We start from the raw sequence: 111,986 nt of genomic DNA on the forward strand, positions 1-111,986 counted from the left end.
TGCAGGGTGCCGAACCGCTGTTCTTCCTCGACTACTACGCCACCGGCCATCTCAACGTGCCGCGCGCGGCCGAGGTGGTCGCAGGCATCGCCGATGGCTGCACTCAGGCCGGCTGTGCCCTGATCGGCGGCGAAACCGCCGAAATGCCCGGCATGTACCAAGGCGAGGATTACGACCTGGCCGGTTTCGCCGTCGGTATCGTCGAGCGCGCTCGGATGCTCGACGGCAGCCGCGTGACGCCCGGCGACGCGATCATAGGCCTAGCCTCTTCCGGCCCGCATTCCAACGGCTATTCGCTGATCCGGCGCATCGTCGACGCGAGCGGCGCCGATCTGAGCGCACCGCTTGGCCGGCGCAGCCTGGGTGAACACCTGCTCGAACCGACGCAAATCTACGTCAAGCCGCTGCTGGCGCTGATCGAGGCGCTGCCCGTGCACGCCCTCGCCCATATCACCGGCGGCGGGCTGACCGAAAACGTCCCGCGCGTTCTGCCTGCCGGCACCGAGGCGCACATCGATCCCGACGCCTGGACGCGCCCCGAAATATTCGGCTGGCTGCAGGCCGAGGGGCGTGTCGAAGAGACGGAGATGCTACGCACCTTCAACTGCGGTGTCGGCATGATCGTGATCGTGGCCGAGGCCGACGCTGGCGCGGCGCTCGCGCATTGCGCGCAGCACGGCCTCGAAGCCACGGTGATCGGCCAGATCGCGGCCACGGATGCGGACGAGCCGCGGACCGTCTACACGCGCCGATGAGCGAAGCGCCACTGCCGCGTATCGTCGTATTGGCATCCGGCGAAGGCAGCAATTTCGAAGCCATCGTCGAGGCCGTCGAACGCGGCGCGATTGCCGCCCGCGTCGTCGCCCTGATCAGCAACCGCCCCCGGGCGGGCGCGCTGGCCCGCGCCGCGCACCATGGCATCCCCACCCGGATCGTCGACCACACCGGCTATGACGGGCGCGAAGCCTTCGATGCGGCGCTGGCGGCCGCCATCGACGCCCAGCGCCCCGATCTCGTCGTGCTGGCGGGCTTCATGCGCATTCTCACACCCGAGTTCGTCGACCGTTACCTGGGGCGGATGCTCAACATCCACCCCTCGCTGCTGCCGCGCTACCCTGGTCTCGACACCCATGCGCGCGCGCTCGCCGATGGCGCAGCCGAACACGGCGCCAGCATCCATTTCGTCACCCGCGAACTGGACGGCGGCCCCGTGGTGCTACAGGGGCGCATCGCCGTACTTGCGGACGACACCCCCGCACGGCTGGCGGCAAGGGTGCAGGCCGTCGAACACCGCCTGTATCCCGAAGCGATCGCCTGGTTCGTCAGCGGCCGCTTGCGACTCGACGGCGATCGCGCGACCCTAGACGGCAACCCTCTATACACGCCGCGGCAGCTTGAGCCCGGCGAGGAGTCCTCCTCATCGTGAAACGGCTTGCCGCCCTGCCGCTCGCCCTCCTGCTTTTACTCGGCAGCGCCGCCGCGACCACCGATGCCGCGACCGGCGCCAGGGACGGCGCCTATGGCATCCCCTTCTTCACCGCTCACTACGTGCTCAAGAAGCTCGGCATGACCGTCGCGCGGGTGACGGTCGCCTTTGGGCGTGAAAATGGGCAGCTGGTCTACCGCCAGGTGACCCTGCCCGCCGGCGTGATCGCCTGGTTCCGCCACGACCGCATCACCGAAGAAAGCCTGCTCGCGCCCGGCCCGTCGCCGTTGCCGTTCGAATACCGCTTCGAACATAGCGGCGACGGCGCGCCGAAAACGGCCGTGATCCGCTTCGACCGCAAGGCCGGCATGGCTAGCGGGCACATGCAGAACGGTGACGCGGTCAGGGTTGCGATCGAACCCGGCACGCTCGATCGCCTGTCGCTGCAACTGGCGCTGATGCAGGCCGTCGCCCAGGACCGCAAGCCGCTGCGTTTCACGACCGTGGAGACCAAGGACAAGCTCAGTCATTACGTCTTCGAGGATCTCGGCAGCGCCAGCGTGGTCACGCCGATGGGGCGGCTCGAAACCCGGCATCTGCAGCGACTGTGGCACGCCAAGCGCATCCGGTTCGATTTCTGGCTGGCGCCCTCGCTGCACGAACTGCCGGTCAAGCTGACCCAGACCGAGGAAGGGGACGACACCAGTCTCGCCCTGTATCTGCAGTCGGTGGACTGGCACTGATCGGTTCGCCCACAGGAGTCCTTTCATGAGTGAAGAAACCTACGACATCGCCATCATCGGTTCCGGCCCGGGCGGCTACCGGGCCGCCATCCTCGCTGCCCTCAAGGGGCGGCGCGTGGCCATCGTCGAAAAGGCCGACTGGGGCGGCTGCTGTCTCAACCGCGGCTGCGTGCCGAAGAAGGACTGGCACCACACCGCCCAGCTGATCGCCGCCAGCCGCAACTTCGCGAAGCGCGGCATCGCCGGCACGCTCAGCGCCGGCATGGACGCGGCCTGGGAGCATCAGGAAGGTGTGGTCGCCAGTGTGCAGGAGAGCTACGTCGACTACATGAAGCGGCTCAAGATCGCCACCTTCGAGGGCACAGGCCGCTTCGTCGATACGCACACGCTCGGCATCGTCGGCCGCGACGGAGATCGCACACTCAAGGCCGAGGCGTTCGTCATCGCCACCGGCGGCCGCGCTCACGTCCCCGAGCCCTTCGTCGCCGAGGCCGGCAAGGTACTCACCAGCGACATGCTGTTCGATAGTCGGCCACCGGCGGGCAAACGCGTGGCCATCGTCGGCAGCGGGGTGGTCGCCACCGAATTCGCCTTCATCTTCGCCATGCTGGGCAAGGAGGTCGTCTGGCTGGCACGCTCCGAACCGCTGCGCAAGATTCCGTTCAGCCCGCAGGCGCGCGGCGTGCTGCGCGACGCCCTCGCCCGCCACGACGTCGCCCTGCGCAAGGTGTCCGGCTTCGCCGCCGTGGATACCAGCGGCGACGGTGTGCGCATCAAACTCACGGACGGCGACAAGGTGGAGGTCGACTGGGTGTGCCTCGGCACCGGCCGCGTGCCCTACACCGAGGGGCTCGATCTGGACAAGGTCGGCATCGAATGCGATGAGCACGGTTTCGTCCGGCGCAACCCGCAGCTGCAGACCTCACAGCCGCACATTTACGCCATCGGCGACGTCGCCAGCCCTGAGATGACCGCCAATCACGCCCTGTCCGACGCCACGGTGGCCGTCAACAACATCGTCGACGGCCGCGGCCAGGCACAGGACAGCGCCTGGGTGCCGCTCGCCGTGTACAGCGCGGTCGAGCTCGCACGTCTCGGCATGGACGAGGACGCCGCCGAGGACGAGGGCCTGGAACCCGCCGTCGGTTTCGCCGCCTTCGAAACCTCGCCGCGAGCCCTCGGCCAGGACGACACCGACGGCTTCGTGCGTCTCATCGGCGACATGGACAGCGGCGCCCTGCTCGGTGGGGAGATCGTCGGCAGCGAGGCCGGCGAGCTGATCCACCTGCTGTCGCTCGCGCCCGACCGCGACACCGCGCTGCGCTGGCTCGCCTCGGGCCGCTACAACCACCCGGCGCGCGCCGAGGAACTGGCCAACGCCACCGAGACCCTGGCCAGCAAATGGGGACTCGCGGATGCCATCCTGCGCTGATCCGCAAGCGCACGCGTTTGCCGAGCGCGTGCGCGCCGCCTGCCTGCAGGCGGCGCTCGACGCCTACGAGGAGGCTGCGCTGCGCGGCCTGTGCGCCGAGGGCGCGCTGGAATATGCCCTCGACGCCCTCCGCCGTCTCGACCTGACACCACTGTGCCCGGGCAACCCACACCCCGGGAGCGCGGGTTGCGAGCCCCCAGACGATCCCGTAGGGTAAATAAGGAACCCACACCCACACGGAATGATGACCTCCTACAAAAAACGCATCGCCAGCTTACTCACCCTCCTCTCCTTCTCCCTCATCGCTCTGCCCGGCGCCCATGCCGGGGGCCTCCTCGAAAAAGTCGAAAAAACCGGCACCATCAAGGTCGGTATCGCCAACGAAATCCCCTATGGCTACAAAGGCGCGGACGGCAAGGTTCAGGGCATCGCACCCAACGCCGCCAAGCACGTGCTGCATGAGATGGGCGTCAAACGCATCGAATGGGTGATCCTGCCCTTCGGCGCCCTGATCCCGGCGGTCAAGGCCGGACGCATCGACATGGCTTCCGCCAGCCAGAACGTGCTCCCCGAACGCTGCAAGCAGGTCACCTTCTCCAAGGTCAATTCCAGCTACGGCGAAGGTCTGCTGGTGGCCAAGGGCAACCCGCACAACATCCATAGCTACGAGGCGTTCAAGGACAATCCCAAGCTCAAGCTGGGCATCGTGACCGGCGCCGACGAGCTCAATTTCGCCCAGTCCATGGGTATTCCGCAGAGCCAGATCGTGATGATCAACGCCAACTCCGACGCGATCCCCGCGCTGCAGGCCGGACGCATCGATGCCTACGCGGCCACTGGTCTGACGGTGCACAATCTGGCCAAACGCAGCCCGACCGTGGTCGGGGCCGAACCCTTCACGCAGCCGATCTACCACGGCAAGCCCACGCGCAGCTACGGCGCTTTCTCGTTCCGCAAGTCGGACACGGCCTTCATCAAGCGTTTCGACGAGAAGCTGGCCGCCTACCAGAAGACCGAAGCCTGGGCCAGGGACGAGATGCACTACGGCCTCTCGCACGAGGACGTGGAAGCGGCCCGCAAGGCCTCTACGGCCATGCTCTGCGCGGGTCACTAAGCCCACCGGGCGAGGCGCGATGATCAAGGAACGATCATGACCTTTACGCAAATCGCCCTGAACGTCGCTCAGGGCCTCCAGATGACCGTGGAGCTGACGCTGCTCTCCTCGGTGCTGGGGGTCCTGATCGCCTTCGTCTTCGGCACGCTCAAGACCGTGCAGTGGCGGCCGGTGCGCTATTTCGCCACGGCCTACGTCGAGATATTTCGCGGCACCTCGCTGATCGTGCAGCTGTTCTGGCTGTACTACGCTCTGCCGCTGCTCGGGCTGTCGCTCTCGCCCTTCGTCGCCGGCATCGCGGCGCTATCGCTTAACATCGGCGCCTATGGGGCCGAGGTCGTGCGCGGCGCGCTCCAGGCCGTGCCCCGCGGACAACGCGAGGCGGCCATCGCCCTGGGTTTCACCCCGGCGCAACGCATCTACCGCATCTTCTACCCGCAGGCGCTGCCCGAGATGATGCCGACCTTCGGCAACCTCGCGGTACAGAACCTCAAGGACTCCTCGGTGGTGTCGCTGATCAGCCTCGCCGACCTCACCTACTACGCCAACAACCTGCAGAACCTGACCTTCGAGACCACGCGCATCTACACCGTGACCCTGTTCGCTTACTTCGGCCTCGCGCTGTTGCTGAGCTGGGCGATCCGCGGGCTCGAAAACCGCCTGCGCCGCTGGAAGACGAGGAAGTAAACGATGCTCTTCGGCCTGCACTGGGATACCAGCGGCGATATGCTGACCTTCGCCTGGTCCATCCTGCCGATCCTGCTGATCGGTCTCAAGGTTACCCTGGAAGCCACGGCGCTGGGTTTTCTGCTCGCCCTCGTGCTCGGCCTCGTGTTCGCCCTGCTGCAGGGCATCCGCCTGCGCCTGATTTCCTGGCCGGTGCGCTTCGTGGTCGAATTCCTGCGCGACACCCCACTGCTGGTGCAGCTCTTCTTCCTGTTCTACGTGCTGCCCGGCTTCGGGCTCTCATTGCCCGCCTTCGCCATCGGCACCATCGCGCTGGGCGCGCAGTACAGCGCCTATTGCGCCGAGATCTACCGCGCCGGCATCGAGGCGGTCGGGCGCGGCCAGTGGGAGGCCGCACGCGCGCTCGACCTCGACCGCTGGACCACCTATAAGGACATCGTGCTGCCGCAGGCGGTCCCGCGCATCATCCCGGCGCTCGGCACCTATCTCGTGTCCATGATCAAGGACGCGCCGCTGCTCTCGGCCATCACCGTGCTCGACATGCTGGCCGCGGCCAACATCATCGGCGGCCAGACCTACAACTACCTGATCCCCCTGACGATGGTGGGCGCACTGTTCCTGCTCACCACCCTGGTCGTCTCCTACCTCGTGCACCGGCTCGACCGCTGGCTGCCCAAGAGCGGAATCCCCCTGAAATGACCCAGCCCATCGTACAGTTCCAGTCCGTAGACAAGCGCTTCGGCGACTTCGAGATCCTCAAGGGATTCGACTTCAACATCCAGCGCGGGGAAAAGGTCGTGATCATCGGCGCCTCCGGCTCCGGCAAGTCGACCGTGCTGCGCATCCTGATGACCCTGGAGCGCATCCAGGGCGGCGAGGTCTATATCGACGGCACCCCGCTCTGGCACGAACCGCTGCCCGGCGGCGGCTCGAAGCCGGCCGGCGAACGCTATCTGCATCGCATGCGCACCCAGGTGGGCATGGTGTTCCAGCACTTCAACCTGTTCCCGCACATGACCGCGCTGCGCAACGTGATCGAGGCGCCGCTGCGGGTGCTGAAGCTGCCCCGCGCCGAGGCCGAGGCGCGCGGCCGCGCGTTGCTCGAACGCGTCGGCCTGGGCGACAAGCTGACCGCCTTCCCCGCGCAGCTTTCCGGCGGTCAGCAGCAGCGCGTGGCCATCGCCCGCGCGCTGGCCATGCAGCCCAAGGTGATGCTGTTCGACGAACCCACCTCCGCGCTCGATCCGGAGATGATCGGCGAGGTGCTCGGCGTGATCCGCGAGCTGGCGGAGGAAAGCGACCTGACCATGCTCATCGCCACCCACGAGATGCGCTTCGCGCGCGAGGCGGCCGACCGCGTCTGCTTCTTCGATCAGGGAAGGATTCTGGAGGACGGGCCGCCGTCGCAGATCTTCGGCGAGCCCCGCGAGGCGCGTACCCGCGAATTCCTCGCCCGCGTCGACGCCTGAAACGCGTTCGACTCGCTCAGCCGGCGGCCACCGCGCGGTCCAGACGCGCCACGCATGCGGCCCACTCGGCGCTGCGGTTGGCGCCCTGCGCATGCAGCTCCATGAGCGCGTACGCCAGGCGGCGCTGCTCGGCATCGAGCATGCGCAGACGGCTCAGGGCGACCGGGTTGCCACGCATTTCCAGTTCCGGCGCCATGCCCTTGATGAGACCGTAGAACACCAGCGACCCGGCCGAACCGGGCGCCGATTCGATCAGCGCGCACACCGCCTCCAATGGCGCGAGGTCCAGCGGCATATCGGCGGCATGCGTCATGTCGCGCGCCTCCGACGGCATCAGGCTTCGCCGGCAACCGTGACGCGGTCGATCAGGATCGAGCCAGTCCGGATGTTGCCGCGCGCATCCAGATCGCTGCCGACGGCGACCACGCCCTTGAACATGTCCTTGAGGTTCCCGGCGATGGTGATTTCCTCCACCGGGTAGCACAGCTCGCCGTTTTCGACCCAGAAGCCGGCGGCGCCGCGCGAGTAGTCGCCCGTCACCATGTTGATGCCGTGTCCGATCAGTTCGGTAACCAGCAGACCCGTACCCATTTCGCGCAGCAATCCTTCAAGATCGCGCTCGCCGGGCTTGACGGTCAGATTGTGCACGCCACCGGCGTTACCCGTCGTTTCCATGCCAAGCCTGCGGGCCGAATAGCTGTCGAGCACGTAACCCTGCAGCACGCCGTCGCGCACCAGTTCGCGGCGAGTCGTGGCCACGCCCTCGCCGTCGAACGGCGCGCTGCCCAGAGCGCCCGGCAGATGCGGCTGCTCCTCGATCTGCATGAATGACGGGAACACCGGCTCACCGAGCTGATCCAACAGGAAGCTGGCCTTGCGGTACAGCGCGCCGCCGCGGATGGCGCCCACAAAATGGCCGATGAAGCCGCGTGCGAGATCGGCCTCGAAGATCACCGGCACCTGGCGCGTGCCCAGCTTGCGCGCGGCGAGGCGACGCAGGGTGCGGCGCGCGGCCTCACGGCCCACCTGTTCGGCGCTGTCGAGCTGCGCGGCGCGGCGCGAAGCCGAGTACCAGTAGTCCCGCTGCATCGCGCCATCCTGCTCGGCGACCACGGAACAGCTCAGGCTGTGACGGGTGCCGGTATAGCCACCCGTAAAGCCATGCGTGTTGCCGTAGACCACCGTGCCGCGATAGGTGTTGACGCTGGCGCCCTCGGAATTCTTGATGCGCGCGTCCACGCCGCGGGCCGTGGCCTCGCAGCTGCGCGCCAGCTCGATCGCATCTCCGGGCTCCAGCGCCCAGGGGTGGTCGAGATCCAGATCGGGGTAATGGCCCGCCATCCGCCCGGCCTCGGCAAGCCCGGCATAGGGATCCTCTGCGGTATGCCGGGCAATGGCGGCAGCCGCCGCAACCGCCTCCCGGATCGCCTCGGGACGAAAATCGGCGGTGCTCGCATTGCCCTTGCGCTGACCGAAATAGAGCGTCAGCCCCAGACCCTTGTCGCGATGGTATTCCAAGGTCTCGACCTCGCCCAGACGCACGCTGACGCCGAGGCCGTTGTCGATGCTGACCACGGCCTCGGCTGCGGTCGCGCCGGCGCGACCGGCTTCCTCCAGCGCCTGTGCAACCACCGCCTCAAGCTGTGTCTCGTCCATCGCCAGGGGGCGGATCGCGTTCATGGATACTCCTTGTCGATTCTGTTCGGTAAGGAGGGCGAGTGCATCAGGCACTCGCCCCGTGCTTGTTCACGGCCTGCAGATTACCCCAGCGCCCCAGGTTGTCGACGCGCACCCCGACCCACCACAAGGGGCCAAGGCTGTCCTCGGTGCGACCGCCGACGAGCTGTTGCGCGCCGAGCAGACGTATCGACGGCACAAAACCGGCGGCATCCTCGCGGTGGCGGAAACAATGCCACTGGACGATCCCGTCGATACCGTGGCCCTGAGGCAGGGGGCGCGTCACGTCCAGCAGTTCGGCAAAGGTGGGCTTCATGGCGTATTCCTCCGGGAGATTGGCCTACCCCGGGTTATAGCACCGATGCGCCACGGCTCAGGCCTGCGTGCCGCCCACGGTGAGGCCATCGACCCGCAGGGTCGGCTGGCCGACGCCTACCGGCACACTCTGTCCGTCCTTGCCGCAGGTGCCGACGCCGTCGTCGAGCTTGAGGTCGTTGCCGATGCGCGTCACCCGGGTGAGCACGTCCGGACCGTTGCCGATCAGGGTCGCGCCCTTGACCGGGCGCGTCACCTTGCCGTTCTCGATGAGGTAGGCCTCCGAGGCGGAAAACACGAATTTGCCGGAGGTGATGTCCACCTGGCCGCCACCGAAATTGACCGCATACAAGCCTTTTTCGACCGACGCGATGATCTCCTGCGGATCGTCGTTGCCCGCGCGCATGTAGGTGTTGGTCATGCGCGGCATCGGCAAGTGGGCATAGGACTCGCGCCGGCCGTTGCCGGTCGGTGCCATGCCCATCAGACCGGCATTGAGCCGGTCCTGCATGTAACCGACCAACACCCCGTCGTCGATCAGTGTGGTGCAGGACGTGGGGATGCCCTCGTCGTCCACGTTGAGCGAACCGCGTCGCTCGGGCAGCGTGCCGTCGTCGACCACGGTCACGCCCTTGGCGGCCACGCGCTGACCGAGCCGACCACTGAAGGCCGAGGTTTGCTTGCGGTTGAAATCGCCTTCCAGGCCATGGCCGATGGCCTCGTGCAGCAATACGCCGGGCCAGCCGGGACCGAGCACCACCGTCATGTTGCCGGCCGGTGCCGCGACCGCATCGAGATTCACCAGCGCCTGACGCACCGCCTCGCGGGCGTAACCCAGCGCACGGTCCTCCTCCAGAAAATATCGGTAATCGACACGCCCGCCGCCACCGGCGTGACCCTGCTCCCGACGGCCGTCGGATTCGACGATCACGGTCACGTTGAGCCGCACCAGCGGCCGCGCGTCCGCCGCCAGGGTGCCGTCGCTTGCCGCCACCAGGATGAGGTCGTGCTCGCCGGCCATGCTGACCATCACCTGGGTCACACGCGGATCCTGGCGGCGCGCCTCGGCGTCGACGCGCTGCAACAATGCGATCTTGTCCTCAGGCGTGAGCTCTCGCGTCGGGTCCTGCGGCATGTACAAGGCGTGCCCTGCCTTCGCCTGCCAGGCCTGCATGCGCCCGGACTGCCCGCCGTGGGCGATGGCGCGCGCGGCCTGAGCGGCATCCAGCAGTGCGGGCAGTACGATTTCGTCGCTATAGGCGAAACCGGTCTTGTCGCCGCTGATCGCGCGCACGCCCACACCCTGATCGATCCCCCAGGAACCCTCGCGGACGATGCCGTCTTCGAGCCCCCAGGACTCGTGGCGGCTGAGCTGGAAATACAGGTCGCCGCTGTCGATTTGTCCGCCCAGCAGGCTGGAAAGGGCTCGGCTGAGATCCTGCTCGCCGAGTCCCGAGGGCGCGAGAATATGCGCCTGGGCGAGATCGAGTGCGTTGTCCGTCATAAGGTCTCCGTCGCGGCCGGAAGCTCCAGCCGGTGATGTTCGAGAGTGGGGAATTGTCCGCGGATACGCCGTTGCTGCGCCAGATCCACATCGGCGACCACCACGCCGGCGCCGCTTCCGCGACCGGCCAGCACCAGCCCCCAAGGATCGACCACCTGGCTGTGGCCATAGGTTTCGCGACCGCTCACATGAAAACCACCCTGCGCGGCGGCCACGAGGTAACTCAGGTTTTCGATCGCCCGCGCCCGCAGCAGCACGTCCCAGTGCGCCTGCCCGGTCAACGCGGTAAATGCCGACGGCAGCACGAACAGCTCGGCGCCGCGGCGCTGCAGCGTGCGGAAAAGCTCGGGGAAGCGCAGATCGTAGCAGACCGCCAAGCCCACACAGCCGATATCGGTCTGAACCACGACCGGCTCGCGGCCGGGCATGGTGGTGGCGGATTCATGATATTGCTCGCCGCTGGCGCTCAGGGAAACGTCGAATAGATGGATCTTGTCGTAACGCGCGACCCTGCGGCCATCCGGGCCGTATACAAGACAACTGGCATAGGCGCGCGCGGGGTCGTCCGAACGCAGCGGGATGGTGCCGCCCACCAGCCAGAGCTGGTGGCGCTGCGCCTGTGCGGCAAGGAAGTCTTGCACGCGGCCCTGGCCGTCGGTCTCGGCGGCCGCCGCGCGTTCAGCGTCGCTGCGCGGCATCAGATCGAAGCATTCCGGCAACACGGCCAGCCTGGCGCCGGCGTCAGCCGCCTCTTCGAGCAGTCGCGCCGCCTCGAGCAGATTGGCTTCGCGGTTCGGCCCGGAAGCCATCTGGATGGCCGCCACGCGACTCATGCGCCGCTTCCGTCCGATTGCAGGCTGAGCGACAGTGTGTTCATGTCGCTGCCACCGGGGAACAGACTGATTTCGTGCCGGGAAACGCCGAAGGCCACCAACCAGGCGACCAGACGGTGCGCCCAGATGTCGCCTTGTTCTCCACCCGGGTACTCGATGCTCAGGCGGTTGGACGGGTGCGACGCCCAAGCTTGCAACAGACGCCGCAACGCCGGATCGGCGAGCAACGTGCGGCTGCGGTCGGGGCTTTCCCATTGCGACTGGGAAATATTGCAGGTCGGCATGGCCGTCGGTCCTGCATCGGCCTGCGCTCGAAAGGTCATCATGGCCGTCAGCAGACCGGCCGTCAGCATCAATCGGATCATGGTTGACAACATGGGGTCATGGTAGCGCACTTTCAAAGCCCCGTATCGCCGCATCGCGCGAGATGCGGGATCATCAGAAAGGGTTCCCGCGAGGCGCGTCACCCCCCCGCGAGGGGTGGTCTCTTGCCGCGACATCTTCGGCCACGATCTTCGGCGCATCCCAGGGACCGGTCACCCGGTAGCGGAATTCGGCCGCCTTGTTGATCTGCTTTCCGAGCCCCAGCAGGCGGTCTAGCAGGAACAGGGCAGCGCCCGTGACCGGTCCGCCGAGCACGGCGCCGGCGATGGCGACCGTGGACTGCACCTGGGGCACGATGGTGACCTGCGCATCGTAGTCGCGCGCCACCATGCCCACCCGCCCAGTGATCGACATGTTCGCCGAGGATCCGCTGATGTGCGTGTCCTGGGTGTAGATGTTGCCGTCACGCAGCTGGAAGCGGCTCTTCATGTCGTTGAAGGCAAACCCCTTGTCGAAGACATCGCCGAAATTGAGGCTCAGACGCTGCGGCAGTGCGGCAAGGTTGAGCAGGCCGAGCAGGCGACCGGTCTGTCCCGGATTAACCTCCATCAGACGCCCGTTCTTGAGATCGAGCCGCGCCTGGCCTTCGAGCACGCCCCAGCCGAGCTGACCGGGCCCCCCTGGCCAGCTCAGGGTGGCGGACAGATGGCCCTTGCCGCCGGCCAGACCCGCCTGCACATTGAGTCCGTCCAGGGCCTTGCCGGCGTCGTCGCTATCCACCTCGAGCTGTACCTGCATCGTGGTGCGGCCACCGGGTTCGCGCAACCAGCTGCCGCTGGCGCGCGCCCGCAGATGCGGTTCGTCGACCTCGGCAAGATGAATCTGCATGCCCTCGCGCGTCGGCGTGGTGGTGAGCTGCACGTTGCGCAACCGGCGGTCGGCCACGGTCAACTCGCCGATACGCCCTGACAGCGCCGGCAGGCTGGCAGGGTCGACTGCGCCATCCCCCGCGGACGCGGGCAGGGTGCCGCCGTCGAGATCGAGCCGTGACAGATCGAAGCGTACTGGCGTGCCGCCGTGCAGCGCGGCAGGCACCTGCAGCTTGCCGCTGATCACGTCGGAGTCGATGGTCGCCCGCCACACGCCCCCCTGACGGGTCGCGTCCAGCGAGACCTTGCTCAGACGGCGGCCTAAGACGTCCAGTTCGCCGAAATTCATGCGCAGACGACGCACGGCATCGGCCGACGCACCGCCGCCCGGACACTCGGCCGTCGAGGTCGTGGATGGCAGCCTGTCGAGCACCCGGCGCCAGGCGTCGACGTTGAAATAGGCCAGTCGCCCCTGTACCGATACGCCCTTGGCCGGCAGTACCGGCGCGCCGGCATCCAGTCGCAGATCGCCGCGCACCACGTGCCGGCAACCCGTCTTGCCCGCCAGCTGGAACAGCCCCTGCAGATCCGCGCCGTAACGCAGCGACACCGGCGCATCGTCGTGCGTCAGCGAAAGTTGCGCCACCAGCCCGCGCGCGCTGGCAGCGGATTTGCCCAGCGGCGCCGGCAACTTCACGGACACGCCCTGCAGGCCGGAAACCAGGGTTAGGCCCATGCCGTAACGGCGGTAACCCTGCGTGGTCATCGGCAGCGTGAAGGCGATACGCCAGTCGGTGTCGCCCTGAGCGTAACGCGCGATCGGCGAATCCTTGCCAAACAGCCGCGCCACCGACAGATGACCGTCCAGCGTCAGGGTGGCCAGCCCGTCGCTGCGCGTGCTCGCGCCCAGCGTCACCGGCACGCCCTTGAATACGGCCTGCATGGCCTTCGCGCTCAAGCTGCGCTGAGTGAAGGCCAGTTTGCCGCGCATCCGACTGAGCGCGAAGTCCTGTTCCGGCAGGGCGAAACTGCCGTCGTCGATGCTCGCGCTGCCCCGCAATGACCAGTGCGGCAGTTCAGCCGCGCGCAGGGGCAGGCTCAAGCTGAGATCGAATTGCGTCTGGCCGCCGGCGCGCATCTCGTCGAATAGCGCCTTGCGCCCATCCCCAAGCGGCGTGTGCGAGAGATAGGTGACAACATCGCCCAGCGGCCCACTGCCCGAACCCTGGATGCCCAGCACGGCATGATCGAGATCCGGAATATCCAACGTCACGTCGCGCAGCGACGAAGACAGCATCTGCGCCTGAGACACCTGCGCATGCAGGCTGAAGTCGTGCAGGTCGAGCGTGCCATTCATCGCCTGCAGGCGGGGCCAGTCGCGGAAGTAGTCCAACGTGCCGTCGCGAACGGTCAGCTCGGCGTCGAAAACGCCGCGATGGTGCCTGAACGGGAAATCGCCCGGGTCGCCGCGCAGCACGATACTGCCACCCGTGACCTCGCCGCCCTGCAAAGCCTTGTTGAGCCAACGGACCAGATCCGGGTGCAGCCGTTTGACCGGCAGATAGCGCGGTGCAGCGGCAACCTTGGCCCGCTCCACACCGAGCATCAGGTTCAGATCCGGTCGCCCACCGTTCGGCAGCCACAGGCCGAGTTGGCCGCGTACAGCCAGGTCCTGGTTGCTCAATGCGAACCGGGGAGCAACGACTTCGGTGCCGTCCTCACCCCGTCGCCAGCGCAACACGCCCGAGGTCTTGAGTGCCGGCAACGGCTCGCCGAAGACCGTAGGTACAGTCACGCCCAGCTTCGCGCTGTCGATATCGAAGGAGCCTGCCACCGGGTTCATCGCCAGGTGGCCGCTCAGTCCGTCGACACCGGGCAGATGTCCGTCCGGGCGCAGCGAAACGTCTTGCAGATCGGCGCTCACCGCCAGCTGCGGCGGCCGCCCGTCGCCTTCGTGCAGCGCAAAACGCAGATCACGGAGATCGCCGCCAGGCGCCAGCGCGGTCAACCGGTCCGACCAGTCGTCCGGCAGCCAGGGCAGTCGCGCAAGCAGAGGCGCGACATCCTGCAAGCGCAGAAAACCCGCCCAGCCGCTCACCGTCCGATCGCTGCCGTCGTGCTGCGCGAAGCTAACGTCGAAGCCGTCGACCGGCCACGCGGACTGCTCCGTGGAAACCCGCAGCTGCGCCCCCTGCAGACGCCACCCCTGCGGCATCGCCTGCCAGCGCAGATCGCCGCTGAACGCTGTCAGAGCGGGAGGTACGGCGTTGGCGCTCACGGTCGGTCCCGGCAACGCCAGATTCTGCACGCTCAGATGGCCGCTGACGCGTGCGAGCCGCCCCTTCGTCCAGACCGACCACACGCGCGCATCGACCTGGCCGCGCAGCGGCGGCAATTCCGGCAACAGCGTCTTCAGCGGCAAGCCTTGCAGGCGGATACCCTGCAGATCGAGATAAACGCTGCCGCCCCAGACCGCGGCATCGCCGGCGCCGCGACGGCGCAGATCGGCGGCGAAACCCACTTCGCTGCCGAGTCTGGCCGGCAGCGCGAATCGCCCCGCGAGGTCGATACCATCGTCGGTCGGTCTTGCGACCAGCGTCACCCGGGTGAAGCGATAGCGGCGCCCACCCGCGACATCGTCGATCACCACCCGGGCATCGCCGAGCCGGTAGTCGATGCGCGACACCCAGGCCGGCAGGCGCGCGCCGCTCGCCGTCGGCTCGGCACCGCCATCGCCCGGCAACGGCAGGGCGAGGCCGCTGATGCTCAGACGCCCGTCGGCGGCGCGGGTGATCACCACTCGGGCACCCTGCAGATCGATCTCGCCGGGCACCGGACGCCCCGCCAGCAGCGAATTCCAGACGCCCAGACGCAAACCCACGCGCGACAGCTGGAGAGCGGTCTTGCCAGCGTCGTCGAGCACGCGGACGTGTTCGAGCGTCACCGTCGGCGTGATCCAGTGCCAGCCGACCTGAATGCCGCCGATGCGCACCGGATGGTGCAGCCAGTCGCTGGCGACGGCTTCGATCTGGGCACGGTAATGCGGCACCATGGGCAGTAACTGGCGCGCGACCACGGTCAGCACCGCGGCGAGAATGACGGCCACCGCCGCGCTCAGCCAGAGCGCGCCTACCAGATGCTTCAGCCAACGCGGCATACGCCCTCGCTCGCCGTCGCCCGCAGGGTATTGCTAGAGCGGCACCACATCGAACTGTTCCTGCGTATAGAGCTGTTCGACCTGCAGGCGGATCGGCACGCCGATGAACTCCTGCAACTCGGCTAGGCTCGACGACTCCTCGTCGAGCAGCATGTCGATCACCTCCTGCGCCGCCAGCACGAGCAGCTCGCGGGCATCGAACTGGCGCGCCTCGCGCAGTATCTCGCGAAACATTTCGTAGCACACGGTCTCGGCGCTCTTGAGCTGTCCGCGCCCGCCGCAGGCCGTGCACGGCTCGCACAGCACATGCTCCAGGCTTTCACGGGTGCGCTTGCGCGTCATTTCCACCAGCCCGAGGCTGGAAACCTCGCACACCTGGCTGCGCGTATGGTCGCGTTCGAGCGCCTTTTCCAGCGCCCGCAGCACCTGGCCGCGATGCGCCTCCTCCTTCATGTCGATGAAATCGATGATGATGATACCGCCGAGGTTGCGCAAACGAAGCTGGCGCGCGATCGCCTGGGCGGCCTCCAGATTGGTCTTGAGGATGGTTTCCTCAAGGTTGCGATGGCCGACGAAGGCCCCCGTGTTGACGTCGACGGTGGTCATCGATTCGGTCTGGTCGATGACCAGATGCCCGCCCGACTTGAGCTGCACCTTGCGATCCAGGGCCTTCTGGATCTCGTCCTCCACGCCGTGCAGATCGAAGATCGGCCGCTCGCCGGCGTAATGCTCGATGCGATCGACCATCTCGGGCACGTAGCGCGCGGCGAATTCCTCGACCAGCTGCAGGGTCTCGCGCGAGTCCACCCGGATCAGCGCGATTTCCTCGTTGGCGAGATCGCGCAGCACGCGCAGCGTCAGCGGCAGGTCGGAATAGACCAGCGAACCGGCCGACGCGCTGCCCGCGCGCTCGCGGATGGTCTTCCACAGGCGCTGCAGGTAATGGATGTCGCGACGCAGATCCTCCTCGCCGACATCCTCCGCGGCGGTGCGCACGATGAAACCGTGCGCCTCCTCGCACACACTGCTCAACGACTGCACCAGGTCGCGCAGGCGCTGGCGCTCGGCATCGGCCTCGATCCGCGTGGAAATGCCGATACTGCCGTTGCCCCCCGGCACCAGCACGAGGTATCGGGACGGCACGCTCAGGTGGGTGGTCAAGCGCGCACCCTTGGAGCCCAGCGGATCCTTGGTGACCTGCACCAACAGGTGCTGACCCTCCTGCAGCACCGAACCGATGGCCGGCGGTTGCAGGGTTTCGCTGCTCGGCGGCAGATCGTCCTGATGAATATCGCGCAGATCCGAGGCGTGCAAGAAGGCCGCACGGTCCAGCCCGATGTCGACGAACGCGGCCTCCATGCCGGGCAGGACGCGGCTGACACGCCCCTGGTAGATATTGCCCACCAGCCCGCGTCGCCGGCTGCGCTCGATATAGACTTCCTGCAACACGCCGTTTTCCACCAGCGCGACCCGCGTCTCCTGCGGGGTCACATTCATCAGCAATTCCGAACTCATGCGGCGCCATCCCTCGCGTGACCGCCCCCCGGGGGCGTTCCGGTATCCCATAATTCCAGCAAGGCTGCCGTCTCGTACAGCGGCAACCCCATCACCCCGGAATAACTGCCCGACAGGTGTTCGATGAAGATCGCGGCCCATCCCTGGATGGCGTAGGCGCCCGCCTTGTCCAGAGGCTCGCCGGTAGCGACATAACGGGCGCGTTCGGCCGGCGCGATCGCGCGGAACCACACCTCACTCTCGGACAGGCGCACCTCCTCCCGCGTTCCGTCCGTCAGCGCCACCGCGGAACAAACCCGGTGGGCGCGGCCGGACAAACGCGCCAGCATCGCTTCGGCTTCCTCCGCGTCCGCCGGCTTGCCGAGGATGTCGCCGTCCAGCACCACCGCCGTATCGGCGCCCAGCGCCGCCCGCTCGTCCTGCCGCTGCCGCCAGCCGGCCCGTGCCTTGTCGAGGGCCAGCCGGCACACGTAGTCCGCCGCCGCTTCGCCCATGCGATGGGTCTCGTCGACATGGGCAGGCACGACCCGGTGCGTCACCCCGATCTGATCGAGCAGCGCGCTACGGCGGGGCGAGGCCGACGCGAGCAGCAGGCGCGCCGGGCTCATGCCTTGACCTCGCGGCCGGCGGACGGCCGCGAACCGAGGCGCGCGACGGCGATACGCGCGGTCTTCAGCCCCGGCGACCGATGCCGGGCATCGTCGCATATGACCAAACCACCCTCCTTGCATTCTGATTGGCGGACCGTGCCGCGTATTCGCGGCCTGGCTGTGGGCAGCCCTAGTCCCGATGATACGGGTGGTGGTTGATGATACTCGACGCGCGGTAGAGCTGCTCGGCCACAAGCACGCGCACCAGCGGATGCGGGAAGGTCAGCGGCGACAGCGACCACAGCCATTCCGCCGCCGCGCGCGCGCCGTCCGTCAGCCCCTCCGGGCCACCGACCCACAAGGCGACGTCGCGACCGTCCTGCAACCAGCCCGACAGGCACGTGGCAAGACCCGGCGTATCCAGCGCGCGACCGCGCGCGTCGAGCGCGGCGATGCGGGCGCCGCGCGGCGTCGCCGCGCGCAGGCGTTCGGCCTCGCGCTCGGCTATCCGCGCGAGATCGGCCTTGCGGCCGCGCTTCTCCGGCGGCACCTCGATCAGATGCAGGGAGGACTCTGGCGGCATACGCCCGGCATACTCGCGATAACCGGCCTCGACCCAGGCCGGCATGCGCTGGCCGACGGCGATCAGGTGGATGCGCACCGGATACCGCCTCGCGGCTCAGCCTTGCCCGTGGCTCGGTTCCGCTTCCGGCTCGGCCTCGGCAGTCCACAGTTTTTCGAGATTGTAGAAATCGCGCACCCGCGGCAGCATCACATGCACCACGATGTCGTCGAGGTCGACCAGCACCCATTCGCCTTCGCGCTCGCCCTCGCTGCCGCGCACATCGAATCCCGCCTGCTTGGCGCAGCGCGCCACATTGCCGGCCAGCGACTTCACGTGTCGATCAGAGGTGCCGGTAGCGATGATCATCAGATCCATCAGCGGCGATTTGCCGCGCAGGTCGACGATACGGATATCCTGTGCCTTGAGGTCTTCGAGTGCGGTCACGGCGATCTTGCGCAGCCGTTCGATGTCGTCTTGAAGTATCGGTTTCATGTCACTCCCCGGTCGGTGGGCGGCATTGCCGACGTCCGACCGTATAAGCCCTGTGTTCGGATCGCCTCGAGAACGGCGTCCGGAATGAGAAAGCGCGGGTCGCGACCGCGCCGCAGTTGCTCGCGTACCGCCGTGGCGGAGATGTCGAGTTGGGTCACGTCGACCCACATCACGCAACCGCCGGGTGCCGCGCGCAGATCGCCCGCCCGGGCGGTCACGCGCCCGCCCACCAACGCCGCCAGCGGCGGCGCCATCTCGGTCGACTCGCCGGGACGGTGGGCAACGACGATATGGGTCAGACCCAGCAGATCGGCCGCATGATGCCAGGCCGGCAGTCCCGCAAAGGCATCCGCGCCCAGAATCAGGCAAAACGGCAGCTCCGGGCCGAAATCCCGGCGCAGCGACCGCAGCGTGTCGTAGGTGTAGGAAGGTCCGCTGCGTGTCAGCTCGCGCCGGTCGAGCACGAAACCGGGCACGCCCGCCGTCGCCCGTTCGACCAGCCCGGCCCGCGCCTCGGCATCGGCGCCTGGCACGCTTCGATGCGGCGGGATGCCGCAGGGCAGGAAACGCACTTCATCCAGATCGAGCGCCTCGCGGATTTCGAGCGCGATGCGCAGGTGGCCGTAGTGGATCGGGTCGAAGGTGCCGCCCAGCAGCCCGATCACGCGCGCGCCTCCATTCGCACTATTGGCGCACCTGTCCGTCACCCAGCACAACGTATTTCTGGCTGGTCAGACCCTCGAGGCCGACCGGACCGCGCGCGTGCAGCTTGTCGGTGGAAATGCCGATCTCGGCACCCAGGCCGTACTCGAAGCCGTCCGCCAGGCGAGTCGAGGCGTTCACCATCACCGAGCTCGAATCGACCTCGCGCAAAAAACGCCGCGCGCGGGAATAGTCCTCGGTCAGTATGCTGTCGGTATGGTGCGAACCATGAACATTGATGTGTTCGATCGCCTCGTCGAGACCGTCGACCACCTTGATCGACAGGATCGGCGCCAGGTATTCGATATCCCAGTCCGCCTCCGTGGCCGGCTCGATGTCCGGCAGCACCGCGCGCGTGCGCTCGCAGCCCTTGAGCCGCACGCCCTCGTCCGTGTAGCGCGCGGCCAGCGGCGGCAGGATGTCCACTGCGCGCGCGGCGGACACCAGCAGGGTTTCCATGGTGTTGCAGGTGCCGTAACGCTGACATTTGGCGTTGAAGGCCACGTTGAGCGTCTTTTCCGTATCCGCGCTGTCGTCGATATAGACGTGACACACGCCGTCCAGATGCTTGATCACCGGAATCAGGGATTCGCGGCTGACACGCTCGATCAGCCCCTTGCCGCCACGCGGCACGATCACGTCGACGTAATCCTTCATGCGCAGCAGTTCGCCGACCGCGGCGCGATCGGGTGTCTCGATGACCTGTACCGCGGCCTCGGGCAAGCCCGCTGCGACCAAGCCCTCGCGAATGCAGGCGGCGATCGCCTGATTGGAGAACAATGCCTCGGAACCGCCACGCAGAATGGCCGCGTTGCCGGACTTGAGGCACAGCGCGGCGGCATCCACCGTCACGTTGGGGCGCGACTCGTAGATGATGCCGATCACGCCCAGCGGCACGCGCATGCGTCCGACCTGGATGCCGCTTGGCAGATACTTGAGATCCTCGATCGCGCCCACCGGATCCGGCAGCTTGGCGATCTGGCGCAGCCCTTCGGCCATGGTCGCGATGCGCGCGTCGATCAGCCCCAGCCGGTCCAGCAGCGCGGCGTCGAGACCGCGGGCACAGCCCGCCTCGAGGTCGCGGGCGTTCTCCGCCTTGAGTCGCGGCGCGGCGGCCTCGATCGCATCCGCGATGGCGGCCAGGGCGCGATTCTTGATGCCGGTCTCGGCACGCGCCAGATCGCGCGAAACGGCGCGCGCGCGGCGGCCGATGGCGTCCATATAGGCGGGCACGGAAGATACCGATGCGGATGTATTTGCATTCATCTGGATCACCTCAAGCGGCTAGGCCAGCACGCGGCCGGTCTCCGCCGCCAGAACCCAGGCGGGGGGAAACAGGGCACGGCCACCCAGTACGAGTGATAATTGTAACAATTCATCCCAAGGATCGCCCGCTGCCTGTCCCTTGACCACCCGATCGGCGCGCGCGGCCAGCAGTACGAGCAGTCGCGCACGCGGTCCCTGCCAGCGGCGCGCGGCCTGTTCCACCGGCCGCCGCCGCTGCGGCGGGATGCCGCGCCACAACGCATCCGCCTTGCCGCCCGTCGCCAACCGCGCCAGCAACCGCGCCTCCCGCACCAGCGCCCAAGCCACCAGCGTAGGCTCGACACCTTCGCCACGCAGGCCGTCGAGAACCCTGCCCACGCGCCCGGTATCGCCGGCGCGCACCGCGTCGGCAAGATCATTGACGTCATAACGCGCGCTGCCGGTGACCGCCGCGAGCACCTCGGCGACGCCCAGGGGACCGGGCGGATGCAGCAGCGCCAACTTGGCGATCTCCTGGTCGGCCGCCAGCAGATTGCCCTCGACCCGCTCCAACAGCAGCGCCACGGCGGCTTCGTCCGCCACCAGCCCGCGCACCTTGAGCCGCTGCACCAGCCAGCCGCGCATCTCGGACGGCGCCAACGGCCAGATCGCCACCCAGACGCCGATGCGCTCGACCGCTTTGACCCAGGCCGCCGAACCGGCGGCACGATCCATGCGCGCGGACTGGATCAGCAACACCGTATCCGGCGGCGGATTCTTGAGATAGTCGGCCAGCACCGCGCCGCCGGCCTTGCCCGGCTTGGCAGTGCCCAGCCTCAGATCGAGCAGGCGCCGCTCGGCGAACAGCGAGGTCGCCGCCGCCTCGGCGGCCAGCGCAGACCAGTCGAAACCCGGTTCGACGGTCATCACGACACGCTCGCCAAAGCCCTGCTCGCGTGCGGCGGCGCGGACACGATCGGCCGACTCCATCGCCTGCAGCGGTTCGTCGCCGCTGATCAAATAGACCGGCTTGAGCGGCGCGCCGAGCGCCGTCGACAGCTGCGAAGGCTTGAGCGGCACGCTCAGGATGCCCCGGCATGCGCCTGCAGGCGCAGCAGGGCCAGATTGGCCAGTTCGCGAGTCATGCTCTGCTGCAATAGGCGTTCCTCCGGTCCCTGGCTCTGCAGTTGCGCGGTACTGAGGCTGTATTGCCGCTGCACGCTGATCGACTGATCGGGCAGCTTCCATCTGCCCTGGGTGGCGTGCGCTCGGAACACCAGCGTCGTCTCCAGCGCATAGCTGGTGGCCTGATTCAAGGCGCTCACCGTCAACGCCCGCTGCGTGGTGTTGATCGACACGATGGTGAGCACGGCGCCGGCCTGTTGCGGATCGCTCACCAGGGTCACGCCGTTGGCGCGCAGCGCCTGCGCCAGCGAGCGCACCACCGGATTCTGCATCGAGGCGCCAGCAAGATAGGTGCGCGACATGGCGGCGGGCAGTTGCGCGACGCCGCGCAGGTGGAATCCGCAACCGCCGAGCAACAGACCCAGGGCGGCGAGCGCCAGCAGGCGCAGGGCAAGTCGCGGCGCGCGCGTCATCCCACGACCACGTTCACCAGCCGGCCGGGCACGACAATAATCTTGCGCACCGTCATGCCATCGATGAAGCGCACGGCGTTCGGTTCGGCCAGCGCGGCCGCTTCGATCGCCGCCTTGTCGGCGTCGGCGGGCACCGCGATCTGGCCGCGTAGCTTGCCGTTGACCTGCACCGCCAGCTCGATGGTGTCGCGTGCGAGCGCCGCCTCGTCCACCACGGGCCAGGGCGCGTCGACGATATCCTCGCCGTAGCCGAGTTCGCGCCACAGGTGGTGGGCGATGTGCGGCGCCACCGGCGACAGCAGCCGCAGCAGGATCGAAAGCCCCTCGTGGCGCAGCGCGGCGGCGCCGGCGGCATCCTCGAGCCGGCCCAGCGTGTTGAGGATCTTCATGCAGGCCGAGATCACCGTGTTGAACTGGTACTTGCCGAAGTCGACCAGCGCCTGGTGCAGGGTCTCGTGAATCTCACGGCGCGCCGCCTGAACCGCCGGTGCCTGTTCGGTCGCCGGCGCGACATCGCCCGCCCCGCCCTGCTCGGCGGCGTAGGCCCACAGGCGCTTGAGGAAGCGGTGAGCGCCCTCGACGCCGGCGTCGTTCCACTCCAGCGACTGCTCCGGCGGCGCCGCGAACATCATGAACACGCGCGCGGTGTCGGCGCCGTAGCGGTCGATCAGCGCCTGCGGATCGACGCCGTTGTTCTTGGACTTCGACATCTTCTCGATGCCGCCCATCGTGACCGGCTGGCCGTCCGCCTTGAGCGTGGCCGCGACCGGCCGACCCTTTTCATCGGTGGCCACCTGCACGTCGGCGGGGTTGATCCACTGCTTGCGCCCGTCCGCACCCTCGCGCAGGAAGGTGGGCGCGACCACCATGCCCTGGGTCAGCAGGTTGTGGAACGGCTCGTCCGCTTGGGTCAGACCGAGGTCGCGCATCACCTTGGTCCAGAAGCGCGAATAGAGCAGATGCAGGATGGCGTGCTCGATGCCGCCGACGTACTGGTCCACCGGCATCCAGTAATCGGCGCGGCCGTCGACCATCGTCGCGGCGTCCGGGCAGGTGTAGCGGAAGAAGTACCAGGACGAGTCGACGAAGGTGTCCATGGTGTCGGTCTCGCGCCGCGCCGCGCCGCCGCAACGGGGGCAGGTGCAGGCGAGAAAGGCCTCGTTCCGGTTGAGCGGGTTGCCCGAACCGTCCGGCACGCAGTCCTCCGGCAGCACCACCGGCAGCTGCTCCTCGGGCACCGGCACGTCGCCGCAGGCCGCACAATGAATTATCGGGATCGGCGTGCCCCAATAGCGCTGGCGCGAGATGCCCCAGTCGCGCAGGCGCCAGGTGACCTTCTTCTCGCCCAAGTCCTTGGCGGCGAGATCGGCGGCGACGGCATCCACCGCCGCCTCGAATTCGAGCCCGTCGTACTGGCCGGAATTGATGCAGACGCCATGTTCGGCGTAGGCCGCCTGCCACGGGGCCGGGGTTTCATTACCGGCCGAGGTCAGCACGACCGGCTTGATCGGCAGACCGTATTGGTGGGCGAACTCGAAGTCGCGCTCGTCGTGCGCCGGCACGGCCATCACCGCGCCCTCGCCGTAACCCATCAGCACGTAGTTGGCGACCCACAGCGGCAGCGGCTCGCCGGTGAGCGGATGCTCGACGGTGAAGCCGGTCGCCATGCCCTTCTTCTCCTGGGTGGCGATCTCGGCCTCGGAGGTGCCGCCGTGGCGGCACTCGTCGATGAAGGCGGCCAGCTCGGGATTGCCCTTGGCGGCGTGCAGCGCCAGCGGATGCTCGGCGGCCACCGCCACGTAGGTCGCGCCCATCAGGGTGTCGGCGCGGGTGGTGAACACCCACAGCACGCCGCCGCCGTCGATGGCGTGCGGAAAGCCGACGCGCACGCCGTGGCTCTTGCCGATCCAGTTCTTCTGCATGGTGCGGACCTGCTCCGGCCAGCCGGGCAGGTCGTCGAGGTCGGCCAGCAGCTCCTCGGCGTACTGCGTGATCGCCATGTAGTACATGGGGATCTCGCGCTTTTCCACCACCGCGCCGGTGCGCCAGCCGCGCCCGTCGATCACCTGCTCGTTGGCCAGCACGGTCTGGTCCACCGGGTCCCAGTTCACCGTGCCGGTCTTCTGGTAGACGATGCCCTTCTCCAGCAGGCGCAGGAACAGCCACTGGTTCCAGCGGTAGTAGTCCGGCTTGCAGGTGGCGAGCTCGCGCGACCAGTCGATGGCAAAACCCAGCGACTTGAGCTGGCCGCGCATGTAGTCGATGTTGTCGTAGGTCCAGCGCGCGGGCGGCACGCCGTTGTTCATCGCCGCGTTTTCCGCCGGCAGGCCGAAGGCGTCCCAGCCCATCGGCTGCAACACGTTCTTGCCGGTCATACGCTGATAGCGCACGATCACGTCGCTGATCGTGTAATTGCGCACGTGCCCCATGTGCAGGCGCCCGGACGGATAGGGGAACATGGACAGGCAGTAGAATTTCTCCCGCGCCGCGTCCTCGCGCGCCTTGAAGGTCTCGTGCTCGACCCAATAGGCCTGCGCGGCCTGCTCCACCCCGGCGGCGTCGTACTGCTCCTGCATAGCCTTGTCCATGTCCCTGTCAACAAGCGGGGAAGCTTACCAGCGGCGAGCGCGGCGCGGCAATCGACACCCGTCACCGCCCGGCCGCATGCGTTAGAATCCAGTCATCATCGATCCGCGCCGGAGAGCCGCATGAGCCAAGAAGACCCCAAACCGCACCTGAGCGAAGCCTACGCCCGCATGATCGAGCGCGCGCGCAGCACCGTGGAAAGCGCCGGCAAGCGGCTCGAACAGGCCGTGGACGAAGCCCGCGACATGGCGCACGAACTGGGAGAATTGACCCGCGACGAGGCCGACCTGCTGTCCGAGTACGTCAAGCGCGACCTGCGCGACCTCGGCGCCTATCTGGACCTTTCCGGCAGCGACCTGCGCGGCTGGTTCGTCATCGACAAGACCTTGATCGAGGCGCGCCTGTTCGAACTCATGGCCTCGGTCGCCGACAAGACCAGCCTCGCCCTGGCCGAATTCGCGCGCAACGTGCGCCAGCCCACGGTCTGGCGCACCGGCGAAATCACCGGCCCAGGCGTGCTCGCCTGCCTCGAATGCGGCAAGACCCTGCAGCTGGGCAAGGCCGGGCGGATTCCGCCCTGCCCGCACTGCCACGCCACCCGTTTCCGCCGCCAGCACGAATCGCCGGAAGCTTGAACCGATACACGCCGCCCGCGTGACCGCATCGTCATGCGGGCGGCGCCGCCCTCATCCTCGCCCGTAGCTGTCCTCGAAACGCACGATGTCGTCCTCGCCGAGATAGCTGCCCGACTGTACCTCGATCATTTCGAGTTCGATGCGCCCCGGATTTTCCAGCCGATGGGTCACGCCCAGCGGGATGAACGTCGACTCGTTCTCGGCCAGCGTGAACACTTCGTCGCCGCGGGTCACGCGCGCGGTGCCGCGCACCACGATCCAATGCTCGGCGCGGTGGTGATGCATCTGCAGCGACAGCCGCTCGCCGGGCTTGACGGTGATGCGCTTGACCTGGAAGCGCTCGCCCAGACTGATACCTTCGTAGGCGCCCCATGGGCGCAGCACGCGGCGGTGGTTCACGCTTTCCTCGCGGCCGGCACCCTTGAGGCGGCCGACCACCGACTTGACCTCCTGCACGCGGTCGCGGGCGGACACCAGCACGGCATCGGCGGTCTCTGCCACCACCACATCGGAGAGGCCGAGTACCGCCACCAGCCGATGTTCGGCATGCACGTAGCTGTCGCGACAGTCCAACGCGATCACATCGCCTTCCAGGCGGTTGCCGGTTTCGTCCTTGGCACCCACCTCCCACAAGGCCTGCCAGGAACCGACGTCGCTCCAGCCTGCATCGAGCGGCACCACCACGGCGTCATCGGTGGGCTCCATCACCGCGTAATCGATCGAATCGCTGGGGCTGGCGGCAAAGGCTTCCGCATCCAGGCGCAGGAAGTCGAGGTCCTCGCGCGCCAGCGCATGTGCGCGGCGCGCCGCTTCCAGAATCGCCGGCGCATGGGTCTCCAGCACCTGCAGATAGCGCTCGGCGGTGAACAGGAACATGCCGCTGTTCCACCAGTGGCGGCCGCCGGCGACATAGGCCTCGGCCACGTCCAGCGCCGGTTTCTCGACGAACCGCGCGACGCGGCGCGCCGGTCCCTCGCCGAGGACATCGCCCGCCTCGATGTAGCCATAGCCGGTTTCGGCGCGCGTGGGTACCACGCCGAAGGTCACCAGCGCGCCGTCGCGGGCGGCGGCGGTCGCCGCCGCCACCGCCGCGTGGAAGGCCTGGACGTCATTGATCAGGTGATCGGCCGGCAGCACCAGCATCAGGGCCTGCGGATCGGCGACAGCGATGTCGAGCGCCGCCGCGGCGATCGCGGGCGCCGTATTGCGCCCGATCGGCTCCAGCAGGATGCGGCCATCGACGCCCAGCGCGCGCAGCTGCTCGGCCACCATGAAACGCTGTTCGTCGTTGCCGACCACGCAAGGCGCCGCCACACCCGGCAGGCCCGCCAGGCGACGCAAGGTGGTCTGGAACAGGCTCAGCTCGCCGACCAGCGGAATGAACTGCTTGGGATAGGCATGCCTGGACAGCGGCCACAGGCGGGTACCGGAGCCGCCCGACAGTATCACGGGTACAATCTGGGTCATTTCGATTCCATCTTCCGCTGTTGATTTCGAGTCATGGCCAGGCCAAAGACCCAGCCGAAAAACAGTATCGCGAACACCGCGCCGACCACGGGGCCGTTGCCGATCCTTACATAAGGCGTGGCACCGCCCATCGGCCGGACCTCGGCGCTGATCACCTCGGTGCGTCCCATATCCGCCAGCGCGATCACCTCGCCCTTGGGGCCGACGATGCCGGAAATGCCGGTATTCGCGGCACGCAGCAGATAACGCCCGGTCTCCAGCGCGCGCATGCGCGCGATCTGCATGTGCTGGGCAGGCTCCAGCGAGCCGTCGAACCAGGCATCGTCGCTGACGTTCACCAAAAGGCTCGCCTGCGGCAATCCGCGGATCACGAGATCCCCGTAGGCATCCTCGTAACAGATCGACACGTCCACCGTCTGGCCTGCGGCCTGCACCGTATAACCGCCCCGTCCTGCGCTCAATCCGGACATCGGCACGTTCATATCCCGGTATAGCCAGCCCAGCAGCCCCTTGAAGGGCATGTATTCGCCGAACGGCACCAGATGATGCTTGAAATAGAAGCCGGGCGCGCCGTCACCGACGCTCGCCACCGCATTGTAGATTTTCTGCCCTCGCCGCACGAACAACCCCACCATCAGCGTCGAGCCGTGGCTGGCGGCCTCGGCCGCCAACGGGTCGAGATAGCGGGCGGCCACCTCGCGGTACAACGCCGGTATCGCGCTCTCCGGCCAGACGATCAGGCGGCTGTCCCAGTGCGCGCGGGTCAGGTCGCGATAGCGCGCCAGCGTGCGCTCGAATTCGCTCGGCACCCACTTGACCTGCTGCGGCACGTTGCCCTGCACCACGCTCACCCGCATCGGCGCGCCGGTCGGATGCGTCCAGTCGACCTGTCTGAGTGCGCCGGCACCGAACCAGAGCACACCGGCCGCCAGCAGCGCGGCAACACGCGGCGGCACGCGGCGGCCGGTCGCCGCCAGGGCCAGCAGGCCGGCGAGGAGCGCCACCAGCCAGCTGACGCCGTAATCGCCGAGCACGGGCGCCAGCCCGCCCGGCCCGCTCGCCACCTGGCTGTCGCCGAGCAGCAGCCACGGAAAGCCCGTGAACAAGGTACCGCGCAGCCATTCGAACGCGGTCCAAAGCGCCGGCCAGATCACGATCAGGCGCGCCGCGGCCGGCACGCAGCCGAAGCGCGAGGCCACCCAGCCCATCAGCCCCGGATAGAGCGCCAGGACCAGCACGAACACGCCGGCCAGCGGCAGGGCCAGCGCCTGCATGTGCGCCCCGAACAGGGACAGGCCCGAGGTGATCCAGGAAACACCGAAACCGAAAAATCCGAGTCCGTACAGATACCCCCGCCAGGCCATGCGGCGAGGCGTGGCATGATGCCAGCTCACAAACAGCATGGCCGGGCCGATCACAGCCAACGGCGCCACCGAGTAAGGCGCAAAGGCCACCACGGTCAACAGCCCGGCCAGCAGGGCGAGCAGATCGGCGAGCCGGGAACGCCCGCTCAGGTCGCTGAGTTTCATGCGCCGCTAGAATGCATCGCCGGATGCCGGCAGCGGCTGCACGCGCAGCTCCAGCAGGTACACCCGGCGATTGTCCGCACGCAGCACGCGGAAACGGAAACGGTCGAGATCGATCACCTCGCCGCGCTTGGGCACGCGCCCGACCCGGTTGATGATCAATCCGCCGATGGTGTCGAACTCCTCGTCACTGTAGGCCGTACCGAAATGCTCATTGAAATCCTCGATCGTGGTCAGCGCCTTGACGGTGTAGTGTCCGTCGTCGTGGAGCAGAATCAGCCCCTCGCCCTCGACCTCGTCATGCTCGTCGCCAATGTCGCCGACGATCTGTTCGAGCACATCCTCGATGGTCACCAGGCCGGCAACGCCACCATATTCGTTGACCACGATGGCCATATGATTACGCGTGTTGCGAAAATCCTTGAGCAACACGTTGAGGCGCTTGCTCTCCGGCACGAACACCGGCGAACGCAGCAGATCCTGGAGGTCGAATCGTTCATCCTCGCGACGGCAATGGCGCAGCAGGTCCTTGGCCAGAAGGATGCCGATCACCTCGTCGCGGCTGTCGCCGATCACCGGATAGCGCGAGTGTCCGGAATCGAGCACGCTGGCGAGAATGCTTTCCAGGCCGTCGCCACGGCCGACCACCTCCATCTGCGCGCGCGGCACCATGATATCGCGCGCCTGCATGTCGGCCACCTCGAACACGCCCTCGATCATGGCCAGGGCATCGACATCCAGCAATTCCCGGTCGTGCGCGTCGCGCAACAGTTCGACCAGTTGTTCACGGTCCTGCGGTTCGCCCAACAGGGCGCGGCTCATGCGCTCCAGCCAGCCAGGCTGGCCGGAGCGCCTACTGGGTCGGTCTTCCATTAATACATGCGTCTCGCGTGAGATGCGGCAGCCGCCGCGATGCCGGGGTGCGGTCCGATGGGGATGTCGCCCCGCCCGCCCGCTTATTCGTATGGATTGTCATAGCCTAACCGTCGCAGAATTTCGATTTCAAGCGCCTCCATGCGCGCAGCATCCGCATCCGTCTCGTGATCGTATCCCTGCAGATGCAGCAGGCCGTGCACCACCATATGCGCATGGTGCGCGTCAAGCGGCTTGCCCTGCTCCCGCGCTTCGGCCTCGATCACCGGCACGCAGATCACCAGATCCCCGAGATGCGGGTCGTCCACGCCGGGCGGCAGCTCGAAGGGGAACGACAGCACGTTGGTCGGCTTGTCGCGTCCGCGGTACTCGCTGTTGAGCGCGCGCGACTCGTCGGCATCGACATACCGCAGCAGCAGCGCCCGTCCCGGCGTCCGCATCGCCGCCTCGACCCAGACGCGCAGTTGCTCGTCCGGCGGACTCGGCAACGTGCTGGCGCGCTGCACCTCGATCTCGACCGCCGGCGTCGCCTCAGCCCTGTTCGAATCCGGCATAGGCCCGTACGATGCGCTGTACCAGCGGATGGCGCACCACATCGCTGGCATTGAAAAAAGTGAAGCTCACGCCCTCGACCGCCTTGAGCACCTCGATCGCCTGGCGCAGGCCCGATGGCGTGTTGCGCGGCAGGTCGACCTGGGTCACGTCGCCGGTCACCACCGCGGTGGTGCCGAAGCCGATGCGAGTGAGGAACATCTTCATTTGTTCGATGGTGGTGTTCTGCGCCTCGTCGAGAATCACGAAGGCGTCGTTGAGCGTACGCCCGCGCATGAACGCGAGCGGCGCGATTTCGATCACGTTGCGCTCGAGCAGCTTGACCACCCGATCCGGCCCCAGCATTTCGTACAGGGCGTCGTAGATCGGCCGCAGATAGGGGTCGACCTTCTGACTCAGATCGCCGGGCAGGAAACCCAGCCGCTCGCCGGCTTCCACCGCCGGACGCACCAGCACCAGCCGGCGCACGGCATCGCGTTCGAGGGCGTCCACCGCACTGGCCACGGCGAGATAGGTCTTGCCGGTGCCGGCCGGGCCGATGCCGAAGGTCAGGTCATTGGTCTGGATCTGGTGCAGATAGCGCGCCTGGCGCGGACCGCGCGCGCGGATCATGCCCCGCCGCGTACGCAGCTCGACGGGCTGGATATCCGTCGTCTCCTCGGGCGGCAAGGCCTCCGCACCGCATTCCTGCAGGCTCAGATGCACCATCGCGGGGCTGATTTCCTCGTCGCCGGCACTCTCGTAAAGCCCCTGCAACACGCGTGCCGCAACCTCCAGCGCCGCACGCTCCTGGCCGATCAGCGAGAAATGGCCGCCGCGGTTGTTGATCTCGATCCCGAGCCGGCGCTCGATCAGGCGCAGGTGCTCGTCGAACTGCCCGCACAGATTGGCCAGCCGGGAGGTGCTGGCGGGTTCGAGCGTCAGATTGAGAGTGGAAGGATGGGCGACCGCCGTCATCGCGGCCGTTCCGGCCGGTGACGTGCGCGCGGCGCGCTCATGCGCCGACCGCCTGCGCGGACGGCGCATGAGCCGCCAGCTCGCCGCGCAGCGAATTGCTCAGCGCCTCGGTCACGCGCACCTCGACGAAGTCGCCGATCAGGGCCACGTCGCCCCGGAAGTTGATCACCCGGTTGTTTTCGGTGCGCGCGGCCAGCCAGCGCGGATCCTTCCGCGACGGCCCGGTCACCAGCGCCTTCTGGGTCGTGCCCACCATGGCCTCGCTGATCGCCGCCGCCATTTCGTTGATGCGCGCCTGCAGCCGCGCCAGCCGGGCCTTCTTCACCGCCAGCGGCACGTCGTCGGGATAGGCCGCGGCCGGCGTGCCGGGGCGTGCACTGTAGATGAAGCTGAAGGATTGGTCGAAGCCGACATCCTCGATCAGCTGCATCATCGCCTCGAAATCCGCCTCCGTTTCGCCGGGAAAGCCGACGATGAAATCCGAGGACAGGCACAGATCCGGGCGGATGGCACGCAACCGACGGATCTTGGCTTTGTATTCGAGGGCGGTATGGCCGCGCTTCATGGCGGCCAGGATGCGATCGGAACCGTGCTGCACCGGCAAATGCAGGTGGCTGACCAGCTGCGGCACGTCGGCGTAGACCTGGATCAGCGAGTCGCTGAATTCGACCGGGTGCGAAGTGGTGTAGCGGATACGGTCGATGCCCTCGATGGCGGCGACATAGCGGATCAGCAGCGCCAGATCGGCGATCTCGCCATCCACCATCGGGCCGCGGTAGGCGTTCACGTTCTGCCCCAAAAGGTTGACCTCGCGCACGCCCTGCGCGGCCAGCATCGCGACCTCGGCGATCACGTCGTCGAAGGGACGGCTCACCTCCTCGCCGCGCGTATAGGGGACCACGCAGTAGGTGCAGTACTTGCTGCAGCCCTCCATGATCGAAACGAAGGCGGTCGGCCCCTCTGCGCGCGGTTCCGGCAGGTGATCGAACTTCTCGATCTCGGGAAAGGAAATATCCACCACCGGCGCGCGCGCGCGGCGCACCTCGGCCACCATCTCGGGCAGGCGATGCAGGGTTTGCGGACCGAACACGATGTCCACGAACGGCGCGCGCTGGCGCAGCGCCTCGCCTTCCTGGGAAGCGACGCAGCCGCCGACGCCAATGATCAGGTCGGGCCGCTGCTGCTTGAGCTCTCGCCACCGCCCAAGCAGGGAAAAGACCTTTTCCTGCGCCTTTTCGCGAATCGAGCAGGTATTCATCAGCAGGATGTCGGCCTCATCGGGCGTGGCGGCCAACTGCGCGCCCCGGGCCTCGCGCAGCACGTCCAGCATCTTGCCGGAATCGTACTCGTTCATCTGACAGCCCTGAGTCTGGACGTAAACCTTTTCGTGCATGGGGCGACAACCGCTGGATCAATCGATCAAAGCCGCATTCTACCAGAACTTGACGCCACATCGCGCTTGCCACGACGCTGTCGCGGCACTAGATTGCCCACAGGCACACCAAGGAAATTGTCACGCCATGACGGCCCCCGACAAACCCGCGCACGCCGACGGCGGCACCCACGTGCCCTCGCCCGCCGATCCGCTGCACCGGCACGAACCCCTGCCCTGGCATCATCCCAAACCTCCCGAAGAGGACCCGGACGCGCCTGAGCGCATCCGCCGCATCCTGGCCAGCCCCAGCTACCGCGAGGCCATCGAGGATGGCGATTTCCTGCGCGCCGACCACACCCGCGGCGCACGCCTGCAGCTCGATTACCTCAAGCCGGAGCTGGCGCTGCGCGAGCACGGCATCGAACACACCGTCGTCGCCTTCGGCAGCACCCGCTTGGTCGAACCCTCCGCCGCGCAGGCGCATGTCGACGCGTTGCGCGCGCAAACGGCGGCGCAGCCGGACAACGACGGCCTGCGACGCCAGCTGGCCACAGCCAAACGCATCCTGCAAAAAAGCGCCTATTACGACGTCGCCCGCGAGTTCGGCGCCATCGCCAGCCGAGCTGGCCGCCATGCCCGCGGTGGGCAGCTGGTGGTAATGACCGGCGGCGGCCCCGGCATCATGGAAGCGGCCAATCGCGGCGCCCACGACACCGGCACCGAATCCGTGGGCCTGAACATCCGCCTGCCCCACGAGCAGTATCCCAACCCCTACATCACGCCCGAACTGTGCTTCCGCTTCCACTATTTCGCGATGCGCAAGCTGCACTTCCTGCTGCGTGCCCGTGCGCTGGTCGCGTTTCCCGGCGGCTATGGCACGCTCGACGAGCTGTTCGGCACCCTGACCCTGGTGCAGACGCGCAGCATCGCGCCGGTGCCGGTGGTACTGGTCGGCGAGGCCTACTGGCGGCGGGCAGTGGACTTCGCCTATCTCGCCGACGAAGGGGTGATCGATCACGAGGACCTGTCGCTGTTCTGGTATGCGGAGACCGCACAGGACATCTGGGACGGCATCCTGGCCTGGTACGAAGCGGCCGGCAAACCGCTGCTCGAGCCGGACGGCACCGACGACTGACCCCAACTGCGGAGACCCGCCCATGCAGATCACCTTTCACGGCGCCGCACAGGGCGTGACCGGCTCCTGCCACCTGGTCGAATGCAACGACAAGCGGATATTGATCGACTGCGGTCTTTACCAGGGCAATCGCGAACTGGAGGAGGAAAACGCCGGCGATTTCAGCTTCGATCCCGCCGCGATCGACTACCTGCTGCTGACCCACGCCCATCTCGATCACTGCGGACGGATTCCGCTACTGACCCGGCGCGGTTTCCGCGGCGAGATCATCGCCACGGGCGCCACCCGGGAACTGGCGCGGCTGGTCATGCTCGATGCCGCCCACCTGAACGAGGAAGACGCCGAACGGCGTTCGCGGCGCGCGGCGCGGCACGGGCACGGCCATGCCCAGGGCGATGCCCATCCGCTTTACACCGAGCTGGACGCCCTCGCTGCCATCGACAATTTCGGACGCACGGCCGCCTACGCACAGCCTTTGGATCTGGCCGAGGGCATTCGCGTCTCCTTCCACGATGCGGGGCACATCCTCGGTTCGGCCAGCGTGCTGCTGGAAATCACCGAAAACGGGCACGGCCGGCGCGTGCTGTTTTCAGGCGACCTCGGTAACAGCGGCCGCCCCATCCTGCGCGACCCGCAGCCGCCGGGCGATTGCGACGTGGTCGTCATGGAAACCACCTACGGCGACCGACTGCACAAGGCGCTGCAACCTTCGGTGGAAGAACTCTACACGGCGATCGACGACACCTTCCGACGCGGCGGCAATGTCATCATTCCCACTTTCGCCCTGGAACGTGCGCAGGAGATCCTGTACTACCTGCGCGAGGGCGTCGAATCCGGCCGCCTGCCCGCCTCGCTGCCGATTTTTCTGGACTCGCCGATGGCGATCTCCGCCACCGAGATCTTCCGGCGCCACCCCGAGTGTTACGACGAGGACGCGCTCGCACTGCTCGCCGACGGCAAGGATCCGTTCGCAGTACCCAATCTGCGCTTCACGCGAGAAGCCGCGCAATCGATGGCGCTGAACCAAATCCATGGCGGCGCCGTGATCATGGCCGGGTCCGGCATGTGCACCGGCGGACGCGTGCGCCACCACCTGCGCCATCATCTCTGGCGCACCGACAGCAGCGTGGTTTTCGTGGGCTACGCCGCGCACGGCACCCCGGCGCGACGCATCATCGACGGTGCGGACAGTCTGCGGCTGTTCGGCGAGGACATTCCGATCCGGGCCCGCATCCACACCATCGGCGGCTTCTCGGCGCACGCGGACCAGGCCGAACTGCTGGCCTGGCATGCCCGCACCGGCTCGCCCGAACGGACCTTCCTGGTCCATGGCGAACCCGAAGCGATGGCCACCTTCGCCGACAAGCTGCCGCCCTCGACCCGCGTGCAGCAACCCCGGCTGCACGCGGGTTTCGAGCTGTGAAGGATTTCGGCGCAGACACGGCATCAGACCGCCATCAGTCGCGGTAGCGATCGCCCGGACGACCGTAGCCGTAGCCGTAGCCGTAATCCCGGTGATCGTCGTCGCCACGCCATATACGGCGATGATGCTCGCGCCATTCGTGACGCCGCCAGGCTCGACGCGCCTCGCGCCGATCCTCTCGACGGTCATGATAGCGATAGGGGTAATCGTAGACCCTGACCGGCGGGCGCACGACGACCACCGGCGGCGGCGCCACCCAGGCATGGACCGGGCCCATGTGCACGCCGAACCACACACCGCCATCGTCATCCGCACGGGCCGCCAGGCTGCTGCCCATCAGCAGGGCGCCGACGCCCGCCGCCAAAATGATCCGTTGCATCTTATTCGGCATTTCGAATTCCTCCCAAGCCTTGCAGCGCGACCTGCGCCGAAACGTGGCGCTGGTTTCGCCACCGTCGGAGCCAGTCTGCGCAAATGCGCATGAACAGCGGCTGAATCGATCATCTTCCGCGGGACGACCGTAGCGCGCGCATCGGCACGCCCGCCACTGTCGGCAACTGGCGACACTGTCCATATGCCCGGAACTTCCTGCAGAATACCCGCTCTAAATGCCCGGTCCGTCTGGTTGGACGCCAGACAGGCGAGACAGGGGGAAATCGATGAGGGAAGACGCCAAACGGTGCTCCCGGGTGGCCAGGCGTGTGTGCGCCCATGCCGAAGAACCTATCGCGACCCTTCTGAATCGCACCCGGCATCACCACCGGCATTCATCACACCTCAAGGAGAAGAAAGGATGAAAGTCAATGCCATACGCGGTTCAGCGGCGACCGTAGCACTCGTTTCCCTAGCCCTGCTGGGAGGTTGTGCCACGACCGCGAAAACCACCCCCGCACCCGAGCCCGCCGCGCCGCCCGCACCGGCCCCGACCGCCCAGCCGGCACCGCCGCCTCCGCCCGCGCCGACCATGCCCAGCAAGAAGACGGCCTATACCGTCATGAAGGGCGACAATCTCTGGAACATCGCGGGGATGCAGGACATCTACGGCAACCCCTACGAGTGGCCGCTGATCTACAAGGCGAACTCGGGCAAGATTCACGACCCCGACCTGATCTTCCCCGGCGAATCGCTGAAGATCAATCAGGGTGCGAGCACGATGCAGATCGACGCGGCGATCTATCACGCCAAGCATCGCGGCGCCTGGAAACTCGGCCAGCCGACTTCCAGCGACCTGAAATTCCTCAAGGAAAGCGCGGCCGAGTTCCTCAAGGCCAAATAAGCGCACCGTTCGCGCCGCCGGCCCGACAAGGGCTGGCGGCCGGACACCCGCCCCAGTCAAACTTCGTCAAACTTTTCATCTGCTTAGCCTTCTTGTCCGATGCTACAATCGGCCACGGGCCATGGCGCGGACGAATGCGTCCGTGGACGGCCATTGCAACCTCACGGTGGTACGAGCGATGAACAGACCCTTCATGGCACGCGCACTGCTGACCGCCGCCCTGCTTGCGGGCGGACTGGTTCCCGCGGCACACGCCGACCGCTGGGACTGGCACGGCCCCTACCGGCATTTCGATCACGACGGCCGTTGGTATCACGGCGACCATGACGGTCGTTTCGGCTGGTGGTGGATAGCCGGCCCCGGCGTCTGGTACTTCTACTCGCGCCCCGTCTGGCCCTACCCCCGCTACTACTACGAATACCCGTACGAGTACCCCAACCCGCCGGTTGTCGTGGTGCCGCCGTCCCAGCCCCAGGCAGCACCGCCACCGCCACAGCAATACTGGTACTACTGCGCGGGCGCCAAGGCTTACTATCCTTACGTCCGCAGCTGCCCGGGCGGCTGGCGCAAGGTGCCGGTCACGCCTCCCGCCGAGCACTAGAGGAATCCGCAGGCATGAAACGCATCACGATTTCGCTGTTGCCGCTGGTCGCCGCCGGACTGCTCGCGGGTTGCGCCACGGTACCCCAGGCGCCCACGGTCGCGGTCATGCCCGGCCCCGGCAAGCCGCTCGACGAATTCCAGCGCGACGACTACTTCTGCCGGCAGTACGCACGCCAACAGGTGGGCGTGGACCCCAACGCGGTCGCCCAGCAGCAGGTACTGAGCGGAGCCGCGGTCGGCGGCGCCCTCGGCGCCCTCGGCGGACTGATCATGGGCGGTGGCGACGACCCCGGGTTGACCCGCTCCATGGCGGGTGCCGGGCTGCTGATGGGATCGGCGATGGGGGCCGGTGCCGCCCAGCAAAGCCAGTTCAGCCTGCAACGACGCTACAACATCGCCTACATGCAGTGCATGTACGCCAGAGGCAATGCCGTGCCGGGTTACCCGCGGCCGCGCTATGTACCGCCGCCACCACCGGGCTCCCCGCCGCCGCCGCCCCCACCTGGCGGCAGGTAACGGGCGGCCCGGCCACGACCTGACCTCAGGCCCCGGGCTTGCGGGTGAACACCTCGTTCATCCCGCTGCCGGCCAGCTCGTGGGAAATCGACTGGCCATCGTCGCTGACGACGTAGGTCTCGGCACGGATCACCGACGGCGTGCTCTTGAGCCACACCGTCACCCGATTGCCCTTGATGTCGTAATGATCCACCGCGATGCGGCTCTTCTGGTCGCCCTGACTCACGATCATCGTCGACGAGGTGAACTCGACCGTCGTGCCCTTGCTGAACGGCGCAGCAAGGCCGCCGAGCACCGAACCCAGATCGCCCCCGCCCGAGTAGCGCTCGAACGTCCACTGCCCCAACAGCGGGTTATGTGCGGCGCAGCCGCCCAGCAGCAACGCGCCCAGCAAGCCCAACAGTCCAAAACCGCGATACCAAGCCCGCATCGGATTCTCCATTCAAGTCGCGACCAAACTCCTGGCCACGTGGATTCTACATGCGCCGCAGACATCCGGCAGCAGACCGGCATCAGCGCGCGCGCATCCCCCACAGCCCCAGCAGCGGCCCCGGCGCCAGCAGCCAGATCGCGGCCGTGCCCAGCATCGACCACGACAGCGTCGTCAGCTCGATGGCCAGCACCGTCAGCAGGAAACCGACCCCGTTCATGACCGCCAGCGCACTGCCCATGGTCTCGCCCGGCACGGCCGCGGCCGCCAGCGCGGAAAACTGCGGCGAATCGGCCGCCACCGTTACGCCCCAGACGGCCAGCAACAACCAGACCAACCATGACGGCGCACCGCCGAGCGCCGGGTAGAGCAGACAAACCGCACCCGACAACCCGAGCGCGCCGGCGGCCACCCGCGCACTCCCCGTCCGCCGGCTGAGATAGCCGCCGACCACGCAGCCCACGCCGCCCAGGGCGATGAACGCGAACGACAGCAGGGCCGTCGTCTGCGGCGCCCACTGCGCCTTCGCCACCAACGGTGCGATCAGCAGCGGCGCCAAGGTCCAGACGGCATACAGCTCCCACATATGACCGAAATAGCCCAGCGCGGCGCTGCGAAACCCCGCATTCGAGAAGGCGCCGAACACCCCGCCCCAATGCATGCGCGCGGCCGCCGGGTGATGCGGGCCGTCACCGAGCCAGAAGATCGCCAGCCCCCCCGCCGCCGCGAGCAGCGACGACACGCCGACGACCGCATGCCACTCCAGCTGCGCGCCCAGCGCATGCACCAGATGCGGAAACCCCGTACCCAGCGCCAGCATGCCCACAAGCCAGCCCAGCACCATGCCCTTCTTTTCCGGCGCCCAGCTCACCACCAGCTTCATACCCAGCGGGTAAATGCCGGCCAGCGCCAGCCCGGTGACGAACCGGAAGGGCAGCCCGGCCCACAGCGTATGCGCCCAGAGGGCGAATCCCGCATTGGCGGCCGCCCCGACCAGCGCCGACACGAAAAAAATGCGGCTCGCGCGATAGCGGTCCGCAAGCCCGGAGAACGCGAACAGCAGCGTGCCGACGATAAACCCCAGCTGCACCGCACTGGTCAGATACCCCAGCCCCTCGGCACCGATCCCCCAGGCTCGCTCCAGCTGATCGGCTACGCCATTGGCGGAAAACCACAGCGAAGTCCCGCAAAACTGCGCGAGCACGATGAGCCATACCGGAAAGCGCTTCATGCGTGGCTATTGGCCGCCATTCAGCGGCCTGCCGGAAGCGCCGTGCGCCCGGCGCCGGCTCTCGCTCGATGGACTTCGGCGGGCAGGCCGACCGGCCCAGGCATCGGCGACGACAACACGCTCATGCCGTGTCCGAGAGCGATCGGCGTTGATCCAGCATCGCCCAGCTCAGCAGGAAGCCGGACATGAACATGAACATCTCCCACATGTGGTCGCGCATGATGCTGTCGACCAGACTGCGCGTGAAATAATCGAACACGACCATGCCCAGTGCGGCTGCCGCCGCCACGCGATGCGTGGCAAGCCCACGCCAGGCGCTGCGAAACAGCGTGGTGATGAATATCAGCCACAACGCCAAGCCGGGCAACCCGACGCCATCGGTGAAGTCGATGATGCCGCTGTGGCTGTGATTCCCTCGCGCCAGGTCGGTGTGATAGATCGCATCCACGCCATAGCCGAAAGCCTGCCCCTGGAACCCTACTCCCAGGGGATAGCGCCAGATGACATGCAACCCCTCCTTGGCCCAGGCAATACGCTGGTAATTGGAAACGTTGACGACCTGCCCGTCCGGAAACTTCGGCAGACCGCCGGTCAGCCACTCGCGGTTGTGCGTGGTATCCAGTGCGATGGGAACGGTAGCCAACAGGGTCTTCCAGCGTTGCTGATGGCTGAGCGTATAGCCGACAAAACCGATCCCCACCACGCCGACCAGCAGCGCCACGGCAATCTCGCGGCGGCGGCGGGCCGGCGGCGACTGGCTGATCAGGACGCCGATACTCAGCACCGTCATCAAGCCGAGCAGCACCGTGCCGTTGCGCATGTCTTCGATGTAGGACGAGAACAGGCCGCCCGCGAACAGCAGGCCGATCGCGGGATAACCCAACCCCAGTGCGCCCTCGCGGCCCAGGCGCTTCATGATGACCTCGGCGAACAACAGGGCGAGATACATGTTCGTGAGATAGTTCGCCTTGTCGGGCGATCCCGTCACTTCCAGGAAATTCGTGCCCTCGAGCCCGCCGAAGCGCCGCATCAGCGTGCCATGCTGCATCCAATGCACCAGATCGACAGCCACAATGAACCAGACGTTGACCGCCAGGACCGCGAACAACAGGCGCAGCAGCGTCTGGCGGTGATCCGGCAGCAGGCGCGCGGCGGACACGCCGATGAAGAACACGATGACATTCAAAAGCCAGCGGCCACGTATTTCGTTCAGCACCTTTTCCGGCGCCAGCGCCCAACCCATCACCTGGATCAGCATCCAGGCCGTCAGCAGCCCGAATATCCACCACACCACGCGCGGCACTCCGATGGACCAACGCACATCGCTCGGCAGCCGCCGCATGCCGACGACAACCCAGATCAGGGCGAAAAACAACAACGCGTTGCGCAGCGCGATCGTGCCCTGAATCGGCCAGATGAACATCACAGCGGTCAGCACGGCGAGGCCGGTCAAGACATAGGGCCGGCTCGACAGCCGCTCATCGTGCAGGGTAGTCGTTGTCATGCAAGTCTCTTGAAAGGTGTATGGAAATGGTTCGGACATGCGCGGCGGCGCGGCCGGGCAGGAGGCTCAGGGGTATGACCTTGATTGCAAGCGATCATTTCATTGCGCCGGCGAATTTCTTTCCCAGCGCAGCGCGTCGGCCACGATCCGGTCCAGATCGTCGTAGGCCGGCGTCCAGCCCAGCACCTCGCGAATACGCGTGTTGTCGGCAACCATGACCGGCAAGTCGCCCGGCCGACGCGGGACCTCATCGACACGGTAATCGATCCCGCCAACACGCCTGACCGAATCGGCCACCTCGCGGACGCTGTAGCCGCGCCCGTAACCGCAGTTCAGCACCTCGGACGAGCCACCTGCGGCTAGATGCGCCAGGGCGTCCAGGTGTGCGCGTGCCAGATCCTCGACATGGATGAAGTCCCGGATACAGGTGCCGTCGGGCGTCGGGTAATCCGTACCAAATATGGGCAGGCACTCGCGGCGCCCCAACGCGGCCTCGCAGGCCACCTTGATCAGACTCGTGGCCTCCGGGGTGGATTGGCCGATGCGCGCCTCGGAATCCGCGCCTGCCACATTGAAATAGCGCAACACCACATAGCTCGGGCCATCCGCGAGGCCGAGATCCATGAGCATGCGTTCGCTCATCATTTTCGAAGCCCCATAGGGATTCGCGGGCGCCAGGGGCACGGTTTCGTCGACCAACGGCAGATCGGTCATGCCGTAGACCGCCGCCGTGGAGGAAAACACGAAATGAGGCACCCCAAAGCGCCGTACCCGCTCCAGCAGCGTCAAGGTATTGCGCGTATTGTTGCCGTAATACTTGAGCGGCTCCGCCAGCGACTCGGAAACCACGATGGAGGCGGCGAAATGCAGGACCGCATCGAATCGGTGCGTCTCGAAGAGCGCATCCAGCCGCGCACCGTCCGCCAGATCGCCCTCGACCAACGTGCCGCTCAAGACCGCCCAGCGATACCCGGTGGAAAGATTGTCGTAAACCACCACCTCATGCCCGGCTTCGCCGAGCTGACGCACGACATGAGAGCCGATATACCCGGCACCGCCGGTCACCAATAACTTCATGCGCCCCCCGAATGGTCGCCGATGGGAAGCCGGTCCACCCCGCGCCCCTGAGCCGGGACACACACACCGCGCGGTGCCGGCCTATTCATGAATCTAGTAGGCGTTTCGATGGACAAACCCCCGAAACAGCGTCAACAGAATGATCTTGAGGTCGAAGCCGATCGACCAATGCTCAATATAATAGAGATCGTGCTCGATCCGTCGCTGCATTTTCTCCACGGTATCGGTCTCTCCACGCCAACCGTTGACCTGTGCCCAGCCGGTGATGCCCGGCTTGACCTTGTGCCTGAGCATGAAGCGATCGATCGTGTCGCGGTACTGCGCATTGTGCTCGACCGCATGCGGGCGAGGGCCGACGATCGACATCCGCCCCTGCAAAACATTGATGAACTGAGGCAGCTCGTCGAGGCTGGCACGTCTCAACCATGCACCCATCGGGGTGACGCGCGGATCATCTCGGGTCGCCTGTGTCACCCGGCCCTCCTCGGCATGCACGCGCATGGTCCTGAATTTGTAGATGACGATCTCTTGCCCGTCCCAGCCGTGGCGACGCTGACGAAAAAAAACCGGGCCCGGCGAGCTGAACTTGACGGCCACGGCGATCGCCAGCATCAATGGACTCACGATCGCCAGGATCAAAGCCGCCAGCAGACGGTCCTCCAATGCCTTGAGCAGGCGGTTCGTACCTTGCATCGGCGTCGCCGACAAATCGATCATCGGCACGCCGACGACCTCGGTCACGCCGTTGTTGAGCAACGAAAGCCCGAACAGATCAGGGGCATAGCGGATATTCACCGGCGAATTCCTCAGCATTTCGACCACCCGCCGCAACTCGCCCCCCCGTTCCAGCGGCATGGCCACCCAGACCTCGCTGACCGCGTGCGCGGACACGAAAGCCGCCAAACCGTCCAAGCGGTAAATGGGAATTTCGCTCACTGCATCGCGTGGCGATGTCGATGCATCGAAAAGCCCCAACACCTCCAGGCCGGACCAGTCGGCGGCCCGGACACGGGCCGCCAGATCGCGTCCCTGTTGGTCGGCACCGACAATGACGACTGGGCGATGGTTGTACCCTCGGCGGCGCAAACCGCGCAGAATCCAGTAGATCCCGATGCGCAGCCCCACCAGGAACAGGGCGGCCAAGCCCCCCCAATAGGCCAGCCAAAGCCTGGAAAAGGCGTCTGCCTCGTGACCCAGCACCAGCAGCACCATGCCGGCAAGATAAACCACGCACCAGCTCAGCAGGACACGGCCGGCGGGCGCGAATACCCCTCTGGCACGCCAGGAGTCGTATACCGACAACAGCGGGAAGACGATCAATGTCATCAGCGCCCCGATCAGGACCAGCGCACCGTAGGCCCCGGGCAGAGTGGGCGTAGCCGCATCCCAGAAACGGAAAAGATAGGCCAGCCAGCCGGCCAGCAGGATCAACAGGATATCCAGCGTGCGTGTCAGCAGCGAGATAGACGAGGCGTAATCCCTGAGCAAACCGCGTCTCAACATATCGACATGACGATCACTGATAGGTAGCCGAGTATTCTAGCAAGCGGGGTTGCCGTACGGCGCAGCCCCATTCAGGCATCGTGCGCAGCCATGGCCTGCTCGACCACGGCCGCAAACCGTGCGCGGAAGGCACCGACTGAAAATTGTTCCGCATGGGTGCGGCACGCCTGTTCCGAGAAAGACACGCCCGCCAGCTCAAAACGTTCCACAGCGGCGATCAGCGATTCCGGCGTCTGCGCCTCGAAAAACAGTCCCGTACGACCCTCGACCACCGTCTCGCGAGCCCCACCCCGACCATAGGCGATCACGGGTGCGCCCGCGGCCTGGGCCTCGACAGGGGCGATGCCGAAATCCTCCTCGGCGGCAAAAACGAACGCCTTTGCCTCTCCCATCAACGCGGCGAGTTCGTCTGCGCCCTGGTAGCCCAGCATCTCGATATGGTCATGCCCGGCGGCCAATGCCGCGATCCGTTCGTATTCCGGGCCTGCGCCCACAACCTTGAGCGAACGTCCCGGCATGCGAGCGAAAGCCGACACGATCAGATCCACTCGCTTATAGGGCACGAGGCGCGAAGCCGTGAGGTAATACGTCTGCCGGGTCGGGCCTGGGGCGAATCCATCAATATCCACAGGTGGCGGGACGACTATGGCATCTCGCCTATACGCCTTACGGATACGACGCGCGATATATGACGAACTTGTCACAAAAACATCTACACCGTTAGCAGTCCGCACATCCCACTGACGGATGCGGTGCAGCAGGTAGCGCGCAAGCCAGCTCTTGAGGCCGCGGGTCATGCCCGATTCGCGCAGATATTGGTGCTGCAGATCCCAAGCGTAACGCAGCGGTGTATAGACATAGCTGACATGCACCTGATCAGGCCCTGTCAACACGCCTTTGGCCACCGCATGCGAACTTGAAATCACCAGATCGTAACTCGAAAGGTCTAGCTGCTCGATCGCCAACGGCATCAAAGACAGGTAGCTTCGATACCGCCTGCGGGCGCCCGGAAGCTTCTGGATGAAGGTGGTCTTGGGCTGCCGGCCACCCAGAAAGGCGCGTTCTGCCTCCGGCAGAAAATCGCACACGGAAAACAGATCGGCCTGCGGATACAGCTGCAGTATCTGCTCCAGTACGCGCTCGGCACCGGCATAGGTGGTGAGCCAGTCGTGGACGACGGCTATACGCGTCATCGTAACCTCGTGTATTCCGCCCGCATGTACCTCGGAGCAGATCGAATGATGAACATGCCCGCGTCAAGCCGTTTTGTCATACCGACATAGGACTCAGCTCACGATAAACGCCCAGCGTCTCCTCGACGGTCTTGTCCCAGCTCATGAGGCGTACGCGTTCCCTGCCCGCGGCGATACGCGTCTGCCGCTCGTCTTCGTCCACCAGCGACTTCAGCATGGCCTCCGCAATGTCCGTGGCCGAAGTCGGATCGACCTCCCAGGCGATGCCCGCGGAAACCTCCGGCAACGAGGTCGTATTAGACGTCACCACTGGGATACCGCTGGCAAAGGCCTCCAACACCGGCAATCCGAAACCCTCGTACAGAGACGGAAACACAAAGGTCGATGCCCCATAATACAAGGCCCGCAGTTCAGCCCTCTCTCCGACATCGGACAACCAGCGCACTTCGCCTTGCGCTTCCTTATGCTTGAGGGTTTCGATCAGATTCTCACAGCGCCAGCCCGGTTTACCCACAACGACCAAGGGATGCTCACGACGCACCTCCTGAGGCAGCAATGCATGGGCTTCAATCACGCGGGTGAAATTCTTGCGGGGCTGGAGTGTTCCCACAGCCAGGAAATACCCGGGCGTCAGCCCGTAACGCGGCAAGATCTGACCGACAAATGCAGGATCTGGATCTGTCAGCCAGACTTTGTCCACACCACAGTGAATCACCCGAATACGCGACTCATCGACCCGATAATGCTCCACCAGTTCGGCGACCGAATATGAAGAAATGGCGATCACCGCATCGGCATAACTCGCCAACTTTCGCATCAAGGCATTTTTCAGCTGCCTGAACCGTGGATTGGCCATCGACGGGTCCACCATCGGGATGGCATCGTACAACGTCGCCACCACAGGGCAGCGCATAGGCAAAACCCGATAATCGGTCGCATGGTATACATCGACCTTTGGATTCTGCCGCCAAAAGCCGCCACTAAACACACCACCCAGCGCCGCCACAGGAAATGGCACGCCAAAAGACTGCCCGACCGACAACCGCCCCCCATCTCCACGCTTAGGGAAAGACAAGGGCACTACCTGCTGTTGACGCTCCTTCAATCCGTTCAACAAGTGCTGTGTGTAAACTCCCATGCCGTCAAGCCGGCCAGCGGTACGCGCGGGTTCCAGTACAGAAGTGGACAGACCAATCCTCATTCTTGGTACATCCAGGCCAACGTATCGGATAACGGGCGCGGAATTGCGCAGTCAACGAGAGACACCAGCTTGTCACGACTGCCGCGCAGGACGGGTATCTCGTTGGCCCGCACGAAGGCCGGGTTGACCCTGACCTTGATCTCGTAGCCGGCCAACCTGCCCACCTCGGCCAGCACCGCACGCAGGGCGACGGCGCGGCCGCTGCACACGTTCACCACCTGCGAACGGACATCGGATTCGAGCAACGCCACATAGGCATCGACGGTGTCGCGCACATCGGAGAAATCCCGGCTCACGTCCAGGTTCCCCAGCTCGATCGTCTCGGCCCCGCGCTTGAAGTGGGACACGATCTTGGGGATCAGGAAGTCCTCGGACTGCCCGATCCCGGTGTAGTTGAAGGGGCGCGCGATCACGATGGGCATGCGCTCGAAACGGGTACGCACCATGTGCTCCATCGCCAGCTTGCTCGTCGCATAGTGATTGACCGGCGCGGGGCAGATCGACTCGTCGAGCACCTCGACATCCGGCGTGCCGTACACGTTGGCGGAGCCGGCGATCAGCACGCGCGGCGGCTGCGCCAGGGTCTCCAGGGCGGACAGGAGGTTGAGCGTACCGAACACATGCACGCGGTAGAAATCCTCCGCGCTGCCATGCCCGACAAATGCGATGCCAGCCAGGTGCACCACATGGGTAGGCTGCGCCTCCGCGATCGCCCGCCTGACGGCCTCGGCGTCGGTCAGATCGCACGAAAGGCTAACGTCCGCACCGCAGTCGTCCTGGCCCAGGCCGACCACGCGGTATCCTCTGTCCTTAAGTGCGGCAACCATATACTTTCCGGTAAATCCGGAAGCTCCGGTAACCAGGGCTATCTTCATCTGCAACCTCTGCTCGCATCGGGATTGCGGCGGCACAGCCTACTCGCATCCGGCTTCAAGCGAATGCCGGCCCCTCAGAACGAAAAACCGGACTCATTCCGGCGCAGGTCCGCCTCGACCATCATCTGGCACAGCTCCTCCAGGCTGGTCTTGGGCTCCCAACCCAGTTCGCGCCGCGCCTTTTCGGCATCGCCGATCAACAGATCGACCTCGGCCGGCCGATAGAATTTCGGGTTGACGCGCACGATCGTCTTGCCCGTGGCGGCATCGACCCCGTATTCATCCTCGCCCTCGCCCTGCCATTGAATCTCGATGTCCACCGCCTTGCAGGCCATGGTCACGAAATCGCGCACCGATTCGGTACGGCCGGTCGCCAGCACATAGGTGCCGGGTTTGTCTGCCTGCAGCATGCGCCACATGCCTTCGACATACTCCTTGGCGTAGCCCCAGTCGCGCTTCGCGTCGAGGTTGCCGAGCTCCAGCACGTCCAGCTTGCCCAGCTTGATCTTGGCGATACTGTCTGTGATCTTGCGGGTCACGAACTCCAGGCCCCGCAGCGGCGACTCGTGGTTGAACAGGATGCCGCTGCAGCCGAAGATGTCGTAGCTCTCGCGGTAGTTCACCGTGATCCAGTGTGCGTACAGTTTGGCCACGCCATAGGGGCTGCGGGGGTGGAACGGCGTCTCCTCCGTCTGCGGGATCGCCTGTACCATGCCGAACATCTCGGAAGTCGACGCCTGGTAGAAGCGGATCTTCGGGTTCACGATCCGGATCGCCTCCAGCAAGTTCAGCGCCCCCACGCCGGTAATCTCCGCGGTGGTGACCGGCTGGTCGAAGGACACGCCCACGAAACTCTGCGCGGCGAGATTATAGATCTCCGTCGCGCCACTGTTCTGCAGTAGGCGGATGGCCGAACTCATGTCGGTGAGGTCGAATTCGACCAGGTGGAGGTTCGGATGCCCCGCCACGCCGAGTTCCTCCATACGCCAGAAATTAACGGAGCTCGTGCGACGGTAGGTCGCGTAGACGACGTAGCCCTTCTGCAGCAGCAACTCCGCCAGATAGGCGCCGTCCTGGCCGGTGATGCCGGTGATGATGGCTGTTTTCGACATGGTTCACTCTCTAGTATCGGTGTGTTGTGTCACGAACGGGCGAATAGCACCTTTCACGCGGGAGCCCTCGCTCGCCATGCTGAGCATGGGAATGTCTCCCGAGCTGTCGCCTTAGGCATAGGTCCTCCTCGGGGAGCCAACGCTCTCCAGGAGGGCCCGGATGCGCCGAACCTTTTCGTGGCCGTAGAGTCGGCACCCTCAAACTTCCCCGTCAGCACGCCCTCGGCGTCGGCCTCGAGCGAGGAGGCCAGGCAGGCATCGATGCCGACGCGCTCCGCCCACGGCTCCAGATAAACGTCCAGCGAGGCGCTGACCAGCACGCATCGGTGCCCCTGCGACTGGTGCCAGCGCAGCCGCGCGAAGGTGTCCGAGCGGAGCATCCCGTTGATGTGTGTTTCCGCGAAGTCGCGCCCTAGGGAACGCAAGTCTTCCAGCGATGTCCCGGCGAGCGCCTGGCCAAAAAGCGCCTCCTTGGCGCGATCGTTTCGCGTGATGCGCAAAGCATACCCCAACAGCCAGGGCGATACCGACAGCAAATCCAAAGCCAGCGGCGCGCTTCCTCTCACCATCCTGAGAAACGGGATCAGGCTGTCCCGATACGTCAGCGTGCCGTCGAAATCGAAGAAGGCGACCGGCCGGGGGCTCATAACTCGAGCCGCTTGAAAACGGCTTCGGGAATATGCCGGATGATCAACATGATCCACCGCCACACTCCCGGCAGGTAGACAACATCCCGCCGCTTGGCGATCGCGCGCAGTATACCCTGGGCCACGGCTTCTGGCGGCGCCCACAGCAGGCCCTTTTTCTCGATATGCGCCGTCATGGGCGTATCCACGAAGCCGGGCTTGATGGTGACCACCGAGACGCCCGCACGCACCAAACGATTGCGTAACCCCTGGAGGAACAGGGTCAGCATCCCCTTGGCCGCACCGTAAACGTAGTTGCTCTGCCGCCCCCGGTCGCCGGCGACGGAGCTGATCGCGGCGACCACGCCGCCCCCCCTGCACCTCCAGCCTGTTCGCCGACAGGGTCAGCAGCGAGATCGCGCTCAGGGCGTTGGTCGTCACCTCCGCGAGCGTCAGTTCGACCGATCGCTCGCAGGCCTTCTGATCCGGCAGCGAGCCATGCGAGACCAGAACGACGTCCATGCCGCTCAGGGCTTCCTCGGCTTGGGACAGCAGGGCCTCATGCCGTGCGTGCTCGTTCAGATCCGCGGCGATGGCAGAGGTGGCCCCAAAAATCACGATACGTTGCATAGTCACTCCATGCCCCCCCGCCAGAAACTCGACGAGAACTTCGGATCGACGAAGGCGCTGAACTCCGACCAGGCGGGATAGGCAGCACGGAACAGGTCGCCCGGCATGCGCGCACGACCGCATCGAGTTCGTCCAGAAGCCTTAGGGTACTCCGACCCTGGTTCGGGAAATCCAGGGCCAGGGTTGCCCCCGGCCGCGGGAAGGAAAGCATTCCCGGCGCAGGACTGTGCCCGAAGGTCTTGAGCACCGCCAGGAACGAGCCCGTCTTGTGCCGGGCGATGATCTCGAGCAGATCCTGCACGCCCTCCGCGCTGGCTGCGGGCGGCAGGACGCACTGGTACTGAAAGAACCCCTTGCGCCCGTACATCCGGTTCCATTCCAGGATGCCGTCCAGGGGGTAGAAATAGGGCACGTAATGCGCCAGCTCGGCCGTTTTTCGCAGGCGGCGGTGGTAATACAGCGATTCGTAGTCATGACACTCATTTCATTGCCACCGTCTGATTCACGGGCAATATGATGGACAGAAGCTGCTCCACACTCTGGCTCCATGTCATCCATGGAATATCGGAGGATTGAGGATAGGTATTCGAGTCGTAAAGCCCTAACCATTGATTGACACTTTTCGCCAATGCCTCCGGCTCGCGGCCTTCGAAATAATATGCATGCTTGCCGGCAACCTCACGAAATACCGGGATGTCACGCGCAATAATGGGCAGGTGCCGCTGAGCGGCCTCGATCAGAGGAAGACCGAAGCCCTCGCCCTCGGATGCAGCGATCAGACAAGTGCTTGCCGCATAGATCCGCTCCAGGTACTCGTCGCTGATTCCTTCGAGCCAAAACAGACGCTTATTCATCTCCGGATGACTGCGCAGCCGCTCCGCCAGCTCTCCGGTCTTCCAGCCTTCCTTGCCGACTATGATCAGATTGGCGGTGCTGCCCTCTTCCCAGAGCACCTCGAATGCGGCAAGCGCCTGGGCATGCCCCTTCCGGGGTTCCAAGGTACCCACCATAAGAAAATTGACTCGCCCCGTTGCCGTCCGAAGTACTTCCTCCGCATCAGGCGGAAGACCACGCGATGGAGACGAATTCTCTATGTCGGCCCCCAGGTGAAACCAGGAGATACGAAGCGGCCGACTTCTCTTCGGATCATTCCTGTCGACCCAGTCGGTGAGCTCATCGGCAACCGCCTTGGAGATACACACAGCCTCATCGCTCGCGGCCACCACTTCCAGCCACTGCCGAAAGGCGGTCACCAAAGCATCGTCGAAGAAGTGCGGCATCAGCACACAAAGCAGGTCATACACTACAAACTTGATCAGAACTCCATGGCGCCGCATCTGCTCAAGGGTTTCCCTCTGGGCGGAGACGACATGCGGATGCAAATCCAAGCCCAAAAAGACATCTCCGGGATAGAACGATATGGCGTCATCTCTTAAGCCACCGACAGCAGGCTCACCTAAAAATGAACTGGAAAACGCATTCGCCCGGAAGTATCCCAATCTATCCGCATTTGCATAAACGGGAATCACGTCATAACCAGATGGCTCATTGTTCAGCAAATAGCCGAGAACACTTCGTACGACACGTTGAATTCCGCTCTTTGCATCAACATGAACCAGTGCCGACACATCCACAAACAGTTGCCTGTTCTGCCCGACCGGAACGATATTGGAGGCAACGCACCGTGCGATCCTCCCCTTGTCGGCATCAGTGAAATCGCCCCCCCCACAATCAGCGAGCGAATTCAGTAGTTCTGTAACTATCTCATCCGGGCTCTTGGCCGAAGAAACACTAGTCTGTATGGCTCCGCTCCCCGAAGCATCGCGATCATCCCTTAAAGACGAAACCGCCTCCATCACCTTGTTGTAAACAAACTCGACGGAAATGTTTGCCAGACAACGCATTTCGTGCTGGCAGTCGGAACGGGACGCAATATGGCAAGGTGAACAGGAAACACTTTCGTGGACAACATAGCTGTCGCCAAATACGGGCGCCCATTCTGCAACCGTCTCATGTCCCGCATAAACACCGAGAACAATGAGATCGAGATAGCCGGCCAAATGTACGCCAAGCGAGTTATTGGCTACGCAGATGGCATTCCTCGCAAGAGACTGCACAAGATCAGAGAACTCAAGCCCTGCATGAATCGTAATTTTCCCGTCGGACCCGAGGCCGAATCGACGTGCTTCATCATCACTGGCGAAATAAACATTGATGGCTTCGATGCGTGCATCCTGATCCAGCAACTCGATGAGCCCACGATAATTTTCGCGCCCCCACTCCTTAACGTCGTTCCCGGCATGGGGAAAGATTGCCACCGCGCTCGAATCGTCTTTCCGCCGCTCAGCCAGCGCGGGGAGCGACACGTAATCATTGATGTCCTCAGGCAAGGCATCGATTATGCGCAGCATTTGGACGGTGATTGACGTCCTGTTGAGCGGTGTCGTCTCGAATGGGATATCGGGGTAGGAGGGAAGCACCACATCAAGCTTGTCGTCAATATCCGGGTCGAAGGTCTGGTAGCCTGCTTTGTGTTTGGCCTTCACCTTCGCGAGCAGAAATCGCGTGTCTCTTTGTCTTCGCAAATCTATCGCAATATCGTACTCACCAAGCCGATCGAGAAATTCACCGATCTCGCTGTCTTTAGCGGATGGTGATTCGGCCGATTTCTTCTTGAAAAAGTCCAAAAAAAACAGATTGTCAAAAACCTTGATCTGCTCGGCGATCGAAGCGTTCCAGCTTCCGACCACTGCATCTATGGTTGCATAGGGATATCTGGCTCGCAATTTCGTAATGGCAGGAACCGCGAGAAGCAAATCCCCCATATGATCCAGCTTGATTACAAGTATTTTTTTGTTGTTTTGAAGAAATTTCGATGTTTTCTGTACATTGACAGGCGCAAGACCCTTCACCGAAGAGCCGCGATCGAAGACCCGAACCGCCCGCAGCGCGCGCTTGGCGCTTTCATCCCAAGAGAACTTACCGATCTGCGATTTTGCGTGGGCGGCAAGAGAAGCGCGAAAATCCTCATCTACGAGCCCCTGCTCCATTTTCCTGCTTATCGATGAAACCGAACAAGGATCGAACAACGCATCCTCATAACCCACCACCTCAGGGAGGCTTGTTGCATTGGAGGCTATGACAGGCGCCCCACAGGCCATGGCCTCCAGCGGAGGAAGACCGAATCCTTCATGCAGCGATGGAAAAACGAATAATGCACAACTGTTGTACAACTTGAGCAAGTCGTCGTCTTCGACATAGCCGGTCAGAACGACTTCTTCGTCCGTCAAGCCGCAGCTCTTGGCAGTTTTCAGAAGATCCTTCGCGTGACCTTCCGGCATTTTCCCGGCAAGCACAAGCTGGTGTATATCTCTTAAACCATCAGGAAGCTCCGCATAGGCTTGAATCAAACGGCGCAAGTTCTTTCTGTCATCCGCGCCGCCCGTATACATGACGAACTCACGTGTGATTCCGACCCTACGACAAACCTCGCCCTTCTCTTGCTCCGACAAATTCAACCTATGAAACGATGGGTCAAATGCCCCCGATACATTGACAACCCGATGCTCATCGAAGCCAACGGCATCGATGGCTTCCTGCCGAGCGCTTTCGGAAATGGCTAGCAGTTGTTGGCTTCGTTTTAGAGACTGGATCTTGCGAGAATAGTGCTCCCGGAGAATATCATTCGACTTGTAATTCTCATCTGGATTTATGAGCGGAATCAAATCATATAGGACAACAGCGACGGGAGTATTCCCATCCAATTCTCCAACGCTGGTGACCGCATCATCCCCATATCCCTCGAATAGACTGGTGATCAACACCACGTCGGGATCTAGGCTAGCAAAAAAAGCTTCCCTAATTCGTTCAGCCACTTGGCGTCGTTGCCGGTTATTTGGGTTTGTGGCCCTAGTGGGTCCCGGCACCTCCCATACCCGCACGTTTTCTTGTGGAAGAATGCCCTCGAAGGCCGCGCGAACGGGCTCTATGGTTTCATGAAACAAGCCATTCAAGGCCACGATGACCTCATGCTCACCACGATTGCGTGCAATCGCTTTCGCCAGAGACAGCGAATATCGCCCGATACCGCGAAACCGGCTTTCGGTTTGCGCGCCCTGCAAGTCCAGGACGATACGCATCAATGCCGCTCCTTTCTGGAATTAATAGCTCGATCGAGCTCTTCGTAAACACTGCGCGCACGCGGAGGGAGGTCATTCAAATCGCATTGATTTATTTCGTTGTTCTGTTGAACGCGTTCTTTCATTCTTCCATATAGTTTCTTGAGCGGCGCATACAAGCCAATCTTCTTCACAACACGCACGCCAAAATGCCTGAGACGCGAATGGGATTGCAGAAGAACAACACCACGCCGCGCCACGGGATAGGCCATTTTTTTAACAAACTTCTTTGCCCTTACGGTCGCGCCTTCCTGGCGCACCATCCTAAGCTGATGCGCCATCCATCTCAGGGGGGCTGTCATCCTCCAGGATCGACTGCCACAAATCCCATGCAACTCACTTAGCGCCTGCAAGGCCGTTGCTTCCGCCTTTTGCGCATGCGCGACAGCTTCATCTATTCGCTGCAGGTGTCCCGCTTCATAGCGCATCGCCAGATCTTCAAGGGTCAAACCGTATCGTTGTTCGTAAGCCGCATCAAAACCCTTCAGTATTTCTTCCTGCGCCGCCTTTTGGGCAACTATTGCGTAGTCCGGACTCACGCCGTTGAGCACCTGCAGCAAGCTGATGTTCTTCGCGGTTCGCAGTTCCTCAGGCTCCTGAAGCCCCAGGGTCTTGGTGCGCAGGAATCCTGTGTAGTCCGGCAAAAACGACAACAGCCTAGGCGGCAACGGCTGCAGATGCGTGGGGTCTGAATAGAAACTGGATGAGCCGACGACGATGTTTTCCGGATTTGGCGTCTCCAAAATAAGTAGACCGGCGGGCTTTAACACCCGCAACGCCTCTTCCACCAACTTTTGCAATGCGCCAAATGGGATATGCTCTGCCATATGGAAGCCCGAAACGATCGTCTGGCTTTCGTCAGGAAGTTGCTCGAGAGCCTCTATGGCGTCTTTTTTGTCGACGGAAAATCCTCGTTCTCGGCAGGCCGCCAGCATCCCTTCATCCAGGTCGACGCCTTGGCAGGAAAAACCGGATTCACCCAGGAGTTCCAGCCATTCGCCCCGGCCACACCCCAAATCGATTACGGCACAATGGTCATATATGCTCTTTAGCGGCAGAACGAACGGGAGATAGACCCGCAATCTCCCCTTGATTAACTCCCGAGAACCACGATAGCGATCTTCGAATGCCCGATAAAAATTTACGCCATGCATAAGTACAATTCCGTTGCGAACTCAACCGGATCCAGCGATGGACGGCACATCACGCCCCCTGAATCACGGCTTCGATTTCATCCACCAGATGAGGGACGGGAAAGGCATTGTTTCTGACTTCGACATTCAGCCTGAGCAATGGCTCTGTATTGGACCCACGCAGATTGAAACGCCAGTCCGGGAACTCCACGCTGACACCATCCGTCCGGTCTACGGTTGGATTCTGAGGCAAGAAGCGGGCCAGCACCCGCTCGATCGTGCCCGGCACGTCCTCGACCCGACAGTTGATCTCGCCGCTGCATGGATAGGCAGCCATGCGCTCGTCGACCAGATCCGCCAAGGTCTTGCCGCTCGCGCTCATCAACTCGCCGATCAGCAGCCAAGGGATCATGCCAGAATCGCAGTAGGCGAATTCCCGGAAATAGTGGTGTGCGCTCATCTCGCCGCCGTAGACGGCGTCTTCCTCGCGCATGCGCTGTTTGATGAAGGCATGGCCGGTCTTGGACTGGACCGGGATACCACCCGCCTCCCGCACCTGTTCGATGGTGTTCCAGGTCAGACGGGGGTCATGGATGATCTTCGCCCCCGGATGCTTGGCCAGCAGCGTCTCGGCCAGCAGTCCCACCAGGTAGTAGCCTTCTATGAAACGGCCCTTGGCGTCGAACAGGAAGCAGCGGTCGAAGTCGCCGTCCCAGGCAATGCCCAGATCGGCGCCATGCTCAGCCACAGCCTTTGATGTGGCCGAACGCATTTCCGGCAATAACGGATTCGGCACACCATTGGGGAAATTGCCATCCGGCTGTTCATGGACGTAATGCACCTTGAAGGGCAAGTACTTTTCCAAGCGTCGCATGACCGGACCGGCACCGCCGTTGCCGGGGTCGGCCACGATGGTCAACGGTTTGAGGCGGGAGACATCAACGTAACCCAGCAGGTGTTCGATATAAGCGGTCTTGTCGTGATCCTCGATCACATTGCCCCGGCGATCCGCCGGCTGATACTCGCCGGAGATCACGCGATCGCGAACGGCAAAAAGACCGGTATCGCCGCTGACGGGCCGTGCGCCCTCGCGCACGAGCTTCATGCCGTTGTAGCCCTTGGGGTTGTGGCTCGCGGTGATCATGATGCCGCCACCCACGCCATCTGTCTCACGGTGGAACGTCTGGAAATAGACTTCTTCCGTGCCGCACAAGCCAATGTCAATCACGTCCGCGCCGGCATCGCACAGCCCACGAATCAGGGCTTCAGAAAGCATGGGGCTTTCCAGGCGCACGTCATGGCCAACCACGACTTTCGCAGCGCCGATTTCATCGACAAAGGCGCGGCCAATCGCATAAGTCACATCGGCATCCAACATTTCCGGGACTTGGCCACGGATGTCATAGGCCTTGAAGCAGGCCCTGACCTTCGCGGTAATTGCCGACTGGCTCATGATTCTTTCCCCGCATCGCCACTTTGCCTATCGAGCATCACCGGGTGGATGACCGCCAAGGTAGCTGAACCATGCATCTCCCGAGCACACCGAAAAGCCTTGCTGACCGGCACCACCTCGTCGGGAACGAAATGAATAGGCTTAAGTATCCCTTGCGTAAAACTGGGTGGAGATGCGCTCCTGCTCCTCCGCTCATAATGACGAAATGTGATATCGGTCACCACCGACCCCGTGAATTCGCTACCCAGAGCGCGTCTCATGCCCTTACTGCGGCCCCCACGGAGGGTTGCTCCAGCTCGGCTGTACTACCCTGTCTCACGATGCGTCCGTGCTCCAGCCGAACGTAGCGGTCGCAGAATTGCGCGACCTGGCTCTCCGCATGTGATACGAACAACAATGTCATCCCATTCTTGCGCATGGTCTCGATGCGATCGAGACACTTGAGCTGAAAGTCTGCGTCGCCCACAGACAAAATCTCGTCAGCCAACAAGATTTCGGGGTCCAGATGCACCGCGACGGAAAACCCAAGCCGCGCATACATACCGGAGGAATAGTTCTTCACAGGCTCGTAGATAAACTCTCCGAGCTCTGAGAAGTCCAGAATCGAGCTAAACAACGCCCGAGTCTCCCGGTTTTTCAGGCCGAACAGGCTGGCGTTCAGATAGATATTCTCTTCCCCCGTCAGCTCGGGGTTGAAACCCACGCCCAAGGCAATCATCGGCACGAGGCGGCCGCGGGTCACGACGCGACCAGTGGTCGGAGGCACAATACCGGCAATCAAGGTCAGCAGGGTGCTCTTGCCGGAACCGTTGTGCCCCATGAGACCCAGCGCCTCGCCGCGTTCTACGCTGAAAGAAACATTATCCAAAGCACGGAAACGATGAGGTTGCGGCCGCCAGCGTTTGTCGAACAGACCGACGACCCGCTTCTTGAGAGAGTCCTGTGCATTATGATGGAGCACGAAGTCCTTCGTGACCTGCTCGACGATGATGACGGGCTCGCTCATAGGCGTTCGATCAATTTTGCACCGCGACGATAGAAGAGCCAGAGGCCCACGCCCAAAGAAAGGGCCGCCCAGGCTGAAAAAGCGGCACTGATCTGCCATGATGGCAGCTGCCCTGCCCAAAAAATATCCTGAAAGATATGTGTGAACTCCGTTAGCGGATTCACCAGAAAGAGATCGCGGATGCGGGCTGGCACCATGCTCAGCGGATAGATGATGGGGGTCGTCCAGAAAAACAGCTGCACAAAGACTTCGACCAGATGCTTGAGATCCCGAAAATCCACATAGAGCACGCATAGGATCAACATGAGACCGAATGCGAATCCCAGGAACAGCAACAGATAGAACGGATAGACCAGAAGCGCCCAGTGCAGCTTACCGCCTAATGGCCCGTAAAGCATCAGGAACACCACCAGCGCCATGAACCAGAGCACGGAATTGACCAACAGGTTCGAAAGCGGCACCAGCAAACGCGGGAAGTAGATCTTCTTGAGCAGATCGGCATTGCCCACCAGTTGTTCCGGCGCCTGGGTGACCAAGGTCGAAAACAACGTCCAATGCACGATGCCTGTCACCATATAAAGCGCATGGTTCGGCTGCGAAGAGCGAAACACATAGGTGAAGACGAAGAGGTACATCAAGGTAATCATCAGCGGATTCATGAGCGACCAGGCAAAGCCCAGCACGGCCCCTTGGTAACGCACCTTGATCTCCTTTGAGACCAAATTGCGCACCAAATCGCGATAAGACCACCAGCGCCAGAAAGGCCCGAGGAGGGTCCGCGCACGTATGTTCACAACATCAGTCATACTGGCATGCTTTATCGAGAGGCCTAGAAGTAGTACGCCCGTAACCGCACCCCGCGGGGCAGAGGAGCAAGGATCCCCCCACAGGAAACAAGCGTGAATGCTACCGGATCAAGCCCATCTCAGCCAGCCTAACACGCGGCGAGATGCGGATATCGGTCTAGGGCCTGCTCACACCATGCGCTGGGGCGCTGTTGTGACTGAGCGCAAGGAGCGCAGTTTGGTGAACTCGAATCGGTCACGAGCAACGCCGAGCAGGTTTTTTCAGCCGCAACCCGCAGGGCCCCGCCGCCTTCCACATCTCGCGGTGTTGCGGCAGCTCATGTGGCAGGCCACTCCGCGCCCGCGGCGCCTGGCGAGCCACGCAAAGTGGCTCCGGCTGCGCCTCACCGCATAGTGCGAACAAGCCCTAGTAGCGCCAGCGGCACCGAATCATCGTCACGATCCATTCACACGGTTTGACAATGCCATCGGGTGGCGGATGTAGCCCAACGCCATGGCGCTCATGCGCCTCTCCCAGCGCACGGTGATCTGTCAACGCTCTTTATCGTCCGCGCCATCTCGCGGCGAGCCGGCGGGCTCACCATTTTTTCTCAGCACAGCCTTGGCGACTTCGCTCTCCAGCAGCCCCTCCGCCAGCAGATTTGTCAGCCCGTTCTCAGCACACCGGGCCTTGGGGCGCGTGCATCAGCGGTTTCCATGCCGCAAACCCGGCGCCAGAGTAAGATGATTGCCTCATAGAAGCCGGGCCGGCAGTTTAGCTCCTTGATTGACGCCTCCTCACGCCTGTCTTCAAAAACATCAATAATCCGATCTTCGCAGCAAAGACACTCGCACCCAATCTCCGCACCATTTTTGGATTGACCATCAAATTATCGCGCCAACCAATCTCGGGAAGTAATGACGACAACACTCGAACATCAACCACCCAAAACATCATATCGATTTATGATTCGATATCAAATCATTTAATTGTATTAATGATTTTCTCCAGCTGAACTCGCGGATACACTCCACACCGGCCTGAGAAATTTTAAATCTACGCTGAGCATCTCTTAGCAGATCGACTACATTAGACGCCAACGCATCAATATCAGCCGGCGGACTCAGCAGTGCATTCACATTATCTTTGGCATAGGCTCTAACACCAACATTATCAGTAGATACCAACGCTGCCCCGCACGACATAGCTTCGGCACCTGGCAAGCCCCAGCCCTCGTAATGCGATGGCATTAGAAAAATCATGCTGGCGTTATAGAGATCACAAAGCTCGCTATCGCGTGGGCGCTCATGGTATTCAACCCAATCAGGCATGAAGTTCGGTTTTTTAGGGCCAAAAGACCAAATATCAAGATCATGACCGCAAACTTCCCGCACCCTCGACAACGCCTTTATGGCGTCAGCCGTACCCTTAAATGTCTCACGCCGGGTTGGAAACCCTATTTTTCGCCTTCCAATAGAATCAACGGATTGCTTTATATTATAAATATTGAAATCGATCCCATTTGGTATATAGGCATCGTAATCGGCACCGCACTGCCTCAATAATGCAGCACCCGCAGGCGAAGTGATTATATTAACGAATCCAGCACGATACGTGTCGCACATGCGTTTTTTTACTTCGCTGCGAGCAACCATGTAATGCTCATAGTCATGTATCAGATAGTATTTCTTGCCCGGGAGGCTGCCGTACGTTGCGATCCATTCTGCGGTCTGCCATGCCGTCGCCACGATCACATCCGACGGCGGAATCCGCTTTTCCTCCAATGAGAAAACCCACGAACACCTCACTCTATTGTCTAGAGCAAACCACCCGACTGGACAGTAACTTTTATCAAAGAACCTCTGCAAAAATCTAACAATCTTGATTGATAGAAAAAAAATATTATTTTTCTTATACAAGACAGCCGGGTGAATAATCGTTACTTCATGACCACATGAAACCAAGCCATTCGCATACTCATACACCACCTTAAACCCACCAACAGGGTTATTTCCAGAACCCGGCAGAACAAACGTTATCTTCACCTCAACCCTCGCCTTTTGGCTCGAACAACAAATTCAAGTATGGATAAAAATACTGCTTTTTCACACCTTTATTGATCAGCCAATCGCGAGGTATTGGGACACCAACACGGATTGATTTACCCCTCACATGAAAATTCTTAAAGACGCCATTTATAGGCGGCACGAGCGACAAAGACGGAAAAACATTTTCATCTGATATAAAACTTATTTCAAAACCACCAGCATCAAAATGTCTTTCTATGTTTGACAATGACCTATAGTAAACATCCCATGAGCCATTATCTGATATGAGGTACTGGTGCCGCTTGCCACGCAACTTCAAATAACCCAACGCCAACCATCTTGGCATCCACGGCAAGAACGCCAAACCAGTATGGTCGTCTCTTAGTTGAATTTTATTAGGAACAAGCACAAATAACACATGCCTGCACACCCTTTTAAGTTCGGGCATCAGCACACCAAGAACCCGATCACTCAAATGCTCAAGAACCACAAACATTGTCACAACATCGAAACTTTTATCTTCAAATGGCAGGCCATCACCATCGCCTTCAATAAATTTTATTTCATCGACATTATTCTCACGAGCCAAAATCCTGGCGAACCCAAGGTGCTCGCGATGAAGATCAACACCATATGCATCATACCCAAGCAAGTTCAGAATAACGGTCAATTCCCCCGTCCCACAGCCAAAATCCAGTATTTTAAGGTCCTTACCTAGAGCATATTTGCATCTAATTTCGGTCATCAGTGATTCAAGCCAGGACGCATAGCCCGATCCAACCGGATTTGTTTTCTCGCTATAGTCCTTCATTTTTGCTTCATAGATATGAGTACCTAAAAACGGCCTCATATACCGAGAGATGGCAGACATGAATTCGTCTGCCTTAATATCAGCATCTCTCAAGTCCACGTTACTCACCTTCACTTCCCCGAAAAGACAACCCGCACGGAATAACCATGGATCGACTTCAATAAATCACCACAAGTCGACCGGGACTGCTCCACCGAAAACTCATGCATTAATAATGCATGGCTAGCCACCAACCCCCCTCTTGATTTTGGCAACACGTCCAACGATTCCCAGCTTCATTTCATCCGTCAGGCAAAGCCATGCGGTAACGCATGACAAAACAACACATATAATGCTCCATAGCATCCGTTCCATGAACGGCAACGACAATCCGCCCACCCAGACAGCCAGCGCTACAGCCACCATATTCCATCGACTAGCTCGCCAATACACCCCGTGCGTGCCTGTCATTAAAAAACAGAATAACGCATCCGCGGCACTTCGCATTATCCATGCGACAGCCGCGCCAATCACCCCCCACAGCCCCACCATTACCCACAAAACCACCAGAAAAGGCAGAAGCTCCACGAGGTAAAATTTAGACATCAAATCAGGTCTATTCTTGGCGGGCATGTATATGTTCGGCACATAGGCAGGACCATTAAGCCACACACTAAGCAATATGATAATTGCCACAGGCACAGTTTTTATGGCCATATCTGCCCCTAGCCAAAAATCAAAAAATGGCCGCATACCCAATAGTCCGAGCACAACCAATGGCGTTAATAGCGCCGTTAGGCCGATAACTCCCTGATGCAGCAGTTTCCTGCTTTCTTCATCATCAAGTTGTGAAAATCGCGGGAATAACGTCGTAGCCAAGCTAAGTGGTAGATATGCAACTCGTTGCGTTAATGAGAAAGGAATTGTATAGACCGTGACTGCACCAGCCCCAATACGTGCACCAATAACCATGCGATCGACAATTGTTAGCAGCGGTATCAAGACACTTGAAAGACTTATCCAGCTCCCAAAGCGCAATAACGGCCCCACCTCGCGGCGATCGATTCTTGGCAATCCCACGAATGGTAGTTCACGACTGACTGACCAATATAAATACGCCACACCAACCAAACGACCAAGCAGTGCCGATGCCACTAAGGCTGGGATGGTGGCATATCCCATAGCAACACCAATCAACGGAAATACCTGCAAGGCAACCATCCCCATGGATTGCCCAATATTAAGCGAAATAAATGCATGTTTAGCCTGAAGCGCGCCACCCAAGATCGATAATGCCGAGACCAATGGCACACTCGCTGCCAACCAAGGGATGGCCGCAACCGCCTGTTCTTGATACTGAGCTGGAATACGAAACAGCCCGGAGAAGAAAAGATGCCCCAACACCAACAGGATAAAGCCACCTAAAACACCGATCACCAATCCAAAAACCGCAGCTGTCCAAAATGTGCGGTTGTTGGCCGCATCATCCTCCTGTCCTGCCACGCGTTGAGCAACGGCACGACCCAAACCGAAATCGAACGCGCCAAAATACCCCAGTATTGTAAAGGCCAACAACAGAATACCGTACTTCACTTCACCAACCCAGTGCAGATAAAGCGGAACTGTTGCCAAGGAAACGACTGTGGGGACGAGCTGTCCGATCAAATTGATGGTGGTAGAGCGTAAAACACTAGGAGTATTCATATCGGAGGAAAAGATGCTTGATATAGGAAGCGCCATTCATTGGACTATTCTCGCAGTGCCGTGATCTCAACCAATGGGATGCCAAGCAGGCTGAATATCGACTCAAATGGCTCAGTCGCAGTGACAATCAAGATATCTAGGCGTTAATTCGCGTACTTAAATACCAGCCTCGCAAATATCTCACTCTGCTACCAGCGGGTTCCATGCGTACTGCCGCCCCACCCATTCGCGATACTCGCCGCTGAGGATGGGTTTCCACCAGTCTTGCCGTGCGAGGTACCACGTCACCGTGTCCCGCAGCCCGTCCTCGAAGCTGCGCGCCGGCGCGTAGCCCAGCGCTGCGCGCAGCTTGCGCTCGTCGATGGCATAGCGCCGGTCATGACCGGGGCGGTCCTTGACGAAGGTGATGGCGCGGGCGTGCGGCGCGCCGGCCGGGCGCAGCGCGTCCATGATCGCGCAGAGACTTTCCACCACCTGTAGATTGGCGCGCTCGGCGCCTCCGCCGATATTGTAGGTCTCGCCCGGCTGTCCACCCTGCAGGATCAGCTCGATCCCGCGGCAGTGGTCCTCCACGTGCAGCCAGTCGCGTACGTTGCTGCCGTCGCCGTAGATGGGCAGCGGCTTGCCGTCGAGCAGGTTGAGGATGCACAGCGGGATGAGCTTTTCCGGGAACTGGTACGGGCCGTAGTTGTTGGAGCAGTTGCTGATCGTGGTCTCGAGGCCGTAGGTGTGGTGGTAGGCGCGCACGAGGTGATCGGAAGCCGCCTTGCTGGCCGAGTACGGCGAGTTCGGCGCATAGGGCGTGGTCTCGGTGAAGGCGGGATCGTCCGCGTCGAGCGAACCGTAGACTTCGTCGGTGGAGACATGATGAAAGCGGTGCCGCGCGGGCGCAGCGCCGGCCAGCCACACGGCGCGCGCGGCCTTGAGCAGGCTGTGGGTACCGACGACATTGGTATTCACGAAGGCGTCGGGGCCTTCGATGGAGCGATCGACATGGCTCTCGGCGGCAAAATGCACCAGGGTGTCGATCGTCTCCTCGCGTAGCAGCGTTTCCACCAAGGCCTGATCGCGGATGTCGCCATGCACGAAACGGAACTCGGGACGCCCCTCGGCCGCGGCAAGGCTGGCGCGATTGCCCGCATAGGTCAGCGCATCGAGCACGACCACGCGCCCGCCGGGATGGCGCGACAGCCAATAATGGACGAAATTGGCGCCGATGAAGCCGGCGCCGCCGGTCACCAGCAGTCGTTCGGGCGTTGCGGTGCTCATGGCGCGAGCACCCGCGTCTCGGCTTCCATCCGCGCGAGGCATCGCAGCTCCGCCCCCAGCGCCTCGCGCCAGTGCGGCGCGGACTTGCCGAGCGCCGCCCAGGTGGTGCGTTTGTCGAGCACGCTGTATGCCGGGCGCCGCGCCGGGGTCGGATAGTCGGCGGTGGCGATGGGATCGACCTCGACGGCGCGCGCCAGCAGTCCCAGGGCCAGGCCTTCGTCGCGAATCGCCACCGCGAAGTCGTACCATGACGCCACGCCGGCATCGGTCCAGTGGTAGGTGCCGCCGAGCCCGGCGCCGATCATGGCCCAGATCGCGCCGGCCAGCCCCGGTGCTCGGGTCGGCGTGCCCACCTGATCGTCCACCACGCCGAGTCGCTCGCGTTCGCGCATCAGGCGCAGCATGGTGAGCATGAAATTGCTGCCCTGCGCCGCGTACACCCAGGCGGTGCGCACGACCAGCGCCTGCATCCCCAGACGTTCGCGCACGGCGTCCTCGCCCGCCAGCTTGCTCGCGCCGTAAATCCCGAGCGGAGCGGTCATGTCCTCCGGGCGGTACGGCCGGCTTCGCTGCCCATCGAATACGAAATCGGTCGACACCTGCACCAGACGCGCACCGCGATGACGGGCCGCATCGGCAAGCAGTCGCGGGCCCGCGGCATTTACCGCAAAGGCCTGCTCAGAGGCCTCCTCGGCGCGATCGACGGCGGTATAGGCCGCCGCGTTGACGATCCAGTCGGGCGCCAGCTCGCGCACCGCGCCGCGCACGGCCGCGGCATCGGTGATGTCCAGATCGGCGCGCGTCAGCGCGCTTGCGGTCACGCCTGTCGGCACGCTGGCGCGCAGCGCGCTGCCGAGCTGGCCGTCGGCGCCGGTGATCAACACCCTCACGGATACACCTCCGCCTCGCCCAGCCACGCACCTTCCGCATCCTTGGCGGACACCAGCGGCGCGGCATGCGTGGGTATCGGCCAGTCGATGGCCAGGGTCGGATCGTCCCAGCGGATGCAGCGCTCGTGTTCCGGGGCGTAGAAATCGGTGCATTTGTAGACGAAATCGGCCATTTCGCTGAGCACGTAAAAGCCATGGCCGAAACCGGGCGGCACCCACAGCATGCGCTGGTTTTCCTCGCTCAGCTCGACGCCGACCCATCGCCCGAAGCGCGGCGAGGCGCGGCGCAGGTCGACGGTCACGTCGAATACCCGGCCGGTCACCACCCGCACCAGCTTGCCCTGCGGGCGCGCCAGCTGGTAGTGCAGTCCGCGCAGGATACCCTGGCGCGAACGGCTGTGATTGTCCTGCACGAAGGCGGCGTCGATCCCGCCTTCGCGGAATTTGGCCGCGTGCCAGGTTTCGAGGAAGAAACCGCGCGCGTCGCCGAACACGTCCGGCTCGACTACCACCACCTCGGGCAGCACGGTGGGCACGAAACGCATCAGGCCGTCTCCACCAAACGCTGCAGATACGCGCCATAACCGTTCTTGCGCAAGGGCGCCGCCAGCCGCGCGAGCCGCTCCGTGTCGATGTAACCCAGGCGCCAGGCGATCTCCTCCGGGCAGGCGATCTTCAGCCCCTGGCGTTTTTCCACCACCTCGATGAAATTGGCCGCCTCCAGCAACGATTCGTGCGTCCCCGTGTCGAGCCACGCGGTGCCGCGGCCGAGCGGCGTCACGGTCAGCCGGTCGCGCGCAAGATAGGCGCGATTGACGTCGGTGATCTCCAGCTCGCCGCGCGCCGACGGGCGGATGGTCTTGGCGATCCCCACCACTTCCGCGTCGTAGAAATAAAGCCCGGTGACGGCATAGCGGGAACGCGGCTTCGCCGGCTTCTCCTCGATATCCAGCACACGCCCCTCGGCATCGAAGCTGACCACGCCATAGCGCTCGGGATCGTGCACGTGATAGGCGAACACATGCCCGCCCTGCTCCAGGCGCGCGGCATGCTGTAGCTGGCGGCCGAGACCGGGGCCGAAGAACAGGTTGTCGCCGAGCACCAGCGCCACCGGCGCCCCGGCGATGAAGGACTCGCCAATGAGGAAGGCCTGCGCAAGCCCGTCCGGAGAGGGCTGCTCGGCATAGCTCAGCGACAGCCCCCATTGCGCGCCGTCGCCGAGCAGCGCCTCGAAGCGCGGCAGGTCGGCAGGCGTGGAAATGATCAGGATCTCGCGAATCCCCGCCAGCATCAGCGTGGACAGGGGATAGTAGATCATCGGCTTGTCGTAGACCGGCAGCAGCTGCTTGCACACCGCGTGGGTCAGCGGGTAGAGCCGGGTACCGGAGCCGCCGGCCAGGATGATGCCTTTCATCGAATGACGTCCGTTGTCATCGTCTCAAGCACGGTTTTCCGATCGAATACGGCGTCACGTTCGTTTGGCGGACGCTAGAACGGGATGTCGTCGTCGAAATCGATCGGGGCTTCCTGGTGCGCGGGCGGTTGCTGCTGGGCGGGGGGGCGGGCGCCGCCGCTGCCCTGGCCGGCGGACGGGCGCGCCTGCTGGGCCGGAGCGTCGAAGCCGGCGCTGCCGCCGGTACGGCCGCCAAGCATCTGCATTTCGGAGGCGACGATTTCGGTGGTGTAGCGGTCCTGGCCGTCCTGACCCTGCCACTTGCGCGTGCGCAGGCTGCCTTCGACGTACACCTGAGAACCCTTGCGCAGGTATTCGCCGGCGATCTCGGCCAGCTTGTTGAAGAACACGACGCGGTGCCACTCGGTGCGTTCCTGGCGGTCGCCGCTGTTTTTGTCCTTCCAGCTCTCGCTGGTCGCGAGGGTGACGTTGGTCACCGCGCCGCCGCTGGGCATGTAGCGCACCTCGGGATCGCCCCCGAGGTTGCCGATCAAGATGACTTTGTTGACGCCTCTGGCCATGAGTCCCTGTCTCCCTGGTGCTCGCCCCCGACGGCCTGCCGGCGCGAGGGTCTCAAAGCCGGCATTCTACGTGCTTGCCGGTGAAAACTCACGCAGGCGGGACTCGTCCAGCGCGTTGCGGTCGACCTTGAGATAGGCCACGCCCTCCTCGGCCACGACCATGACCTCGGCCACGCCGGGCACGCGCGCCAGCGCTGCGGTGGTGCTGGCCTCCTCGCGCACGGCGGCATCCTCGAGCTGCAGCACGTAGCTGGACAGGTAGCGCGGGCTTTTCATGCTGCTGGCGAGCAGCAGCCAGACGCCGACGCCGAACGCACCGAGCAGGAACACGCCGTCGAAACCCCAGCGCCCGTAGACCGCGCCGCCGATGGCGCCGCCAGCGAAGATGCCAAGGAACTGCGAGGTCGAATAGACGCCCATGGCGGTGCCCTTGCGCGTCGAGGGCGCCATCTTGGCTACCAGCGAAGGCAGACTCGCCTCCAGCAGGTTGAAGGCGGTGAAGAAGATCAGCAGGGTGGCGATCATCTCGGCCAGCGAGCGATCGCTGAACAGATACAGGATCTCGGACAGGCCGAGCACGGCGATGGCGCCGAGGAACATGGATTTCATCTTGCGGCGTTTCTCCGCAATGATGATCAGCGGCACCATGAGCACGAAGGCGATCAGCATCACCGGCAGATACAGCTCCCAGCTGTCGCCGCGCGCGATGCCGGTGAGGCGGGTCAACACCAGCGGCAGGACCACGAAGTTGGCGGTCAGCACGAACTGCATCATGAAAATGCCGAGATCCAGCCGCAGCAGCTGGCCGTCGCGCAGCACCGCGCCGAAGGCGTCGGCGACGACTTCGGTGTCGCGGTGGAACTTGTGCGCGCGCGGCGTGGGCACGACCCACAGGGCGATCGCGATGGCGACCAGGCCAAGCGCGGCGGTGACCCAGAAGATGCCGTCGACGCCGATCCAGCGGTTGAGGATGGGGCCGGCCACCAGGGCGACACTGAAGGCGATGCCGATGCTCAAACCGATGGAGCCCATGATCTTGGTGCGGTGTTCGTCTCGGGTCAGATCGGCGGCCAGCGCCATGACCGTGGACGAGATCGCCCCCGCTCCCTGTAGCGCGCGGCCGAAGATCACGCCGTAGATCGTATGCGACATCGCGGCGATGACGCTGCCGATGATGAAAATGACCAGGCCGGCCAGAATTACCGGTTTGCGTCCGATGCGGTCGGACAGCATGCCGAAGGGGATCTGCAGGATGGCCTGGGTCAGGCCGTAGATGCCGATCGCGAGTCCGATCAGGAAGTCGGTATGGCCCTTGAGTTCGGCGCCGTAAAGGGTGAATACCGGCAGCACCATGAACAGCCCGAGCATACGGACGGAATAGATGCCGGCCAGCGACATGGCCGTGCGTTTTTCCTGGGGCGACATGTCTTCGTCGAATCCGGATGCCTTGCGCTGTCGCATCAATACGCTCCTGAGTTACGTCTAGTGTAGGTATGGGTTTGGCATGGCCCCTTCGGGTCCGGGGTTTTCGACCACGATATGCGGAAAAATATCCCCCGGACTGGCAGCCCTGGTGATCGGGGCTTAAGATAACCGGCTGAATCGCGCCTTGGTAGACTCATGGACCTGATCCGCATCCGCGGTGCCCGCACCCACAATCTCAAGAACATCGATCTTGACCTGCCGCGCGAGCGACTGGTGGTGATCACCGGGCTTTCGGGTTCCGGCAAGTCTTCGCTCGCCTTCGACACGCTGTTCGCGGAAGGGCAGCGGCGCTATGTGGAGTCCCTGTCGGCCTATGCGCGCCAGTTCCTGTCGGTGATGGAAAAGCCCGACGTGGACTATATCGAAGGACTGTCGCCGGCCATTTCCATCGAGCAGAAGACCACCTCTCACAATCCGCGCTCGACGGTCGGCACCATCACCGAGATCTACGACTACCTGCGCCTGCTGTATGCGCGCGCCGGCACGCCGTACTGCCCGGACCACGCATTGCCGCTGGAAGCGCAGACCGTGAGCCAGATGGTCGATCAGGTGCTTGCCCTGCCGGAAGGCACTCGCATCATGCTGTTGGCGCCGCTGGTATCCGGACGCAAGGGCGAACACGCGCAAGTGATCGACGGGCTGCGCGGCCAGGGTTTCATCCGCGCCCGCATCGACGGCGAGGTCTACGAGGTCGACAGCGCCCCGACGCTGGACCCCAAGCGCAAGCACAGCATCGAGGCGGTGATCGACCGCCTGCGGGTACGTCCGGACATCGCCCTACGCCTGGCGGAATCCTTCGAGACCGCACTGCGCCTGGGCGAAGGCATCGCGCGCATCGCCTTCATGGACGACGCCAAGGCGGAGGAACCGGTCTTTTCCTCGCGCTATGCCTGCCCGCAATGCGGCTATTCGCTCGCCGAACTGGAACCCCGCCTGTTCTCGTTCAACAACCCCTTCGGCGCCTGCACCACCTGCGACGGCCTGGGCGTGCAAACCTTCTTCGACCCCGAGCGCGTGATCATCGATCCCGAGCTGAGCCTCGCCGGCGGCGCGATCCGCGGCTGGGACCGGCGCAACGAACATTACTATCGGCTGATCGGCGCACTCGCGGCGCATTACGACTTCGATCCCGAAATGCCCTGGAACGAACTCCCCGCCAAGGTGAGGCGGGTCGTGCTCGAGGGCAGCGGTCGCGAGTCGATCACGATCACCGAGCGCGATGCGCGCGGCAAGGCGGTCACGCGCAGTCATCCGTTCGAGGGCATTCTGCCGAACATGGCCCGACGCTATCGCGAAACCGAATCGAGCGCGGTGCGCGAGGAACTCGGACGCTACCTTTCGGCCCGCCAGTGCGCCGACTGCGGCGGCAGCCGGCTGAACCGCGCGGCGCGACACGTGTTCGTGGGCGAGCGCACGCTGCCGGAGCTGACCCAGGTCCCCATCGAGCAGGCCCTGGCCTTTTTCTCGCAGCTCGACCTGCCCGGCCGCCGCGGCCAGATCGCCGGCAAGATCGTCAAGGAAATCGTGGCGCGCCTGAGTTTCCTGGTGAACGTCGGCCTGGACTACCTCACCCTTGAGCGCAGCGCGGACACCCTGTCCGGTGGCGAGGCGCAGCGCATCCGCCTTGCCAGCCAGATCGGCGCCGGCCTGGTCGGGGTGATGTACGTCCTCGACGAACCCTCCATCGGACTGCACCAGCGCGACAACCAGCGCCTACTGGACACCCTGGCGCGACTGCGCGATCTCGGCAACAGCGTGATCGTGGTCGAGCACGACGAGGATGCGATCCGCGCGGCCGATCACGTGGTCGATATCGGTCCGGGCGCCGGCCTGCACGGCGGACGCGTCATCGCCGAGGGCACACCGGAGGCCGTGGCCGCCAATCCGGCCTCGCTCACCGGCCAGTATCTTTCGGGTCAGCGCAGCGTGGCGGTGCCGACGCAGAGGCACGTGCCGTCCGATGACGCCTGGCTGACGCTGCGCGGCGCCAGCGGCAACAACCTCAAGGGCGTCGACATGGCCCTGCCACTGGGACTGCTGACCTGCGTGACCGGCGTGTCCGGCTCCGGCAAGTCGACACTTGTCAACGACACCCTATACCGCCTGCTGGCGAAGCATTTTTACGGCGCCAGTGACGAGCCGGCCGCGTTCGAGGACGTCGAGGGGCTGGAACACCTGGACAAGGTCGTCGCCATCGACCAGAGCCCCATAGGCCGCACGCCGCGCTCGAACCCCGCCACCTACACCGGCCTGTTCACGCCGATACGGGAACTGTTTGCCGGCACGCCCGAGGCACGGTCGCGCGGCTATACGCCGGGGCGTTTCAGCTTCAACGTGCGCGGCGGGCGCTGCGAAGCGTGTCAGGGCGAGGGCTTCACCAAGGTCGAAATGGTGTTCCTTGCGGACATCTACGTACCCTGCGACGTGTGCAAGGGGCAGCGCTACAACCGCGAAACCCTCGGCGTGCCCTACAAGGGCAAGAACATCCATGAAGTGCTGGAAATGACGGTGGAGGACGCGCTTGCGTTCTTCGCGCCGGTACCGGCCATCCACCGCAAGCTGCAGACGCTGATGGACGTCGGCCTCTCGTACATCACGCTGGGACAGAGCGCGACCACGCTCTCCGGCGGCGAGGCGCAGCGCGTCAAGCTGGCCAAGGAGCTGTCCAAGCGCGCCACCGGGCGCACCCTCTACATTCTGGACGAGCCGACCACGGGACTGCATTTCCACGATGTCGATCAGTTGCTGGGCGTGCTTCATCAGCTCCGCGACCAGGGCAACACCGTGGTCGTGATCGAGCACAATCTCGATGTCATCAAAACGGCCGACTGGGTGATCGATCTAGGCCCGGAAGGTGGCGAGGGCGGAGGGCAGATCATTGCCGCCGGCACGCCGGAAGCCATCGCGGCGACACCCGGCTCCTATACCGGGCACTTTCTCAAACCGCTACTGGCGCGGGCGGGACGCAAGCTGCGCAAGCGCGCCTGACCCGCGCCCCTAACGCGCGCATGGCCCCCGGCGTTCAGACGGAAACCGCCACCACCGTGCCAATCTGCAGACCGAGCACGTCGGCGGCGCGCGCGCGGTTGGCGGCCACTTCGGCCAAGCCGTTGGCATTGACGTACCAGAAGGGCTCGCCCTCGGCGACCGCTGAGAAGGTGTTCGCCCAGCGCAGGCACCGGCCATTAACCGACAGCACGCTACCGGGGCTCAGTGTGTGGCCCGGCAATCCGGTCACACCATTGCCGTAGCGATCGATATAGACAAACTCGGGGCACGTATCCGGCAGACCATGGCCGCCGGAGGGCGGCAGGCGGCGCCCGGGAGGCGACGGACGCCACTGCCCCGCCGCCAGCCGTGCAGCGCATGGGGCGAACCAGTCGCGCCCGTGAAAGCTGGCAGCAATGGGCGACTCTGGCGGCGGCAGGCTCCACCAGTCGCAAGCATGCGCGCGCATCGCCACGATCTCGAACAACCCATTATCCGGACCGACGTACCACACGCCGTCGGCAAGCAGCGCAACGCCGGCGCGCTCGCTGCCCACGCCCGGATCAATCACGCCCAGGACGATATCGCCGGACGGCAGCCCGTGTGCATAGGCGTGCAGCAGGTAAGCCGAATGGAACGGGTCGAAGGCCGGCGCATCCGCCATGAGGTTGACCACGGGTATCTGTGGCGCCGAGCGCAGCAATACCGCCTGCATCTGACCCAGATAGGGACCCGCCACACCAAAGTCGGTGAACAGATGGATCACATGCATCGCTCTCATGACGCGCGAAGGCCGGGACAAGCCCGGCCTTCGCTCATTTCAGACGGTTAGCTGCCAACGCAGCATCCGGCTACTCCTCGGGCCGGTCGACCAGTTCGACCAGCGCCATCGGCGCATTGTCACCCGCGCGGTAGCCGCACTTGAGAATGCGCAGATAGCCGCCGGGACGGGTTTTGTAACGCGGACCCAGCTCCGAAAACAATTTGCCGACGATTTCCTTGTCGCGCAGGCGGCTGAAGGCCAGGCGGCGGCGATGCACGCTGTCTTCCTTCGCAAGCGTGATCAGGGGCTCGGCCGTCCGGCGCAATTCCTTTGCCTTGGGCAGGGTCGTCTTGATCACTTCATGACGCATCAGGGATACCGCAAGGCTCTGCAGCGTAGCCTTGCGATGTGACGAGTTGCGGCTCAGTTGTCTGCCAATATTGCGATGACGCATGACTCAATTCCTACGCTTAGGCCGAGGCCTTCTGATCTTTGAGACCGGCCGGCGGCCAGTTATCCAGTTTCATACCGAGCGAAAGCCCGTGCTGCGCCAGAACGTCCTTGATTTCGGTCAGGGATTTCTTGCCCAGGTTCGGGGTCTTGAGCAGTTCAACCTCGGTCTTCTGGATCAGGTCACCGATGAAGAAAATATTTTCCGCCTTCAGGCAGTTCGCCGAACGAACGGTCAGCTCCAGCTCGTCCACCGAACGGCGCAGGATCGGATCGATCTCGGCCTTGGCGGCGGGCGCCTCGCTCTGCTCTTCGCCCTGCATGTCGACGAAGACCTCCAGCTGGCTGCGCAGGATCCCCGCAGCATGACGGATCACCTCTTCGGCATCCACGGTGCCATTGGTTTCGAGTTCGATCACCAGACGGTCAAGGTCGGTGCGCTGTTCGACGCGCGCACGCTCGACCGAGTAGGCCACGCGGCGGATCGGACTGAAACTGGCATCCAGCAGCAGACGGCCGATCGCATGATCTTCCGCGTCGCTGTTGCGGCGCGTTGCGGCAGGCTGATAACCGCGACCGCGGGCGACCTTCAAGGTCATGTTGACTTCGCCTTCCTTGGTCAGGTGGGCGATGACATGGTCGGGGTTGAGTATCTCGACATCGTGACCCAGCGCGATATCGGCGGCGGTGATCACGCCCGGCCCCTTCTTGCGCAGGGTCAGGACGGCCTCGTCCTGAGCATGCATGCGCACGGCGAGCCCCTTGAGATTGAGCAGGATCTCAACAACGTCTTCCTGCACGCCTTCAATCGCGGTGTACTCGTGGAGCACGCCGTCGATTTCAGCCTCGATAACGGCGCAACCGGGAATCGAGGACAGCAGGATGCGTCGCAGCGCGTTCCCGAGCGTGTGACCGAAACCGCGCTCGAGCGGCTCGAGGGCCACCTTTGCGTGATTCGGTGAAAATGCCTGTACGTCGATATGACGCGGCTTGAGCAATTCGGTTGCCTGCATCTGTAAACCTCTTTCGATCGACGGGCTGAAACGCGGCGATTACTTGGAGTAAAGCTCGACGACGAGCGACTCGTTGATGTCCGCGGGCAGATCACTGCGCTCCGGGGCGCTCTTGAAGACGCCTTCCATTTTTTTCGCGTCGACTTCCATCCATTCCGGTATGCCGAACTGTTCGGCGAGGGTCAGCGCATCCTGGATACGCGACTGCTTGCGCGCACGCTCGCGAATCGCAACGACGTCGTTGCTCGACACCTGGAAAGAGGGAATATTGACGACCTCGCCATTGACCGTGATCGCGCGGTGGCTGACGAGCTGACGCGCCTCTGCTCGCGTCACCGCGAAGCCCATCCGGTACACGACGTTATCAAGACGCGACTCAAGCATCTTGAGCAGATTTTCGCCGGTCGAGCCCTTCTGGTTGGCCGCCTTCTTGAAATAGTTGCGGAACTGGCGCTCGAGGACGCCATAGATACGGCGCAACTTCTGCTTTTCGCGCAACTGGGTGCCGTAATCGGATACGCGGGTACGGCGATCGCCGTGCTGCCCCGGAATCTTTTCCAGCTTGCACTTGGACTCGAGACCACGCGCCCGGCTCTTCAGGAAGAGATCGGTGCCCTCGCGGCGGCTGAGCTTGCACTTCGGACCTATATAACGTGCCATCGATGACTACCCCAAACTTAAACGCGACGGCGCTTCGGCGGCCGGCAACCATTGTGCGGAATCGGCGTCACATCACTGATGCTGGTGATCTTGAAGCCGGCGTTGTTGAGCGCGCGGACGGCCGATTCACGGCCAGGCCCAGGCCCTTTCACGCGCACTTCAAGATTCTTCATGCCGTATTCGAGCGCCACGTTACCGGCACGTTCAGCTGCCACCTGGGCCGCAAACGGCGTGCTCTTGCGCGAACCACGGAAACCGGAGCCGCCCGAAGTGGCCCAGCACAGAGCGTTGCCCTGGCGGTCGGTGATGGTCACGATGGTGTTGTTGAAAGAAGCGTTGATATGCGCCACACCATCCGTGACAACACGCTTCGTTTTTTTGCGCGTACGCGCGACCGTAGGCTTAGCCATATGACTTACTAACGTCCGTTCTGTCGTTTACTTGCGAATTGCCTTGCGGGGGCCCTTGCGCGTGCGCGCATTCGTGCGCGTGCGCTGACCGCGCACGGGCAAGCCGCGACGGTGACGCAGGCCACGGTAGGAACCCATGTCCATCAGGCGCTTGATCTGCATACTGACTTCACGACGGAGGTCACCCTCGACGACGTACTGACCGACCGCCTGACGAATGGACTCCAGCTCGGCCTCGGTCAGATCCTTGATCTTCGTCTCCGGGCGGATGCCGGTCGCCTCACAAATCGCCTGGGCGCGATGACGTCCGACGCCGTAGATTGCCGTCAAGGCGATCACCGCGTGCTTCTGATCAGGTATGTTGACACCTGCTACACGTGCCATTCAGAAACTCTCCCTAACCCTGGCGGAAAAGCCGAGCATCATACCCGCTATCCCAACCAGATACAATGTTTGTCAGCCCTGGCGCTGCTTATGCCGGGGTTCGGTGCAGATCACGCGGACCACGCCATTGCGACGGATAATCTTGCAATGACGGCATATCTTCTTAACCGATGCTCGAACCTTCATCTCACTTTCCTCACCAGAGGGATCAGCGGCCGCTGCCGCTTCGCCCGTAAGCTTTCATATTCGCTTTTTTCATCAGGCCATCGTACTGATGCGACATCATGTGTGCCTGGACCTGGGCCATGAAGTCCATGATCACCACTACGATGATCAGCAACGACGTGCCGCCAAAATAAAACGGCACATTCCAGTACAGAATCAGAAACTCGGGCAGCAGACACACGAGCGTGATATAGATCGCGCCGACGCCGGTCAGGCGTGTCATCACGCCGTCGATATATCGTGCGGTCTGATCGCCCGGCCGGATCCCAGGAACAAGAGCGCCGGCCTTCTTCAGGTTGTCCGCGGTCTCGCGCGAGTTGAAAACCAGCGCGGTGTAAAAGAACGCGAAAAAGATGATTGCAGCCGCGTACAAAAGCACGTACAGGGGCTGCCCGGGCGATAGCGCCGTCGAAAGACCCTGTAGCCACTGCATCCCGTCCGTACGCCCAAACCACTGTCCCAACGTCGCCGGAAACAGGATGATGCTCGAGGCGAAGATCGGCGGTATCACACCGGCCATGTTCAACTTGAGCGGCAGGTGACTCGACTGCGCCGCATAGATTTTGCGGCCGACTTGCCGCTTGGCGTAGTTGACCGTGATTCTGCGCTGTCCGCGCTCGACAAAAACCACGAAGGCCGTCACCACGATCGCCAGTGCGCCGAGCATGATGATCGTCGCCGAGGACAGTTCACCCGTGCTCGCGAGTTCAAGCGTGCCGCCAACGGCTTGCGGCAGTCCAGCCACGATGCCCGCGAATATGATCATCGAGATCCCGTTGCCGAGGCCGCGCTCGGTAATCTGCTCGCCCAGCCACATCAAGAACATCGTGCCGGTCACCAGCGTCACGGTAGCGGTGAGAATGAAGCCGACGCCGGGGTGGATCGCGACCGACATGCCGTTGACCTGCTGGCCCTCCAGCGCCACCGAAACGCCGACCGCCTGGAACGTGGCCAGGGCGACGGTGGCATAACGCGTGTACTGGGTAATCTTGCGCTGGCCCGCCTGCCCTTCCTTCTTCAGCTGCTCGAGACTCGGGATAACCGAAGTCAGCAGCTGGATGATGATCGAGGCCGAAATATACGGCATGACTCCGAGCGCGAGCACGCTCAACCGTTGCAGCGCGCCACCCGAGAACATGTTGAACATGCCCAGGATCGACCCGCTGTGTTCGGTGAAGAACCTCGCCATCGCGACCGGGTTGATACCAGGCACCGGAATGAAGGTGCCGATGCGGTAAACCACCAGCGCAAGAACCAGGAAAATGAGGCGCTTGCGCAGCTCGGCAAATCGCCCGAGCCCTGCCAAACCACCTGCAGTGCCAGTGCTCGGGAGCGCCATCAGTCTTCGACCTTTCCGCCTGCCTGTTCGATCGCCGCGCGCGCGCCGGCGGTCACCGCCAGGCCACGAACGGTTACGGCCTTGTCGATTTTGCCGGAAGCGATCACTTTGGCCTTGAGCGTGCGCGGCGAAACGAGATCCGCAGCGATCAGAGCCGCCAGATCGATCACCTCGGCATTGACCTTGGCGAGTTCATGCAGCCGGATCTCGTCGACCCGAGCGGACTTGCGCGAGTTGAAGCCGATCTTGGGCAGGCGGCGCTGCAGCGGCATCTGGCCGCCTTCGAAACCGACCTTGCGATAGCCGCCAGAGCGGGAGTGCTGACCCTTGTGGCCTCGACCGGCCGTCTTGCCGAGTCCCGAACCGATACCACGGCCGACACGAACGCGCGACGGGCGGCTGCCTGCTGCGGGCTTGAGCGAATTAAGCTTCATTTCAGGCCTCCTCTACCCGTAACAGGTAGTGAATCTTGTTGACCATGCCGCGGTTTTCAGGCGTATCGATGACTTCCACGGTATGGTGCATACGGCGCAGGCCGAGACCGCGCGCACAGGCCTGGTGAGCCTTGATGCGCCCGCTGAGGCTGCGAACCAGCGTTACCTTGATGCGTTTGGTGTCGGCAGTCATGTCGTTCAACCCTTGATCTCTTCGATGCTTTTGCCACGCTTGGCCGCAATTTCTTCAGGCGAATTCATGTTCAGCAGACCGTTAAGCGTCGCACGGACCACATTCACCGGATTACGCGTGCCGATGCACTTGGCAAGGATGTTGCGCACCCCGGCCACTTCGAAAACTGCGCGCATGGCACCGCCTGCGATCACGCCGGTACCATCGGAAGCCGGCTGCATGAACACCTGCGCCGCACCGTGGCGACCGGTGGAGGCGTAGTGCAGGGTGCCCTCGCTGAGAGGCACGCGGACCATGTTCTTGCGCGCCTTTTCAAGCGATTTCTGGATCGCGGCCGGCACCTCACGTGCCTTGCCATAGCCCATGCCTACACGGCCATTGCCGTCACCCACCACCGTCAGCGCGGTAAAGCCGAACTGCCGGCCACCCTTGACGACTTTCGCCACACGATTGACCGTGACCAGCTTTTCCTGCAGGCCGTCGCTGTTCGTCGAGCTCTCAATATTCGTTGCCATTAGCCGCCTTCCTAGAAGTCAAGTCCATTCTCACGGGCCGCTTCCGCAAGCGCCTTGACGCGCCCGTGATAACGGAATCCGGAGCGGTCGAAGGCTACCGTCTTGATGCCTTTTTCGGCCGCGCGCTCGGCGACAAGTCGGCCCACTGTTTTGGCGGCCTCGATGTTGCCGGTGTATTTCTCGCTGCCCTTGACAGCCGTCTCGACGGTCGAGGCGGTCGCGATGACCTCCGAGCCGTTCGGGGCGATGATCTGGGCATAGATGTGGCGCGGCGTGCGATGAATGCACAGCCGGGTCACACCGAGTTCCTTGATTTTCGAGCGGGCGCGCTTGGCGCGACGCAGACGAGACTCTTTCTTTTGCATGGTATCGACCTACTTCTTCTTGGCTTCCTTGCGGATAATCTGCTCGTCCGAATATTTCACGCCCTTACCCTTGTAGGGCTCGGGCGGACGGTACGCGCGGATCTCCGCAGCCACTTGACCGACCTTTTGACGGTCGGCACCCTTGACCACGATCTCGGTCTGACTCGGTGTTTCGATCGTTATCCCATCCGGTATCGGATACTCCACCGGATGTGAAAAACCCAGCGTCAGGTTCAGGGACTTGCCCTGCGCCTGGGCGCGATAACCCACGCCGACCAGTTCGAGTTTTTTCTCGTAACCCTGGCTGACGCCGGTAATCAGGTTCTGCGTGAGCGCACGCATGGTTCCGACCATCGCGAGCTCGTCAGTGGTGCCGTCGGCACGCGCCAGATGCAGTGCACCAGCCTCTTCACGCGCGACGACGTCCACGTGCAGATTATGCACACCCTCACCCTTCGGGCCCTTGGCCTTGATGGTTCGGCCGTCGATGTTCACCTGGACGCCACCAGGGATCACGACCGGCTTGTTCGCAACTCTCGACATGGTTCGGTCCCGTTATGCCACTACACAAATCACTTCGCCGCCACATCCAGCCTGTCGTGCGGCGCGGTCGCTCATCACCCCCTTGGAGGTGGAAACGATCGCAACACCCAGACCATTGAGCACGCGGGGAAGCTCGTCTTTTTCACGGTAGATGCGCAGACCGGGGCGGCTCACGCGATCAATACGCTCGATCACGCCCTTGCCCTGGTAGTAACGCAACGTCACGACCAGCTGCGGCTTGCTCGTATCGGCGGCCGTCACCTCGAAGCCGTCGATGTAACCTTCGTCCTTGAGCACCTGGGCAATGGCCAGCTTGGTCTTGGACGAAGGCATCGCCACCTGCTGCTTGCGTGCCTGCTGGCCGTTGCGGATACGCGTAAACATGTCCGCGATTGGATCGGTCATACTCATTCTTGGGATCCTCGTTTACCAGCTCGACATCTTGAGACCAGGCACATCACCACGCATCGCGGCTTCGCGAAGCTTGTTGCGCCCGAGACCGAATTTGCGATACACGCCGTGGGGACGTCCCGTTACGCGGCAGCGGCTCTGCTGACGCACAGCACTGGAATCACGGGGCAGCTTTTGCAGCGATACCACAGCGGCACGCTTTTCCTCATGACTGGCTTCGGGATTCGCTATCACCGCCTTGAGGGCTTCGCGCTTCTTCGCATAGCGCTTGGCCAGGGCTTCGCGCTTGCGTTCGCGTTCGATCATCGATGTCTTTGCCATAACGTTTTCTGCCTCAGGTCCTGAACGGAAAGTTGAAGGCTTCCAGCAAGGCGCGAGCCTCATCATCCGTCTTCGCGCTGGTGGTGATTACGATGTCCATGCCACGCAGTGCATCAATTTTGTCGTAATCGATTTCCGGAAAAATAATCTGTTCCTTGATACCCATGCTGTAATTGCCGCGGCCATCAAAAGAGCGCGGATTGACGCCACGGAAATCTCGAACGCGCGGCAGCGCGATCGTGATCAGGCGATCAAGGAATTCGTACATACGTTCCCGACGCAGGGTCAGCTTGGCACCGATCGGCCAGCCGTCGCGAATCTTGAAGCCTGCGACCGACTTGCGCGCCAACGTCTGCACGCCTTTCTGACCAGCGATCAGGGCCAGATCGCCCAGCGCGTGATCGACAATCTTCTTGTCGGACACGGCCTCACCCAGACCCATGTTCAGGGTGATTTTTTCGATCCGCGGCACCTGCATCACGCTCTTGTAGTTAAAGCGCTCCATCAAGGCCGGGACGACCTTTTCCTGATAATGATCTTTCAACCTGGGCATTGCCATATACCTACGCGTCGACAACTTCATTGTTCGACTTGAAGAAACGGACCTTGCGGCCGTCATCAAGCGTCCTGTAACCGATCCGGTCGCCCTTGCCCGTCGCCGGGTTGAAGAGCATCACGTTGGAAGCATCGATCGCCGCTTCACGCTCGATGATGCCGCCCTGAGCACCGGTCTGCGGGTTTCCGCGCTGATGCTTCTTGATCATGTTCACGTTCTGCACGAGCAGCTTGCCGTTCGGCAGGACGTGCATGACCGTACCGCGCCGACCCTTGTCCTTACCCGTGACGACCATCACGTCGTCACCTTTGCGAATTCTTTGCATGTCACCGACCTCGGATCAGAGCACTTCAGGTGCGAGTGAAATGATCTTCATAAAACGCTCCGAACGGAGCTCGCGCGTGACCGGCCCGAAGATACGGGTGCCGATCGGCTGGTGCTGGTTATTGAGCAGCACCGCCGCATTCTTGTCGAAACGGATCTTCGATCCGTCTGGACGGCGGACGCCATGCGCGGTGCGAACGACAACGGCGTTGTATACGTCGCCCTTCTTCACCTTGCCGCGCGGAATCGCATCCTTGACGCTGACCTTGATCACGTCGCCAATACCCGCGTAGCGCCGATGGGAACCGCCGAGCACCTTGATGCACTGCACCTTGCGTGCGCCGCTGTTGTCTGCGACTTCCAAAACTGTTTGCATCTGAATCATGAGCTAAATTCCCAGTCCGTAGCCTTATTCGGGCGAACGCTCCACGATCTCGACCAGCATCCAGCTCTTGGTCCGCGAGATCGGACGGCATTCCTGAATCCGAACCGTGTCACCGGTGCGGCCGCTGTTCTGCTCGTCATGCACGTGCAGCTTCGTGGAACGACGGATGTACTTGCCGTACACCGGGTGCTTGACCATGCGCTCGATCTGCACGGTCAGGGTCTTATCCATCTTGTCGCTCAGAACGCGACCGACCACCGCACGCTTAACCTTCGCTGCTTCGTTCATGCCGTCTTACCCGCTTTGTCCATTTCGTTCAGCACAGTCTTGACCCGTGCGATGTCCTTGCGCACCTGATCGAACTGATGTGGCTTGGCCAGCTGGCCAGTTCCACGCTGCATGCGCAGATTGAACTGTGCGCGACGCAGCTCGGTCAGTTCGGCATTCAGCTCGTCGACGCTCTTTTCACGCAATTCGGTTGCCTTCATCACATCACCGTCCTGGTCACGACCGTGGTCTTGATCGGCAGCTTCGCAGCGGCAAGACGGAAAGCCTCGCGCGCCACTTCTTCGGAAACGCCTTCCATCTCGTAAAGCACTCGGCCGGGCAAAATCTTCGCCACCCAGTACTCGACATTGCCCTTACCGCTGCCCATACGCACTTCAAGCGGCTTCTTGGTGACCGGCACATCCGGGAACACACGAATCCATATCTTGCCGCCGCGCTTGATATGCCGGGTCATGGCACGACGCGCCGCCTCAATCTGGCGTGCGGTAATGCGGCCGCGATCCAAGGCTTTCAGGCCGTATTCACCAAAGCTGACCTTGTCGCCGACGGTGGCCAGTCCGCTGTTGCGGCCCTTGAATTGCTTACGAAACTTGGTTCTTTTAGGCTGCAGCATGCCCTACTCCTCAACTCGCCGCCTGACGCGATTCGGTGCGCTCGACGCCAGGACCGAAAACGTCACCCTTGTACACCCACACCTTGATGCCGATCACACCATAGGTCGTATGCGCTTCGGCGAAGCCGTAGTCTATGTCGGCGCGCAGCGTATGCAGCGGCACGCGGCCTTCGCGATACATTTCCGAGCGCGCGATCTCGGCGCCATTCAGACGTCCGCCGACATTGACCTTGACGCCCATCGCACCCAGGCGCATGGCATTACTGACCGCACGGCGCATGGCGCGGCGGAACATGATTCGCCGTTCCAGCTGCTGGGCGATACCTTCCGCCACCAGCTGCGCATCGATTTCCGGCTTGCGCACTTCCTCGATATTGATCTTGACGCTGTTGACCTCAAGGCCCATCTTGCCGGCCACTTCGCGGCGCAGGCCTTCGATGTCTTCGCCCTTCTTGCCGATCACGATGCCGGGCCGCGCGGTATGGATGGTCACAACGGCGGCGCGCGCGGGACGCTCGATCTGGATACGGCTGACCGAAGCATGCGCCAGCTTCTTTTTGATGAAGTTGCGCACGTCGAGATCGTTGTTCAGGAGGTCCGCATAATGACGCCCCTGCGCATACCACTTCGAGGTCCAGTCGCTGGAGATGCCCAGGCGGAAGCCTACCGGATGTACTTTCTGACCCATTAGTTGTTCCTCGCGCGGTCGCCGACCATCACTGTGATGTGGCTGGTGCGTTTGAGAATACGATTACCGCGACCCTTGGCACGCGCATGCATGCGCTTGAGCGTCGGACCCTCGTCGATGAAAACGCGGCTGACCTTGAGTTCGTCAACGTCCGCACCCTCATTATGCTCGGCGTTGGCAATAGCCGACTCGAGCACTTTGCGAATCATCGCGGAAGCCTTTTTCTGGCTGAAGGTCAGTAGCTGCAGGGCCTTCTCGACCGGCATGCCACGAACCTGATCGGCAACCAGGCGGGCCTTCTGGGGCGAAATCCGAGCAAACTTCAATTTAGCTGCGACTTCCATCTGAAACCTCTTTACTTGGCCTTTTTATTGGCCACGTGTCCCTTGAAGGTGCGCGTAGCGGCAAACTCGCCCAGCTTGTGGCCCACCATGTTTTCGCTGACGAGCACCGGCACGTGCTGACGGCCGTTATGCACCGCGATCGTCAGGCCGACCATCTGGGGCAGAATCATCGACCGACGCGACCAAGTCTTGATAGGGCGACGCGAGTTCGCCGCAACCGCCTCATCCACCTTCTTGATCAGGTGGTGATCCACAAAGGGACCCTTTTTGATTGAACGTGGCACTGGCTACCCCTTACTTCCGATTCCGACGACGAACGATGAGCTTATCCGTACGCTTGTTGTTACGCGTCTTGTAACCCTTGGTGGGAACGCCCCACGGGGTAACCGGATGCTTACCGAAATTGCGACCCTCGCCACCACCGTGCGGATGGTCGACCGGGTTCATGGCCGTGCCGCGAACAGTGGGGCGCACGCCGATCCAACGCTTGGCGCCGGCCTTGCCGAACTTGCGCAGGTTGTGTTCTGCGTTACCGACCTCGCCAACCGTGGCACGGCACTCGATCTGCACCTTGCGCATCTCACCCGAGCGGAGGCGAAGCGAGGCATAGGCGCCTTCCCGCGCCACGATCTGCGCACCGGCACCTGCGGAACGGGCCATCTGAGCACCTTTGCCAGGACGCATCTCGATGCAGTGGACGGTCGTACCCACCGGGATCGAACGAAGCTCCAACGTATTGCCGGGCTTGATCGGCGCACCGGCACCGGACATGATTTCGTCGCCGGCCTTCAAACCCTTGGGCGCGATGATGTACCGACGCTCGCCGTCGCGGTACAGCACCAGCGCGATATTGGCGCTGCGGTTCGGGTCGTACTCCAGCCGCTCGACGCGGGCTGGTATACCGTCCTTCTGGCGGCGAAAATCGATCAGGCGATAATGCTGCTTGTGACCGCCACCGATGTGACGCTGGGTGATGCGCCCTTGGTTGTTGCGACCACCGCTCTTCGACTTGCTTTCCACCAGGCCGGCATACGGCGCACCCTTGTGCAGGGTTTCACGCGTGACCCGCACCTGGAAGCGGCGGCCGGCGGAAGTCGGCTTGGACTTGACGATTGCCATGATACTTCCCCTTACTCGGCGCCGTTGAATTCGATGTCGCTGCCTTCACGCAGCGTCACATAGGCCTTGCGCACATCATTGCGCTTTCCGGGGCGGCGCCCGAACATCTTGCGCTTGCCCTTGATGTTGACCACGCGGACCTCGGCAACCTGCACGCTGAAAAGCGACTCAACGGCCTTGCGGATTTCCAGCTTGGTGGCATCCGGCAGAACCTTGAACACATGCTGGCGCGAACCTTCCGCCAACAGCGTGGCCTTTTCGGAAACATGGGGCGCCACGAGCACTTGAAGCATACGATCCTGGTTCATGCCAGCCACTCCTCAATCTGTTTGAGCGCGGCCATGTCCACGACGACCTGCTCGTGGCCGACCAGGCGCACCGGGTCGAGACCCGCCACATCGGTCACGTCCACATGCGGCACATTTCGCGCGGACAACCAGAGCGCTTCGCTGGGCTCAGCCGCCACGATCAACGCGTTGCGCGAGGCCACACCCTCAAGCGCAGCCAGAAAGGCCTTTGTCTTGGGCTCGGAGACGACAAATTCCTCGACGAGCACCAGACGCCCTTGCCGCAGCAGCTCGGAGAAGATCGAGCGCATCGCGGCACGGTACATTTTCTTGTTCAGCTTCTGGGCGTAACTGCGCGGCTTGGCCGCAAACGCACGCGCACCACCACGCCAGATGGGGCTGCGGATACTGCCGGCGCGCGCACGACCACTGCCCTTCTGCCGCCATGGCTTGATGCCGCCCCCTCGCACCTCGGAACGCGATTTCTGCGCCTTGGTACCGGCGCGCCCGCCGGCCATGTAGGCAACGACGGCCTGGTGCACAAGCGACTCGTTGAAGTCGCGAGCAAAGAGCGCGTCGGAAACCGCAACGCTCGACCCGTTTCCTTGAATCTGCAACTCCATGTCCTTAACCCTTCTGCTTGACCGCCGGCTTGACGATGACATCGCCGCCGACCGCGCCCGGGACAGCGCCCCTGACCAGTATCAGGTTACGCTCGACATCGACGCGCACAACCTGAAGATTTTGCGTGGTCACGCGGACATTTCCGAGGTGACCCGACATTTTCTTGCCCTTGAACACGCGACCCGGCGTCTGGTTCTGGCCGATGGAACCCGGCGCGCGGTGCGACAGCGAGTTGCCATGGGTGCGATCCTGGCCGCGAAAGTGATGACGCTTGATGACGCCCGCGTAACCCTTGCCCTTGCTCACGCCGACGACGTCGACGATCTGCCCCTCGGCAAAGCGCTCCACGGTAATCTCGCCACCCGCCTCGATACCTTCCAGCTCGGCCGCCGTTGCCCGCGACTCCCAGAGTCCGCGACCGGCCGTCACATTGGCCTTGGCGAAGTGACCCGCCATCGGCTTGGTCACACGCGAGGCCTTGCGCTCACCGGCGGTCACCTGAACCGCCTCGTAACCGTCCACGTCGGCGGTCCTGACCTGCGTCACCCGATTAGGCTCAGCCTCGATCACGGTAACCGGCACGGACTCGCCCGCTTCGGTAAACACGCGGGTCATGCCCAATTTGCGCCCAACCAATCCGATAGACATCACTACACCTCTGTACCTAACTGCCCACCGCGTTACGGCTCACGGCGCATCCGCCTGACAACGCGGCCCGACACTCATCAAATGTCGGGCCGCGGAAAGCCGTGCATTATGACAGAAAAATGTTTTTTAGTTAAGCCTGATTTGCACATCCACGCCGGCTGCGAGATCCAGCTTCATCAGCGCGTCGACCGTCTTGTCGGTCGGGTCCAGGATGTCCATCAGTCGCTTGTGCGTGCGGATCTCATACTGATCGCGCGCATCCTTGTTGACGTGTGGCGACACCAGGATCGTGAAGCTCTCCTTGCGTGTCGGCAGGGGAATCGGGCCCTTGACCCGCGCACCGGTCCGCTTGGCGGTTTCGACGATCTCGCTGGCCGAACGGTCGATCAGACGATGATCGAACGCCTTGAGGCGAATCCGGATTCTCTGACTCGTAGCCATTTTCCACTTACTCCATGGCGGCGCGGGCGTGTTGCGCCCGCGCCAGTTTCAATATGCGCGTGACAGTGACCGGAGGCCGCCTTACTCGATGACCTTGGAGACGACGCCGGCGCCGACGGTGCGACCACCTTCGCGAATCGCAAAGCGCAGGCCTTCTTCCATCGCGATCGGCGCAATCAACGACACCTTGATCGACACGTTGTCGCCAGGCATCACCATCTCCGTGCCTTCCGGCAGGTCCACCGAACCCGTCACGTCCGTCGTGCGGAAGTAAAACTGCGGACGGTAGCCGTTGAAGAACGGGGTGTGACGACCGCCCTCTTCCTTCGACAGCACGTAAACCTCGGCCTCGAACTTGGTGTGCGGCTTGATCGAACCCGGCTTGCACAGCACCTGGCCGCGCTCCACTTCCTCGCGCTTGGTGCCGCGCAGCAGCACGCCAACATTGTCGCCTGCCTGACCCTGGTCCAGCAGCTTGCGGAACATCTCGACGCCCGTCACCGTGGTCTTCGTGGTGTCGTGCAATCCCACGATCTCCACTTCGTCGCCCACCTTGACGATCCCGCGCTCAATACGACCGGTCACCACGGTGCCGCGACCCGAAATCGAGAACACGTCCTCGATCGGCATCAGGAACGCACCGTCAACCGCACGCTCGGGCTCCGGAATGTACGCGTCCATCTCCGCCACCAGCTTCTCGATCGCCGGCACCCCAATCTCGCTCGTGTCGCCTTCCAGCGCCTTGAGCGCGGAACCCGTCACGATCGGGGTGTCGTCGCCGGGGAAGTCGTAGCTCGACAGCAGGTCGCGCACTTCCATCTCCACCAGCTCCAGCAGCTCCGGATCGTCGACCATGTCGGCCTTGTTCAGGAACACCACGATGTACGGCACGCCCACCTGACGCGCCAGCAGAATGTGCTCGCGCGTCTGCGGCATCGGACCGTCCGCCGCCGAACACACCAGGATCGCGCCGTCCATCTGCGCCGCACCCGTGATCATGTTCTTGACGTAGTCGGCATGCCCGGGGCAGTCCACGTGCGCGTAGTGACGCGCGTCCGACTCGTATTCCACGTGCGCCGTCGCAATCGTGATGCCGCGCGCGCGCTCTTCCGGCGCCTTGTCGATCTGGTCGTACGCACTGAACGCGCCGCCATGCTTCTCCGCCATCACCTTCGTCAACGCCGCCGTCAGCGTCGTCTTGCCATGATCCACATGCCCGATCGTTCCCACGTTTACATGCGGCTTCTTGCGTTCAAACTTTTCCTTGGCCATCAAAGCACCCCAGTTTCCACGACTGACATCGATTCAAGACACACGCAGCGGCGTTACACGACTGCACTATCAATATGGAGCCCATAACCGGATTTGAACCGGTGACCTCTTCCTTACCAAGGAAGTGCTCTACCGACTGAGCTATATGGGCGCTCTTCAAATCTACACCTGACCCAGCCAGCCCAGACCTAATGGAGCGGGTGATGGGAATCGAACCCACGTCATCAGCTTGGAAGGCTGAGGTTCTACCATTGAACTACACCCGCCTGCAGAATCGTCTCGCGACCATTCGCGGCCAAGCAGAACTGTGTGGTGGAGGGGGGAGGATTCGAACCTCCGAAGGCTGAGCCAGCAGATTTACAGTCTGCCCCCTTTGGCCGCTCGGGAACCCCTCCAAAACAAAGGCGGAAATTCTCGTCAATTGGCGGGCGCTTGTCAACCGCCTGGACGCAGGCTTCGTCATTTTTGAAATCTGATACCATGCGCCCGTCTGGCGACCTGGGGTCGCCCGGATCATCGACTGGGCGGAGACTATACACGCACCATGAAGATCACGATATACGGATCGGGTTACGTAGGGCTGGTGACGGGTGCGTGTCTGGCGCAGGTGGGCAATCACGTGCTGTGCGTCGACGTCGATCCCGACAAGATCCACCGCCTCGAACAGGGCGACATCCCCATCTACGAGCCCGGTCTCGACAAGCTCGTGCGCGACAACGCCGCCGCCGGCCGCCTGCGCTTCACCCTCGACGCCGCCGAGGGCGTCAGGCACGGCCTGTTCCAGTTCATCGCCGTCGGCACCCCGCCCGACGAGGACGGCTCGGCCGATCTGCGCCATGTCCTCGAGGTCGCCCGCAGCGTCGGCCAACACATGGACGACTACCGCATCGTGGTCAACAAGTCGACCGTGCCCGTGGGCACCGCCGACCGCGTCCGCGAGGCCCTCGCCGAGGCCCTCGCCGCGCGCGGGGTGGCGGCGGAGTTCGATGTGGTCTCGAATCCGGAGTTCCTCAAGGAGGGCGCGGCCATCGAGGACTTCATGAAGCCCGACCGCATCGTGGTCGGCACGGACAACCCGCGCACCGGCGAGCTGATGCGGGCGCTGTATGCGCCCTTCAACCGCAGCCGCGAGCGCGTGGTGCTGATGGACGTGCGTTCGGCCGAGCTGACCAAGTACGCGGCCAATGCGATGCTGGCCACCAAGATCAGCTTCATGAACGAGCTGGCCAATCTGGCCGAACGCCTGGGCGCGGACATCGAGGCGGTACGCGTGGGCATCGGCTCGGACCCGCGCATCGGCTATCACTTCATCTATCCGGGCTGCGGCTACGGCGGCTCGTGCTTCCCCAAGGACGTGAAGGCCCTCGAGCGCACCGCGCGCGGCAGCGGCTATCAGGCCGAGCTGCTGGCCGCAGTGGAGTCGGTCAACGAGCGCCAGAAGCAGCGCCTGTTCGAGAAGCTGCACGCGCACTTCGCCGGCGATCTCAGGGGCCGCAGCTTCGCCCTCTGGGGCCTGGCCTTCAAGCCCAACACCGACGACATGCGCGAGGCCCCCAGCCGCGCCCTGATGGAGGCGCTGTGGGAGGCCGGTGCCCGCGTGCAGGCCTACGACCCGGTCGCCATGCACGAGTGCCGCCGGATCTACGGCGAACGGTCCGATCTTGCCCTGTGCGACAGCCCAGAGGAGACCCTGGAGGGCGCCGACGCCCTGCTCATCGTCACCGAGTGGGCCCACTTCCGCAGCCCCGACTTCGACCTCATCAAACAAAAACTCTCGCAGCCCCTCATCCTCGACGGCCGCAACCTCTACGACCCCAAAATCATGCATCAGCTCGGCTTCCAGTACCTCGCCATCGGGCGGCCGCTCAAAGGCAGCGCCTGAAACGGCGCCTAGCGTGCGGGCGACCGGAGAAAACTGAACATTTTCGCCATCCGCCGGTCCAAGCCGGCTGAACCCGGGCCGCCCGCAGGCGACCTCTCAGCAGCGAACGGAATCAGTGAAGCGACGGGACCCACTCGCAGACCCGGCAACCCAGAAGCGGCTATTCAACTACCGCACACTCGTCACGGCATTCGCGGTCATACTGCTGTTCGTGGCGGCCATCACCCGCCTGGTGCAGCTCCAGATATTCGATCATCAGGGCTATGCGCAAGCCGCGCGCCAGAATCGCGTCCGCGTGCAGCCGATTCCACCACCTCGCGGCCTGATCTATAGCCGCAGCGGGCAGCTGCTGGCCGAGAACGTGCCCAGCTACACCCTGGCCGTGATCCCAGACGAGGTGCGCCATCTCGCCGCGACCCTCAAGGCGCTGGGCAAAATTGTCAGGCTTACGCCCGAGGACCTGCGCAGTTTCAAGGCCTTGCGTACCGTCACCCCGGGCTATCGCGCGATCCCGCTGGCCACCCACCTCGACCAAAAGGACTTGGCACGCTTCGCGGTCGATCGCTACCGTTTCCCCGGGGTGGAAATCGAGTCGCGGCTACGCCGCTACTACCCCTATGCCAACCTGACCGCCGATACCGTGGGCTATGTCGGCCGCATCAGCGAATCGGATCTCAAGCACGTCGATGCCAGTGCCTACGCGGGTACCGTGTATTTCGGCAAGAGCGGCCTTGAATTGGCCGATCAGGCGCGGCTTCACGGCCAACCGGGCTACAAGGTCATGGAGGTCGACGCCAATGGCCAGCCGGTGGGCACCCTCAAACGTGAACGCCCCCATCCTGGCGACGATCTCATCCTGACCCTGGACATGGGCCTGCAACAGGTCGCGCAGCAGGCGATGAAGGGCAAGCGCGGTGCCGTGGTGGTCATGGATCCGCGCACCGGCGCCATCCTCGCCGCGGTCTCCAATCCGGCCTACGATCCGAACTGGTTCGTCGACGGCATTTCCAGCCGGCGCTATCGCACCCTGGTCGGCGACCCCGGCAACCCACTGTGGAATCGCGCCTTCGCGGCCAGCTACGCCCCGGGTTCGACGATCAAGCCGTTCATCGCCCTGGCCGGCCTGAACGATCGGGTCATCCAACCCCAGACGAGAGTCTTCTCCGGCCCCTACTACATCATCCCCGGGGACAAGACGCAGCATCGGTTCTGGGACTGGACGCCCTACGGGCATGGCTGGACCGACCTGACCAAGGCCATCGCGCAATCGGTCGACACCTATTTCTATCCGCTAGCCTATCAGCTGGGCATCCATCGCATCGACGACATGCTGGGACGCTTCGGCTTCGGCAAGCCGCCACCGTTGCACCTGCCCGGCGTAGCCGCCGGCGTGCTGCCGTCGCCGGCGTGGAAACAACGCACCCAAGGCCACCCCTGGTACCCCGGCGATACCGTGCTGATGGGCATTGGCCAGGGTTATCTGCAGGTCACGCCGCTGCAGCTGGCAAGCGCGGTATCGGAGATCGCCATGCGCGGGCATGCCGACCGACCGCACCTGCTGCGCGCGATCCGCAATCCCGTCGACGGCAGGACCGAGGCCGTCAAGCCACAGCCCCTGCCGGCAATCACGCTCAAGCGTCCCGCCTACTGGCAAAATGTGATCGCGGGCATGCAGGCGGTCATCGACTCGCCGGCGGGCACCGCATATCGCGAATTCCACAGCTTTCCCTTGCCGGTCGCCGGCAAGACCGGCACCGCACAGGTGTTCGCCAACCCCAAGAACCCCTTCCAGCAAAAACGGCGGCATATTCCCTACCGACTGCGCGACAATGCCTTGTTCGAGGCCTTCACGCCGGTCGACCACCCCGAACTTGCGGTGGTGGTGATCGTGGAACATGCCGGCGACCGGCTCGGCCCAGCCTCCACCGTCACGCGCAAGATCATGGACTATTGGCTGGCGCATCGCCGGGCCATCGAACACCCAGGTACGCCGGTCACCCTCGAACCGGACACACGCGCCGCGACACAGTGAACTTGTCCCGGGACGCCCGGTCAAGATGATGTCCCCGAAACGGCAGGAACGACCCGCCATGCGAAGTCTCCGCCTCCTACTCGCCACGCTGGCCGGCCTGACCGCGCTGGCCGGCAACGCCCGGGCCGATATCCCGGCAAACGGGCCGACGCCCTTGATTCCGCCAGCGCCGCACCTGCATACGGGCGGTTACGCGCTCCTCGATGCGGGCAATGGGCAACTGCTGGCCGCACAGGATGCGCGGCATGCGCTCGGCCCATCGGCCAGCACCAAGCTCATGCTCGCCTATGTCACCTTCGAGGAGATGACGGCACACCGGATCAAACCCGCGACGCGTCTGCCGGTCAGCGTCGCGGCCTGGCGCACGCCCGGCTCGTCGATGTTCCTCAAGCCGGACACCCGCATCAGCGTGTCGCAACTGCTCGACGGCCTGATCACAGACGGCGGCAACGATGCCGCCGTCTGTCTGGCCCAGGGCATCGCCGGCACCCGCCAGGCGGCGTTGAGCCTGATGAACCAGACGGCGGCGGCGCTCGGTCTGACGCACACGCACTACACCTCGGTCGACGGTCTGAACGACCGCCATGCCCGCACCACCGCCCTCGACGCCGCCCGCCTCGGTGCTGCGGTGGTCGACCGTTTCCCGCAGTATCTGCCCTATTTCCGCCACCGCGCGATGCGCTTTGACGGCATCGAGCAGTACAGCTTCGACCGCCTGCTGATACGCGACCCGTCGGCGCTGGGTCTGACGGTCGGCGACGGCACGCACGGCTACGGCATCGTCGCCGCTGCACGCCAGGACGGCACCACCCTGGTCGCCAGCGTGCTCGGCACCCCCGGCGGCCACCGCAGCACCGAACGCGCATTCGCGCACGTGGCCGGGCAAGCCTACGCCCTGCTCTCATGGGCGTTCGACAATTTCGACCGTCACGTCCTCTATCGCCCCGGCCACGCGATCCGTCGGGTGCGTGTCCGCGACGCCGCGCATGCGATACCTCTGGGCGTGAGGCGACCGCTCGTCGTACTGGTGCCGCGCGGCCAGTACCGGGCGCTACGCATCCGCCTGCGCCTCGACCGGCACCTGCGCGCGCCGGTCGCACGCGGCCAGGACATCGGCACGCTGCAGGTAACGCTCGACGGCCGCTCCCTGGCGCAGACACCCGCAGTCGCGCTGCGCGCCGGCGCGCAGGAAAACCTGCTGCAACGCATGACTTCACGCATTTCACACTGGCTCTAGGGGACGCAACCGGGCGATGGAAACGCTTTATTACCAAGGGGCGCGCAGCCAGCTGCTACGCGCCCGCGGACTCGCGATACTCTCGCGGCTGCGGCTGGACTGGCCGCTGGTCACCGGCATCCTCGCCATCTTCAGCGTCGGCGAACTCGTGCTGTATAGCGCTTCCGGCCAGGATATCGCGACGGTCTGGCATCAGGGCGGCAAATTCGCGGTGGCGTTCGTCATCATGATCGGTATCGCCCAGGTGTCGCCGCAGCAATGGCGACGTCTGAGCCCCTATGCCTACCTGTTCGCCGTGCTCATGCTGATAGCGGTACTCGGGCTCGGCGAAACCGCGCTGGGCGCGCGCCGCTGGCTGGATCTCGGGCCGGTGCGGCTGCAACCTTCTGAATTCATGAAACTGGCGCTGCCGCTGGCGTTGGCCTATCTGTTCAGTCGGCGGCCGTTGCCGCTCAATCTGCCGCATCTGCTGGGCGCGCTGCTGCTGATCGCGATTCCCGTCGCGCTGATCGCCAAGGAACCCGATCTGGGCACGGCAATGCTCATCGTCATCACCGGCCTGGTGGTGATCTTTCTGGCCGGCGTGCCCTACCGCTATCTGCTGGTCGGCGCACTCGTGGTTGCCGCCCTCGTCCCGGTCATCTGGCATTTCATGCATGCCTACCAGAAGGCACGCATCCTCACCTTCCTGGACCCCGAGCGCGCGCCGCTGGGCGCCGGCTATCACATCATCCAGTCCACCATCGCGATCGGTTCCAGCGGACTCTATGGCCTCGGCTGGCTGCACGCGCCGCAGGCCCAGCTCGGCTTCCTGCCCGAAAGCCGCACAGACTTCATTTTCGCGGTGTTCGGCGAGGAATTCGGGCTCGCCGGCAGCGTCGCGCTGCTCACGGCCTATGCCTTCATCATCCTGCGCGGACTCTACATCGCCTGGCGCGCCAGCGACAATTTCTCGCGCCTGCTCGCGGGCACGCTGTCGCTGACCTTCGCGATGTACGTATTCATCAACGTGGGCATGACCATGGGCCTGCTGCCCGTGGTCGGCGTACCGCTGCCGTTCATGAGCTACGGCGGCACCTCGCTCGTCACCATGGCGGCAGCGATGGGGCTGCTGCAAAGCATCGCGCGACACCGGCCGCTGATACGCTAGTGCGGCGGCTAGATCGCCCTCGAATAGGCTGCGCGCGCCGCCGTCAGATAGGCATCGAAGACCATGCAGATGTTGCGGATCAGCAGCCGCCCCGCCGACGTGACCTCGATCCCCACCGCAGTCAAGTCCAGCAGGCCATCCTCGCGCATGCCCGCCAGCACCGCCAACTCGGCAGCGAAATAATCGCGGAACACGATGCCGTATTCGGCTTCGACGGTAGCGAAATCGAGCCGGAAGCGGCAGATCAGCGCCGAGATCACCGCGCGCCGCAGACGGTCGTCCTCGCTCAGGACGACCCCGCGAAAGACCGCCAGCCGATCATCGTCCAAACGCGCGAAATACTCCGCCTCGGTGCGCACGTTCTGCGCATAGACATCACCCAGCGAGCCGATGGCGGTCACGCCCATGGCCACCAGATCGCACTCGGCGTGCGTGGAATAGCCCTGGAAGTTGCGATACAGCGTGCCCGCGCGCTGGGCCACCGCGAGTTCGTCGTCCGGCCGCGCGAAGTGATCCATGCCGATGTAGACGTAGCCGGCCGCGGTCAGCCGGCCGATGGTGTCCTCGAGAATGGCCAGCTTCTCCGCCGGGCTGGGCAGATCCTCGGCGGCGATCCGCCGCTGCGGCTTGAAGCGCTCGGGCAGGTGCGCGTAGTTGAACACCGAAACGCGATCCGGCCCGGCCGCGACGATGCGATCGACCGTGGCGGCGAAATTCGCCACGCTCTGGAACGGCAGGCCGTAGATGAGATCGACGCTCACCGAGCGGAAACCGGAGGCACGCGCCCGCTCGATTACGCCGAGCGTCTCCGCCTCGCCCTGGATGCGGTTGACCGCCCGCTGCACGCGTTCGTCGAAGTCCTGCACGCCCAGACTCAGACGGTTGAAGCCGAGTTCGCCCAGCAGCTCGATGGTGCCCGGGCCCGCCTCGCGCGGATCGACCTCGATGGAATACTCGCCATCCTCCGCCAGCGCGAAATGCTCGCGCGTCGCCGTCATCAGCGCGGCCATCTCGGCATGCGAGAGGAAGGTCGGGGTGCCGCCGCCCCAATGCAGCTGCTCCACCTGCCTGCCGGCGTCGAACAGCCTAGCCTGCAGGGCGATCTCGCGATGCAGCCGCGCCAGATAGGGTGCGGCGCGCGAACGATCCTTGGTCACGATCTTGTTGCAGGCGCAGTAGTAGCAGACCGTGTTGCAGAACGGCAGATGGAAATACAGCGACAGTGCCCGCCCCTGCGTGTTGCTGCGCGCGGCGGCCGCGCGATACTCGACCTCCCCGAAGCCCTCGTGGAACTGCACCGCGGTCGGGTAGGAGGTATAGCGCGGGCCGGCGCGGTCGTAGCGGCGGATCAGCTCGGCATCGAAACGGACGGTCGGGGATTCGGGTATCAACGCGCGGTCTCCGGTATGCATGCGGGCAACTTCATGCTGTCACTGTACGAAAAACGTCGCTCCGCGCCTTGGCCTCGATCAATAACACGGCGGAATCCGCGGATTCAGACCCACTTCATTCGTCGGCATGCGGGAAAACAAAGTGACCGCGCAGAAACCGGTCCATGCCGGTCTCCGCCCAGGCAGCCGCCTGCGTGCCTGGCACCCCCAAAGTCCGTGCATAGTAGTCGGCCAGCGCGCGCTCTGCCGGCGCGTAGGCCTTTAGGACGGCATCGCGCAACCGCGTGCGGCCCGGGTCATGCCGTGCCCAGGCCGCGAGTCCCGCATCGACCTGCGCGCGAGTGTTGTAGGCCGGCGTCGCCGCCATGGCCCAGGGCCGTAGCGCCAGATTGCCAAGCGCCCGCCTGACGTTGAGGCGCAATCGTGCGGTCGACTGCAACGTGCCCTCATCTTCGCCGGAACCGAGCGTCGCCTCGAGGAGCCGCGAAAAACGGCTCACCGGCGCGGGCAGCAGGCTCGCCGCCGTCTGCCCCCGCGGCACGAATGCCAGCGAACAGACCCTCGCGACGCCGGACGCCCTCAGTGCATACACCTGCCAGTTCCCGAGCACGCCATAGGGTTCGCCGACCGTGACGATCCAGATCCGGTTCGCGTGCCGCGCCGCGAAGACCAGCGGCGGACGCCACACGGCATCGACGAGCGCGGATTTGCGCATAGGCTGCCGAGCATCCTGCAACGCCGTCACGAAATCCGTGCGCGGCATCCGCGCATCGATCGCCCATAACGAATATGTGTCGCCCTGCCACCCGGCGGGGCGTGCAATCTCGACCACGCGCCGACCGGAAATCGTCCGCCCCCAGTACAGCGTCCCGCGGTAGATCGATCCCTTGAGGGGGAACGACTCGAAGAACGCCGGGTCGGACACGAGCGCATGCCCGCCCGAAATGTCGACCTTGCGGGTTCCCAGGATCAAAATGCTGCGAAAACCAGGGGGCAGGCTCAGCGGTGCCACCAGACGGAACGTCGGCGCGGCGTACATATGCCGAGCGAGCGCGGCGGCATCCACGCAGGCCGGCGCTTCGGCATCCCCGATCACCCGGGGCAGCGTGCCGGCCGCAGCCGGCAGGCCGACCGCCAGCTCCAACACGATGAGCCAGCGGCCGACCGTGAGGCGCATGTGTTTCAGCCTTCCAGACTCTTGCTGACGATCTCGTACACGTCGGGGGACAGCTCGTGCCCCTTGAGGCGCTCCAGCTCGGTTCGCATCAATGCCTGACGCTCCGTGTCGAAGCGCCGCCAGCGGCTGAACACCTTGACCAGGCGCGCGGCGACCTGCGGATTGCGCGCGTCCAGCGCCAGCACCTGATCGGCGGCGAAGCGGTAGCCGCTGCCGTCGGCGGCATGGAAGCCCGTCGGATTGCCCATCATGAACCCGCCGAGCAGCGCGTACACGCGGTTCGGATTGCCCAGGGAAAACGCCGGATGCGCCAGCAGCCGCTCGACCTCCGCCAGGGTATCCGGATGCTGCCGCACCGCCTGCAGGCCGAACCACTTGTTCAGTACCAGCGAGTCGTCCTGCCAGCGTTCGTAGAACGCCGCCAGCGCGAGACCCCGGGCGGGGTCATCGGTCAGCATCAGCGCGCCGAGCGCGCCCATGGTGTCGGTCATGTTGTCCGCCTCGCGGAACTGCGTCTCGGCGAGCCTGGCGCCGGCAGGCGAATCCAGCGCGGCCAGGTAGCTCAGCGCGAGATTGCGTAGCGCGCGCCGGCCCGCCTCCTCCGGCGTATAGCGATAGCCGCCCTCGGGGGTGTGGCCGTGGTAGGCGGCCAGCCATTGCGCTTCCAGTTCCGTGGCCAGCGCCCGGCGCGCATATTCGCGGGCCGCGTGGATCGCATCCGGGTCGACGATCTCGAACTGCTCGGCGAGCCAGGCCTCGCCCGGCAGGGCCAGCATGTCGGCGCGCAGGTTGGGTTCTAGCCGAGTATCACTCAGCACGGCGGCGAAGGCCTCGATGAAGCCGGCCGGCAAGGCAAGCGCCCGCCCGGCGCGCACGTCCTCGACCAGATCGAGCAGCACGGACAGCGCCAGGCGCTCGCCCGCATCCCAGCGGTTGAAGGGATCGCTGTCGTGCGCGGCCAGGAAGGCCAGCACCGTCGGCGTGTAGTCGAACGCCACCCGGACCGGCGCGGAAAAACCGCGGTTGAGCGAGGGCACCGGCCGCGCCGGCAGACCGGTGAAGCACAGCGTCTGCTCGGGCTCGGTCAGGCGGAACACGCGGTCGGTCGCGCCGCCGTCGCCCTCGCCTTCGAGCCGCAGCGGCAGGTCGGCGCCGTCCGGACCGACCAGCCCCATGCGCAGCGGGATCAGGAACGGCAGTTTCTCGGGCTGTCCGGGCGTCGGCGGGCAGGACTGACTCAGACGCAGGGTATAGCGCCCGGTTTCCGGTTCCCACGTATCCTCGACCGTCACCACCGGCGTGCCGGCCTGGTCGTACCAGCGGCGGAACTGTTCGAGGTCGGCGCCGTTGGCGTCGGCCATCGCGGCCAGGAAGTCGTCGGTGGTCACCGCCTGTCCGTCGTGGCGCTCGAAGTACAGATCCATGCCGCGGCGGAAGCCGTCGCGCCCCAGCAGGGTCTCGTACATGCGCACGACCTCGGCGCCCTTCTCGTACACCGTCACGGTGTAGAAGTTGTTGATTTCCATATACGACGGCGGGCGCACCGGGTGCGCCATGGGGCTGGCGTCCTCGGCGAACTGGTGCGTGCGCAGGCGGCGCACGTCGGCGATGCGCTTCACCGTGCCCGAGGTCATCTCGGCGGTGAAGCTCTGGTCGCGGAACACGGTGAGCCCTTCCTTGAGCGAGAGCTGGAACCAGTCGCGGCAGGTGACGCGGTTGCCGGTCCAATTGTGGAAGTATTCGTGGGCGATCACGCCCTCGATGTGCTCATAGTTGTCGTCGGTCGCCGTATCCGGGCGCGCCAGTACGTACTGGGAATTGAAAACGTTGAGGCCCTTGTTCTCCATCGCCCCCATGTTGAAGTCGTCCACCGCGACGATCATGTAGATGTCGAGGTCGTACTCCAGGCCGAAGCGCGTCTCGTCCCAGCGCATCGCTTTCTTGACCGACTCCATCGCGTGCTCGCACTTGTCGGCGTTGTGCGCCTCGACGTAGATGCGCAGCTCCACCTCGCGGCCCGAGGCGGTGACGAAGCGGTCGCTCTGGCAGGCCAACCGCCCCGCCACCAGCGCGAACAGATACGAGGGCTTGGGAAACGGATCGTGCCAGGTCGCAAAGTGCCGGCCGTCGTCGAGCCGGCCGGTATCCACGGGATTGCCGTTGGACAGCAGCACGGGATACTCCGTCGCATCCGCCACCACGGTGGTGGTGAACACGCTGAGCACGTCGGGACGGTCGAGATAGTAGGTGATTCGCCGGAAACCCTCGGCCTCGCACTGCGTGCAGAAATTGCCCGAGGACTTGTACAGCCCCTCCAGGCGGGTATTTTCCTGCGGCTTGATGCGATTGACGATCTCCAGCTCGAATGCATCGGGCACGCCGGCCAGGGTCAGCGAATCGGCATCCTGCAGCCATTCCTGCGCCTGCAGCTCGCGGCCGTCGATGCGCACGGCAAGCAGCTCCAGGTCCTCGCCGTCCAGCACCAGCGGCGCATCGGCGGAAGCCGCCGCCGGATTGCGGCGCAGCTGCAGGCGCGTCTCAACCTGCGTGAAATCCTCGCCCAGCTCGAATCGCAGCTCGGTGCGCTCGATCAGGAACGCGGGCTCCTGATAGTCCTTGAGATAAATGGTGCGCGGTGATGCTTCCTTCATCATGGCGAGTCTCTTCTCAGTGCTTCGATCAACGGATACTACACCCGAGGCCACCCTGGCAAAAACGCCCAGGCAGCGGTTTTGCTATAGTGCCCGCCGCTTTCGGAGATACCCGGATGGAACTCGTCGACATCTGCTTCAACTTCGCCCACAGCGGTTTCCGCGCGGACGAACATGCCGTACTCAAGCGCGCGCTGGAGGTCGGCGTCGCGCAACTGCTGTGCACCGGCTCGGACCTCGAAGACAGCCTCGCCAGCGTGGCCCTGGCCGAGCGCTACCCGGAGCATCTCTACGCCACCGTGGGCGTACACCCGCACCGCGCGGTGACCTGGGACGACGCCACCGCCGGCACGCTGCGCGAACTCGCCCTGGCCCACCCCAAGATACGCGCGATCGGCGAAACCGGGCTCGACTTCAATCGCGACTATTCGCCCCGCCACGTGCAGGAACGCGCCTTCGAGGCGCAGCTCGAACTCGCGGCCGAACTCGGCCTGCCGGCCTTCCTGCACGAGCGCGAGGCGCATGCGCATTTCATCGCCATCCTGCGCCGCCACCGCGAGCGCCTGAGCCGCGCGGTGGTGCACTGCTTCACCGGGACGCGCGGGGAACTCGACGCCTATCTCGACCTCGACCTGCACATCGGCATCACCGGCTGGATCTGCGACGAACGCCGCGGCCACCACCTGCGCGAATTCATTGGCCGCATACCGCCCGACCGCCTGATGATCGAGACCGATGCGCCCTATCTGTTGCCGCGCGACATGCATCCCAAGCCACACTCGCGGCGCAACGAACCGGCCTACCTGCCCCACGTGCTGGCGGCGGTCGCCGCCGCCGTCGGGCGACCGCCCGAACAGGTCGCCAGCGAGACCACCGCCACCGCGCGGGCCTTCTACGCACTTCCCTGAAATCGGTTCCCGGGCTTAGGATCGGGCATATTCCTGACGCCCTCGCGGCGCGTTATGCTAGCCCCAAGCAACCGAGGAATCCGCCATGTCCCGCCAGCAGTTGATCGAACGTAAACTGACCGACGCCCTCGAACCGGAATTCATCGAGGTCGTCAACGAAAGCGGCAACCACAACGTGCCGCCCGGCTCCGAATCCCACTTCAAGGTGACCGTGGTCAGCGCGGCTTTCGACGGCGAGCGACTGATCCAGCGCCACCGCAGGGTGAACCAGATTCTGGCCGACGAATTCTCCGAGGGGCTGCACGCCCTCGCGCTGCACACCCTGAGCCCGGACGAATGGTTCGAGCGCGCCGGCCACGTGCCCGAATCGCCTCTCTGCATGGGTGGCAGCAAGGGCTGAATATGGGCGACGTCGTCCCGTTCCGCCGTCCGAGCGCCTCGGAAAAGCACCGCGGCGACATGCTGTGCCGCCGCGGCTTCCATAAATGGGTGGTGGAGAAGGACAAGCGGTTCGACGTCAAGGCCGGGCGACTCGTCACCGAGTACCGCTGCGCGCGCTGCGGCAAGACCCGCGTCGAGTCGCACTGAGGCGGATCGTCCGCCTCAGTGCGTGTCGGCGAAAAACGCCCTCACCACAGGTCCGAAACGCGCCTCGTCGATGAGGAATGCGTCATGTCCCTGCGGCGACTCCAGTGCCGCATAGCGAACCTTGGCGCCGACCGCGCGCAGACCGTCGGCCAGCGCGCGCTGCTGCGATTCCGGGAACAGCGTGTCGCTGCGCACGCCGATGACCAGGGCCTCAAGCCCTTGCAGCCGGGCCAGCGCCGCAGCCAGGTCGCCCTCGCCATGATCGGCGGCGTCGAAATCGTCCATCGCCCGCGAAAGCGCGAGATAGGCATTGGCGTCGAAACCCAGCGCGAATTTGGTCGCGTTGTGTTCGAGATAGGACTCGACCTCGAACTGATCCGAAGCGGCGCGCGCGGCCGCGCGGCGATGACCGAAGCGTTGCTCCCACTCCTCCGGCGAGCGATAGCAGGAAATGCCGAGCTTGCGCGCCAGCCGCATGCCCTCCACCGGCCCAGGCGGCCGATAACGCCCGTCCGCCCAGGCCGGGTCGGCGCGTACGATCTCCCGCTGCAGCGAGCGCATGGCGATGGCATGCGCAGTAGGGTGGGCCGCCGAGCTGATCAACACCAGCCGCCGCAGCGCGTCGGGCGTCTGCAGCGCGAAGGCCAGCGCGCTCATGCCGCCGAGCGAGGCACCGACCACCGCCGACAACCGGCGCAGCCCCAATGCCTGGGTCAGGGCGCGCCCGGCGGCGGCGATGTCTTCCACCGACAGCCGTGGGAAGTCGGGGCCATAGGGCTGGCCGCTGACCGGATCGAGCGAGGCCGGCCCGCTGCTGCCGTAGCAGCTGCCGAGCGAATTGACGCAGATGACGTAATGGCGGGAGGTGTCCAGCGGCTTGCCCGCGCCGAGCATGTATTCCCACCAGCCCGGCTGCGGATCGCAGACCGAGGTCGCGGCATGCGCATTGGCGGACAGGCCGGTGAAGATCAGCACCGCGTTGTCGCGCGCCGTATTGAGCGTGCCCCAGGTTTCGTAGGCAATTTCCAGCCGCGGCAGTTCGCCGCCGCGGTGGAAGCGAAAGGGTGTGTCCAAGGTTATGCTGCGCGTGCCCCGAGGAGGGACGGGACCGCCGGCCATGGCCGGCCGGGCAAGGGCTGATGGGGACATCGGCATGCGTCCTGTTTTCCGAGTATGGCGGTCAACTATTGCGCCATTCTCGCCAATCGGACGGCGAAATACCAGCCCGTCACACCCCTTCAGGCGCCGCCCAGAAGGCAAGTCGGTCCGGCTCGCGTATCAGGCCGTGCGCGACCAGCAGCGCGGCCGCGCTCCAGGTCTGACGCGTATTCGCGCGACGCCCGATCAGGCGTCCGTTGCGGCCGTCGTAATACTCCGGCCAGTCGTCCGCCAGCAGGCGCGGCTCAGCGATCTCCAGCGCGCGGCGCGCCAGATCGCCGCGGCCCGTACGCATGGCGGCACCGGCGAAGGCCCACAGCAGGGCCGGCCAGTTGCCGCCGTTGTGATAGGACCAAGGCGTATTCTTAGGGTCCGAACCGGTCAGCAGCTGCCATTCGAGACCGGCCATGGCCGGATAGATGAGCTTGACGGGCATGCGTCCGACGAGGTCGGACCACTGCGCCTCATAGAGATTCATGATCGCATCGGACTGCGTCGGTGTGGCCAGTCCGAAGATCACCGCCAACAGGTTGCCGAAGGCGAAGAAGCGGAAATCCATGCGCCCGGGTCCGAGGTTGCCAAGCAGATAGCCGCCTGCATCGGGCAACCAGTCGACCAGCCAGTCCGGGATGCTTTCCGGATAGATGTTGAGGGGATTGACCGCATCCTGCCCGAAGGCTTCGGTCTCGTAGCGATGGATGTCGTTGAGGCGGGCCAGATCCAGCCAGTAGAACTGGCGCACGTATTCCGTGAGCTGCGCGCGGCGCTTCACCGCCTGCTCAAGCATCGGTCGCGTCGCCTCGCTGGGCAGCAGCAGCTCGGCCAGCGCGTTGAGACTGCCGAAGAAAAGCGCCTGGATTTCCAGGGGATGACCGTACACGCCCATGCGCCGGTCGATCATGAACGACCCGTCTGGCACCAGCAGGGTCGGGAAGACCTCGAAACGGTCGTTGAGCAACACGCCCAGAATCGATTGCAGACCGCGCTGGAAGGCCGGATCGGCGGCCAATGCGGTATCGCCGGTTTCGCGCACGTAGGCCTGCAACAGCAACACCCACCACATCATCGAGTCGACCGGAGCCACCCGGCCGATGGCGCGATCACCGAAATCCGCGTGCAGCGATTCGCCCCCGTCCAGATGCCGTTCGACGCGGAAGCTCGCGGGCATCACCCGCGGCAACCCGCGGTGACCCTCGATTTCCTCCTGCAAATCGCGGATGCGCAGCGCCACACGCAGGAAATTGCGCACCACGTCGTGCCGCCCCTGCAGCAGGAACACCAGCCCGGAGGGCACGAAATCGCGAATGAAGCAGTCGGCATAGTTTTCCGCCGCGGTCCAGGCGCTGAGCGCGGCGCGCGTGCCGACCGGCAGCCCCTCATAGTGAATCAGCGACTCGGTGATGAGCTGCTGGGCAGCGCGCATGGCCTCGGTTTGGGGCGGCAATGCCAGAACGTGTTCGCTCACTCGGTTCTCCATAGGGCTGGCCCGCGGCGCACACCGCACCGTGGGTGGACAAGACCGAGCTTACTGAAGCGGGGCGCTAGGCACTAGGGCTGCTGCGGCTCGCAGTAGAGGTAATCGCGGGTCATCGGCACGGCGCCGTGGGCATGGCTGAGCTGAATATGGAACACCACCAGATCGCGCCACAGGAAGGAACCCTCGCTGACCGCCAGATAGAACTCCCACATACGGCAGAAGCGCTCGCCCATGCGTGCGGCGATTTCGGCCCGGCGCTGCTGGAAGCGTCGGAACCATTCAGCCAGGGTCCAGGCGTAATGCAGGCGCAGCACCTCGACGTCGGTCTGCATCAGGCCGGTGCGCTCGACCACACGGCTGATCTGCGACAGCGAGGGAATGAAGCCGCCGGGGAAGATATGTTCGCGGATCCAGGCATTGGTGGGACCTGCCTCGTTGCTCGCGCCGATGGTATGCAGCAGCGCCACCCCATGCGGCGCCAGCAGTGCTTCGACCTGGCCGAAGAAGGCGGGGAAATTGGGTTCGCCGACGTGTTCGAACATGCCGACGCTGACGATCCGGTCGTACTGTCCGGTGTGCTCGCGGTAGTCACGCAGATGGAAACGCACGCGATCCGACAGCCCGCGCCGCGCGGCCTCGGCCTCGGCCACGCGTAGCTGTTCCCTGGAGAGCGTCAGCCCGTCCACCTCGACGCCGGCATGCTCGGCGAGGTAGATCGCCAGCCCACCCCAGCCGGAGCCTATGTCGAGGATGCGCTCGCCCGGTTTCGGTTGCAGCTTGCGCATGATGTGACGGCACTTGGCCTGCTGCGCCTCCTCCAGGCCCATGTCCTCGTGCTCGAAATACGCACAGGAATAAAACATGCCATCGTCCAAAAAGGTGCGAAACAGCGATTCGTCGAGATCGTAGTGGTGCGACACGTTGCGGCGTGCACGGCCGATGCGATTGCCCTCCTGGACCAGCTTGACCAGCGGCAGGATGACCCTCCCCAGTCCATGCGGAGGCGCCTCGGTGAAGCTGCTCATCAGCACCCGCAGCAGATTGCGCAAGCCGCCCTGCCCCGGATCCCAGCCGCCATCCATATAGGTTTCGCCGAGTTCGTATTCCGGATCCTGCAGGATGCGCCGCAGCACGGAGCGCCGGTGGATCAACATCTCGGCGCGCAGATCGCCTTCCCCGAAATGCAGGGTCTCGCCGTCCGGCAGGCGTATCGACAGGCGCGCGCCCTGGATACGTCCGTCCAGCATCCGTCGCAGCAGATTGGCCGGCGACAACACGACCGGATGTTTGTGGAGGGTGGTCGCGGCGGGCCTGCTCGACCCGTCAAGCTCCTGGAATCGTCCTGACATGGCTCCCTCGTCGACTGTACTCAACATGGGCACAAGACGGCCGGCCGCCAACCGGTTGCCGGCGCGTCACCTAAACTCTATAGACAAACACGACCACCGAAGGTCCCCGTTCGGCCATCACATTTATTTATATCCGTACATTCGATTGCTATATCCATCAAAGTGAGGAGCAAATCCCATGCCTGGAACCATCGCCACGTTTCGCCGACTGCCAGCGTTCGTGCTGGGCACCCTCCTGCTCGCCGCCCCCGTCAGCCATGCCGACGCGCCGCTAATGGTCAAACTGCCCCGACTGACTCTGGACACGGCGCTCACGATCGCCAAGACCGCGCTGATGACCTGCCGCAAGGCCGGAGTGTCCGTCGCGGTGACCCTCATCGACCGCGGCGGCAATCCCCAGGTCGTGCTGCGCGACACCCTGGGTTCGGACCTGACGCTTGCGATCAGCCGCGACAAGGCCTACACCGCGCTGTCCTTCAACGCCGCCACTGCCACACTCGGCGACCGCGCCAGCACCCCGCTGGGCCGCATGCCGCGCATGGCCATGTTCGCGGGTGGCCTGCCGATTCACGCGGGTGGTACCCTCGTCGGCGCGATCGGCGTCAGCGGCGCGCCCACGGGCGAACTCGACGCACGCTGCGCCAAGGCCGGGATCGACAGCGTGCAGACGGATCTCGACATGGCCGGCGGCTGACGACCGCACGCGACGACGTATGGACACGCCCCGACCGAGGCCGGGGCCAGAGGGACGGCATGTTCGGAAACGACCGCGGCCAGATCCGCCGCTATTACCTTGATGCCTGGCAGCGCCATTGCCGCGGCGAACCGCTGGATCCGCTCGGCGCGCAGATCGCGGACGTGATCGCCGCGCATCCGGAATATCACGCCCTGTTTGCGGCCGGCGGCGACGCCCTGGAACGCGATTTCGGGCCGGAGGACGGCACCGGCAACCCCTTCCTGCACATGGGCATGCATCTGGCCATCCGCGAACAGGTGGCCACCGATCGGCCACCCGGGTTGGCGCAGGCCCATCGGCGGCTCAGCCTACGGCTGGGCGGCGCCCACGAGGCCGAACACGCGTTGATGGAATGCCTCGGCACGGCGCTCTGGGAGGCCCAGCGCTCGGGCCAGCCGCCGGACGAGGCGGCCTATCTCGAATGCGCTCGAAGACGGGCTACGGACGTTTAGCGGGACTCAGCCGCCGAACAGGCGCTGCCACCAGCGACGGCGGTTGTTCGCCAGCGGCATGGCGTCGGCCAGATCGACCGGCGGCAACCGCGACACCACCCAGCCGGGCGGGGTTGGTTGCCCGCTCGACCCGCATGAGGATCCCAGATGGTTGGGATCGAATATCTTGACCAGACGGGGTTGTGCCGGATCGTCGGCATAGACGATGCCGCAATAGTCGTGATCGTGCTCGCGCCGCAATAGGGTATCGATCTCGTCGATGAAATGCGACAGCGCCTCGGCGTCGACGACGGCATCGGGAACCGGCTCGCCCACGGCATAGACGTACCAGCCTTCGTCGGCGCGCGCCCTCAGACGCGCCCAGAACTCGTCAAGCTGCGGCCAGCGCAGGATGCCGACGCTGCGGCCCCGGTAGAGACCGAGGAAATCTTCGGAAGGAACTTGTGGGGAATCGGGCGACATGCGGTCAACCCGCTTGCGCGTGCCCGGGCCTTGCAGGCAGCCCGGGCACGCACAACGTGCGGGACATCAGATGAACAGGCAGATGTCGCTTTCGCCGGCGAACTCGAAGAAGGTCGCGGCGCCGCCGAATTCGATACCGTCGATGAAGTCGGAAGGGTTCATGTCGAACAGATCGACCGTCATCTGGCAGGCCACCATGCGCACCTCGGCCTCCTGGCAGAGTTCGCGCAGCTCTTCGAGGCTGGCCACGCCCTTGGCCTTCATCTTGTTCTTCATCATCATGGTCATCATGCCTTCCATGCCCGGCAGCGCGGTGCCGAGGATGGGGAACCACTTGTCCATGCCCATCGGCATGGGCATGCCCGGGTTGCCGAGCGGGCTGACCTTGACGTCGAGCTTTTTCTTCAGCAGCTGCAGGCCGTAGAAGGTGAAGAACACCTCGGTGCTATAGCCGAGGGCCGCGGCCGTGGACGCCAGAATAAAGGGAGGATATCCCCAGTCCAGGGTGCCCTTGGTCGCAATGATGGCGAGTTTCTTCTCCGACATAATCCATATCCTCCGCGAATAAATCGTAGTGCTTATGCTAATATTCGAATGATTCTCCGATTAAGACGCTGTGTCAAGACTGACCCAGGGCCCCCGTCCTGGCGAGTCCCGCCGTCTTCGCGCGCAGCCAGGCGAAACGCCGCTCCGCCAGCCAGAACCCACCGAACAACAACGCCACGTACACCAGATCGCCGGCCAGCGCGTTGCGCAGGAAGGGAATGCCCGCGATATAGGCGGCGGCCAGCCCGGCGGCATCCCTGGGGTAGAGTCCGGTGGTCAGCCACGCGCCGAAATTGCTGATCAGGAAGAACGCGATGGCGCCCGCCAGCGTGGCTGCGGCAATTCGTCGCAATCCTCGGCGGCGGCGCAGGGCAAAGCCGATCAGCACGCTGACCGCGAACCCCGCATACACGAAGACCATGCCCGGATAGAAGCCGAGCACCCAGTCGCTGAGCAGCAGCGCCGCGAAAGGCACCACGAAGGCCAGGCGGCGGTCGTCAAGATGCGCTCCGGCAAACAGTGCCAGCGCGGCCACGGGGGTGAAATTGGGCCAGTGCGGCAGCAGCCGCAGCGCGGCCGTGGCGAAGATCAGCAGGCACAGGGTCAGCAATCGGGGGGTCATGTCGGTCTCCGCAAAATCGGTTGGCGGCGATTCTAGTCCGTCCAGAGGCGCGCCGCACCCCGCACGCCGCTGGAATCGCCATGACGCGCCGTCGTCAGCCGGGTGTCGACGCGGTCGGAAAAGACGTATCTGCCCCAGCGCCCGCTCACGGCAGCGCACAGGCCGGGCAGATTGGACAGTCCGCCGGCGAGCACGATCACCTCGGGATCCAGCACGTTGATCACCATGGCCAGACCGCGCGCCAGACGGTCGGCATGACGGTCAAGCGTGGCCTGTGCCGTGCGGTCACCGGCGGCGGCCTGCTGCACGACGGCTGGCGCATCGAGCCCGACGCCGGTGACCGCGGCATGATCGCGCGCGAGGCCTGGGCCGGAAACGAAGGTTTCCAGACAGCCGCGGCGACCGCAGTAACAGGCCGGCCCCGGTCGCTCCTCGTCGCGGGGCCAAGGCAAGGGGTTGTGCCCCCATTCGCCGGCGATGGCATTGGCGCCGGTCAGCAGCCGGCCGCCGACCACGATACCGCCGCCGGCACCGGTGCCCAGGATCACCGCGAACACCGACGCCGCGCCGGCCGCAGCGCCGTCGGCGGTCTCGGACAGGGCCAGGCAGTTGGCGTCGTTGGCGAGCCTCACCTCGCGCCCGAGCCGGCACGCCAGATCCTCGCCCAGGGCGCGACCGTTGAGACAGGTCGAGTTCGCATTCTTGATCAAGCCGCTGGCGGGCGATATCGCGCCCGGGGTGCCCACGCCCACGGTACAGCGTACCCCAAGCGCCTGCTCGGCGGATTCGACCAATTCACCGACGACCTCGACCGTGCCCGCGTAATCGCCCTGGGGGGTCGGGACGCGTCGGCGCAGACACTCATGGCCATCCGGATCGAGTACCGCCACCTCGATCTTGGTGCCGCCAAGATCGACGCCGAGACGCCACATTCAGGGATTCCCTTCCGGATCGGGACGGGCCGGCTTGCACCAGTAGACCTCGCCGGTACCCGTGTCGCGGGCCAATACCCGCGACAGCACGAACAACAGGTCGGAAAGGCGATTGAGATAGCGCAGCAACTCCGGGGGAACCGGCTCGTCGCGTTCCAGCGCGACCAGCCCGCGCTCGGCGCGCCGGCAGACCGCGCGCGCCAGGTGGCAGGCGGCCGCGGCACGTGCGCCGCCGGGGAGTATGAACTCGCGCAGCGGCGGCAGCGCCCCGTTGAATCCGTCGAGCTCGCGTTCCAGCCGCGTGCTGGCCTGCGCCTCGAGCAGGCACTGCCCCGGCAGGCTGAGCGAACCGCCCAGCGAGAACAGGTCGTGCTGCACGCGGGTCAGACACTCGCGCACCGCATCCGGCATCTCCGCCTCGGCCAGCACCAGCGCCAGCGTGCTGTTGAGCTCGTCCACCTCGCCCATCGCCGCCACCCGCGGCGCATCCTTGGGCACGCGGCTGCCGTCGGCCAGCCCCGTGCTGCCGTCGTCGCCGGTACGGGTATAGATGCGGGTCAGACGGTTGCCCATCAGGTGCTCCCGAAGTCGTAACGCAGGCCGATCATCGCGCTGCGCGTGGGCGCCGTATAGGCGATGTCGGTGCCGTAATAGGCCGGAACATAGTAGGTGTTGAGCAGGTTGTCGACGCTGGCATGCAGGGTCAGGGCACGGCTGAGGTGCACGCGCAGGCTGAGGTTGCCGAGCACGTACGGGTCCAGCGTCTGGCCGCTGATGTCGTTGCGGCGACCGGTCCAGATCCAGTCGCTGCCCAGCAGCCAGGTGCCGGCGTCGTAGGCCAGGCGCGCGCGGTAGCTGTGCGAGGCGCGGCGCAACAAGCGCTGGCCGGTGGTGAGATTGAGCGGATCCTGCCAGGTCGCATCCACCGCCGCGTCGAAGCCGGCGAGGCGCCAGAACCAGCCCGCAGTCACCCCGCGGATGCGCGCTTGCTGCACGTTGCGGTTCTGGTAGCGGTAGGTGCCGGGGTTCACCAGGACCGTCTCGATCAGGTCGTCGATACGCTGCTGGTAGGCCGACACGTGCAACCTTCCGGCCGCGCCGAAGGCCGTGCTCAAATCCGCCTGCACGCTGCGCGAGGTCTCTGGCTTGAGCGCCGGATTGCCGCCGTAGCCGTAGAGATCGTTGAAGGTCGGCGCGCGATAGCCGGTGCCCGTGGAGACATCGAGCGTGGTGTCCGCGCCGAGGCGGTAGCCCAGTCCCACGTTCCAGGTGTCGTGACCGCCGAACTGGCTGTCGTCCGTGCGCCGCGCCGCCGTGGTCAGGCGCCAGGCACCGAACTGCTGCTGCCATTCGGCATAGCCGGCGTCGGTGCGACGGTAATCGTTATAGGCCGAGCCGTAGCTCAGGCTTGCGGCATGGGTGCGCGCGCGGCTCGCGCCGAACAGCCAGTGGACCCCGCCGCCCGCATAGGCAAGCTCGGCATGCAGGGCATTGCGGGTGCTGTGCGCGAAATCGTAGGCCGAGGGGTTATAGCTTTCGGGCTGGTCCTGATTCAACGTGTTGCGCGTCTGTTCGACCCCGCCCCTGAGCCGCCAACCACCACCCAGCGGCAGCCCGGCGCGCAGCGCGGCGGTCTGGTGCAGATAGCGCTGCGAGGCCAGCGAGAGTGGCGAATATGGCGGGTAGCCGACGGCATAGGCGCCGCGCCCCCGGCTCTGCCACAGGTCGGCGCGCAGGTCCGCGCCGTGGGCGTGCGCGTCGGCATAGGCGCTCAGCGTGCGGTTGCTGTAGGGCGCCGGCTGGTCCAGACCGGCGACCGGCGGCGTACCGGCGGTATGCTCGCCACTGACGGTGGCGCCCGCGGCGGCATGGCGGCCGGCGGCGTGCACCCCGAGCGAGCCGGTGCGCGTGCCCCAGCCGCCGGCGGCGGCCGACAGATGGCCGCCTACCCCGGCCGGCTGGCGGGTGATGATGTTGACCACGCCGCCGATGGCATTGGAGCCCCACAGCGTCGACAGCGGCCCCTGCACCACCTCGATGCGCTCGATGTCGGCCGCAGGGATGTCCGCCCACGGCGCACCGCCGCTGGTCGAATCGTTGAGCGGCACGCCGTTGACCAGCACCTTGACCATGTTGCTGTTGGTGCCCTGCAGGAATACCGAGGTGAGCTGCCCGGGGCCGCCGCTGGCCACCACGTCGAAACCCGGATAGAAACGCAGCACGCCGGCCGCGGTGGCCGCACCGCTGGCCTCGATCTGGCTGCGGCCGATGACCCGCGTCGGCACCACGGCATCGCTCGCCGGCTGCTCGAATCGGGTAGGCGTGATGACCAGCACCGGCGGCTGGCCGGCCGCCTGCGCGGCCTGCAGGGTGGACAGCAATGCCAGACCGGCACTGCCGATGAAAACGCAACGATGACGCATGGTGGCCCTCCGCGCACCTGATTGGGGGAAGTTCGCGGAGAGCACGGGGTTGCGCCGGGACAAGGTGCCGGCGGCATTCCCCTGTCGCCCGCCGCGACCGGAACGTAGACGCCAGGGCCGGTCTCCGGGCTGATGGGCGCGATGCGACGCATCGCGGCGAACCGCCTTCCCATGCGCAAGCGCACAGTGGCCAGTGTGGTGTCGCCTTGACCCAATCACCGTTGCGGGGGCAGCGCCGGACTGGTCCTTACGGACGCACCGGCTTCCCGTTTAACCCCGCGCACGCGCGGGGCACCCTGGTGTCGATATCGATAGCCGGCGGCATCGGCCGCCGGCGGGCGATCTTAGCAGCTTTGGCGGGCGGCGGGGACTCAGGCGTAGCGGCGGCCGTCGCCGGCCGGGACCGACCCGCCCTCGGCGATCGATCCACGCGCTTCGCCCTCCATCAGACGGCGGTCCACGAACAGGCCGTTGCCGGGAATGCGCTTGGCCATGCACTTGACCTCGCTCGCGCGGGCAGCGACCTCGTGATGGTTCTTGAATCCGCCCGGCGCGACCTGGACCACGCCGATGGACAGCGACAGCAGCTCGTGGAACAGCTCGCGCCCCTGCCGGTCGGGCGCGAGTATGCCGCCGGCCTCGCGCTCGGCCTCGTCGTAGAAGCTCGGCGCCAGCGCCTCGAAACGCGCGAGCACGGCTTCGAGCGTGGCCAGCCAGCTCTGCGAGGCCAGCACGAGCACGAAGTCGTCGCCGCCGACATGGCCCACGAAATCGGTCTGCGGATCGATGGACTCGCTGAGCAGCCGCCCCATCTCTCGGATCACGTGATCGCCGCGCGCATAACCGTAGTAATCGTTGTAGGGCTTGAAGGAATCCATGTCGCAGTACGCGACCACGAAATTGATGCCGCGATCGAGATAGATGTCGATCTGCTCGTTGACCGGCACGCTGCCCGGCAGCTGGGTCAGCGGATTGGCGTAGCGCGCGTACTGGATCTGCAGCTCGGTGAGGCGGCGCAGCAGATCGATGACCGTGCCCAGACCGAGATACCGTCCCTGGTCGTCGGTGATGATGAAATCGCGGTCCCAGTCGTCCTCGATCTGGCTGGTGACGAGCTGGCTGAGCTGTTCCAGCGGCGTATCCTGCGAAACCACCAGCGGGCGCGCATCCATGAAGCCGCGAATCGGCTTGCGCGCGTTCAGCTCGCGCACGTAGCGGCGCGCGTAGAAGTCCATGATCTGATGCCGCCGCACGATGCCGACCGGGCGTTCGCCGTCCGCCACCACCACCGAACGCAGCTGCGGCTCCTGCTGGAACAGCTCGACCACGCCCGGCAGGGGCGTCGACGGCGCGATCGCCGTGGCGCGGCGCAGCAGCCCGCGCGCGGTGCCCGCGCGATGGCGCGGCGAAGGCACCCGGCACATGCCGCCAAGCTGCGGCAACGAGCGCGGCGGATGCTGCGCCGGCCGCTGCAGGTAGTATCCCTGCGCCAGCTCGATGCCCAGCGAGGCGATCACCGCATACTCCTCGCGCGTCTCGATGCCTTCGACGACCAGGCGGCTGTCCAGCTCCTTGGCGATCTCGCGCATCGAACGCACGAACTGGCGCTTGACCGGATCCTCATGGATGTTCTGCGCGAAGTGGCCGTCGATCTTGACGTATTCTGGCCGCAGCTCGGTCCAGTGGCGCAACCCGCCGTAACCGGAGCCGAGGTCGTCGATGGCGATCGCGAAGCCCATCTCCCGGTAGTGTTCCACCGCCTCCTGCATCACCCGGTAATCCTTGATCGGCGTGTGCTCGGTCAGCTCGATGACCACCCGTTCCGGCGACAGGCCGGCCGCCTCCAGATACTGCAGCGTGCGGCCGCGCGGACCGTCCGTCTGGGTGATGGTCTCCGGAGTCACATTGAGGAACAGTCGGCCGGGCAGGTCGAGCTGGCCGAAGCGTTCGATGGCGAGCCGCCGGCAGAGATGATCGAGCTCCGACAGCGCGCCGCAGGCCATGGCGGTATCGAACAGCGTGAGCGGACTGTGCAGCGGGCTGTCCGAGGGGCCGCGGATCAGCGCCTCGTAGCCGAAAATTCCGCCCACCGCCACATCGGCGATGGGCTGGAACAGGACGTGCATCTGCCGGCTGGCCAGCAGTTCACGCAACGGTTCGCACAGCGGATTCGGCATATCGATCGTCGGACGGCATCGGGACATGCATCCATAGCATTGTCTTATGACCGGGAAATGACAGCCGACGACCGACGCCCCGGCCTCACCCCCCCGCTGCGGCGCCGATTTCCGCGCGTAGCGCCCGCGCCGAGGCCACCATTTCGCGCAGCGAAGCCTCCACCTCCGGCCAGCCGCGCGTCTTGAGTCCGCAATCCGGATTCACCCACAGCCGCGACCAGCCGAGGCGTTCGGCCGCCGCATACAGCAACGCGCGCATGCGTTCGGCCGCCGGCACGTTCGGCGAATGGATGTCGTAGACTCCCGGGCCGATCTCGTTGGGGTAGGCATAGTCGGCGAAGGCGTCGAGCAGCTCCATGTCCGAACGCGCGGTCTCGATGGTAATCACGTCCGCATCCAGCGCCGCGATCGCCTCGATGATGTCGTTGAATTCCGAATAACACATATGTGTATGGATCTGCGTCTCGTCGGCCACGCCCGATGTGGCGAGACGGAAGGCCTGCACCGCCCAGTCCAGATAGGCCGGCCAGTCGGCGCGGCGCAGCGGCAGCCCCTCGCGGAAGGCCGGTTCGTCGACCTGGATCACGCCGATGCCGGCGCGCTCCAGATCGCCCACCTCGTCGCGCAGGGCCAGCGCGATCTGCCGGCAGACCTCGGCGCGCGGGATGTCGTCGCGCACGAAGGACCATTGCAGGATGGTGACCGGCCCGGTGAGCATGCCCTTGACCGGTCGCTCGGTCAGCGACTGCGCATA

The 111,986-nt window shown here is 64.3% G+C and carries 117 protein-coding genes, 3 tRNA genes, 1 pseudogene and 1 riboswitch (2 of these 122 cut by a window edge); of the genes and pseudogenes, 25 read left to right on the plus strand and 96 right to left on the minus strand.

Annotated elements, in window-relative coordinates:
• The 9 genes in view from purM to ehuA are tightly spaced (at most 36 nt apart) and all read left to right on the plus strand, a layout consistent with a single transcriptional unit that may run on beyond the window.
• Positions 1-755 carry the 3' portion of a phosphoribosylformylglycinamidine cyclo-ligase gene (purM, locus tag THPRO_RS05035; RefSeq protein ID WP_065089302.1) on the plus strand. Its footprint begins 304 nt before the window's first position, so 755 of the gene's 1,059 nt are visible here — the last part of the coding sequence; its start codon lies off the left edge, out of view; the stop codon is at positions 753-755.
• Positions 752-1,426 (plus strand): phosphoribosylglycinamide formyltransferase, encoded by a 675-nt coding sequence (gene purN, locus THPRO_RS05040; protein WP_038089473.1) that lies wholly within the window; start codon positions 752-754, stop codon positions 1,424-1,426. The genes purM and purN overlap by 4 nt, the downstream gene beginning before the upstream one ends.
• The gene (locus THPRO_RS05045; RefSeq protein WP_038089470.1) at positions 1,423-2,169 is read left to right on the plus strand and encodes a DUF3108 domain-containing protein; all 747 of its coding nucleotides are present in this window, start codon (positions 1,423-1,425) and stop codon (positions 2,167-2,169) included. Before purN ends, THPRO_RS05045 begins: the two co-directional genes overlap by 4 nt.
• A gap of 25 nt (positions 2,170-2,194) precedes the next feature.
• Positions 2,195-3,601: a dihydrolipoyl dehydrogenase family protein gene (locus THPRO_RS05050; RefSeq protein ID WP_038089467.1), complete on the plus strand. Its 1,407-nt coding sequence runs from the start codon at positions 2,195-2,197 to the stop codon at positions 3,599-3,601.
• Positions 3,585-3,818, plus strand: a complete 234-nt coding sequence (locus THPRO_RS05055; protein ID WP_038089464.1) for a hypothetical protein — start codon at positions 3,585-3,587, stop codon at positions 3,816-3,818. Before THPRO_RS05050 ends, THPRO_RS05055 begins: the two co-directional genes overlap by 17 nt.
• Positions 3,819-3,845: 27 nt before the next feature.
• Positions 3,846-4,715, plus strand: coding sequence for an ectoine/hydroxyectoine ABC transporter substrate-binding protein EhuB (gene ehuB / locus THPRO_RS05060; RefSeq protein WP_201786940.1), 870 nt, complete (start codon positions 3,846-3,848; stop codon positions 4,713-4,715).
• Between the two features lie 36 nt (positions 4,716-4,751).
• On the plus strand, positions 4,752-5,402 hold the full coding sequence (gene ehuC / locus THPRO_RS05065) for an ectoine/hydroxyectoine ABC transporter permease subunit EhuC (RefSeq protein ID WP_038089458.1): 651 nt from the start codon (positions 4,752-4,754) through the stop codon (positions 5,400-5,402).
• Positions 5,403-5,405: 3 nt separating this feature from the next.
• Complete coding sequence (ehuD, locus tag THPRO_RS05070) at positions 5,406-6,101, plus strand: ectoine/hydroxyectoine ABC transporter permease subunit EhuD (RefSeq protein WP_038089454.1); 696 nt, start codon at positions 5,406-5,408, stop codon at positions 6,099-6,101.
• Entirely contained in the window at positions 6,098-6,871 is a 774-nt protein-coding gene (gene ehuA / locus THPRO_RS05075; RefSeq protein ID WP_038089451.1) for an ectoine/hydroxyectoine ABC transporter ATP-binding protein EhuA, read from the plus strand. Before ehuD ends, ehuA begins: the two co-directional genes overlap by 4 nt.
• Before the next feature lie 16 nt (positions 6,872-6,887).
• Here ehuA and THPRO_RS05080 read toward each other — a convergent pair whose 3' ends face one another.
• From THPRO_RS05080 to leuS, 16 genes are all read right to left on the minus strand, one after another.
• Entirely contained in the window at positions 6,888-7,184 is a 297-nt protein-coding gene (locus THPRO_RS05080; protein ID WP_145930699.1) for a hypothetical protein, read from the minus strand.
• 20 nt (positions 7,185-7,204) lie between these two features.
• A complete protein-coding gene (gene pmbA, locus THPRO_RS05085) occupies positions 7,205-8,551 on the minus strand; it encodes a metalloprotease PmbA (RefSeq protein ID WP_082954454.1) in 1,347 nt (448 codons plus the stop codon).
• 43 nt (positions 8,552-8,594) lie between these two features.
• Positions 8,595-8,864, minus strand: a complete 270-nt coding sequence (locus THPRO_RS05090) for a hypothetical protein (RefSeq protein WP_038089446.1) — start codon at positions 8,862-8,864, stop codon at positions 8,595-8,597.
• Between the two features lie 57 nt (positions 8,865-8,921).
• Positions 8,922-10,367, minus strand: coding sequence for a metalloprotease TldD (tldD, locus tag THPRO_RS05095; protein ID WP_038089443.1), 1,446 nt, complete (start codon positions 10,365-10,367; stop codon positions 8,922-8,924).
• A complete protein-coding gene (locus tag THPRO_RS05100; RefSeq protein WP_038089441.1) occupies positions 10,364-11,200 on the minus strand; it encodes a carbon-nitrogen hydrolase family protein in 837 nt (278 codons plus the stop codon). Before THPRO_RS05100 ends, tldD begins: the two co-directional genes overlap by 4 nt.
• A complete protein-coding gene (locus tag THPRO_RS05105) occupies positions 11,197-11,577 on the minus strand; it encodes a hypothetical protein (RefSeq protein ID WP_145930700.1) in 381 nt (126 codons plus the stop codon). The genes THPRO_RS05100 and THPRO_RS05105 overlap by 4 nt, the downstream gene beginning before the upstream one ends.
• A gap of 61 nt (positions 11,578-11,638) precedes the next feature.
• Entirely contained in the window at positions 11,639-15,550 is a 3,912-nt protein-coding gene (locus THPRO_RS05110) for a YhdP family protein (RefSeq protein WP_065089304.1), read from the minus strand.
• A 33-nt stretch (positions 15,551-15,583) separates the two neighbouring features.
• Positions 15,584-17,065 carry a ribonuclease G gene (gene rng, locus THPRO_RS05115; protein ID WP_038089432.1) on the minus strand — a complete coding sequence of 494 codons (1,482 nt, stop codon included), beginning with the start codon at positions 17,063-17,065 and terminating at the stop codon, positions 15,584-15,586.
• Positions 17,062-17,673, minus strand: a complete 612-nt coding sequence (locus tag THPRO_RS05120; protein ID WP_065089305.1) for a Maf family protein — start codon at positions 17,671-17,673, stop codon at positions 17,062-17,064. The genes rng and THPRO_RS05120 overlap by 4 nt, the downstream gene beginning before the upstream one ends.
• A 172-nt stretch (positions 17,674-17,845) precedes the next feature.
• Positions 17,846-18,316 carry a 23S rRNA (pseudouridine(1915)-N(3))-methyltransferase RlmH gene (gene rlmH / locus THPRO_RS05125; RefSeq protein ID WP_038089424.1) on the minus strand — a complete coding sequence of 157 codons (471 nt, stop codon included), beginning with the start codon at positions 18,314-18,316 and terminating at the stop codon, positions 17,846-17,848.
• A gap of 18 nt (positions 18,317-18,334) precedes the next feature.
• On the minus strand, positions 18,335-18,712 hold the full coding sequence (gene rsfS, locus THPRO_RS05130; RefSeq protein ID WP_038089421.1) for a ribosome silencing factor: 378 nt from the start codon (positions 18,710-18,712) through the stop codon (positions 18,335-18,337).
• Positions 18,709-19,377 carry a nicotinate-nucleotide adenylyltransferase gene (gene nadD, locus THPRO_RS05135; RefSeq protein WP_038089417.1) on the minus strand — a complete coding sequence of 223 codons (669 nt, stop codon included), beginning with the start codon at positions 19,375-19,377 and terminating at the stop codon, positions 18,709-18,711. The genes rsfS and nadD overlap by 4 nt, the downstream gene beginning before the upstream one ends.
• A gap of 19 nt (positions 19,378-19,396) precedes the next feature.
• On the minus strand, positions 19,397-20,680 hold the full coding sequence (locus THPRO_RS05140) for a glutamate-5-semialdehyde dehydrogenase (protein WP_052064293.1): 1,284 nt from the start codon (positions 20,678-20,680) through the stop codon (positions 19,397-19,399).
• Between the two features lie 18 nt (positions 20,681-20,698).
• The gene (holA, locus tag THPRO_RS05145; RefSeq protein WP_065089306.1) at positions 20,699-21,739 is read right to left on the minus strand and encodes a DNA polymerase III subunit delta; all 1,041 of its coding nucleotides are present in this window, start codon (positions 21,737-21,739) and stop codon (positions 20,699-20,701) included.
• Positions 21,740-21,741: 2 nt separating this feature from the next.
• The gene (locus THPRO_RS05150) at positions 21,742-22,257 is read right to left on the minus strand and encodes an LPS-assembly lipoprotein LptE (RefSeq protein ID WP_065089307.1); all 516 of its coding nucleotides are present in this window, start codon (positions 22,255-22,257) and stop codon (positions 21,742-21,744) included.
• Positions 22,254-24,833 carry a leucine--tRNA ligase gene (leuS, locus tag THPRO_RS05155; protein WP_038089790.1) on the minus strand — a complete coding sequence of 860 codons (2,580 nt, stop codon included), beginning with the start codon at positions 24,831-24,833 and terminating at the stop codon, positions 22,254-22,256. Before leuS ends, THPRO_RS05150 begins: the two co-directional genes overlap by 4 nt.
• 132 nt (positions 24,834-24,965) lie before the next feature.
• On the opposite strand from leuS, the gene THPRO_RS05160 reads away from it, so the two are divergent.
• Positions 24,966-25,478 (plus strand): zinc ribbon-containing protein, encoded by a 513-nt coding sequence (locus THPRO_RS05160; RefSeq protein ID WP_038089407.1) that lies wholly within the window; start codon positions 24,966-24,968, stop codon positions 25,476-25,478.
• A 51-nt stretch (positions 25,479-25,529) separates the two neighbouring features.
• Here THPRO_RS05160 and THPRO_RS05165 read toward each other — a convergent pair whose 3' ends face one another.
• The 6 genes from THPRO_RS05165 to miaB form a co-directional block, all read right to left on the minus strand.
• Positions 25,530-26,945: a mannose-1-phosphate guanylyltransferase/mannose-6-phosphate isomerase gene (locus THPRO_RS05165; RefSeq protein ID WP_038089406.1), complete on the minus strand. Its 1,416-nt coding sequence runs from the start codon at positions 26,943-26,945 to the stop codon at positions 25,530-25,532.
• Positions 26,942-28,474 carry an apolipoprotein N-acyltransferase gene (gene lnt, locus THPRO_RS05170; RefSeq protein ID WP_065089308.1) on the minus strand — a complete coding sequence of 511 codons (1,533 nt, stop codon included), beginning with the start codon at positions 28,472-28,474 and terminating at the stop codon, positions 26,942-26,944. Before lnt ends, THPRO_RS05165 begins: the two co-directional genes overlap by 4 nt.
• Before the next feature lie 6 nt (positions 28,475-28,480).
• On the minus strand, positions 28,481-29,344 hold the full coding sequence (locus tag THPRO_RS05175; protein WP_052064290.1) for an HlyC/CorC family transporter: 864 nt from the start codon (positions 29,342-29,344) through the stop codon (positions 28,481-28,483).
• Between the two features lie 83 nt (positions 29,345-29,427).
• Positions 29,428-29,898 (minus strand): rRNA maturation RNase YbeY, encoded by a 471-nt coding sequence (gene ybeY / locus THPRO_RS05180; protein WP_052064289.1) that lies wholly within the window; start codon positions 29,896-29,898, stop codon positions 29,428-29,430.
• A complete protein-coding gene (locus THPRO_RS05185) occupies positions 29,876-30,853 on the minus strand; it encodes a PhoH family protein (protein ID WP_038089782.1) in 978 nt (325 codons plus the stop codon). The genes ybeY and THPRO_RS05185 overlap by 23 nt, the downstream gene beginning before the upstream one ends.
• Before the next feature lie 37 nt (positions 30,854-30,890).
• Positions 30,891-32,246 carry a tRNA (N6-isopentenyl adenosine(37)-C2)-methylthiotransferase MiaB gene (gene miaB / locus THPRO_RS05190; RefSeq protein WP_065089309.1) on the minus strand — a complete coding sequence of 452 codons (1,356 nt, stop codon included), beginning with the start codon at positions 32,244-32,246 and terminating at the stop codon, positions 30,891-30,893.
• 127 nt (positions 32,247-32,373) lie between these two features.
• Here miaB and THPRO_RS05195 point away from each other — a divergent pair, with 127 nt between their 5' ends.
• On the plus strand, positions 32,374-33,363 hold the full coding sequence (locus THPRO_RS05195; RefSeq protein ID WP_052064287.1) for an LOG family protein: 990 nt from the start codon (positions 32,374-32,376) through the stop codon (positions 33,361-33,363).
• A gap of 22 nt (positions 33,364-33,385) precedes the next feature.
• Positions 33,386-34,786, plus strand: coding sequence for an MBL fold metallo-hydrolase RNA specificity domain-containing protein (locus tag THPRO_RS05200; protein ID WP_038089400.1), 1,401 nt, complete (start codon positions 33,386-33,388; stop codon positions 34,784-34,786).
• Between the two features lie 34 nt (positions 34,787-34,820).
• Here THPRO_RS05200 and THPRO_RS05205 read toward each other — a convergent pair whose 3' ends face one another.
• Positions 34,821-35,177 (minus strand): hypothetical protein, encoded by a 357-nt coding sequence (locus tag THPRO_RS05205; protein WP_038089396.1) that lies wholly within the window; start codon positions 35,175-35,177, stop codon positions 34,821-34,823.
• 402 nt (positions 35,178-35,579) lie between these two features.
• Here THPRO_RS05205 and THPRO_RS16215 point away from each other — a divergent pair, with 402 nt between their 5' ends.
• The 3 genes from THPRO_RS16215 to THPRO_RS05220 all read left to right on the plus strand — a co-directional run bounded on the left by THPRO_RS16215 (position 35,580) and on the right by THPRO_RS05220 (position 37,181).
• Positions 35,580-36,062, plus strand: coding sequence for a LysM peptidoglycan-binding domain-containing protein (locus tag THPRO_RS16215; RefSeq protein ID WP_082954455.1), 483 nt, complete (start codon positions 35,580-35,582; stop codon positions 36,060-36,062).
• A gap of 178 nt (positions 36,063-36,240) precedes the next feature.
• On the plus strand, positions 36,241-36,663 hold the full coding sequence (locus THPRO_RS05215) for a hypothetical protein (protein ID WP_052064286.1): 423 nt from the start codon (positions 36,241-36,243) through the stop codon (positions 36,661-36,663).
• 14 nt (positions 36,664-36,677) lie between these two features.
• Positions 36,678-37,181: a glycine zipper family protein gene (locus THPRO_RS05220; protein ID WP_038089392.1), complete on the plus strand. Its 504-nt coding sequence runs from the start codon at positions 36,678-36,680 to the stop codon at positions 37,179-37,181.
• Between the two features lie 25 nt (positions 37,182-37,206).
• Here THPRO_RS05220 and THPRO_RS16945 read toward each other — a convergent pair whose 3' ends face one another.
• The 26 genes and pseudogenes from THPRO_RS16945 to THPRO_RS05345 form a co-directional block, all read right to left on the minus strand.
• On the minus strand, positions 37,207-37,611 hold the full coding sequence (locus THPRO_RS16945) for a hypothetical protein (protein ID WP_161489933.1): 405 nt from the start codon (positions 37,609-37,611) through the stop codon (positions 37,207-37,209).
• A gap of 82 nt (positions 37,612-37,693) precedes the next feature.
• A complete protein-coding gene (locus THPRO_RS05230; protein ID WP_065089311.1) occupies positions 37,694-38,842 on the minus strand; it encodes an MFS transporter in 1,149 nt (382 codons plus the stop codon).
• Positions 38,843-38,963: 121 nt separating this feature from the next.
• Complete coding sequence (locus tag THPRO_RS05235) at positions 38,964-40,346, minus strand: hypothetical protein (protein WP_038089385.1); 1,383 nt, start codon at positions 40,344-40,346, stop codon at positions 38,964-38,966.
• A gap of 99 nt (positions 40,347-40,445) precedes the next feature.
• Complete coding sequence (galE, locus tag THPRO_RS05240; RefSeq protein WP_038089383.1) at positions 40,446-41,423, minus strand: UDP-glucose 4-epimerase GalE; 978 nt, start codon at positions 41,421-41,423, stop codon at positions 40,446-40,448.
• Between the two features lie 93 nt (positions 41,424-41,516).
• A complete protein-coding gene (locus tag THPRO_RS05245; protein ID WP_038089378.1) occupies positions 41,517-42,926 on the minus strand; it encodes an undecaprenyl-phosphate glucose phosphotransferase in 1,410 nt (469 codons plus the stop codon).
• A gap of 71 nt (positions 42,927-42,997) precedes the next feature.
• Positions 42,998-44,119: a glycosyltransferase family 4 protein gene (locus THPRO_RS05250; protein WP_065089312.1), complete on the minus strand. Its 1,122-nt coding sequence runs from the start codon at positions 44,117-44,119 to the stop codon at positions 42,998-43,000.
• A 76-nt stretch (positions 44,120-44,195) separates the two neighbouring features.
• The gene (locus THPRO_RS05255; RefSeq protein WP_038089375.1) at positions 44,196-45,320 is read right to left on the minus strand and encodes a glycosyltransferase family 4 protein; all 1,125 of its coding nucleotides are present in this window, start codon (positions 45,318-45,320) and stop codon (positions 44,196-44,198) included.
• Entirely contained in the window at positions 45,317-46,195 is an 879-nt protein-coding gene (locus THPRO_RS05260; RefSeq protein WP_065089313.1) for an NAD-dependent epimerase/dehydratase family protein, read from the minus strand. The genes THPRO_RS05255 and THPRO_RS05260 overlap by 4 nt, the downstream gene beginning before the upstream one ends.
• 74 nt (positions 46,196-46,269) lie before the next feature.
• Positions 46,270-47,307, minus strand: a complete 1,038-nt coding sequence (gmd, locus tag THPRO_RS05265; protein ID WP_065089314.1) for a GDP-mannose 4,6-dehydratase — start codon at positions 47,305-47,307, stop codon at positions 46,270-46,272.
• 53 nt (positions 47,308-47,360) lie between these two features.
• A complete protein-coding gene (locus THPRO_RS05270; protein ID WP_052064284.1) occupies positions 47,361-47,954 on the minus strand; it encodes an HAD-IB family hydrolase in 594 nt (197 codons plus the stop codon).
• Positions 47,951-48,563, minus strand: a pseudogene (locus THPRO_RS16220) (SDR family NAD(P)-dependent oxidoreductase). Before THPRO_RS16220 ends, THPRO_RS05270 begins: the two are co-directional and overlap by 4 nt.
• Positions 48,493-48,975: a hypothetical protein gene (locus THPRO_RS17110; protein ID WP_169817944.1), complete on the minus strand. Its 483-nt coding sequence runs from the start codon at positions 48,973-48,975 to the stop codon at positions 48,493-48,495. Before THPRO_RS17110 ends, THPRO_RS16220 begins: the two are co-directional and overlap by 71 nt.
• A 67-nt stretch (positions 48,976-49,042) precedes the next feature.
• Positions 49,043-52,702, minus strand: coding sequence for a glycosyltransferase (locus THPRO_RS05285; RefSeq protein ID WP_065089315.1), 3,660 nt, complete (start codon positions 52,700-52,702; stop codon positions 49,043-49,045).
• Positions 52,702-53,895, minus strand: coding sequence for a class I SAM-dependent methyltransferase (locus THPRO_RS05290; protein ID WP_065089316.1), 1,194 nt, complete (start codon positions 53,893-53,895; stop codon positions 52,702-52,704). The genes THPRO_RS05285 and THPRO_RS05290 overlap by 1 nt, the downstream gene beginning before the upstream one ends.
• A 49-nt stretch (positions 53,896-53,944) precedes the next feature.
• Complete coding sequence (locus tag THPRO_RS05295) at positions 53,945-55,327, minus strand: phosphohexomutase domain-containing protein (protein WP_065089317.1); 1,383 nt, start codon at positions 55,325-55,327, stop codon at positions 53,945-53,947.
• Between the two features lie 256 nt (positions 55,328-55,583).
• Positions 55,584-56,333, minus strand: coding sequence for an ABC transporter ATP-binding protein (locus tag THPRO_RS05300; protein WP_052064280.1), 750 nt, complete (start codon positions 56,331-56,333; stop codon positions 55,584-55,586).
• Positions 56,330-57,139, minus strand: coding sequence for an ABC transporter permease (locus tag THPRO_RS05305; protein ID WP_052064279.1), 810 nt, complete (start codon positions 57,137-57,139; stop codon positions 56,330-56,332). Before THPRO_RS05305 ends, THPRO_RS05300 begins: the two co-directional genes overlap by 4 nt.
• Before the next feature lie 933 nt (positions 57,140-58,072).
• Positions 58,073-59,164: a glycosyltransferase family 4 protein gene (locus tag THPRO_RS16225; RefSeq protein ID WP_145930702.1), complete on the minus strand. Its 1,092-nt coding sequence runs from the start codon at positions 59,162-59,164 to the stop codon at positions 58,073-58,075.
• Between the two features lies 1 nt (position 59,165).
• On the minus strand, positions 59,166-60,086 hold the full coding sequence (locus tag THPRO_RS16230) for a class I SAM-dependent methyltransferase (RefSeq protein ID WP_145930703.1): 921 nt from the start codon (positions 60,084-60,086) through the stop codon (positions 59,166-59,168).
• A 114-nt stretch (positions 60,087-60,200) separates the two neighbouring features.
• Positions 60,201-61,697 (minus strand): flippase, encoded by a 1,497-nt coding sequence (locus THPRO_RS05315; RefSeq protein WP_082954458.1) that lies wholly within the window; start codon positions 61,695-61,697, stop codon positions 60,201-60,203.
• A gap of 144 nt (positions 61,698-61,841) precedes the next feature.
• Positions 61,842-62,930: a dTDP-glucose 4,6-dehydratase gene (gene rfbB / locus THPRO_RS05320; protein ID WP_038089366.1), complete on the minus strand. Its 1,089-nt coding sequence runs from the start codon at positions 62,928-62,930 to the stop codon at positions 61,842-61,844.
• Positions 62,927-63,820 (minus strand): dTDP-4-dehydrorhamnose reductase, encoded by an 894-nt coding sequence (gene rfbD / locus THPRO_RS05325; RefSeq protein WP_145930704.1) that lies wholly within the window; start codon positions 63,818-63,820, stop codon positions 62,927-62,929. Before rfbD ends, rfbB begins: the two co-directional genes overlap by 4 nt.
• A complete protein-coding gene (rfbC, locus tag THPRO_RS05330) occupies positions 63,817-64,365 on the minus strand; it encodes a dTDP-4-dehydrorhamnose 3,5-epimerase (protein ID WP_038089361.1) in 549 nt (182 codons plus the stop codon). Before rfbC ends, rfbD begins: the two co-directional genes overlap by 4 nt.
• Positions 64,365-65,234 carry a glucose-1-phosphate thymidylyltransferase RfbA gene (gene rfbA / locus THPRO_RS05335; RefSeq protein ID WP_038089358.1) on the minus strand — a complete coding sequence of 290 codons (870 nt, stop codon included), beginning with the start codon at positions 65,232-65,234 and terminating at the stop codon, positions 64,365-64,367. Before rfbA ends, rfbC begins: the two co-directional genes overlap by 1 nt.
• A 74-nt stretch (positions 65,235-65,308) precedes the next feature.
• Complete coding sequence (gene ssb, locus THPRO_RS05340; RefSeq protein WP_065089319.1) at positions 65,309-65,794, minus strand: single-stranded DNA-binding protein; 486 nt, start codon at positions 65,792-65,794, stop codon at positions 65,309-65,311.
• Between the two features lie 66 nt (positions 65,795-65,860).
• Positions 65,861-67,255, minus strand: a complete 1,395-nt coding sequence (locus THPRO_RS05345; protein ID WP_065089320.1) for an MFS transporter — start codon at positions 67,253-67,255, stop codon at positions 65,861-65,863.
• Between the two features lie 159 nt (positions 67,256-67,414).
• On the opposite strand from THPRO_RS05345, the gene uvrA reads away from it, so the two are divergent.
• On the plus strand, positions 67,415-70,267 hold the full coding sequence (uvrA, locus tag THPRO_RS05350; protein ID WP_065089321.1) for an excinuclease ABC subunit UvrA: 2,853 nt from the start codon (positions 67,415-67,417) through the stop codon (positions 70,265-70,267).
• A 34-nt stretch (positions 70,268-70,301) separates the two neighbouring features.
• On the opposite strand, the gene THPRO_RS05355 is transcribed toward uvrA, so the two are convergent.
• The 33 genes from THPRO_RS05355 to THPRO_RS05510 all read right to left on the minus strand — a co-directional run bounded on the left by THPRO_RS05355 (position 70,302) and on the right by THPRO_RS05510 (position 86,277).
• Positions 70,302-71,039: an SAM hydrolase/SAM-dependent halogenase family protein gene (locus THPRO_RS05355; RefSeq protein WP_236717254.1), complete on the minus strand. Its 738-nt coding sequence runs from the start codon at positions 71,037-71,039 to the stop codon at positions 70,302-70,304.
• Positions 71,040-71,118: 79 nt separating this feature from the next.
• Positions 71,119-71,484 (minus strand): 50S ribosomal protein L17, encoded by a 366-nt coding sequence (gene rplQ / locus THPRO_RS05360; protein WP_038089355.1) that lies wholly within the window; start codon positions 71,482-71,484, stop codon positions 71,119-71,121.
• Between the two features lie 16 nt (positions 71,485-71,500).
• Positions 71,501-72,493: a DNA-directed RNA polymerase subunit alpha gene (locus THPRO_RS05365; RefSeq protein WP_065089322.1), complete on the minus strand. Its 993-nt coding sequence runs from the start codon at positions 72,491-72,493 to the stop codon at positions 71,501-71,503.
• Between the two features lie 39 nt (positions 72,494-72,532).
• Positions 72,533-73,153 carry a 30S ribosomal protein S4 gene (gene rpsD, locus THPRO_RS05370; protein WP_038089352.1) on the minus strand — a complete coding sequence of 207 codons (621 nt, stop codon included), beginning with the start codon at positions 73,151-73,153 and terminating at the stop codon, positions 72,533-72,535.
• Positions 73,154-73,170: 17 nt separating this feature from the next.
• Entirely contained in the window at positions 73,171-73,563 is a 393-nt protein-coding gene (gene rpsK / locus THPRO_RS05375) for a 30S ribosomal protein S11 (protein ID WP_038089349.1), read from the minus strand.
• A gap of 27 nt (positions 73,564-73,590) precedes the next feature.
• Positions 73,591-73,947 carry a 30S ribosomal protein S13 gene (rpsM, locus tag THPRO_RS05380; RefSeq protein WP_038089345.1) on the minus strand — a complete coding sequence of 119 codons (357 nt, stop codon included), beginning with the start codon at positions 73,945-73,947 and terminating at the stop codon, positions 73,591-73,593.
• Positions 73,948-74,019: 72 nt separating this feature from the next.
• A complete protein-coding gene (gene rpmJ, locus THPRO_RS16235; protein WP_082954460.1) occupies positions 74,020-74,133 on the minus strand; it encodes a 50S ribosomal protein L36 in 114 nt (37 codons plus the stop codon).
• A 22-nt stretch (positions 74,134-74,155) separates the two neighbouring features.
• A complete protein-coding gene (secY, locus tag THPRO_RS05385) occupies positions 74,156-75,511 on the minus strand; it encodes a preprotein translocase subunit SecY (protein WP_038089344.1) in 1,356 nt (451 codons plus the stop codon).
• On the minus strand, positions 75,511-75,945 hold the full coding sequence (rplO, locus tag THPRO_RS05390) for a 50S ribosomal protein L15 (protein WP_065089323.1): 435 nt from the start codon (positions 75,943-75,945) through the stop codon (positions 75,511-75,513). The genes secY and rplO overlap by 1 nt, the downstream gene beginning before the upstream one ends.
• A gap of 1 nt (position 75,946) precedes the next feature.
• Entirely contained in the window at positions 75,947-76,138 is a 192-nt protein-coding gene (rpmD, locus tag THPRO_RS05395) for a 50S ribosomal protein L30 (RefSeq protein WP_038089753.1), read from the minus strand.
• Positions 76,139-76,143: 5 nt separating this feature from the next.
• Positions 76,144-76,653, minus strand: a complete 510-nt coding sequence (gene rpsE, locus THPRO_RS05400) for a 30S ribosomal protein S5 (RefSeq protein ID WP_038089341.1) — start codon at positions 76,651-76,653, stop codon at positions 76,144-76,146.
• Positions 76,654-76,664: 11 nt separating this feature from the next.
• The gene (gene rplR, locus THPRO_RS05405) at positions 76,665-77,018 is read right to left on the minus strand and encodes a 50S ribosomal protein L18 (RefSeq protein ID WP_038089339.1); all 354 of its coding nucleotides are present in this window, start codon (positions 77,016-77,018) and stop codon (positions 76,665-76,667) included.
• 9 nt (positions 77,019-77,027) lie between these two features.
• The gene (rplF, locus tag THPRO_RS05410) at positions 77,028-77,561 is read right to left on the minus strand and encodes a 50S ribosomal protein L6 (protein WP_038089336.1); all 534 of its coding nucleotides are present in this window, start codon (positions 77,559-77,561) and stop codon (positions 77,028-77,030) included.
• 12 nt (positions 77,562-77,573) lie between these two features.
• Positions 77,574-77,972 (minus strand): 30S ribosomal protein S8, encoded by a 399-nt coding sequence (gene rpsH, locus THPRO_RS05415; protein ID WP_038089334.1) that lies wholly within the window; start codon positions 77,970-77,972, stop codon positions 77,574-77,576.
• A 15-nt stretch (positions 77,973-77,987) separates the two neighbouring features.
• On the minus strand, positions 77,988-78,293 hold the full coding sequence (rpsN, locus tag THPRO_RS05420) for a 30S ribosomal protein S14 (RefSeq protein WP_038089332.1): 306 nt from the start codon (positions 78,291-78,293) through the stop codon (positions 77,988-77,990).
• A gap of 13 nt (positions 78,294-78,306) precedes the next feature.
• Entirely contained in the window at positions 78,307-78,846 is a 540-nt protein-coding gene (gene rplE / locus THPRO_RS05425; protein ID WP_038089329.1) for a 50S ribosomal protein L5, read from the minus strand.
• Positions 78,847-78,856: 10 nt separating this feature from the next.
• Positions 78,857-79,174, minus strand: a complete 318-nt coding sequence (gene rplX / locus THPRO_RS05430; RefSeq protein WP_038089327.1) for a 50S ribosomal protein L24 — start codon at positions 79,172-79,174, stop codon at positions 78,857-78,859.
• Between the two features lie 15 nt (positions 79,175-79,189).
• Positions 79,190-79,558: a 50S ribosomal protein L14 gene (rplN, locus tag THPRO_RS05435; protein WP_038089325.1), complete on the minus strand. Its 369-nt coding sequence runs from the start codon at positions 79,556-79,558 to the stop codon at positions 79,190-79,192.
• Positions 79,559-79,582: 24 nt separating this feature from the next.
• The gene (rpsQ, locus tag THPRO_RS05440; protein ID WP_038089322.1) at positions 79,583-79,846 is read right to left on the minus strand and encodes a 30S ribosomal protein S17; all 264 of its coding nucleotides are present in this window, start codon (positions 79,844-79,846) and stop codon (positions 79,583-79,585) included.
• Positions 79,843-80,046: a 50S ribosomal protein L29 gene (gene rpmC / locus THPRO_RS05445; protein WP_038089319.1), complete on the minus strand. Its 204-nt coding sequence runs from the start codon at positions 80,044-80,046 to the stop codon at positions 79,843-79,845. Before rpmC ends, rpsQ begins: the two co-directional genes overlap by 4 nt.
• Positions 80,046-80,459: a 50S ribosomal protein L16 gene (gene rplP, locus THPRO_RS05450; protein ID WP_065089324.1), complete on the minus strand. Its 414-nt coding sequence runs from the start codon at positions 80,457-80,459 to the stop codon at positions 80,046-80,048. Before rplP ends, rpmC begins: the two co-directional genes overlap by 1 nt.
• A gap of 10 nt (positions 80,460-80,469) precedes the next feature.
• Entirely contained in the window at positions 80,470-81,147 is a 678-nt protein-coding gene (rpsC, locus tag THPRO_RS05455; protein ID WP_038089313.1) for a 30S ribosomal protein S3, read from the minus strand.
• Positions 81,147-81,491, minus strand: a complete 345-nt coding sequence (gene rplV / locus THPRO_RS05460; protein ID WP_038089311.1) for a 50S ribosomal protein L22 — start codon at positions 81,489-81,491, stop codon at positions 81,147-81,149. Before rplV ends, rpsC begins: the two co-directional genes overlap by 1 nt.
• Positions 81,492-81,502: 11 nt before the next feature.
• Positions 81,503-81,775, minus strand: coding sequence for a 30S ribosomal protein S19 (rpsS, locus tag THPRO_RS05465; protein WP_038089308.1), 273 nt, complete (start codon positions 81,773-81,775; stop codon positions 81,503-81,505).
• 10 nt (positions 81,776-81,785) lie between these two features.
• Positions 81,786-82,610 (minus strand): 50S ribosomal protein L2, encoded by an 825-nt coding sequence (rplB, locus tag THPRO_RS05470; protein WP_038089305.1) that lies wholly within the window; start codon positions 82,608-82,610, stop codon positions 81,786-81,788.
• Between the two features lie 11 nt (positions 82,611-82,621).
• Positions 82,622-82,918: a 50S ribosomal protein L23 gene (gene rplW / locus THPRO_RS05475; protein WP_038089302.1), complete on the minus strand. Its 297-nt coding sequence runs from the start codon at positions 82,916-82,918 to the stop codon at positions 82,622-82,624.
• On the minus strand, positions 82,915-83,520 hold the full coding sequence (rplD, locus tag THPRO_RS05480) for a 50S ribosomal protein L4 (protein ID WP_038089299.1): 606 nt from the start codon (positions 83,518-83,520) through the stop codon (positions 82,915-82,917). The genes rplW and rplD overlap by 4 nt, the downstream gene beginning before the upstream one ends.
• Before the next feature lie 4 nt (positions 83,521-83,524).
• A complete protein-coding gene (gene rplC / locus THPRO_RS05485) occupies positions 83,525-84,169 on the minus strand; it encodes a 50S ribosomal protein L3 (protein ID WP_038089296.1) in 645 nt (214 codons plus the stop codon).
• 126 nt (positions 84,170-84,295) lie between these two features.
• A complete protein-coding gene (gene rpsJ, locus THPRO_RS05490) occupies positions 84,296-84,610 on the minus strand; it encodes a 30S ribosomal protein S10 (RefSeq protein WP_038089292.1) in 315 nt (104 codons plus the stop codon).
• 81 nt (positions 84,611-84,691) lie between these two features.
• Entirely contained in the window at positions 84,692-85,882 is a 1,191-nt protein-coding gene (tuf, locus tag THPRO_RS05495; protein WP_065089325.1) for an elongation factor Tu, read from the minus strand.
• Between the two features lie 75 nt (positions 85,883-85,957).
• Positions 85,958-86,033 (minus strand) — tRNA-Thr (locus THPRO_RS05500).
• A gap of 41 nt (positions 86,034-86,074) precedes the next feature.
• A tRNA-Gly gene (locus THPRO_RS05505) sits at positions 86,075-86,148 on the minus strand.
• Between the two features lie 44 nt (positions 86,149-86,192).
• A tRNA-Tyr gene (locus THPRO_RS05510) sits at positions 86,193-86,277 on the minus strand.
• Positions 86,278-86,426: 149 nt separating this feature from the next.
• On the opposite strand from THPRO_RS05510, the gene THPRO_RS05515 reads away from it, so the two are divergent.
• The 4 genes from THPRO_RS05515 to rodA all read left to right on the plus strand — a co-directional run bounded on the left by THPRO_RS05515 (position 86,427) and on the right by rodA (position 92,183).
• Positions 86,427-87,764 (plus strand): UDP-glucose dehydrogenase family protein, encoded by a 1,338-nt coding sequence (locus THPRO_RS05515; protein WP_065089326.1) that lies wholly within the window; start codon positions 86,427-86,429, stop codon positions 87,762-87,764.
• Between the two features lie 115 nt (positions 87,765-87,879).
• The gene (gene mrdA / locus THPRO_RS05520) at positions 87,880-89,796 is read left to right on the plus strand and encodes a penicillin-binding protein 2 (RefSeq protein ID WP_052064719.1); all 1,917 of its coding nucleotides are present in this window, start codon (positions 87,880-87,882) and stop codon (positions 89,794-89,796) included.
• A 58-nt stretch (positions 89,797-89,854) separates the two neighbouring features.
• Positions 89,855-91,033, plus strand: a complete 1,179-nt coding sequence (locus tag THPRO_RS05525; protein ID WP_038093817.1) for a D-alanyl-D-alanine carboxypeptidase family protein — start codon at positions 89,855-89,857, stop codon at positions 91,031-91,033.
• A 16-nt stretch (positions 91,034-91,049) separates the two neighbouring features.
• A complete protein-coding gene (rodA, locus tag THPRO_RS05530; protein WP_052064718.1) occupies positions 91,050-92,183 on the plus strand; it encodes a rod shape-determining protein RodA in 1,134 nt (377 codons plus the stop codon).
• Positions 92,184-92,191: 8 nt separating this feature from the next.
• Here rodA and hemN read toward each other — a convergent pair whose 3' ends face one another.
• The 3 genes from hemN to pepN all read right to left on the minus strand — a co-directional run bounded on the left by hemN (position 92,192) and on the right by pepN (position 97,402).
• Complete coding sequence (gene hemN / locus THPRO_RS05535; protein ID WP_038093814.1) at positions 92,192-93,595, minus strand: oxygen-independent coproporphyrinogen III oxidase; 1,404 nt, start codon at positions 93,593-93,595, stop codon at positions 92,192-92,194.
• Between the two features lie 94 nt (positions 93,596-93,689).
• Complete coding sequence (locus tag THPRO_RS05540) at positions 93,690-94,751, minus strand: hypothetical protein (RefSeq protein ID WP_038093811.1); 1,062 nt, start codon at positions 94,749-94,751, stop codon at positions 93,690-93,692.
• Between the two features lie 5 nt (positions 94,752-94,756).
• Positions 94,757-97,402 (minus strand): aminopeptidase N, encoded by a 2,646-nt coding sequence (gene pepN, locus THPRO_RS05545; RefSeq protein ID WP_038093821.1) that lies wholly within the window; start codon positions 97,400-97,402, stop codon positions 94,757-94,759.
• Between the two features lie 116 nt (positions 97,403-97,518).
• Between pepN and THPRO_RS05550 the strand changes: the two genes are divergently transcribed.
• The 3 genes from THPRO_RS05550 (at position 97,519) to THPRO_RS05560 (ending at position 98,898) form a co-directional block, all read left to right on the plus strand.
• Entirely contained in the window at positions 97,519-98,310 is a 792-nt protein-coding gene (locus tag THPRO_RS05550) for a TatD family hydrolase (RefSeq protein WP_038093808.1), read from the plus strand.
• Between the two features lie 85 nt (positions 98,311-98,395).
• Positions 98,396-98,710, plus strand: coding sequence for a BolA family protein (locus THPRO_RS05555; protein ID WP_038093807.1), 315 nt, complete (start codon positions 98,396-98,398; stop codon positions 98,708-98,710).
• A 2-nt stretch (positions 98,711-98,712) separates the two neighbouring features.
• Entirely contained in the window at positions 98,713-98,898 is a 186-nt protein-coding gene (locus tag THPRO_RS05560) for a hypothetical protein (protein WP_038093804.1), read from the plus strand.
• A 15-nt stretch (positions 98,899-98,913) separates the two neighbouring features.
• Here the strand turns inward: THPRO_RS05560 and metX are convergent, their stop codons facing one another.
• The 3 genes from metX to THPRO_RS05575 form a co-directional block, all read right to left on the minus strand.
• On the minus strand, positions 98,914-100,053 hold the full coding sequence (metX, locus tag THPRO_RS05565) for a homoserine O-acetyltransferase MetX (protein ID WP_330219983.1): 1,140 nt from the start codon (positions 100,051-100,053) through the stop codon (positions 98,914-98,916).
• A gap of 73 nt (positions 100,054-100,126) precedes the next feature.
• Complete coding sequence (locus tag THPRO_RS05570; RefSeq protein WP_145930725.1) at positions 100,127-101,479, minus strand: glycoside hydrolase 100 family protein; 1,353 nt, start codon at positions 101,477-101,479, stop codon at positions 100,127-100,129.
• A 125-nt stretch (positions 101,480-101,604) separates the two neighbouring features.
• Positions 101,605-102,882: an SAM-dependent methyltransferase gene (locus THPRO_RS05575; protein ID WP_236717255.1), complete on the minus strand. Its 1,278-nt coding sequence runs from the start codon at positions 102,880-102,882 to the stop codon at positions 101,605-101,607.
• 178 nt (positions 102,883-103,060) lie between these two features.
• On the opposite strand from THPRO_RS05575, the gene THPRO_RS05580 reads away from it, so the two are divergent.
• Both THPRO_RS05580 and THPRO_RS05585 read left to right on the plus strand, forming a co-directional pair.
• Complete coding sequence (locus THPRO_RS05580; protein ID WP_038093799.1) at positions 103,061-103,576, plus strand: GlcG/HbpS family heme-binding protein; 516 nt, start codon at positions 103,061-103,063, stop codon at positions 103,574-103,576.
• Between the two features lie 59 nt (positions 103,577-103,635).
• Positions 103,636-104,070, plus strand: a complete 435-nt coding sequence (locus THPRO_RS05585; RefSeq protein ID WP_038093798.1) for a DUF1841 family protein — start codon at positions 103,636-103,638, stop codon at positions 104,068-104,070.
• Positions 104,071-104,076: 6 nt separating this feature from the next.
• Here THPRO_RS05585 and THPRO_RS05590 read toward each other — a convergent pair whose 3' ends face one another.
• From THPRO_RS05590 to metE, 8 genes are all read right to left on the minus strand, one after another.
• Positions 104,077-104,532, minus strand: coding sequence for a hypothetical protein (locus THPRO_RS05590; RefSeq protein WP_038093796.1), 456 nt, complete (start codon positions 104,530-104,532; stop codon positions 104,077-104,079).
• 66 nt (positions 104,533-104,598) lie between these two features.
• Positions 104,599-105,078 (minus strand): sulfur carrier protein DsrE2, encoded by a 480-nt coding sequence (dsrE2, locus tag THPRO_RS05595; protein ID WP_038093794.1) that lies wholly within the window; start codon positions 105,076-105,078, stop codon positions 104,599-104,601.
• A gap of 73 nt (positions 105,079-105,151) precedes the next feature.
• A complete protein-coding gene (locus THPRO_RS05600; RefSeq protein ID WP_038093791.1) occupies positions 105,152-105,700 on the minus strand; it encodes a DUF6580 family putative transport protein in 549 nt (182 codons plus the stop codon).
• A 32-nt stretch (positions 105,701-105,732) separates the two neighbouring features.
• Positions 105,733-106,632, minus strand: coding sequence for an ROK family protein (locus tag THPRO_RS05605; protein ID WP_038093787.1), 900 nt, complete (start codon positions 106,630-106,632; stop codon positions 105,733-105,735).
• On the minus strand, positions 106,633-107,205 hold the full coding sequence (locus THPRO_RS05610) for a cob(I)yrinic acid a,c-diamide adenosyltransferase (RefSeq protein ID WP_038093782.1): 573 nt from the start codon (positions 107,203-107,205) through the stop codon (positions 106,633-106,635). It lies immediately after the preceding gene.
• Positions 107,205-109,055, minus strand: a complete 1,851-nt coding sequence (locus THPRO_RS05615) for a TonB-dependent receptor plug domain-containing protein (protein WP_038093779.1) — start codon at positions 109,053-109,055, stop codon at positions 107,205-107,207. The genes THPRO_RS05610 and THPRO_RS05615 overlap by 1 nt, the downstream gene beginning before the upstream one ends.
• A 98-nt stretch (positions 109,056-109,153) precedes the next feature.
• Positions 109,154-109,369: riboswitch (cobalamin riboswitch) on the minus strand.
• 57 nt (positions 109,370-109,426) lie between these two features.
• Positions 109,427-111,232, minus strand: coding sequence for a GGDEF domain-containing protein (locus tag THPRO_RS05620; RefSeq protein WP_038093776.1), 1,806 nt, complete (start codon positions 111,230-111,232; stop codon positions 109,427-109,429).
• An 85-nt stretch (positions 111,233-111,317) separates the two neighbouring features.
• Positions 111,318-111,986, minus strand: partial view of a 5-methyltetrahydropteroyltriglutamate--homocysteine S-methyltransferase gene (gene metE / locus THPRO_RS05625; protein WP_038093773.1) — the 3' end only. It continues 1,620 nt past the right edge of the window; 669 of the gene's 2,289 nt are visible here — the last part of the coding sequence; its start codon lies off the right edge, out of view; it ends in the stop codon at positions 111,318-111,320.

The organism is Acidihalobacter prosperus (assembly GCF_000754095.2).
In the GTDB taxonomy this organism is placed as follows: domain Bacteria; phylum Pseudomonadota; class Gammaproteobacteria; order DSM-5130; family Acidihalobacteraceae; genus Acidihalobacter; species Acidihalobacter prosperus.

Bases quoted from the DNA above. Each gene is read 5' to 3' on its own strand.
- purN (WP_038089473.1), top strand. From the start codon at position 752: ATGAGCGAAGCGCCACTGCCGCGTATCGTCGTATTGGCATCCGGCGAA.
- THPRO_RS05050 (WP_038089467.1), top strand. From the start codon at position 2,195: ATGAGTGAAGAAACCTACGACATCGCCATCATCGGTTCCGGCCCGGGC.
- THPRO_RS05055 (WP_038089464.1), top strand. From the start codon at position 3,585: ATGCCATCCTGCGCTGATCCGCAAGCGCACGCGTTTGCCGAGCGCGTG.
- ehuB (WP_201786940.1), top strand. From the start codon at position 3,846: ATGACCTCCTACAAAAAACGCATCGCCAGCTTACTCACCCTCCTCTCC.
- ehuC (WP_038089458.1), top strand. From the start codon at position 4,752: ATGACCTTTACGCAAATCGCCCTGAACGTCGCTCAGGGCCTCCAGATG.
- ehuD (WP_038089454.1), top strand. From the start codon at position 5,406: ATGCTCTTCGGCCTGCACTGGGATACCAGCGGCGATATGCTGACCTTC.
- ehuA (WP_038089451.1), top strand. From the start codon at position 6,098: ATGACCCAGCCCATCGTACAGTTCCAGTCCGTAGACAAGCGCTTCGGC.
- THPRO_RS05080 (WP_145930699.1), bottom strand. From the start codon at position 7,184: ATGACGCATGCCGCCGATATGCCGCTGGACCTCGCGCCATTGGAGGCG.
- pmbA (WP_082954454.1), bottom strand. From the start codon at position 8,551: ATGAACGCGATCCGCCCCCTGGCGATGGACGAGACACAGCTTGAGGCG.
- THPRO_RS05090 (WP_038089446.1), bottom strand. From the start codon at position 8,864: ATGAAGCCCACCTTTGCCGAACTGCTGGACGTGACGCGCCCCCTGCCT.
- tldD (WP_038089443.1), bottom strand. From the start codon at position 10,367: ATGACGGACAACGCACTCGATCTCGCCCAGGCGCATATTCTCGCGCCC.
- THPRO_RS05100 (WP_038089441.1), bottom strand. From the start codon at position 11,200: ATGAGTCGCGTGGCGGCCATCCAGATGGCTTCCGGGCCGAACCGCGAA.
- THPRO_RS05105 (WP_145930700.1), bottom strand. From the start codon at position 11,577: ATGTTGTCAACCATGATCCGATTGATGCTGACGGCCGGTCTGCTGACG.
- THPRO_RS05110 (WP_065089304.1), bottom strand. From the start codon at position 15,550: ATGCCGCGTTGGCTGAAGCATCTGGTAGGCGCGCTCTGGCTGAGCGCG.
- rng (WP_038089432.1), bottom strand. From the start codon at position 17,065: ATGAGTTCGGAATTGCTGATGAATGTGACCCCGCAGGAGACGCGGGTC.
- THPRO_RS05120 (WP_065089305.1), bottom strand. From the start codon at position 17,673: ATGAGCCCGGCGCGCCTGCTGCTCGCGTCGGCCTCGCCCCGCCGTAGC.
- rsfS (WP_038089421.1), bottom strand. From the start codon at position 18,712: ATGAAACCGATACTTCAAGACGACATCGAACGGCTGCGCAAGATCGCC.
- THPRO_RS05140 (WP_052064293.1), bottom strand. From the start codon at position 20,680: ATGAATGCAAATACATCCGCATCGGTATCTTCCGTGCCCGCCTATATG.
- THPRO_RS05150 (WP_065089307.1), bottom strand. From the start codon at position 22,257: ATGACGCGCGCGCCGCGACTTGCCCTGCGCCTGCTGGCGCTCGCCGCC.
- leuS (WP_038089790.1), bottom strand. From the start codon at position 24,833: ATGCAGGAGCAGTACGACGCCGCCGGGGTGGAGCAGGCCGCGCAGGCC.
- THPRO_RS05160 (WP_038089407.1), top strand. From the start codon at position 24,966: ATGAGCCAAGAAGACCCCAAACCGCACCTGAGCGAAGCCTACGCCCGC.
- THPRO_RS05165 (WP_038089406.1), bottom strand. From the start codon at position 26,945: ATGACCCAGATTGTACCCGTGATACTGTCGGGCGGCTCCGGTACCCGC.
- lnt (WP_065089308.1), bottom strand. From the start codon at position 28,474: ATGAAACTCAGCGACCTGAGCGGGCGTTCCCGGCTCGCCGATCTGCTC.
- THPRO_RS05175 (WP_052064290.1), bottom strand. From the start codon at position 29,344: ATGGAAGACCGACCCAGTAGGCGCTCCGGCCAGCCTGGCTGGCTGGAG.
- ybeY (WP_052064289.1), bottom strand. From the start codon at position 29,898: ATGCCGGATTCGAACAGGGCTGAGGCGACGCCGGCGGTCGAGATCGAG.
- THPRO_RS05185 (WP_038089782.1), bottom strand. From the start codon at position 30,853: ATGACGGCGGTCGCCCATCCTTCCACTCTCAATCTGACGCTCGAACCC.
- miaB (WP_065089309.1), bottom strand. From the start codon at position 32,246: ATGCACGAAAAGGTTTACGTCCAGACTCAGGGCTGTCAGATGAACGAG.
- THPRO_RS05195 (WP_052064287.1), top strand. From the start codon at position 32,374: ATGACGGCCCCCGACAAACCCGCGCACGCCGACGGCGGCACCCACGTG.
- THPRO_RS05200 (WP_038089400.1), top strand. From the start codon at position 33,386: ATGCAGATCACCTTTCACGGCGCCGCACAGGGCGTGACCGGCTCCTGC.
- THPRO_RS05205 (WP_038089396.1), bottom strand. From the start codon at position 35,177: ATGCCGAATAAGATGCAACGGATCATTTTGGCGGCGGGCGTCGGCGCC.
- THPRO_RS16215 (WP_082954455.1), top strand. From the start codon at position 35,580: ATGAAAGTCAATGCCATACGCGGTTCAGCGGCGACCGTAGCACTCGTT.
- THPRO_RS05215 (WP_052064286.1), top strand. From the start codon at position 36,241: ATGAACAGACCCTTCATGGCACGCGCACTGCTGACCGCCGCCCTGCTT.
- THPRO_RS05220 (WP_038089392.1), top strand. From the start codon at position 36,678: ATGAAACGCATCACGATTTCGCTGTTGCCGCTGGTCGCCGCCGGACTG.
- THPRO_RS16945 (WP_161489933.1), bottom strand. From the start codon at position 37,611: ATGCGGGCTTGGTATCGCGGTTTTGGACTGTTGGGCTTGCTGGGCGCG.
- THPRO_RS05230 (WP_065089311.1), bottom strand. From the start codon at position 38,842: ATGAAGCGCTTTCCGGTATGGCTCATCGTGCTCGCGCAGTTTTGCGGG.
- THPRO_RS05235 (WP_038089385.1), bottom strand. From the start codon at position 40,346: ATGACAACGACTACCCTGCACGATGAGCGGCTGTCGAGCCGGCCCTAT.
- galE (WP_038089383.1), bottom strand. From the start codon at position 41,423: ATGAAGTTATTGGTGACCGGCGGTGCCGGGTATATCGGCTCTCATGTC.
- THPRO_RS05245 (WP_038089378.1), bottom strand. From the start codon at position 42,926: ATGTTGAGACGCGGTTTGCTCAGGGATTACGCCTCGTCTATCTCGCTG.
- THPRO_RS05250 (WP_065089312.1), bottom strand. From the start codon at position 44,119: ATGACGCGTATAGCCGTCGTCCACGACTGGCTCACCACCTATGCCGGT.
- THPRO_RS05255 (WP_038089375.1), bottom strand. From the start codon at position 45,320: ATGAGGATTGGTCTGTCCACTTCTGTACTGGAACCCGCGCGTACCGCT.
- THPRO_RS05260 (WP_065089313.1), bottom strand. From the start codon at position 46,195: ATGAAGATAGCCCTGGTTACCGGAGCTTCCGGATTTACCGGAAAGTAT.
- gmd (WP_065089314.1), bottom strand. From the start codon at position 47,307: ATGTCGAAAACAGCCATCATCACCGGCATCACCGGCCAGGACGGCGCC.
- THPRO_RS05270 (WP_052064284.1), bottom strand. From the start codon at position 47,954: ATGAGCCCCCGGCCGGTCGCCTTCTTCGATTTCGACGGCACGCTGACG.
- THPRO_RS05285 (WP_065089315.1), bottom strand. From the start codon at position 52,702: ATGCGTATCGTCCTGGACTTGCAGGGCGCGCAAACCGAAAGCCGGTTT.
- THPRO_RS05290 (WP_065089316.1), bottom strand. From the start codon at position 53,895: ATGCATGGCGTAAATTTTTATCGGGCATTCGAAGATCGCTATCGTGGT.
- THPRO_RS05295 (WP_065089317.1), bottom strand. From the start codon at position 55,327: ATGAGCCAGTCGGCAATTACCGCGAAGGTCAGGGCCTGCTTCAAGGCC.
- THPRO_RS05300 (WP_052064280.1), bottom strand. From the start codon at position 56,333: ATGAGCGAGCCCGTCATCATCGTCGAGCAGGTCACGAAGGACTTCGTG.
- THPRO_RS05305 (WP_052064279.1), bottom strand. From the start codon at position 57,139: ATGACTGATGTTGTGAACATACGTGCGCGGACCCTCCTCGGGCCTTTC.
- THPRO_RS05315 (WP_082954458.1), bottom strand. From the start codon at position 61,697: ATGGCGCTTCCTATATCAAGCATCTTTTCCTCCGATATGAATACTCCT.
- rfbB (WP_038089366.1), bottom strand. From the start codon at position 62,930: ATGAGCACCGCAACGCCCGAACGACTGCTGGTGACCGGCGGCGCCGGC.
- rfbC (WP_038089361.1), bottom strand. From the start codon at position 64,365: ATGCGTTTCGTGCCCACCGTGCTGCCCGAGGTGGTGGTAGTCGAGCCG.
- rfbA (WP_038089358.1), bottom strand. From the start codon at position 65,234: ATGAAAGGCATCATCCTGGCCGGCGGCTCCGGTACCCGGCTCTACCCG.
- ssb (WP_065089319.1), bottom strand. From the start codon at position 65,794: ATGGCCAGAGGCGTCAACAAAGTCATCTTGATCGGCAACCTCGGGGGC.
- THPRO_RS05345 (WP_065089320.1), bottom strand. From the start codon at position 67,255: ATGCGACAGCGCAAGGCATCCGGATTCGACGAAGACATGTCGCCCCAG.
- uvrA (WP_065089321.1), top strand. From the start codon at position 67,415: ATGGACCTGATCCGCATCCGCGGTGCCCGCACCCACAATCTCAAGAAC.
- THPRO_RS05355 (WP_236717254.1), bottom strand. From the start codon at position 71,039: ATGCATGTGATCCATCTGTTCACCGACTTTGGTGTGGCGGGTCCCTAT.
- rplQ (WP_038089355.1), bottom strand. From the start codon at position 71,484: ATGCGTCATCGCAATATTGGCAGACAACTGAGCCGCAACTCGTCACAT.
- THPRO_RS05365 (WP_065089322.1), bottom strand. From the start codon at position 72,493: ATGCAGGCAACCGAATTGCTCAAGCCGCGTCATATCGACGTACAGGCA.
- rpsD (WP_038089352.1), bottom strand. From the start codon at position 73,153: ATGGCACGTTATATAGGTCCGAAGTGCAAGCTCAGCCGCCGCGAGGGC.
- rpsK (WP_038089349.1), bottom strand. From the start codon at position 73,563: ATGGCTAAGCCTACGGTCGCGCGTACGCGCAAAAAAACGAAGCGTGTT.
- rpsM (WP_038089345.1), bottom strand. From the start codon at position 73,947: ATGGCACGTGTAGCAGGTGTCAACATACCTGATCAGAAGCACGCGGTG.
- rpmJ (WP_082954460.1), bottom strand. From the start codon at position 74,133: ATGAAGGTTCGAGCATCGGTTAAGAAGATATGCCGTCATTGCAAGATT.
- secY (WP_038089344.1), bottom strand. From the start codon at position 75,511: ATGGCGCTCCCGAGCACTGGCACTGCAGGTGGTTTGGCAGGGCTCGGG.
- rplO (WP_065089323.1), bottom strand. From the start codon at position 75,945: ATGAAGCTTAATTCGCTCAAGCCCGCAGCAGGCAGCCGCCCGTCGCGC.
- rpmD (WP_038089753.1), bottom strand. From the start codon at position 76,138: ATGACTGCCGACACCAAACGCATCAAGGTAACGCTGGTTCGCAGCCTC.
- rpsE (WP_038089341.1), bottom strand. From the start codon at position 76,653: ATGGCAACGAATATTGAGAGCTCGACGAACAGCGACGGCCTGCAGGAA.
- rplR (WP_038089339.1), bottom strand. From the start codon at position 77,018: ATGCAAAAGAAAGAGTCTCGTCTGCGTCGCGCCAAGCGCGCCCGCTCG.
- rplF (WP_038089336.1), bottom strand. From the start codon at position 77,561: ATGTCGAGAGTTGCGAACAAGCCGGTCGTGATCCCTGGTGGCGTCCAG.
- rpsH (WP_038089334.1), bottom strand. From the start codon at position 77,972: ATGAGTATGACCGATCCAATCGCGGACATGTTTACGCGTATCCGCAAC.
- rpsN (WP_038089332.1), bottom strand. From the start codon at position 78,293: ATGGCAAAGACATCGATGATCGAACGCGAACGCAAGCGCGAAGCCCTG.
- rplE (WP_038089329.1), bottom strand. From the start codon at position 78,846: ATGCCCAGGTTGAAAGATCATTATCAGGAAAAGGTCGTCCCGGCCTTG.
- rplX (WP_038089327.1), bottom strand. From the start codon at position 79,174: ATGCAAAGAATTCGCAAAGGTGACGACGTGATGGTCGTCACGGGTAAG.
- rplN (WP_038089325.1), bottom strand. From the start codon at position 79,558: ATGATTCAGATGCAAACAGTTTTGGAAGTCGCAGACAACAGCGGCGCA.
- rpsQ (WP_038089322.1), bottom strand. From the start codon at position 79,846: ATGAACGAAGCAGCGAAGGTTAAGCGTGCGGTGGTCGGTCGCGTTCTG.
- rpmC (WP_038089319.1), bottom strand. From the start codon at position 80,046: ATGAAGGCAACCGAATTGCGTGAAAAGAGCGTCGACGAGCTGAATGCC.
- rplP (WP_065089324.1), bottom strand. From the start codon at position 80,459: ATGCTGCAGCCTAAAAGAACCAAGTTTCGTAAGCAATTCAAGGGCCGC.
- rpsC (WP_038089313.1), bottom strand. From the start codon at position 81,147: ATGGGTCAGAAAGTACATCCGGTAGGCTTCCGCCTGGGCATCTCCAGC.
- rplV (WP_038089311.1), bottom strand. From the start codon at position 81,491: ATGGAAGTCGCAGCTAAATTGAAGTTTGCTCGGATTTCGCCCCAGAAG.
- rplB (WP_038089305.1), bottom strand. From the start codon at position 82,610: ATGGCAATCGTCAAGTCCAAGCCGACTTCCGCCGGCCGCCGCTTCCAG.
- rplW (WP_038089302.1), bottom strand. From the start codon at position 82,918: ATGAACCAGGATCGTATGCTTCAAGTGCTCGTGGCGCCCCATGTTTCC.
- rplD (WP_038089299.1), bottom strand. From the start codon at position 83,520: ATGGAGTTGCAGATTCAAGGAAACGGGTCGAGCGTTGCGGTTTCCGAC.
- rplC (WP_038089296.1), bottom strand. From the start codon at position 84,169: ATGTCTATCGGATTGGTTGGGCGCAAATTGGGCATGACCCGCGTGTTT.
- rpsJ (WP_038089292.1), bottom strand. From the start codon at position 84,610: ATGGCTACGAGTCAGAGAATCCGGATTCGCCTCAAGGCGTTCGATCAT.
- tuf (WP_065089325.1), bottom strand. From the start codon at position 85,882: ATGGCCAAGGAAAAGTTTGAACGCAAGAAGCCGCATGTAAACGTGGGA.
- THPRO_RS05515 (WP_065089326.1), top strand. From the start codon at position 86,427: ATGAAGATCACGATATACGGATCGGGTTACGTAGGGCTGGTGACGGGT.
- THPRO_RS05525 (WP_038093817.1), top strand. From the start codon at position 89,855: ATGCGAAGTCTCCGCCTCCTACTCGCCACGCTGGCCGGCCTGACCGCG.
- rodA (WP_052064718.1), top strand. From the start codon at position 91,050: ATGGAAACGCTTTATTACCAAGGGGCGCGCAGCCAGCTGCTACGCGCC.
- hemN (WP_038093814.1), bottom strand. From the start codon at position 93,595: ATGCATACCGGAGACCGCGCGTTGATACCCGAATCCCCGACCGTCCGT.
- THPRO_RS05540 (WP_038093811.1), bottom strand. From the start codon at position 94,751: ATGCGCCTCACGGTCGGCCGCTGGCTCATCGTGTTGGAGCTGGCGGTC.
- pepN (WP_038093821.1), bottom strand. From the start codon at position 97,402: ATGAAGGAAGCATCACCGCGCACCATTTATCTCAAGGACTATCAGGAG.
- THPRO_RS05550 (WP_038093808.1), top strand. From the start codon at position 97,519: ATGGAACTCGTCGACATCTGCTTCAACTTCGCCCACAGCGGTTTCCGC.
- THPRO_RS05555 (WP_038093807.1), top strand. From the start codon at position 98,396: ATGTCCCGCCAGCAGTTGATCGAACGTAAACTGACCGACGCCCTCGAA.
- THPRO_RS05560 (WP_038093804.1), top strand. From the start codon at position 98,713: ATGGGCGACGTCGTCCCGTTCCGCCGTCCGAGCGCCTCGGAAAAGCAC.
- metX (WP_330219983.1), bottom strand. From the start codon at position 100,053: ATGCCGATGTCCCCATCAGCCCTTGCCCGGCCGGCCATGGCCGGCGGT.
- THPRO_RS05570 (WP_145930725.1), bottom strand. From the start codon at position 101,479: ATGCGCGCTGCCCAGCAGCTCATCACCGAGTCGCTGATTCACTATGAG.
- THPRO_RS05575 (WP_236717255.1), bottom strand. From the start codon at position 102,882: ATGTCAGGACGATTCCAGGAGCTTGACGGGTCGAGCAGGCCCGCCGCG.
- THPRO_RS05580 (WP_038093799.1), top strand. From the start codon at position 103,061: ATGCCTGGAACCATCGCCACGTTTCGCCGACTGCCAGCGTTCGTGCTG.
- THPRO_RS05585 (WP_038093798.1), top strand. From the start codon at position 103,636: ATGTTCGGAAACGACCGCGGCCAGATCCGCCGCTATTACCTTGATGCC.
- THPRO_RS05590 (WP_038093796.1), bottom strand. From the start codon at position 104,532: ATGTCGCCCGATTCCCCACAAGTTCCTTCCGAAGATTTCCTCGGTCTC.
- dsrE2 (WP_038093794.1), bottom strand. From the start codon at position 105,078: ATGTCGGAGAAGAAACTCGCCATCATTGCGACCAAGGGCACCCTGGAC.
- THPRO_RS05600 (WP_038093791.1), bottom strand. From the start codon at position 105,700: ATGACCCCCCGATTGCTGACCCTGTGCCTGCTGATCTTCGCCACGGCC.
- THPRO_RS05605 (WP_038093787.1), bottom strand. From the start codon at position 106,632: ATGTGGCGTCTCGGCGTCGATCTTGGCGGCACCAAGATCGAGGTGGCG.
- THPRO_RS05610 (WP_038093782.1), bottom strand. From the start codon at position 107,205: ATGGGCAACCGTCTGACCCGCATCTATACCCGTACCGGCGACGACGGC.
- THPRO_RS05615 (WP_038093779.1), bottom strand. From the start codon at position 109,055: ATGCGTCATCGTTGCGTTTTCATCGGCAGTGCCGGTCTGGCATTGCTG.
- THPRO_RS05620 (WP_038093776.1), bottom strand. From the start codon at position 111,232: ATGCCGAATCCGCTGTGCGAACCGTTGCGTGAACTGCTGGCCAGCCGG.